At 40.9% G+C, this 115,343-nt stretch carries 108 protein-coding genes, 1 tRNA gene, 1 pseudogene and 1 riboswitch (1 of these 111 only partly in view); of the genes and pseudogenes, 90 read left to right on the top strand and 20 right to left on the bottom strand.

Annotated features, from left to right (window positions below):
* The 3 genes from ACFFGV_RS17730 to ACFFGV_RS17740 all read left to right on the top strand — a co-directional run.
* A protein-coding gene (locus ACFFGV_RS17730) for a sensor histidine kinase (RefSeq protein ID WP_377350718.1) crosses the window boundary here: on the top strand, positions 1-204 show its 3' end. 1,185 nt of this gene lie to the left of the window's left edge; 204 of the gene's 1,389 nt are visible here — the last part of the coding sequence; its start codon lies beyond the left edge, outside the window; it ends in the stop codon at positions 202-204.
* Positions 197-874 (top strand): response regulator transcription factor, encoded by a 678-nt coding sequence (locus tag ACFFGV_RS17735; protein WP_377350720.1) that lies wholly within the window; start codon positions 197-199, stop codon positions 872-874. The genes ACFFGV_RS17730 and ACFFGV_RS17735 overlap by 8 nt, the downstream gene beginning before the upstream one ends.
* Before the next feature lie 86 nt (positions 875-960).
* The gene (locus tag ACFFGV_RS17740; RefSeq protein WP_377350723.1) at positions 961-1,176 is read left to right on the top strand and encodes a hypothetical protein; all 216 of its coding nucleotides are present in this window, start codon (positions 961-963) and stop codon (positions 1,174-1,176) included.
* 358 nt (positions 1,177-1,534) lie between these two features.
* Here ACFFGV_RS17740 and ACFFGV_RS17745 read toward each other — a convergent pair whose 3' ends face one another.
* Positions 1,535-1,762 carry an SHOCT domain-containing protein gene (locus tag ACFFGV_RS17745; protein WP_377350725.1) on the bottom strand — a complete coding sequence of 76 codons (228 nt, stop codon included), beginning with the start codon at positions 1,760-1,762 and terminating at the stop codon, positions 1,535-1,537.
* Between the two features lie 182 nt (positions 1,763-1,944).
* Here ACFFGV_RS17745 and ACFFGV_RS17750 point away from each other — a divergent pair, with 182 nt between their 5' ends.
* The 3 genes from ACFFGV_RS17750 (at position 1,945) to ACFFGV_RS17760 (ending at position 4,993) form a co-directional block, all read left to right on the top strand.
* Complete coding sequence (locus tag ACFFGV_RS17750) at positions 1,945-2,340, top strand: cupredoxin domain-containing protein (protein WP_377350727.1); 396 nt, start codon at positions 1,945-1,947, stop codon at positions 2,338-2,340.
* A 140-nt stretch (positions 2,341-2,480) separates the two neighbouring features.
* Positions 2,481-2,846 (top strand): multicopper oxidase domain-containing protein, encoded by a 366-nt coding sequence (locus tag ACFFGV_RS17755; RefSeq protein ID WP_377350730.1) that lies wholly within the window; start codon positions 2,481-2,483, stop codon positions 2,844-2,846.
* 122 nt (positions 2,847-2,968) lie between these two features.
* A complete protein-coding gene (locus ACFFGV_RS17760; RefSeq protein ID WP_377350733.1) occupies positions 2,969-4,993 on the top strand; it encodes a heavy metal translocating P-type ATPase in 2,025 nt (674 codons plus the stop codon).
* Positions 4,994-5,027: 34 nt separating this feature from the next.
* On the opposite strand, the gene ACFFGV_RS17765 is transcribed toward ACFFGV_RS17760, so the two are convergent.
* Both ACFFGV_RS17765 and ACFFGV_RS17770 read right to left on the bottom strand, forming a co-directional pair.
* Positions 5,028-5,594 carry a hypothetical protein gene (locus tag ACFFGV_RS17765; protein WP_377350735.1) on the bottom strand — a complete coding sequence of 189 codons (567 nt, stop codon included), beginning with the start codon at positions 5,592-5,594 and terminating at the stop codon, positions 5,028-5,030.
* Positions 5,595-5,794: 200 nt separating this feature from the next.
* Complete coding sequence (locus ACFFGV_RS17770) at positions 5,795-6,406, bottom strand: YdhK family protein (protein ID WP_377350737.1); 612 nt, start codon at positions 6,404-6,406, stop codon at positions 5,795-5,797.
* A gap of 278 nt (positions 6,407-6,684) precedes the next feature.
* Here ACFFGV_RS17770 and ACFFGV_RS17775 point away from each other — a divergent pair, with 278 nt between their 5' ends.
* The 8 genes from ACFFGV_RS17775 (at position 6,685) to ACFFGV_RS17810 (ending at position 14,208) form a co-directional block, all read left to right on the top strand.
* Positions 6,685-7,776, top strand: coding sequence for a multicopper oxidase family protein (locus ACFFGV_RS17775; RefSeq protein WP_377350739.1), 1,092 nt, complete (start codon positions 6,685-6,687; stop codon positions 7,774-7,776).
* A gap of 546 nt (positions 7,777-8,322) precedes the next feature.
* A complete protein-coding gene (locus ACFFGV_RS17780) occupies positions 8,323-8,748 on the top strand; it encodes a YhfM domain-containing protein (RefSeq protein WP_377350741.1) in 426 nt (141 codons plus the stop codon).
* A 164-nt stretch (positions 8,749-8,912) separates the two neighbouring features.
* Entirely contained in the window at positions 8,913-9,470 is a 558-nt protein-coding gene (locus tag ACFFGV_RS17785; protein ID WP_377350743.1) for a hypothetical protein, read from the top strand.
* 637 nt (positions 9,471-10,107) lie between these two features.
* Positions 10,108-10,512, top strand: a complete 405-nt coding sequence (gene merR, locus ACFFGV_RS17790) for a mercury resistance transcriptional regulator MerR (RefSeq protein WP_377350745.1) — start codon at positions 10,108-10,110, stop codon at positions 10,510-10,512.
* A 15-nt stretch (positions 10,513-10,527) separates the two neighbouring features.
* Positions 10,528-10,755 (top strand): mercury resistance system transport protein MerF, encoded by a 228-nt coding sequence (gene merF / locus ACFFGV_RS17795; protein ID WP_377350748.1) that lies wholly within the window; start codon positions 10,528-10,530, stop codon positions 10,753-10,755.
* 21 nt (positions 10,756-10,776) lie between these two features.
* Complete coding sequence (gene merA / locus ACFFGV_RS17800; RefSeq protein WP_377350751.1) at positions 10,777-12,420, top strand: mercury(II) reductase; 1,644 nt, start codon at positions 10,777-10,779, stop codon at positions 12,418-12,420.
* 51 nt (positions 12,421-12,471) lie between these two features.
* Positions 12,472-12,693: a hypothetical protein gene (locus tag ACFFGV_RS17805; protein ID WP_377350754.1), complete on the top strand. Its 222-nt coding sequence runs from the start codon at positions 12,472-12,474 to the stop codon at positions 12,691-12,693.
* A 1,143-nt stretch (positions 12,694-13,836) separates the two neighbouring features.
* On the top strand, positions 13,837-14,208 hold the full coding sequence (locus tag ACFFGV_RS17810) for a DUF948 domain-containing protein (protein ID WP_377350757.1): 372 nt from the start codon (positions 13,837-13,839) through the stop codon (positions 14,206-14,208).
* A 302-nt stretch (positions 14,209-14,510) separates the two neighbouring features.
* On the opposite strand, the gene ACFFGV_RS17815 is transcribed toward ACFFGV_RS17810, so the two are convergent.
* Together ACFFGV_RS17815 and ACFFGV_RS17820 are read right to left on the bottom strand one after the other, a co-directional pair.
* The gene (locus ACFFGV_RS17815; protein ID WP_377350759.1) at positions 14,511-14,981 is read right to left on the bottom strand and encodes a FixH family protein; all 471 of its coding nucleotides are present in this window, start codon (positions 14,979-14,981) and stop codon (positions 14,511-14,513) included.
* A gap of 26 nt (positions 14,982-15,007) precedes the next feature.
* Positions 15,008-16,387, bottom strand: coding sequence for a PepSY-associated TM helix domain-containing protein (locus tag ACFFGV_RS17820; protein WP_377350762.1), 1,380 nt, complete (start codon positions 16,385-16,387; stop codon positions 15,008-15,010).
* Between the two features lie 503 nt (positions 16,388-16,890).
* On the opposite strand from ACFFGV_RS17820, the gene ACFFGV_RS17825 reads away from it, so the two are divergent.
* The 4 genes from ACFFGV_RS17825 (at position 16,891) to ACFFGV_RS17840 (ending at position 23,147) form a co-directional block, all read left to right on the top strand.
* Positions 16,891-17,940, top strand: coding sequence for an enoyl-CoA hydratase/isomerase family protein (locus ACFFGV_RS17825; RefSeq protein WP_377351120.1), 1,050 nt, complete (start codon positions 16,891-16,893; stop codon positions 17,938-17,940).
* A gap of 97 nt (positions 17,941-18,037) precedes the next feature.
* Complete coding sequence (locus tag ACFFGV_RS17830; protein ID WP_377350765.1) at positions 18,038-19,615, top strand: phytoene desaturase family protein; 1,578 nt, start codon at positions 18,038-18,040, stop codon at positions 19,613-19,615.
* Positions 19,616-20,054: 439 nt separating this feature from the next.
* Positions 20,055-21,563, top strand: a complete 1,509-nt coding sequence (locus ACFFGV_RS17835; RefSeq protein WP_377350767.1) for a S41 family peptidase — start codon at positions 20,055-20,057, stop codon at positions 21,561-21,563.
* 378 nt (positions 21,564-21,941) lie between these two features.
* Positions 21,942-23,147 (top strand): PDZ domain-containing protein, encoded by a 1,206-nt coding sequence (locus ACFFGV_RS17840; RefSeq protein ID WP_377350770.1) that lies wholly within the window; start codon positions 21,942-21,944, stop codon positions 23,145-23,147.
* Between the two features lie 56 nt (positions 23,148-23,203).
* On the opposite strand, the gene ACFFGV_RS17845 is transcribed toward ACFFGV_RS17840, so the two are convergent.
* Positions 23,204-23,332, bottom strand: a complete 129-nt coding sequence (locus tag ACFFGV_RS17845) for a hypothetical protein (protein ID WP_377350772.1) — start codon at positions 23,330-23,332, stop codon at positions 23,204-23,206.
* A gap of 220 nt (positions 23,333-23,552) precedes the next feature.
* On the opposite strand from ACFFGV_RS17845, the gene ACFFGV_RS17850 reads away from it, so the two are divergent.
* The 21 genes from ACFFGV_RS17850 to ACFFGV_RS17950 all read left to right on the top strand — a co-directional run bounded on the left by ACFFGV_RS17850 (position 23,553) and on the right by ACFFGV_RS17950 (position 48,851).
* A complete protein-coding gene (locus tag ACFFGV_RS17850) occupies positions 23,553-24,527 on the top strand; it encodes a LacI family DNA-binding transcriptional regulator (RefSeq protein ID WP_377350774.1) in 975 nt (324 codons plus the stop codon).
* A 108-nt stretch (positions 24,528-24,635) separates the two neighbouring features.
* Positions 24,636-26,258, top strand: coding sequence for a GGDEF domain-containing response regulator (locus tag ACFFGV_RS17855; RefSeq protein WP_377350777.1), 1,623 nt, complete (start codon positions 24,636-24,638; stop codon positions 26,256-26,258).
* Between the two features lie 12 nt (positions 26,259-26,270).
* Positions 26,271-26,636 (top strand): response regulator, encoded by a 366-nt coding sequence (locus ACFFGV_RS17860; RefSeq protein ID WP_377350780.1) that lies wholly within the window; start codon positions 26,271-26,273, stop codon positions 26,634-26,636.
* Positions 26,629-29,883 (top strand): ATP-binding protein, encoded by a 3,255-nt coding sequence (locus tag ACFFGV_RS17865; protein ID WP_377350783.1) that lies wholly within the window; start codon positions 26,629-26,631, stop codon positions 29,881-29,883. Before ACFFGV_RS17860 ends, ACFFGV_RS17865 begins: the two co-directional genes overlap by 8 nt.
* A 162-nt stretch (positions 29,884-30,045) precedes the next feature.
* The gene (locus ACFFGV_RS17870; RefSeq protein WP_377350786.1) at positions 30,046-31,620 is read left to right on the top strand and encodes a peptide chain release factor 3; all 1,575 of its coding nucleotides are present in this window, start codon (positions 30,046-30,048) and stop codon (positions 31,618-31,620) included.
* A 138-nt stretch (positions 31,621-31,758) separates the two neighbouring features.
* Positions 31,759-33,756 (top strand): excinuclease ABC subunit UvrB, encoded by a 1,998-nt coding sequence (gene uvrB / locus ACFFGV_RS17875; protein WP_377350788.1) that lies wholly within the window; start codon positions 31,759-31,761, stop codon positions 33,754-33,756.
* 8 nt (positions 33,757-33,764) lie between these two features.
* Complete coding sequence (uvrA, locus tag ACFFGV_RS17880; protein ID WP_377350790.1) at positions 33,765-36,641, top strand: excinuclease ABC subunit UvrA; 2,877 nt, start codon at positions 33,765-33,767, stop codon at positions 36,639-36,641.
* Positions 36,642-36,783: 142 nt separating this feature from the next.
* Positions 36,784-37,506 (top strand): class I SAM-dependent methyltransferase, encoded by a 723-nt coding sequence (locus tag ACFFGV_RS17885; RefSeq protein ID WP_377350792.1) that lies wholly within the window; start codon positions 36,784-36,786, stop codon positions 37,504-37,506.
* A 225-nt stretch (positions 37,507-37,731) separates the two neighbouring features.
* On the top strand, positions 37,732-38,088 hold the full coding sequence (locus tag ACFFGV_RS17890; protein ID WP_377350794.1) for a YojF family protein: 357 nt from the start codon (positions 37,732-37,734) through the stop codon (positions 38,086-38,088).
* Between the two features lie 24 nt (positions 38,089-38,112).
* Positions 38,113-38,787, top strand: a complete 675-nt coding sequence (bshB2, locus tag ACFFGV_RS17895; RefSeq protein WP_377350796.1) for a bacillithiol biosynthesis deacetylase BshB2 — start codon at positions 38,113-38,115, stop codon at positions 38,785-38,787.
* Between the two features lie 132 nt (positions 38,788-38,919).
* Positions 38,920-40,254, top strand: coding sequence for a D-serine ammonia-lyase (gene dsdA, locus ACFFGV_RS17900; RefSeq protein WP_377350798.1), 1,335 nt, complete (start codon positions 38,920-38,922; stop codon positions 40,252-40,254).
* A gap of 96 nt (positions 40,255-40,350) precedes the next feature.
* Positions 40,351-41,451: a DUF4097 family beta strand repeat-containing protein gene (locus ACFFGV_RS17905; RefSeq protein ID WP_377350800.1), complete on the top strand. Its 1,101-nt coding sequence runs from the start codon at positions 40,351-40,353 to the stop codon at positions 41,449-41,451.
* A gap of 14 nt (positions 41,452-41,465) precedes the next feature.
* The gene (locus ACFFGV_RS17910; RefSeq protein ID WP_377350802.1) at positions 41,466-41,672 is read left to right on the top strand and encodes a PspC domain-containing protein; all 207 of its coding nucleotides are present in this window, start codon (positions 41,466-41,468) and stop codon (positions 41,670-41,672) included.
* Positions 41,669-42,022, top strand: a complete 354-nt coding sequence (locus ACFFGV_RS17915; RefSeq protein ID WP_377350804.1) for a phage holin family protein — start codon at positions 41,669-41,671, stop codon at positions 42,020-42,022. Before ACFFGV_RS17910 ends, ACFFGV_RS17915 begins: the two co-directional genes overlap by 4 nt.
* Positions 42,023-42,549: 527 nt before the next feature.
* A complete protein-coding gene (gene hprK / locus ACFFGV_RS17920; RefSeq protein ID WP_377350806.1) occupies positions 42,550-43,509 on the top strand; it encodes an HPr(Ser) kinase/phosphatase in 960 nt (319 codons plus the stop codon).
* Positions 43,499-44,395 carry a prolipoprotein diacylglyceryl transferase gene (gene lgt, locus ACFFGV_RS17925; protein WP_377350808.1) on the top strand — a complete coding sequence of 299 codons (897 nt, stop codon included), beginning with the start codon at positions 43,499-43,501 and terminating at the stop codon, positions 44,393-44,395. Before hprK ends, lgt begins: the two co-directional genes overlap by 11 nt.
* Positions 44,396-44,406: 11 nt before the next feature.
* Positions 44,407-45,363, top strand: a complete 957-nt coding sequence (locus tag ACFFGV_RS17930) for a nucleoside recognition domain-containing protein (protein WP_377350810.1) — start codon at positions 44,407-44,409, stop codon at positions 45,361-45,363.
* A complete protein-coding gene (gene ppaX / locus ACFFGV_RS17935; protein WP_377350812.1) occupies positions 45,338-45,979 on the top strand; it encodes a pyrophosphatase PpaX in 642 nt (213 codons plus the stop codon). The genes ACFFGV_RS17930 and ppaX overlap by 26 nt, the downstream gene beginning before the upstream one ends.
* A 4-nt stretch (positions 45,980-45,983) precedes the next feature.
* Positions 45,984-46,517, top strand: a complete 534-nt coding sequence (locus tag ACFFGV_RS17940) for an acyltransferase (protein WP_377350814.1) — start codon at positions 45,984-45,986, stop codon at positions 46,515-46,517.
* 245 nt (positions 46,518-46,762) lie between these two features.
* Entirely contained in the window at positions 46,763-47,140 is a 378-nt protein-coding gene (locus tag ACFFGV_RS17945; protein ID WP_377350816.1) for a MerR family transcriptional regulator, read from the top strand.
* A gap of 40 nt (positions 47,141-47,180) precedes the next feature.
* Complete coding sequence (locus ACFFGV_RS17950; protein ID WP_377350818.1) at positions 47,181-48,851, top strand: acyl-CoA dehydrogenase family protein; 1,671 nt, start codon at positions 47,181-47,183, stop codon at positions 48,849-48,851.
* 176 nt (positions 48,852-49,027) lie between these two features.
* Here the strand turns inward: ACFFGV_RS17950 and ACFFGV_RS17955 are convergent, their stop codons facing one another.
* Positions 49,028-49,966 carry a sensor domain-containing diguanylate cyclase gene (locus ACFFGV_RS17955; RefSeq protein WP_377350819.1) on the bottom strand — a complete coding sequence of 313 codons (939 nt, stop codon included), beginning with the start codon at positions 49,964-49,966 and terminating at the stop codon, positions 49,028-49,030.
* A gap of 105 nt (positions 49,967-50,071) precedes the next feature.
* Positions 50,072-50,156: riboswitch (cyclic di-GMP riboswitch) on the bottom strand.
* Positions 50,157-50,554: 398 nt separating this feature from the next.
* On the opposite strand from ACFFGV_RS17955, the gene ACFFGV_RS17960 reads away from it, so the two are divergent.
* From ACFFGV_RS17960 to ACFFGV_RS18030, 15 genes are all read left to right on the top strand, one after another.
* A complete protein-coding gene (locus ACFFGV_RS17960) occupies positions 50,555-51,736 on the top strand; it encodes an ATP phosphoribosyltransferase regulatory subunit (protein ID WP_377350822.1) in 1,182 nt (393 codons plus the stop codon).
* Positions 51,729-52,355 (top strand): ATP phosphoribosyltransferase, encoded by a 627-nt coding sequence (hisG, locus tag ACFFGV_RS17965; protein WP_377350824.1) that lies wholly within the window; start codon positions 51,729-51,731, stop codon positions 52,353-52,355. Before ACFFGV_RS17960 ends, hisG begins: the two co-directional genes overlap by 8 nt.
* 20 nt (positions 52,356-52,375) lie before the next feature.
* Entirely contained in the window at positions 52,376-53,650 is a 1,275-nt protein-coding gene (hisD, locus tag ACFFGV_RS17970; RefSeq protein WP_377350826.1) for a histidinol dehydrogenase, read from the top strand.
* Complete coding sequence (gene hisB / locus ACFFGV_RS17975) at positions 53,647-54,240, top strand: imidazoleglycerol-phosphate dehydratase HisB (RefSeq protein ID WP_377350828.1); 594 nt, start codon at positions 53,647-53,649, stop codon at positions 54,238-54,240. Before hisD ends, hisB begins: the two co-directional genes overlap by 4 nt.
* 1 nt (position 54,241) lies before the next feature.
* The gene (gene hisH, locus ACFFGV_RS17980) at positions 54,242-54,886 is read left to right on the top strand and encodes an imidazole glycerol phosphate synthase subunit HisH (RefSeq protein ID WP_377350829.1); all 645 of its coding nucleotides are present in this window, start codon (positions 54,242-54,244) and stop codon (positions 54,884-54,886) included.
* Complete coding sequence (gene hisA / locus ACFFGV_RS17985; RefSeq protein ID WP_377350831.1) at positions 54,883-55,617, top strand: 1-(5-phosphoribosyl)-5-[(5-phosphoribosylamino)methylideneamino]imidazole-4-carboxamide isomerase; 735 nt, start codon at positions 54,883-54,885, stop codon at positions 55,615-55,617. Before hisH ends, hisA begins: the two co-directional genes overlap by 4 nt.
* On the top strand, positions 55,617-56,375 hold the full coding sequence (hisF, locus tag ACFFGV_RS17990; protein WP_377350833.1) for an imidazole glycerol phosphate synthase subunit HisF: 759 nt from the start codon (positions 55,617-55,619) through the stop codon (positions 56,373-56,375). Before hisA ends, hisF begins: the two co-directional genes overlap by 1 nt.
* A complete protein-coding gene (gene hisIE, locus ACFFGV_RS17995; protein ID WP_377350835.1) occupies positions 56,372-57,001 on the top strand; it encodes a bifunctional phosphoribosyl-AMP cyclohydrolase/phosphoribosyl-ATP diphosphatase HisIE in 630 nt (209 codons plus the stop codon). The genes hisF and hisIE overlap by 4 nt, the downstream gene beginning before the upstream one ends.
* Positions 57,002-57,091: 90 nt before the next feature.
* A complete protein-coding gene (locus tag ACFFGV_RS18000) occupies positions 57,092-58,099 on the top strand; it encodes a tetratricopeptide repeat protein (RefSeq protein WP_377350837.1) in 1,008 nt (335 codons plus the stop codon).
* A gap of 95 nt (positions 58,100-58,194) precedes the next feature.
* Entirely contained in the window at positions 58,195-59,142 is a 948-nt protein-coding gene (trxB, locus tag ACFFGV_RS18005) for a thioredoxin-disulfide reductase (RefSeq protein ID WP_377350839.1), read from the top strand.
* Between the two features lie 329 nt (positions 59,143-59,471).
* A complete protein-coding gene (locus ACFFGV_RS18010; RefSeq protein WP_377350841.1) occupies positions 59,472-59,936 on the top strand; it encodes an NUDIX hydrolase in 465 nt (154 codons plus the stop codon).
* Between the two features lie 17 nt (positions 59,937-59,953).
* Positions 59,954-60,838, top strand: coding sequence for an RNase adapter RapZ (gene rapZ, locus ACFFGV_RS18015; RefSeq protein WP_377350843.1), 885 nt, complete (start codon positions 59,954-59,956; stop codon positions 60,836-60,838).
* A gap of 3 nt (positions 60,839-60,841) precedes the next feature.
* A complete protein-coding gene (gene mgfK, locus ACFFGV_RS18020; RefSeq protein WP_377350845.1) occupies positions 60,842-61,798 on the top strand; it encodes a gluconeogenesis morphogenetic factor MgfK in 957 nt (318 codons plus the stop codon).
* A gap of 39 nt (positions 61,799-61,837) precedes the next feature.
* A complete protein-coding gene (whiA, locus tag ACFFGV_RS18025) occupies positions 61,838-62,788 on the top strand; it encodes a DNA-binding protein WhiA (RefSeq protein WP_377350847.1) in 951 nt (316 codons plus the stop codon).
* Positions 62,789-62,932: 144 nt separating this feature from the next.
* Entirely contained in the window at positions 62,933-63,187 is a 255-nt protein-coding gene (locus ACFFGV_RS18030; protein WP_377350848.1) for an HPr family phosphocarrier protein, read from the top strand.
* Between the two features lie 91 nt (positions 63,188-63,278).
* On the opposite strand, the gene ACFFGV_RS18035 is transcribed toward ACFFGV_RS18030, so the two are convergent.
* A complete protein-coding gene (locus ACFFGV_RS18035; RefSeq protein ID WP_377350850.1) occupies positions 63,279-63,878 on the bottom strand; it encodes a class I SAM-dependent methyltransferase in 600 nt (199 codons plus the stop codon).
* Between the two features lie 344 nt (positions 63,879-64,222).
* Here ACFFGV_RS18035 and ACFFGV_RS18040 point away from each other — a divergent pair, with 344 nt between their 5' ends.
* Positions 64,223-64,600 carry a hypothetical protein gene (locus ACFFGV_RS18040; protein ID WP_377350852.1) on the top strand — a complete coding sequence of 126 codons (378 nt, stop codon included), beginning with the start codon at positions 64,223-64,225 and terminating at the stop codon, positions 64,598-64,600.
* 79 nt (positions 64,601-64,679) lie between these two features.
* On the opposite strand, the gene clpP is transcribed toward ACFFGV_RS18040, so the two are convergent.
* Positions 64,680-65,270 (bottom strand): ATP-dependent Clp endopeptidase proteolytic subunit ClpP, encoded by a 591-nt coding sequence (clpP, locus tag ACFFGV_RS18045; protein ID WP_377350854.1) that lies wholly within the window; start codon positions 65,268-65,270, stop codon positions 64,680-64,682.
* A gap of 236 nt (positions 65,271-65,506) precedes the next feature.
* Positions 65,507-65,917, bottom strand: a complete 411-nt coding sequence (locus ACFFGV_RS18050; protein WP_377350856.1) for a hypothetical protein — start codon at positions 65,915-65,917, stop codon at positions 65,507-65,509.
* A 111-nt stretch (positions 65,918-66,028) separates the two neighbouring features.
* Between ACFFGV_RS18050 and ACFFGV_RS18055 the strand changes: the two genes are divergently transcribed.
* The 3 genes from ACFFGV_RS18055 (at position 66,029) to ACFFGV_RS18065 (ending at position 68,320) form a co-directional block, all read left to right on the top strand.
* A tRNA-Arg gene (locus ACFFGV_RS18055) sits at positions 66,029-66,104 on the top strand.
* A gap of 202 nt (positions 66,105-66,306) precedes the next feature.
* Positions 66,307-67,293, top strand: coding sequence for a tyrosine-type recombinase/integrase (locus ACFFGV_RS18060; protein ID WP_377350858.1), 987 nt, complete (start codon positions 66,307-66,309; stop codon positions 67,291-67,293).
* Positions 67,294-67,492: 199 nt separating this feature from the next.
* A complete protein-coding gene (locus ACFFGV_RS18065) occupies positions 67,493-68,320 on the top strand; it encodes a hypothetical protein (protein ID WP_377350859.1) in 828 nt (275 codons plus the stop codon).
* Positions 68,321-68,415: 95 nt separating this feature from the next.
* Here ACFFGV_RS18065 and ACFFGV_RS18070 read toward each other — a convergent pair whose 3' ends face one another.
* Complete coding sequence (locus ACFFGV_RS18070) at positions 68,416-68,646, bottom strand: hypothetical protein (protein ID WP_377350861.1); 231 nt, start codon at positions 68,644-68,646, stop codon at positions 68,416-68,418.
* Between the two features lie 743 nt (positions 68,647-69,389).
* On the opposite strand from ACFFGV_RS18070, the gene ACFFGV_RS18075 reads away from it, so the two are divergent.
* Both ACFFGV_RS18075 and ACFFGV_RS18080 read left to right on the top strand, forming a co-directional pair.
* The gene (locus ACFFGV_RS18075) at positions 69,390-69,965 is read left to right on the top strand and encodes a tyrosine-type recombinase/integrase (protein ID WP_377350864.1); all 576 of its coding nucleotides are present in this window, start codon (positions 69,390-69,392) and stop codon (positions 69,963-69,965) included.
* A gap of 802 nt (positions 69,966-70,767) precedes the next feature.
* Entirely contained in the window at positions 70,768-71,979 is a 1,212-nt protein-coding gene (locus ACFFGV_RS18080) for a YonV C-terminus-related protein (protein ID WP_377350866.1), read from the top strand.
* 824 nt (positions 71,980-72,803) lie between these two features.
* On the opposite strand, the gene ACFFGV_RS18085 is transcribed toward ACFFGV_RS18080, so the two are convergent.
* Positions 72,804-73,484: an AbiU2 domain-containing protein gene (locus ACFFGV_RS18085; RefSeq protein WP_377350868.1), complete on the bottom strand. Its 681-nt coding sequence runs from the start codon at positions 73,482-73,484 to the stop codon at positions 72,804-72,806.
* 147 nt (positions 73,485-73,631) lie between these two features.
* Here ACFFGV_RS18085 and ACFFGV_RS18090 point away from each other — a divergent pair, with 147 nt between their 5' ends.
* The 11 genes from ACFFGV_RS18090 (at position 73,632) to ACFFGV_RS18140 (ending at position 85,160) form a co-directional block, all read left to right on the top strand.
* Entirely contained in the window at positions 73,632-74,786 is a 1,155-nt protein-coding gene (locus ACFFGV_RS18090) for an SAP domain-containing protein (protein ID WP_377350870.1), read from the top strand.
* Positions 74,787-74,925: 139 nt separating this feature from the next.
* A complete protein-coding gene (locus ACFFGV_RS18095; RefSeq protein ID WP_377350872.1) occupies positions 74,926-75,486 on the top strand; it encodes a DUF4352 domain-containing protein in 561 nt (186 codons plus the stop codon).
* A 487-nt stretch (positions 75,487-75,973) separates the two neighbouring features.
* Positions 75,974-77,254 carry an RNA polymerase factor sigma-54 gene (gene rpoN, locus ACFFGV_RS18100; protein ID WP_377350875.1) on the top strand — a complete coding sequence of 427 codons (1,281 nt, stop codon included), beginning with the start codon at positions 75,974-75,976 and terminating at the stop codon, positions 77,252-77,254.
* Positions 77,251-77,499, top strand: coding sequence for a glutaredoxin family protein (locus tag ACFFGV_RS18105; RefSeq protein WP_377350877.1), 249 nt, complete (start codon positions 77,251-77,253; stop codon positions 77,497-77,499). Before rpoN ends, ACFFGV_RS18105 begins: the two co-directional genes overlap by 4 nt.
* Before the next feature lie 148 nt (positions 77,500-77,647).
* A complete protein-coding gene (locus tag ACFFGV_RS18110; RefSeq protein ID WP_377350879.1) occupies positions 77,648-78,676 on the top strand; it encodes a sugar-binding transcriptional regulator in 1,029 nt (342 codons plus the stop codon).
* A 36-nt stretch (positions 78,677-78,712) separates the two neighbouring features.
* Complete coding sequence (gene gap / locus ACFFGV_RS18115; protein WP_377350882.1) at positions 78,713-79,720, top strand: type I glyceraldehyde-3-phosphate dehydrogenase; 1,008 nt, start codon at positions 78,713-78,715, stop codon at positions 79,718-79,720.
* 266 nt (positions 79,721-79,986) lie between these two features.
* Positions 79,987-81,177 (top strand): phosphoglycerate kinase, encoded by a 1,191-nt coding sequence (locus tag ACFFGV_RS18120; protein WP_377350884.1) that lies wholly within the window; start codon positions 79,987-79,989, stop codon positions 81,175-81,177.
* Positions 81,178-81,249: 72 nt separating this feature from the next.
* Positions 81,250-82,011, top strand: a complete 762-nt coding sequence (gene tpiA / locus ACFFGV_RS18125; protein ID WP_377350886.1) for a triose-phosphate isomerase — start codon at positions 81,250-81,252, stop codon at positions 82,009-82,011.
* Positions 82,004-83,551 (top strand): 2,3-bisphosphoglycerate-independent phosphoglycerate mutase, encoded by a 1,548-nt coding sequence (gene gpmI / locus ACFFGV_RS18130; protein WP_377350888.1) that lies wholly within the window; start codon positions 82,004-82,006, stop codon positions 83,549-83,551. Before tpiA ends, gpmI begins: the two co-directional genes overlap by 8 nt.
* A 19-nt stretch (positions 83,552-83,570) precedes the next feature.
* A complete protein-coding gene (gene eno / locus ACFFGV_RS18135) occupies positions 83,571-84,857 on the top strand; it encodes a phosphopyruvate hydratase (protein ID WP_377350890.1) in 1,287 nt (428 codons plus the stop codon).
* Between the two features lie 114 nt (positions 84,858-84,971).
* On the top strand, positions 84,972-85,160 hold the full coding sequence (locus tag ACFFGV_RS18140; RefSeq protein WP_377350892.1) for a hypothetical protein: 189 nt from the start codon (positions 84,972-84,974) through the stop codon (positions 85,158-85,160).
* 232 nt (positions 85,161-85,392) lie between these two features.
* Here ACFFGV_RS18140 and ACFFGV_RS18145 read toward each other — a convergent pair.
* Positions 85,393-86,226 (bottom strand): annotated as a pseudogene (locus ACFFGV_RS18145) (hypothetical protein); the annotation flags it as partial.
* 417 nt (positions 86,227-86,643) lie between these two features.
* On the opposite strand from ACFFGV_RS18145, the gene ACFFGV_RS18150 reads away from it, so the two are divergent.
* The 11 genes from ACFFGV_RS18150 to ACFFGV_RS18200 all read left to right on the top strand — a co-directional run bounded on the left by ACFFGV_RS18150 (position 86,644) and on the right by ACFFGV_RS18200 (position 97,254).
* Complete coding sequence (locus ACFFGV_RS18150) at positions 86,644-87,249, top strand: sugar transferase (protein WP_377351122.1); 606 nt, start codon at positions 86,644-86,646, stop codon at positions 87,247-87,249.
* Positions 87,250-87,264: 15 nt separating this feature from the next.
* Positions 87,265-88,491 carry a glycosyltransferase gene (locus ACFFGV_RS18155; protein ID WP_377350894.1) on the top strand — a complete coding sequence of 409 codons (1,227 nt, stop codon included), beginning with the start codon at positions 87,265-87,267 and terminating at the stop codon, positions 88,489-88,491.
* An 18-nt stretch (positions 88,492-88,509) separates the two neighbouring features.
* The gene (locus tag ACFFGV_RS18160; RefSeq protein ID WP_377351124.1) at positions 88,510-89,865 is read left to right on the top strand and encodes a sugar phosphate nucleotidyltransferase; all 1,356 of its coding nucleotides are present in this window, start codon (positions 88,510-88,512) and stop codon (positions 89,863-89,865) included.
* Positions 89,866-89,877: 12 nt separating this feature from the next.
* Positions 89,878-90,840: a hypothetical protein gene (locus ACFFGV_RS18165; protein ID WP_377350896.1), complete on the top strand. Its 963-nt coding sequence runs from the start codon at positions 89,878-89,880 to the stop codon at positions 90,838-90,840.
* A 20-nt stretch (positions 90,841-90,860) separates the two neighbouring features.
* A complete protein-coding gene (locus tag ACFFGV_RS18170; protein ID WP_377350898.1) occupies positions 90,861-91,802 on the top strand; it encodes an NAD-dependent epimerase/dehydratase family protein in 942 nt (313 codons plus the stop codon).
* Positions 91,799-92,545: a YveK family protein gene (locus tag ACFFGV_RS18175; protein ID WP_377350900.1), complete on the top strand. Its 747-nt coding sequence runs from the start codon at positions 91,799-91,801 to the stop codon at positions 92,543-92,545. The genes ACFFGV_RS18170 and ACFFGV_RS18175 overlap by 4 nt, the downstream gene beginning before the upstream one ends.
* Positions 92,529-93,137, top strand: a complete 609-nt coding sequence (locus tag ACFFGV_RS18180; protein ID WP_377350902.1) for a tyrosine-protein kinase family protein — start codon at positions 92,529-92,531, stop codon at positions 93,135-93,137. The genes ACFFGV_RS18175 and ACFFGV_RS18180 overlap by 17 nt, the downstream gene beginning before the upstream one ends.
* Positions 93,138-93,170: 33 nt before the next feature.
* Complete coding sequence (locus ACFFGV_RS18185) at positions 93,171-94,640, top strand: lipopolysaccharide biosynthesis protein (RefSeq protein WP_377350904.1); 1,470 nt, start codon at positions 93,171-93,173, stop codon at positions 94,638-94,640.
* A 310-nt stretch (positions 94,641-94,950) separates the two neighbouring features.
* Positions 94,951-95,859 (top strand): O-antigen ligase family protein, encoded by a 909-nt coding sequence (locus tag ACFFGV_RS18190; RefSeq protein WP_377350906.1) that lies wholly within the window; start codon positions 94,951-94,953, stop codon positions 95,857-95,859.
* A gap of 2 nt (positions 95,860-95,861) precedes the next feature.
* On the top strand, positions 95,862-96,902 hold the full coding sequence (locus ACFFGV_RS18195; RefSeq protein WP_377350908.1) for a glycosyltransferase family 4 protein: 1,041 nt from the start codon (positions 95,862-95,864) through the stop codon (positions 96,900-96,902).
* A 169-nt stretch (positions 96,903-97,071) separates the two neighbouring features.
* Positions 97,072-97,254, top strand: coding sequence for a YjzC family protein (locus ACFFGV_RS18200; RefSeq protein WP_377350910.1), 183 nt, complete (start codon positions 97,072-97,074; stop codon positions 97,252-97,254).
* A 59-nt stretch (positions 97,255-97,313) separates the two neighbouring features.
* On the opposite strand, the gene ACFFGV_RS18205 is transcribed toward ACFFGV_RS18200, so the two are convergent.
* The gene (locus ACFFGV_RS18205) at positions 97,314-97,979 is read right to left on the bottom strand and encodes a type 1 glutamine amidotransferase domain-containing protein (protein ID WP_377350912.1); all 666 of its coding nucleotides are present in this window, start codon (positions 97,977-97,979) and stop codon (positions 97,314-97,316) included.
* A gap of 346 nt (positions 97,980-98,325) precedes the next feature.
* Here ACFFGV_RS18205 and ACFFGV_RS18210 point away from each other — a divergent pair, with 346 nt between their 5' ends.
* Both ACFFGV_RS18210 and ACFFGV_RS18215 read left to right on the top strand, forming a co-directional pair.
* Entirely contained in the window at positions 98,326-102,324 is a 3,999-nt protein-coding gene (locus tag ACFFGV_RS18210; protein ID WP_377350916.1) for a glycoside hydrolase family 97 N-terminal domain-containing protein, read from the top strand.
* 138 nt (positions 102,325-102,462) lie between these two features.
* On the top strand, positions 102,463-103,221 hold the full coding sequence (locus tag ACFFGV_RS18215; protein ID WP_377350918.1) for a sugar phosphate isomerase/epimerase family protein: 759 nt from the start codon (positions 102,463-102,465) through the stop codon (positions 103,219-103,221).
* A gap of 4 nt (positions 103,222-103,225) precedes the next feature.
* On the opposite strand, the gene ACFFGV_RS18220 is transcribed toward ACFFGV_RS18215, so the two are convergent.
* Positions 103,226-103,813, bottom strand: a complete 588-nt coding sequence (locus ACFFGV_RS18220; protein ID WP_377350921.1) for a YitT family protein — start codon at positions 103,811-103,813, stop codon at positions 103,226-103,228.
* Positions 103,814-104,177: 364 nt separating this feature from the next.
* Here ACFFGV_RS18220 and ACFFGV_RS18225 point away from each other — a divergent pair, with 364 nt between their 5' ends.
* On the top strand, positions 104,178-104,636 hold the full coding sequence (locus ACFFGV_RS18225; protein ID WP_377350923.1) for a hypothetical protein: 459 nt from the start codon (positions 104,178-104,180) through the stop codon (positions 104,634-104,636).
* 137 nt (positions 104,637-104,773) lie between these two features.
* Here ACFFGV_RS18225 and ACFFGV_RS18230 read toward each other — a convergent pair whose 3' ends face one another.
* Entirely contained in the window at positions 104,774-105,781 is a 1,008-nt protein-coding gene (locus ACFFGV_RS18230; RefSeq protein WP_377350926.1) for a Gfo/Idh/MocA family protein, read from the bottom strand.
* A gap of 167 nt (positions 105,782-105,948) precedes the next feature.
* Positions 105,949-106,284: a winged helix-turn-helix transcriptional regulator gene (locus ACFFGV_RS18235; RefSeq protein WP_377350928.1), complete on the bottom strand. Its 336-nt coding sequence runs from the start codon at positions 106,282-106,284 to the stop codon at positions 105,949-105,951.
* A gap of 122 nt (positions 106,285-106,406) precedes the next feature.
* On the opposite strand from ACFFGV_RS18235, the gene ACFFGV_RS18240 reads away from it, so the two are divergent.
* The gene (locus ACFFGV_RS18240; protein WP_377350930.1) at positions 106,407-106,901 is read left to right on the top strand and encodes a lactoylglutathione lyase family protein; all 495 of its coding nucleotides are present in this window, start codon (positions 106,407-106,409) and stop codon (positions 106,899-106,901) included.
* A gap of 98 nt (positions 106,902-106,999) precedes the next feature.
* Here ACFFGV_RS18240 and ppc read toward each other — a convergent pair whose 3' ends face one another.
* Positions 107,000-109,756: a phosphoenolpyruvate carboxylase gene (ppc, locus tag ACFFGV_RS18245; RefSeq protein WP_377350932.1), complete on the bottom strand. Its 2,757-nt coding sequence runs from the start codon at positions 109,754-109,756 to the stop codon at positions 107,000-107,002.
* A gap of 416 nt (positions 109,757-110,172) precedes the next feature.
* Here ppc and ACFFGV_RS18250 point away from each other — a divergent pair, with 416 nt between their 5' ends.
* Together ACFFGV_RS18250 and ACFFGV_RS18255 are read left to right on the top strand one after the other, a co-directional pair.
* Positions 110,173-111,813, top strand: coding sequence for a cell wall-binding repeat-containing protein (locus ACFFGV_RS18250; RefSeq protein ID WP_377351127.1), 1,641 nt, complete (start codon positions 110,173-110,175; stop codon positions 111,811-111,813).
* A 193-nt stretch (positions 111,814-112,006) separates the two neighbouring features.
* Positions 112,007-112,129 carry a hypothetical protein gene (locus ACFFGV_RS18255; protein WP_377350934.1) on the top strand — a complete coding sequence of 41 codons (123 nt, stop codon included), beginning with the start codon at positions 112,007-112,009 and terminating at the stop codon, positions 112,127-112,129.
* Positions 112,130-112,212: 83 nt separating this feature from the next.
* Here the strand turns inward: ACFFGV_RS18255 and ACFFGV_RS18260 are convergent, their stop codons facing one another.
* Complete coding sequence (locus ACFFGV_RS18260) at positions 112,213-113,664, bottom strand: NAD(P)H-binding protein (RefSeq protein WP_377350936.1); 1,452 nt, start codon at positions 113,662-113,664, stop codon at positions 112,213-112,215.
* A 143-nt stretch (positions 113,665-113,807) separates the two neighbouring features.
* Positions 113,808-114,047: a protein YuzH gene (locus tag ACFFGV_RS18265; protein WP_377350938.1), complete on the bottom strand. Its 240-nt coding sequence runs from the start codon at positions 114,045-114,047 to the stop codon at positions 113,808-113,810.
* Positions 114,048-114,219: 172 nt separating this feature from the next.
* Between ACFFGV_RS18265 and ACFFGV_RS18270 the strand changes: the two genes are divergently transcribed.
* On the top strand, positions 114,220-114,570 hold the full coding sequence (locus ACFFGV_RS18270; RefSeq protein ID WP_377350940.1) for a VOC family protein: 351 nt from the start codon (positions 114,220-114,222) through the stop codon (positions 114,568-114,570).
* 51 nt (positions 114,571-114,621) lie between these two features.
* Entirely contained in the window at positions 114,622-115,122 is a 501-nt protein-coding gene (locus tag ACFFGV_RS18275) for a GNAT family N-acetyltransferase (RefSeq protein WP_377350942.1), read from the top strand.
* Positions 115,123-115,343 lie beyond the last annotated feature (221 nt).

The following is a 115,343-nucleotide window of genomic DNA, read 5'->3' on the forward strand; positions in this document are numbered from 1 at the left end:
GAAGAGGTTCCATTTATATTTGAACGGTTGTATCGCATAGACAAATCCAGGTCAAGAGAGTTGGGGGGATCTGGCCTAGGTTTGTCCATTGTAAAAGAAATTATAGAGAAGCATGGCGGAGAAGTAAAAGTAGAAAGTGTAATAGGAGATGGAACGAAGATGACGATTCTATTAAAAGAGGAGGATATAGTTTCGTATGATTAACATATTGTTAGTAGATGATGAGCAGCGCATGTTAGATTTACTCGAACTTCACCTCTCACCACATGGATATCGATGTACGAAAATAAAAACAGGTCAAGAAGCCATACGTAAGATAGAAGAACACTCTTATGATTTGGTCCTTTTGGATATTATGATGCCTCAATATGATGGCTGGAACGTCTGTAAAGAAATACAAAACATTTCAGATGTTCCTATTATAATGGTAACAGCAAGAGATCAGAAGACAGATATTGTAAAAGGATTGAAAATTGGAGCCGATGACTACGTTACCAAACCATTTGATGAAGATGAATTATTGGCTCGAGTACAAGCATTGTTAAGAAGGACATCAAAAGAAGATTTGATCCATATACATGGTTTAATTTGGGATGGACAAAAACATAAACTATGTTATCAAGACGAACCAATTCCAGTGACACCAAAAGAGTTTGCAATGATTGGTCATTTAATGAAGCATCCAGAGCGTGTATTTAGTAGGGAACAACTCATCGATATCGTTTGGGGATTTCATTCTGATACAGAAGGTCGGACCATTGATTCTCACGTACGAAACATTCGAGAAAAAATAAGACAGACTGGTTTTCCTATTGATGACTATTTCAAAACAGTCTGGGGTGTAGGATACAAGTGGGTAAAAGATGACGAATAAAACCTCACCATTTTGCCACAGAGTCTGCACAGTTTCTTGATAAATACTGGATACACTCCTAATGAGAACAAAAGGAGGGATTTAAGATGAAGAAGAAACTTTTCTCTATCTTACTTGTTTTGTTAATAGTGTTAGGACTCAGTAATGTGGTACTAGCTCACGGAGATGAACATACGAGGGATTTTCATTCTATGCTAGGGTTTGATGTAGCAGAAATGATTCCTTGGATGAAAGACATGCATCCAAACATGAGCGAGGAAGAAATTAACGAGATGTATCGAGATTGTCATCAGAATGAATGATGAAACAGTGAAAAAAGGACCAAGTGAAGGTTCTTTTTTTGCTAGATATACGTTAAGATGTGATGTTCTTGAACGAATACTTTTTAGAGGTTATTATTTTTTATTAGCAATTTTAGTCACATAGAAATTCGCTTTATCTTGTTGAGGGTGAGCAAAGTAGTATATATGGGCTAGCTTTTATAGGGGTCAGGTTGGTTCGATGGTTCTGGATGATGTGGGACTGAGGAACGTAAAAAACCTTACTCTATTTAAGTAAGGTTGGTACATGATATATATTGGCAATATACATCTCTTCTACTCCCGCTTTATGAATGGGAGTTTTTATTATTAATCATTAATTTCCTTGTAGAATGGTTTCTTATTCAGCTATTTTTTTCTTTAATCGATCGTATTCTTCCTCTGTTATTTCACCTCTAGCTAGGCGTTGCTTTAATATAGCGAGAGAATCTTGGTGATTAGCAGATTTTTGTTGGTTACCAGACCAAGATTTCATCAAGATAAGAGCAACAACAATGATACCTATTATAAGTAACCAAGATACTCCCATTCCAAAAAAACCACCCATCATACCTTGACCATTCATCATATTTTAACGCCTCCATTCATGTATAACTAATATCATAAAGATGTATAAAGAAAAACTCAGTGCCTCTTTTCTATATACCCCATCTCGTACTATAACCGATAAAAGTGCATAAATTGTGCAGTATCATAGAAGAAAGAAATTTTATATAAAACAAAACCTCAAACTTCTATTTAGATGAGATGATGTCTGGAGGAATATCAGGTAACGGTGAAGCAGATACCGAAGCTATGTATGATACGTTAAGCAATAATGGTAAAAATGGAAATCAAATTAAAAATGTCGAACCTCAACAAGGAGAGAAGGCAAGGTTTAGATTTATTAATGCGGGTTACCAAACCCAGTTTGTGAACTTTCCAAATCAAAGTATGAGAATTATTTCAGTAGATGGAAAGGATAATAACAATTCACCTTCTCCGTCGAAATCGATGATAGAAATTGCTCTAGTTGAACGAATGGATGTGGAATTTACTAGAACAAATAAATCACCACAGTCAGTAACATTATTGAATTACAATGAGTCAGCCAGTCTCTTAAGTATTCCAGTTAGAGAAAAATCTGTGGATAATAAAAAGATATAACCCAAAATCGTTCTATTAAAACAAGTAAGGCAGTAAACAGTACAACGTATAAAAGTGAGGAATTAATCTTAACAAATTTACCATACTCAGATGTCCAATACACAATGGAATTAAATATAGGGATGAACACGGGGGAAGGAATGGTTTTTCAAATTAACAATGACATCCTTCCAAAGACAGCTCCAATTCAAGTAACAGAAGGGGACATTGTTAAAGTGAGATTGAAAAATACTGGCATGTTAAATCATCATATGCACTTTCATGGTCATCGTTTTCAAGTGGCTGCTAAGAATGGAAAAACCCTTGAGAATCCTGTTGTGAAAGATTTACTTAATATTAAGCCTGGTCAAACCTATGAAATTTATTTTAAAGCGAACAATGCCGGGGAGTGGTTATTTCATTGCCATGATAACAATCATGCTAATAGAGGAATGGTAACAATTCTTGATTATAAGTATGTGTACTCCCCATTCAAATTAGGTGAAGACACAAAGAATAAACCATAATATAAAGATAAGAGCGACTCATCTGCACGAATTTTGGATATTATTTGGGCATGACCTTACTAAAGAAGAAAAAATAGTGATTAGAAAAAGCATTTATTTGAAGAAAGGAGCAAGAATGATATATGTCTCATGAACACCACAATCATTCAGAAAAACATGAAGAACAAGACCATCATGAAGGACATGATGGCCACGAGGGTCATGATCATGGAGCAATGGTAGAAGATTTTAAGAAACGGTTTTATATTTCTCTTATTGTAACGATTCCTATCTTATTATTATCTCCAATGATTCAAGATTTTTTAGGATTAGATCTGACATTCCCATTTGACCAATATGTGTTATTCGCTCTAGCTACATTTGTATTCTTCTATGGAGGTTTGCCTTTCTTAACTGGAGCTAAGGAGGAGTTGAAGCAAAAGAATCCAGGTATGATGACGCTGATTGGACTTGCGATAGCTGTAGCTTATTTGTACAGCTCACTAGTTGTGTTTGGCCTGGAAGGTCGGAACTTTTTTTGGGAACTAGCCACACTAGTTGATATTATGCTTCTTGGTCATTGGATTGAAATGAAATCTGTGATGGGGGCTTCAAATGCATTAGAAGAACTAGTGAAGTTGATGCCCAACGAAGCACATAAGGTAGATGAAGAAGGAAATATCGAGGATGTACCTGTAGCTGATTTACAAACAGGAGATAACGTTTTGGTCAAGCCTGGAGAAAAGATTCCTGTAGATGGAGATATTATTAATGGAAAGACGACTATTGATGAGTCTATGTTAACAGGTGAATCGGTTCCAGTTGAAAAGAGCGAAGGAAAGGAAGCAATAGGTGGATCAGTCAACCAGGAAGGCTCCATCACTATAACCGTTCAGAAAACAGGGGATGATACGTATTTATCCCAAGTAATTGGACTAGTGAAAGAAGCACAGGAATCAAAATCGAAAACGCAGGATATTTCCAATCGTGCAGCAAAATGGCTTTTTTATCTTGCTTTAGCAAGTGGTATTATAACCTTTATTGTCTGGCTTGCCCTAGGTAATCCTGTTGATGTAGCCATGGAACGTATGGTTACCGTTATGGTCATTACATGTCCACATGCACTAGGCTTAGCGGCACCTCTTGTCGTTGCAGTATCTACATCCATTTCTGCTAAGAAAGGATTGCTAATTCGAAATCGTGCCAATTTTGAAGGGGCTAGAAGCTTAAATGCCGTCGTGTTTGATAAAACCGGCACCTTAACCAAAGGGGAGTTTGGTGTGACGGAAATCATTCCTCTTAACGACTATACAAAAGAGGACGTTCTGACATGGGCTGCTTCCTTGGAACAAAACTCAGAACATCCACTAGCCGAAGGAATTGTAGAGAAAGCGAAACAAGATTCCATTACACTGAAGAATATAGAAGAATTTGAATCCATGACTGGTAAAGGACTTAGAGGCACAGTCGATGGGAAAGAAGTAAACGTTGTAAGTCCTGGTTATGTAGACGAACACGATTATGCCTATAATCATTCTTCTTTTAATGAACTTTCTGAGGAAGGAAAAACGGTTGTGTTTGTTTTGGTAGAACAAGAATTAATGGGCATGATTGCACTAGCTGATATCGTCCGAGAAGATGCCAAGGAAGCTATCGAATCACTAAAAGAGAAAGGTGTCCATTCAATTATGTTAACGGGCGATAACCAAAAAGTAGCTGATTGGGTTGCCAAGCAGTTAGGTATTGATGAAGTGTATGCTGAAGTGCTACCAGATCAAAAAGCCGATCAAGTGAAAAGTATTAAAGAAAAAGGCTGGAAAGTTGCCATGACTGGAGATGGGGTAAACGATGCTCCTGCTCTAGCTACCGCTGATTTAGGAGTAGCTATTGGAACAGGTACAGATGTAGCAATGGAATCAGCTGATATTGTACTTGTGAAAAGTAACCCAAAGGATGTCGTTTCGATTATAGAATTATCCAAGAAAACGTATCAAAAAATGATTCAAAACCTATGGTGGGCAGCAGGGTACAACATTGCGGCCATACCATTAGCAGCTGGTATCCTAGCACCAATTGGAATCATCTTAAGCCCTGCAGTCGGAGCAGTTTTAATGAGTCTAAGTACGGTAGTTGTGGCTATTAATGCAAAGCTATTAAAAGCGAATTAATGAAACAAGGCAAAGACCCTTCTTTGCCTTGTTTTTATGATGAATGATTATTGTGTGGTATTGGATTATTCATAGGTTCATCAATAAACCAACTTCCCCCCAACAAAAAACTCATGACTAGCAAAAAAACAAGGAAAGGCTTAAGGAGCCATTTTTTCGATGGCATGGTTTGGTCAGAGGAAGACGTGCACGCAAACATAGGATACAGAATCAGGGAACATACAGCTAGAGTTAAAAACAGCTTTATTAGAATAACGTTTTCGTAAATAGAAAGCATCTCTCCTAACATAGCTCCCATCATACCACTCATTAAACCAGCGGATATACCCTCAATACAAGAAACCATTCCCAATCTACAGTTGCTAATTCCTCCGATTGAACCTCCCACCGATATCCCTAAAACTGTAGAAAAAATTAAATCACCTTGAAAAATCGATCCAAACATTACCCCTACTACAAGCCCCGAACTTGTACCAGAGACCATCGAGATGACCATACGCTGGCTATGGTGGAGAGACGTGTGGAACCTTCTCGTCAATAGGAATGAGAAGATAACAATTAATAGTAGAGCAAGTACGATAAACATATGCATATCACCCATTCTTATTCTCCTCTAAATTTTTTTATAGTTAGTTAAAAAATAGCAATCAAACTTTCCTTTTATGTATATTTTCTAAAGAGAGAAAAATGACTTCAGATAATGCCCCTCTCACTGAATAAGCAGAACCCTTTTATATAAGCCATGAAAAAAAGGCGAAATTCTTTAATTTCGCCTTGAAAATATTCCGTTCCGAACTTGTACTACTCAGCTGAAAGTTCATTCGCTGTAACCCATTTATGGTCGGTGACTTCCTCTCCTCCATCTGTTGGAGTAAAGTTAATCATATAAACGGTAGTTTCTTCAACTGATTCAATAACAGCCTCTGCTCCTTCCATTACTTCCATGTGGGAGGCATTAAGAGTCACTTTCTCTCCTGGTTCGAGGTCTATTTCACCAGCTTCCTCAATTTCTTCATGGATCACCCATTTGTGATCCTTAACACGTTCCCCACCATTGGTCGGATCATAAGAAACAGAATAAGCCACTGTATCATAGGCCCCTACAATCGTAGCCTTCGCTCCTTCCATCCCACTCATATGACCCTCTTGGATGATCGCTGTACTTCCCTCTTCAAATTCCGGATTGTCTGCAGCTTCTAGACCTTCCGGTACTTCACCGGATCCTGAGTGCTCCATCCCTTCGTGGCTTTCCGAACTTTCATCCGTATTTTCATCTGAAGATGGCTCTTCAGTTTGGTTTTCATTTTGCTCCGCCGTATCCGGCTGATCTCCTTCATTTCCCCCTGAACAAGCGGCCAATGCCAGTAATAAAACCAAAACTGATACGTTCAGAAGAAATTTTGAATTATTCACCTTTATATTCCTCCAATTCTATCATTGTTTGTGAAGTTCACCTTTTTAATATATCCCCCTTATATGCATTTTTTGTGCAGAAAGTCTGGTCATTGAAAGGTATTGGACGGCAAATCATCTTGATAATTAGTCTAATCTCCCTCATCTATCCACATCTTTATCAATATTGCCCAATTTCTATGCATGTCACAAAATTGCTACTTCTATTATGAGGAAAATGCATCATTTCTCCATAAACGATTGATAAATTAAAAGAAAAATATAAGGGAGATGCATTTATGAAAAGAACATGGATCATTATTTTGTTTGTTTTAGCAGCATTAGGTTCTGGATTTTTATACCAGCAGTTACCGTTGGCATCAACAGCGGACTACAACTCCAAAGCATCAGCTTCCAAAAAATTAACTTCAATTGAAACCCCCGGCGGGGAAACATTGGAAGGAGAGGAGGTAGATGGGGTCAAACGTTTTGAGTTGACAGCTGAATCTGTGATACAGAGATTTACTGAAGAAGAATACCAGGGAAAAGGATGGGGATTCAATGGCAGCACTCCTGGCCCCACGCTTATTGCTCAAGAAGGGGACAAGGTTGAAATTACAGTGACTAATGACCTGCCAGAAGCTACATCTGTTCACTGGCATGGTATTGAAGTTCCGAATGAAATGGACGGTGTAACTTCCATACAGGATACACCGGAAATTGAACCTGGCGAATCATTTACTTATTCCTTCAAACTAAAACAAGGGGGGACTTATATGTACCATTCGCACACTAATGTATCTAAACAAGAACTGATGGGACTTGCAGGAGCATTCGTCATTCAGCCAAAAACCCAGAACCAACAAGTTGAAAGAGATATCGTTATGATGCTTCAGGAATGGACGCTGGAAGGGGCTGGAGGGCATGGGAATATGGTAATGACACCTTCTAAAAAAGAATCGCATGATGAAGAGCATTCTGAGATAAATGAAAGGGAAGACACGGATTCAGGCGCTTATGAAATCAACCCATTGGGTATGGAACCGAATACGTTCACGATCAATGGAAAATCTTATCCGGACACAGAGCCGATAATGGTTAAGAAAGGGGAAAGAGTCCGTTTGAGATTTACCAACCTCAGCGGAAATTCCCACCCAATGCACATGCATGGAGATGACTTTAAAGTTACAGCTGCTGATGGCAACCGTATTGATGAATCAGCACAGCTCACGAAGAATACTATTAATGTGGCTGCTGGTGAAACCTGGGATGTTGAGTTCACAGCAGAAAATATAGGCAGATGGCCGATTCATTGTCATAAACCCCACCATACTATGAACGCGGATGGTGATACAGGCGGTATGTTTACTGTTTTAGAAGTTATAGAATAACTTTTAAGTACATCATTGATTTAGGCTGTCGAATTTCTCGACAGTCTATAAATTTAAATAACATGGAAAAGTATATACTCTTCAAGTAAAGGGGCAATAGTTGCACAATGGTTCTCGTTTATTATGCTAACTGAGCAGTACACTTTAGAAGTTTAAGTGGATTAAATCGAAGCTGAGTCTTAAGCAATAGGGGCGATTCTTAAACACAGGAATGGCCCTATTCTTAATGTTGAGCAGGAGTATTCAATAATAATATTCACCTTTAGTTAATTTATTCTTAATGCTAGCAATTCACAAGTGGATATTAATGGTAAAATATAATAAGAGATGATTACGTTATGAATAAACTAAAGGATTTGCTGGAAGAAGATATTAAACCTAACTGGGGAAGGTACTGTGGTTTAAATGGAAAATGTCTCGCAATAGAGTCTTACACTAAGGGGCTATAGTTGCATATTGGCTATCGCTTATTGTGTTAACGGAGCAGGAGGGTTGTAAAAAGAACTAATTTAAATCACATAACAGTTTAGTAGGAGGAAGTTGGATATGAAGAAGTGGTTACTGGTATTTAATTTAGCTTTTTTTAGTATTACCTTAATTTCTTGTCAGTCTCGTATGGAAGAGATGAAATTATTAGATGGTGTATCTGATATTTCAATTTCCAAATCTAATGGTTTTGGGGCATTAAATGAAAATTATTTTGTTTCCATTGACCAATCAGAAGATATATCGACTTTTAGTGGTATTTTAAAAAATGCAAAAGGAATAAATAGAGAGGTTGATGTATATAACGAGAAACCTGACTACGATATATTAGTTCGTTATGAAAATGGGGAAGATCGCGGATTACATCTTGTGCTTGGAAACGAAGGGGAAGAAAGTATAGTTATGTTTATTGGGAACGAAAAGAAAGGATTCACTGTTTCTTCAGAAGATACAAGAATGCTAAAAAGCATAATTGATATTCAATAAGCCTTATTCACCAAACAGGTGAGGTAATTTAATATCTACTTCAAGATATATTGAAATCTAGTTTCCATATAAGTGGAAGATAGTTGCGCAGCTACTAACTTTTATTGTGCTAACGGGCAGTAATTTTGAATAAAGGGTTTTTATTTCCAAGGTTAAATATATAAGTGGATAAAAATGAGGGAATCATTTTGAGGATAAATCTAAAAATTACAACAGTAAGTTCAACTATTATTATGTTTTTGGTTTTAATAGGATGTGAACCATTTGCGAAGGAAACGATGGATTTTTATGTAAGCACAGAGAGCATTGATCTCTCTGGTGAAAATATCAATTCTATATCAATTAATTCATATGAGAACGATGTAATAAACACTTTTGGAAAACCGACTAAAATCGAAGAAATAGAAAATCCAAAGTCAAAATATTTAAGTTACGATGGTGTGGAGTTTGGTTTTGTAGATGAGAAGGTTATTCGATTATTCATTCGAAGAACACACGAAAACTCCAAGATATATGGAACGGAAAAAGAAATTAAAATCGGGGATACAAAAGAACAGGTAATTAAAGAATACGGTGAGAACTATTATGAAAGGGTTGAAAGCGGATTAGATACCCTTGGATATTTTGATAAAGATAATATGATAAATATAGAGTTTGGGTTTAATGAAAATAAAGTTATAACTGTTATTATTAAGAAAATTGGTTGGAAGGAAGATAATTAAGCTACCAGGGGTATTAGTTAAATATATGGTTCATATATTTTGATTTCAAGTCTTCAAAAATTGGGAGCTTATATGAAATGTTAGTGGTAACTAAAGGGTTTTTTGACTGTTAAAAAAGATTTTTTAGTTTGTATCTCGATTGTTGTGTTAGTACTTGGAACACCATCCGAAGTAGCCTTTAATAGTTGGGTATCCGAAAAACACAATATAAACTGTGAAGAAGATGGAAGTTGTTTTAATGGGAAAAGCCAGGCTCGAACGAAGGGAGAGGTAGGAGAATTAGAAGAATATAAACCCTGGATAACTGTAAGAGATTTGATTGTATATGGCATTTATTCTTTGTAGGTTTTGGCAACATGTTTATTAGACAAGTTGTATAAATAAACGCGTTATAAAGGGCATTAATGTGTATTTTCATTCAATTTTTGGGTGATTATCTCGAAACCGGGTCTTTAAGTATAGGGCAGGATTGTGGAAGACTCCGTTTCGAGAAAATTCAATCGTTAATAAGTAAAGATAGTGAATTTATCGTCAAAGTAAAATGTTTTATTGAAACTAATATTGGAATAATAAAATCTACTAACACTTGACCCTGTACTATAGTACAGGGTTTATATTGTATCTAGAGGTGATGGCTTTGAAATATAAAATTAGCGAGTTAGCCGAGGTTTGTAATGTGAATAAGGAAACCATCCGTTATTATGAACGGAAATCATTAATACCAGAACCATATCGGAACAGTTCAGGATACCGTATTTATGGTGATTCCACAGTGAAACGTGTAAGTTTCATTAAAAAAATGCAAGATTTGGGATTTTCACTAAGTGAAATATACAAACTTCTCGGAATAGTCGATAAAGACTCTGATCGTTGTCAGGATATGTATCAATTCGTTTCACAAAAGCAGATAAATGTAGAGAAGAAAATTAATGATTTAAAACACATACAAAAAGTCTTGAATGACCTGAAGAATTGTTGCCCTAATGAAAGAGACTTATATGCATGTCCAATTATAGAGAATGTTCTTGAAGATAGTGGTTAAAAGGAGAGCGATAAGATGAAAAGGAATAATTGGTTTGTTGGAAGTATAGTTGGATTCATCATCATTCTTCTTTGCTGTACAACTCCTTTGTTAGTGATCATGTTAGGGGTGTTCGGGCTTGGAGCATGGACTGGGTACTTGGATTATATTTTGTTTCCAATGTTGATAATATTTTTAATCCTTGCAGTAGTCACCTATAAAAAAAAGAATCAAACATCAACCGATGAGGACTGCTGCTCTTAATAGATAAAGGAGGATATGAAAATGAAAGAATTTCTAATTGAAATCAAAGGAATGACATGTGGAAGATGTGAAAATCATGTACGAGATACGCTTCAAGAAAATGGGGCTGAAAATATTCAGGTAGACCATAAAGAGGGAAAGGCTGAATTCAAATTAATAGATGAAAGACAGAAAGAGATTATACGAGAAGAACTGCGAAAGACACCTTATGAACCGGGAGAAATTATCTCTATGTCCACAAGCGATGAAAGAAGATCCGTGAATAAGACCTACGATTACGACTTTTTAATTATAGGTTCCGGTGGGGCAGCCTTTTCAGCAGCTATCCAAGCATCTGAAAATGGACTTCAAGTAGCGATGGTAGAAAAAGGAGACGTCGGAGGCACCTGTGTGAATATCGGATGTGTGCCTTCTAAAACCTTACTTCAAGCTGGACATATTCAATTCCAATCCGGGCATCATCCTTTCCGTGGTTTGATGACCTCGGCTAAACAACCGGATATGGCTAATCTACAAAACCAAAAAGAGAAGTTGGTTCAACAATTGCGTAAAGAGAAGTATGAAGACCTCATTGAAGAATATGGATTCGAGCTTATTCAAGGAGAAGCTCACTTCCTTGATGCACATACCATTTCTGTACAGGGGAAAGATTTCACAGCTGCATCCTTTTTAATTGCCACAGGGGCATCCCCTTTCATTCCGGATATTCCTGGGCTGGAGGATACATCTTATCTAACAAGCACGTCTGCGTTAGAGTTGAAGAAAGTTCCAAACCATCTTGTTATTATAGGATCCGGATATATCGCTCTAGAAATAGGACAAATGTATAGACATTTAGGTGCTGAGGTTACATTTTTGCAACGGAGTTCTAGACTCCTGAAACAATATGATCCAGAGATCTCTGAAACCGTTGAAGGTATGTTAAAAGAAGAGGGTATTACTCTAATGAAGGAGGTCAATTATAAAAAAGTTGAAGAAAAGAATGGCAAAAAATACATTCATTTGGAAGTTGAAGGAAACGAAAAGACTATAGAAGGTGATCAGCTTCTTGTGGCTGCGGGGAGGAAGCCCAATACAGAAAAACTCCAAGGAGATAACATTAAATTAGCGTTGGGTGAAGATGGAGAAGTTCTTATAAATGACTTTCTGGAGACAAATATCCCTCATATCTATGCAGCTGGGGATGTAACTATTAGTCCTCAATTCGTATATGTAGCAGCTCACCAAGGAGGCATCGTAGGGCAAAACGTATCTAAACCATCTAAAAAGAAACAAAGTTTGGAACATGTACCCGCGGTGACGTTTACAACACCCTCGATCGCTTCTATTGGATGGACAGAAAGCCAAGCCAATCAAGCTGGTTATGATGTGAAAACGTCCGTTCTTCCATTAGAATCGGTTCCAAGAGCATTAGTGAATCATCATAACCAAGGTGTTTTCAAACTGATCATGGACGCCAAGAGCAATCAGATTATAGGTACTCATGTGGTGGCTGAAAATGCTGGCGATGTCATTTATGCAGCTACGTTAGCTGTGAAATTTAAATTAACAGCCGAAGACCTTCAAGAGACCATGGCTCCTTACCTAACGATGGCCGAAGGATTGAAGCTAGCAAGTTTGACGTTTGATAAAGATGTCTCTAAATTATCTTGTTGTGCTGGTTAGATCTAAGTTCACCTTAACTCACGGTGAACTATTTTACCATGGACATGGTACATGGTTTGTTATTACGGAGCTGCCGAGCTCTTCGATTGGCAAGAACGCATGATAGGGAACGGAATAGATGGTAACGCGAAAATCAACTGCTCTGATTTAATGGAATTTAAAAGAACATTTACGAACCATGTACCTGACAAAAAAGAGCAGGCTTTAAATAAGAATGCCATTGATACCTATCATGGAAAGGCTTCATTTATCTCTGATAATCAATTTTCCTGATGTAGACTCCAAATATGAATATTTCAAAATGGAAAACTTATTAACACCCGTCTCATGAATTTTTTGGTATTCCTTGGTTCAGTGATAATGACCATTTGCTTATGTATGAAAGACATACAAACGTTAATGCACTGTTTGGTCTTAATCCAGAACCTGAGAGGGGAAGGGTAGAATTACTCTAAATAGTTATGGTGTAGATATTCATATAAGTGTTCTCTACACGATGGTATATAATCAAGAAATGGAGCATTAAATATGAACTTTTTGGCGGAAAACTTGCCCAGAAAATTATTTGTTAGTGTATTATACATTTCAATTTCAATCTTTATTTTTCCATTATTATATTTAGGGGAAAATGAGTTGAACTATTTAGAAAATGTTGGAGGATACTTTTTTGATTTATTTTTAGTAATATACATAGGCTTTTTATGGGTCTCGTTCCTATGTGATCGAATTGCTAGAGTATTGACCATAAAAATAAATATCTCTGAGGTATATATAAGTGCTATCTTGCATATCATTGCTGGTTCCTTATTTAGTCTGGAAGCTTTGATACTATCATTTTCTTTTTTTCTCTTAGATAGATTAATTATGAAATATTTTGAAATCAAAATGGTTACGGCACTTTGTCTTATAGGGATTATAATAATTATATTTATTATGAATTTCAGTTACTATGTGCCTTACTAAAGCCATTTATTATAGTTGGATGATTTCCCTCTGGTTGCATAGCCAGAGGGGGCTGGGGGTGTTCCATGCAAGGCCACATGCTCTAGGTTTTAGTCCAAAAGGTTGAAGGTCGTTAATCCGTTAGTAATTCTTTAAAAGGATATTATTGTAACATTACAAAGTAAGTAGACAAGCTTACTTAAGGGAGTCTCTCCCAAAAACATTAAAGCAAGTACACTACTAATGCGTACTCTGGCCTCCGGCTGGAGTGCGCATTGTTTATTTATGAAAACATTGCTATTCGTTTAAGATAGTAATCCAAACATCCTATCATGGGAGGTAAGAGGATTTATCTAATGGAGGTCTTTCCAGAAATGATTGTTTATCCATTTTATGGTCTTGTTGAACTAGTAACGAAGGAATGTCCGAATCCTCCTCCTCATAGACTTAAAAAGGGGAAGGGAGGTGGTCTCAGTGATTGAATGGAGTGTTACTCTTATAGCTATTGCGTTTATTGTTCTCGTCATCTTTTTGATTTTGACATTACGAAAACTCATGGCCACATTAGCTGAAACAAAAGAGACGCTATCTGATGCACGGAAATCTATTAACAGCATTACGGATGAAGCAGAAGAACTGATCCAGGAAGCCAATCAAATTTCAGTTGATGTAAAAGGGAAAATGGAAGCCGTTGATCCCTTAATTGAGTCTGTTCATGACATGGGGGATATGATACACGATGTAACAAGTTCCATAAAAAGAACTGCTTTGGATAAGGACAATAGAAAAACTATTCAAACGCAGGGTACACAGGAGAACAAGCCGGTACGAATTAAGCTGAAGTAGAAAGAAACGGCACGACATTTGAAGGTCATAGATATAGATAGAAAAAGGAAGAAGACACCTATACAATGAGGTGAACTTCCTCCTTTTTTGTATCTGTGTACTTATTTAGAGGGTGGTTTGATTACAAATTACGAGCCTAATTGATATTAGTGCAGCACAACAAAATGATCCGTTTATGTTTCCAATAGCTACTATCAACTTACCTATTTTAGGGGGATTTCATGATGCACTCTTCCTGAGTAGGTATGAACAGGTACTCCATAATCATCCAACAACACTCCTGCGACGAAAAGGAGAACGATTTAATGGTGACCCTCGTGTGATTGCATCGGCTTTGGTGCTTGTTGTTGTAGATATTCTCTATCACTCTTTGATAACTCTCCTACGATTATTTGTTGTTCTGGCATAATCATCTTGTCCTCAACACTGGCTTTTATCTGCACTACATATAGTCCATCCTTATCAAATGGTGCCTTAACACTATATTGGCCAAGGCTGCCTAGTTGCGCTTTTTTTACGCCGCTATGATAGGTGCCATCCTGCTTCCAAATTTCAATCTCGACCGTATCAACTTCTTTTATTATCGAACCATTTTGAGTAAGTGTGACCTTGATTTCCTCCTCTGTGTTATCAGAAAAAGTAGCAGGCAAGGTTATGTCAGGTATGAGGGGGTCTTGTTGTTCGTATAAATCGACAGCATTTTCATTCAAGGAGCATGCGCTAAGCAATAAGCACAAGAACAGAAAAGAAATTACCGGTATCTTATTCGACATCTTACATATCCTCCTCTCGATTGACATTAGGCATTCAGGAACTTCTTCCATGAAGGTATTCGTTGTATGACTAACAGGTCTAATAATAATACGACCACGAGGGATAACCCCACTAATGGAAATAGAATTCCTAAGGCTGCCATTACGATGAGAAACGTTCTTCCTTCCTTGATGCTGCCGGCTTTTGGTGCTCCCATACTTCTTTGGTTTGGCTTCCGTTTACGCCATAAGTAAAAACCACTTACTATAACAAGAATGATTCCTAAACAAATAAATAAGCTTATAACCTTGTTTAGGAGTCCGAATTGATTACCTGTATGTAAGGTGATGCCTAAGGCAACGCTTTTTCCTACTATTCCGTAGTCATCAAAGCGGTAATCTGCCAGTATGGCACCTGAGTATTGGTCAATGTGCATAGTAACTTCCTGCTGGGCTTTTGGTGGAAAAGCGGACAGTGTAAATACGCCTTCCTTTTCATTCGGTATATAAATGGTATAGCTTGGATGAACCTCTTCTCGCTGTGCAATGGATACTACATCATCAACGGATAGGGGACGATACCCTTGTAAGTCAGAGGAAGGAACGTCTAATTGTTCAGCAGCCCATGGCACTTCTGCTATATCCTTTGCTTTCACATCCGAGGAAGGGGGGCTTCCTGTCCATATGGAAGGTGGATATCCTGTACCTGCATTCGTTGCAGCAATTTGAAAATTATTTCCCCATAGTCCAGACCACGGCAGTCCTGTCATGATTAAAAACAGCATCCCTCCAGCTAGCCAAAATGCAGTCACAGCGTGCAAATCTCTCCGAAACGTTTGAGGACCGTTTTTCCTTCTTGGGTAAAGGACACCAGCTAGACGCAGCTTCTTTCTTGGGAGCCACATATACAAGCCAGTTACAATCAGTACGATTCCCCAGCTAGCAGCTAATTCTACGATTCGATCTCCTATTGTCCCAGCCATCAATTCGCCATGTATTTCTTCTATCTTGTTCATTATTTTGTCCCCGCTGTTAAGGGTTCCAATCACTTCGCCAGTGTATGGATTGACGAAGGCTGTTGCAGCTTCGTTATTAGATGTAATACCTACTTCACTAGAACGAGTAGGGGTTTCTCCCGGATTGAACGAGGTAATGGTCGCATCTGGATAGGCAGCCTTAACTTCTTCTATTTGATTAGATGGCGTTAGGGTATCTCCTTCCGCTTTTATTTCATAATAATCCTGATAGAGTACCTGTTCTATTTCTGGCTTGAATAAGTAGATAGAACCGGTTATTGCAAGAATAAGCAGAAAGGGTGCTATCATAATACCAGCATAGAAATGCCACCTCCAGACTGTTCGGTAAAGGGAAGCTTTACTATGTTTATTAGTTGATTGTTGTTTCCTTTTTCGGATGTCCTTTTCCACGTCATCTCCTCCTAAAGGCCAATAGTATAACGAAATCATGAAATCTGTTAGAAAAACTAGAGAACATTTTGTGAACGAACATAAGCATATGCATCTCAAGGAGAGAACGAACAATATGGACACTTGGATCACAAATGATGAGAAAATTTTTTCTATAGCTGTTATGACTTTAGATTTATGTAAGTAGGGGAGATAGGGAGAAGCTTTCTTTTCGAGAGGCCATTTTTATAGAAAGACCTCTACCAATTGGTTGTTTTCTAGAAATAAGCGCAAAGGTTTGACATTGCCATATAATCATTCTACACTGCGAGTATTAGCTACCCTGCTATTTGAAAGCTGAAGAGGGGAGCGGGTGTAAACCTATTTATTGATAGATAAGCAGATAACTAGGTACATATTTGTAAGCGCTTTATATATCCATGTAGGTAGCTGCCCTTGCTCTCAAACAGAAGGAAGGCAGGAAAATACTTAATCCATTAACTAAAGGAGGAAGCGGAATGGCAATGAACGAGGTGTTATGCGAAGTTCAATCTACTGGACTTGCTACGATTACCCTAAACCGGCCAAAGGCGATTAACTCGCTTACTTATGGGATGCTGAAGGAAATCCATCAGAAGCTGAAGGAATGGGAAACAGATGAGAATGTCCAGCTTGTGCTGCTTCAAGGTGCTGGGGAAAAGGGATTTTGTGCAGGGGGAGATATTAAATCTCTATATGAAGCGAGGTCTAGTCACCAGGCCTACCAGCATGCGGTTGCTTTTTTTGAAGAGGAATACGAGGTAGATCACTATATATACTCTTATCCAAAGCCTATTGTAGCGTGTTTAGATGGAGTAGTCATGGGGGGCGGGGTTGGTCTGAGCTATGGTGCTCGCTACCGGATAGTTACAGACCGAACGAAATGGGCGATGCCTGAGATGAATATCGGCTTTTTCCCTGATGTGGGGGCAGCTCACTTTCTTAATAAAGCTCCTGGATATATTGGACGTTATTTAGCGTTGACGGCAGAGGTTATTCCTGGAGCGGATACAATGTATATACACGCCGCAGATACATTTATTCCAAGTGATAAGGTAACAAATTTTATCGGTGAGCTAGAGCGTACTAATTGGGGTGAGGTGCATGTGGATAATGAGCTTCTTCATCTAATTCAACAGTACAGTCAAGAGCCATCCCCACGAGCGACGCTTCCTACTTATCAGAAGGAGATTGACGAATGCTTTTCCCATCAGAGAGTAGAGGACATTATGGATGCTTTAGAAAAACAGGGCACAGAGTTCGCTAGAAAAACGAGGGAACAGCTACTATCTAAATCTCCTGCTTCCTTAAAGGTGACGTTGAAGCAGCTTATGGAAGGAGAGGGAGCATCGAGAGAGGAATGCTTCCGAACAGATTTGATACTCGCAAAGCAATTTATGCACCATGAAGACTTCTATGAAGGAGTTCGTTCTGTTTTAGTGGATAAAGACCGTACTCCTAACTACATCTATCAATCTCTTGCCGATGTTTCAGATGAGCTGGTTGCTTCCTTCTTTAAACCACCACATTCTTAAATGACCACAACGGTTTAGCTGCTCTTTGTAAGGGTATAAACGAAGTAATTATACTTAATGTTATGGGCTTTTACTATTCAAGTTAGGAGATGGAACAATGACTCAATCCTATGATGCCATTATTATCGGCGCTGGACACAATGGGCTGGTTACTGCTATACGGTTAGCCGACAAGGGATGGAAGGTGCTAGTGTTAGAAAAGTCATCCCTCCCTGGTGGTGCTTCGAAATCATACGAAATAACAGAGCCTGGCTTTATGCATGATATTTATGCCATGAATATCGGGTTATTTTTAGGATCATCGTTTTACGAGAAATATCGTGGAGAACTGAATCGCTATGATGTAGAGCCCGTTATTAGTAACAAACCATACGCTAGTGTATTCCCTGATGATACAGGAATAGGTGCCTATCAGAATAGAAAGGAAATGTATAAGAGTATTGCGTACCACTCCTCCAGGGATACCTATGCTTGGAAGGAATTAAATGATTATTTTGATAAAACCTCTCCTTATTTTATGCCTCTAATGCAAATGGAATTGCCTTCTGTTCAGGCGGGTAGACACGCATGGAAGGTATTTCGTCAGCTGAAGATGAATGGTGTACTGGAATTAGGAAGTCATATCTTACAATCTCCTCGTGAGTTTGTAGACCATTGGTTTGAGAATGATAAAGTAAAGGCAATGATTGTCCCATGGGGGTTTCACTTAGACTTTGCTCCTGACGTATCTAATGGGGCCGTATTTCCATTTATTGAATCTATATTAAATCAACGAAATGGCATGGCATTTTCAAGGGGAGGGGTCCAGCGCTTGATAAATGCTATGGTAGGCATGGTACGAGCTCGAGAAGGAGAGGTGCGTACAGAGGCGCCTGTTAGTAAAGTTCTGGAGAAGAACGGGAAAGCGTATGGAGTAGTTCTAGAGAACGGGGAAGAAATACATGCGGACAAGGCAGTCATCGGGAATGTGACACCGTCCCAAATGATCAACCGCTTCCTAGATAAAGAAACTCTTCCAGCCAAATATGTTCAAAAAGCAGAAAAGTATCAGTATGGTCCAGGTACGATGATGATTCATCTGTCACTAGATGCTCCCTTGCAATGGAAAGCTGGAGAAGAGTATGCCGAATTTGCTTATATTCATATTGGTCCATATGTGGATGATTTTGCTCGCACATACACGCAAGCAATGAGTGGTACCCTTCCAGATAGTCCAATGCTTGTCGTGGGTCAGCCTGACACCATTGATCCGGAACGCTCCCCGGCTGGGAAGTCTACGGCATGGATTCAGGTTAGAGCACTGCCCTCTCATGTGAAAAAGGATGCGCTCGGAAACATTGAACCTAGCAGCTGGAATGTAATCAAAGAGCAGTATGCTGATAGAGTTATGGATAAGCTTTCCGAATATGCACCAAACGCTAAAGAGGTTATACGGAATCGAGTTGTGTTATCTCCTCAGGATTTAGAAAAGGATAATCCTAATTTAGTCGGTGGCGACAGCGTGAGTGGAAGCCATCACATGTTTCAAAACTATATGTTCCGTCCAATGCCAGGCTATTCGAGGTACGAAACTCCAATCGATCAGCTATATATGGTAGGTGCAGCCACATGGCCAGGTGGTGGATTGAACGGAACGTCTGGTTGGCTCCTAGCTGATAAATTAACGAGTAAATAGAAGAAGGAGCATAAAGGAACAAGGATAGCAGCACACTACATATTGTAGTGTGTTTTTTTATAGCTAACAAAGGATGAAAAGCCTTTTGGTATGGGGCGCTCATAAAAAAGTAATATACGCCCATAAATCTGAAAATTCGCCCGTATTTTGTAAAATCTGCTCATAAAATAAAACATTCGCTCATACATGCTGCTGCCAAACGGTTGAGGACCATTAGAAAAGAATGAATGTGCTCATATTGGGACTTTTTTGTAGGCTCCATTTAGTGTAAAATGGCTTTATAGAAATGGCACAACATCCTTACGTAAATAGATACAATATTAAACATGTCCAACCCTTCTATAACATAGAGTATGAGTAGAGGCATCGCACAACATTATCGGTGTGATGCCTCTTTGTGCAAACCATTCCTTATTACAAGTTTATCGAGGTGAAGTATATGAACTTAAAAAGGCGTTATCTGGCCGCCTTGCTAATACTGGCCATGTTAATTGGTGGAGGCGCCACATATGCTGGTGTGCAGTTCATCCAGCCAGGTACAGGACAAGCCCAAGAGCAGGATTCTGACCAAAAAGCAAGTACAGATAAAGGAACCACTTCGTCAGACGAAGAATCAATAGGTAATATTCTAGATGGGTTAAAAGAGGACAACGAAGGCGAGCTCTCTAAAGTAAATAAAGCGTATTCCGTCATTATGGAAAAATACGTGTCCGATGTAGAGTCGAAACAGCTTATAGAGGGTGCCATTCAAGGAATGCTCGATACATTAGATGATCCATATAGTACGTATATGGATAAGGAAACGATGGAACAATTCAACAACTCTATCTCCTCCTCCTTTGAAGGTATTGGAACAGAAGTGAGCATGAAGGATGGCAGAGTTACGATTGTTTCTCCTTTTAAAGGTTCACCTGCGGAAGAAGCTGGTTTAAAGCCAAAGGACCAGATTGTTAGTGTGGACGGCGAGAACATTGAAGGTATGGATTTGTACGATGCTGTGTTAAAGATACGTGGGGAAAAAGGCACGACCGTTACGCTTGAAGTCGATCGTCCTGGCGTTGAGGAGAACTTGTCGATTAAAGTGAAGCGAGATACCATCCCTATTGAAACGGTGTATTCCGATGTGAAAACAGTAGATAGAAAGAAGGTTGGCGTCTTAGAGGTAACCTCTTTCTCTGAAAATACAGCAGCTGATTTTGATAAAATGCTGAATGAGCTCGAGGATCAAGGCATAGAAGGACTCGTTATTGATGTACGCGGTAATCCAGGCGGCTTATTTACAGCAGCACAGGATATTTTAGAGAACTTTATAACGAAGGATCAGCCGTATGTACAAATTGAGGATAGCGAAGGAGAGAAAAAGCGTTACTTCTCCGATTTAAATGAGAAAAAGGATTATCCTATTACGGTTCTAATGGATGAAGGCAGTGCCTCAGCTTCCGAAATATTAGCTGGAGCGATGAAGGAAGCTGGAGGATATGATCTTGTTGGGACGAACAGCTTTGGGAAAGGAACTGTACAGCAAGCCCTTCCAATGGGAGATGGCAGTAATCTGAAGCTTACTCTATTTAAATGGCTTACTCCAGATGGTAATTGGATTCATGAGGATGGAATTAAGCCTACTGTGAAAGAAGAATTACCAGAGTATTATTACACGAATCCGGTTCAAATCGATAAAACGTTACAATTTGATCAAACTAGCGATAAGATTGCAAATGTACAAAAAATGCTCAAAGGTCTTGGCTATGACCCCGGACGAACAGATGGGTACTATAGCGATAAAACCGTATCTGCTGTGGAAGAGTTTCAACAAGATAAGGATTTAGAAGTAACAGGGAAAATTAACGAGAAAACAGGCAGTACGCTGCAATCTCTCATTATCGAAAAAGTACAAAATAAAGAAAATGACACACAAATGGATAAAGCACTAGAGGTTCTGTTCCAATAACAGGTGTGCTGCATCTATGTAGGATAGTACTAACCCGTGGCTGTGGCTGCGGGTTATTTTTCTGTTTAGAGAGGAATGTAATAATGGTTGCAGTGTTACCGTATCCTCCTTTAAATGGTGTAAGGGGAAAGCGTTGAATGAGAACAGAATCGAAGCTCTCTTTAATCCATTGATACACCTTTTTACCGGAAAAGACGATTTTCTCATAACCTAGTATCCTTTTATTTTTGGAGAAAACCACAATTATTTATAGTATTGGAAGAGATATCTAGGGAAACCTATTTTCTTCTTATTCCAGATAACGTACAATCAACATACATAGTCTAATTAGCGTATGCGAATATATTTGCATAGTACATATTTGTGGAGGGGACGATTATGGTAGAATCATGGCTGCTAGAGTTAGCAAAAGGTATAGGAAGATTCTTCATTCACCCGATGGTGTACATCGTCATTGGACTCCTATTACTAGCTTCCATTCAACGAATTAAACGAGAACGTAGAGATTTCGGAATAAAAGTATTTAATATTTATTCAGAGTGGAAGGGTACAAAAGGAATTGCGCTTCTTGGCGGTTTGCTCATTTCGGTAGTTTCTATTGCTGTTGGTATAGTAGTGCCCTATGCAGTTGTGTTACTGATGACTATCTTTTTCATACTGTCATCTTTCCTGCTTCGTTTTAATTGGATATCGCTAACCTATACAATGGGATTTACTTTCTTAGTTTTATATTTTGTACCGATAGATGCTGTTTCTTTTTTACCTTCCGTACTGTCCGATGGATTGGCAGCGTTTGATCCGACTAGCCTGCCTATCCTAATAGGGATCTTTTTAATAGTAGAAGCTTTTCTATGGAAGAAGCATCATAATAATGCATCATTTCCTCATTACATTAAAGGGGGACGCGGTAAGCTAATCGGTCAGCACCAGGTGAAACGTCTTGGGATGATTCCAGCTTTCATGCTGATTCCAGGAGGACTTATCGAAGCCTTTGCTTCATGGTGGCCGCTCTTTACTTTTAATGGAGAGAGCTTTGGGTTAATGCTCATTCCTTTTGTGACTGGATATGATGTGAAGGTAAAAGGACTCTCTCCTCATCAGGCTGCCAATCAAATTGGCAATTATGTACTACTTCTCTCGTTTGTTACGTTAGCTGCTGCTATAGGCGGTCTATATATCCCTGTTCTATCCTTAATTAGTGTCGTGATAGCCATTTTGGGACGAGAGGCTAGTGTGTTGAGTGTAAAATGGCAGGACCGTGCTCGAAGTCCATTATTCACACCAAGGCATAACGGCTTACCTGTTCTAGGTGTTATCCCCTATTCAACAGCGGATAAAATGGGACTGATTGTCGGAGAGCAAATTGAAAAAGTAAACGGACAAGCCGTTTCCAATGAAGAGGAATTCCATCAGGCTCTTCAGCGTAACGGAGCTTATTGTAAGATGGAAATCCGCGATGCTAGTGGAGAAATTAAATTTGCGCAAAGTGCTATGTATCAGAACGACCATTATGAATTAGGTCTTATATTTGTAAAGGATCGTCATAAGAAAGAACAAACGAAAGGCATACGCGTATCGCAGTAAACAGACAAAAACTGGAGGGCAGAGCAGCTCTCCAGTTTTTCTATATCGATATGTCGTTACCGATCATAGAACCAATTTTCATATGGCTCTACTACAATAGGAGTTTTAGATAGTTTTAAAGCAGTATAGACAGTAGCAATCTCGAAGGAACATAATAATAGTAGAATGATAAATCCTTTTATCATACTGTCTCGCCTCCTTTCTGTGAGATAGGTGTACCATAAGGTAGTGTTTACTTTTTGATAAATGGCCATGGCTTTTAAGGGAGTACTTGCAAGTTGAGTTAACTATAAAGTATGAAATGCGTTTCATAGCAAGAGGATTATGAAAGAAAAAGGATAGAGGATTGAAATAGGTTTTCCACTGGTGGAGTTCTATTGTTTGTAAGGTAAGGAGGTTAAGGAATTGGCTAACATAAAAGACGTTGCCCAATACGCAAATGTATCTGTTACGACCGTTTCAAGGGTACTGAATGGTCATCCCTATGTAAGGGAGGAAAAGCGAAAAGCAGTGGAGGCAGCTATTGAGGCATTAGAATACATCCAAAACAGCAATGCTATTAATCTTTCTGTAGGTAAGACGAGGCTAATAGGGGTTGTAATTCCGTTTGTTAATCATCCATATTTCTCGCAATTATTGAATGGGATATCTAGCCGAGCTCTGGAACTTGGATATACGCTTGTCCTTTTTCAGACTACCTATGATGAAAATAAAGAAATAGAAGCTATGGAAATGCTTAAGCATAAACAAATCGATGGAGTGGTTATTACATCAAGAGCTGTGTCGTGGGATTGTTTAAAAGGCTATCAACCTTACGGGCCGATTGTTGTATGTGAAGATAATGCCTCCGAGCACATTTCTTCTGTTTCTATTCATCATTATGATGCCTTTACTGCAGGTATGAATCTACTAATAGAATCAGGCCACCGTCGTATTGGCTATTGTATATCTCGTCCTAATAGCACCAATAGTCTAATAAGGCAGGAAGCATTTGCTGATGCGATGAACAGAATAGGGGCCTCTATCCATGAAGAGTGGCTGTTTACGAATCGGTTGTCGCTAGAAGACGGGGAACAAGTAGTTCATCAGCTGTTAGTTCAGGGAGAAAAGCCTAGTGCATTACTCGTTGCGAGTGATCAGGTTGCAGCAGGGATTGTTATGGAATGCCAAAAGCAAGGGATGACAGTGCCTGGAGACTTAGCCGTTGTTGGGTTTGATAACCATCCTATTTCGAAGGCTTTGAATATCACCACTATAGCTTTACCGTTTCAAGAGGTAGGAAGAGCGTTAGTGAATAGTGTACTAATGGAAGATAAACCAACAAGACAGCAGTATGGCTTTGAGGTTATCTCCAGAGGAAGTGTAGTGGAACAAGAATAACGCTTACGAAGGGTTGTTACATAGTGTTATTTTGGGCTTTATTTCCATTCCCTTCTATTAGATAATATTAATGGGTAGAAGGCAAAGTTGGGAAAGGAGATATTGGACGTGAAAAAATACCAAGAAAAATTCCTGACTAGAGTGAAGGCAACATTAGAAACATGGGAATTGCAGTCGAGTGTGGAGCATACAGAGATCTATCATTTTTTGCACTCCTTAAAGGGAACAGCACTATCGATTGGATTAGAGGGGTTAACCACTCAAGCGGCAAAGCTTCTGGATAAGATAAATGAATCGGACATAAGAATATGGACTTACGAGGAATGGAAGCCGTTCATAGCCCCAGTCCAGGAAGAGGTAGACCAATATCATATACATAACCTTCCGGAGACGGAACTGGAACCGATTTCAATGCTGAAAGATACCGATGTTTCCGGCCCGCTAGTATTAGTAGTGGAGGATGACATTGAAATGCTTACTTTTCTCAAGGATCATCTGGAGCCGTATTACAGCGTCTTGGTGGCTGCTTCTGTTGAAAAAGCAGTTTCCATTTTTTATGGTCAAAAGCCGGACTATGTCATCGTGGACATCTATTTAGGGGAAGAAACCGGCTTTGAAATACTGGAGGAGATTGTAGACAAGGCGAGAAAAAGCCTAATCCCTACTATGCTTATTAGCGCTGACAGCTCCCTTCAAATAAAAACGAAAGCGTATCGCTCTGGAGCATTTGACTTTTTAGCCAAGCCGTTTCATCCAGAGGAACTGCTGTCTATTTTGGAAAATCGTCTGCGATATCGAAATACAGTCAATCAGCAAATTCTGACGGATAAGCTGACAGGAGCATACAATAGAAAATTCTTAGAGGATGAGCTGCTCCGGCAATGGAACGAATATAAACGGGATGATTACCCCTTTTCAGTAGCGATGCTTGATATTGATCGCTTTAAGAGTGTGAACGATACATATGGTCATGATGTAGGTGACATTATTCTCCAGCGTTTGTCCGATATGATTCACAGCAACAAACGGAGCGGCGACTTTTTTATTCGATATGGTGGTGAAGAATTTACGGTACTGATGCCGAAGACGACAACGGAGCAGGCTATTGTGCTGTTAAATCGTTTAAGAGAAAGCTTTGCACGAATGGAATTGTCATTTGGGGAGTCCCCATTATCCTGCACGTTTTCCTCTGGAGTATCGACGGTTTCTTCCCACACGGGAAATCCAAATGAGTTAATCAAACAGGCGGATATTGCCCTATATCAAGCTAAACGACATGGAAGAAATCAAGTCAGAAAATTTATCAGCGGAGAAGCGAAAATGGAGCCTGCCGAAGAAAATGTGCTTCATATTGGGATTGTTGATGATGATCCGGTCATTCGTGAATTGCTGGAGGACCAATTAGCTGGAATGTCTATTCCTAATCATAGAGTAGCGTTTAGCTATTTCCCGGATGGCAGAAGCTTCTTAGATGCGAATTGGACCTCTCAACAGGGGAAGTTCATGCTGCTATTAGACGGAGTTATGCCAGATATGGATGGGTTACATGTGTTGGAGCAGCTAAGAGATGAAGCTAATGATGTAGTAATTATCATGCTGACTGCTAGAAAAAAAGATCAGGATATTGTCAAAGCTCTGGAGCTTGGTGCCGATGATTATATTACCAAGCCTTTTAGTGTCAAAGAGGTAGAAGCCCGAGTGAAACGATTGGCTAATAGACTGTTAGTGTAGAGGAGGAAGCAGATGAAACGTATTTTATTAGCAGATGATGAAGAAGTGCTGCGCATGTTAATTGTCGACACGCTGGAAGAGGAAGGGTACGAAATAGTCGAAGCGGAAGATGGATATGAGGCGTTGGAATGGTTACGTAAGGATACCTTTGATCTTGTTATTTTAGATAATATGATGCCTGGAAAAACAGGTATAGAGGTAGCACGCGACATTCAATCGTTACCACATAGAGATGATTTTGACATTTTGATGTTAACCGCTAAACATCAACAGAAGGACATTGATGAATCCAAGCAGGCTGGAATTCAATATTATATGGGAAAGCCCTTCAGCCCTATGAAGCTTATGGAAGTGGTGGAGGAAATTTTGAATGCCTAACTTTTTTAAACAGAGTATTCGCAGACAATTCCTTTTTATCATGATGTTTGTTTTTCTACTGGCGTTTGTAGGGATGATGATCATTCTTCTCGTTGAATCACAAATGAAAGCATCTTATGTAGAGAAACGCGAGCAGGTATCGAAGGAAGTAGAGCTCCTTGAAAATTTGGAGGAGCAGTATAACCAAATGGTCCTTCGAGCAAGGGGATACCTTGCCTTTGGAAATGAAGGAGAATGGGAGAAAAGTGTACAGGCGCATGACCAGTTAGTAACCGATATTCTGGCTTATAAAAATTTGTCGTTAACCAACGAAGAGTCAGAGATGATAACGAACCTGGAGTCTTACGTCAATCGGTATTGGGATGAATTATTGCCGCAAGCTGTTACCCATATGGAGAATGGAGAATATGAGGATATACAGGCTTTATCCTTCACAAGCGAAGGAACGGATAAGGTGAATAGCTTATTTCAAACGTTACATACACTTGTAGAGGAAAAAGAACAGGACCTGCTTCGTTCTCATGATGATTTCATGAGTACCTTTGATTTACTGACCGTATTTATGATCTTATTTATTGCTGTGCTGTTTACCTTATTAAGCTTAGCGACGAAAAAGCTCTCCAGAGACATTGCTATGCCTTTATTTGAGCTGTCTGCTACTGCGGAAAGACTTGCCAAGGAAGAGCAGGTGTCGATACCGAAGTTTGATCGGAAGGATGAAATTGGTACGCTCGCTCATTCCTTTGAGAATATGGCGAATACCATCCAAGAAAGAGAGGCTGATTTGCAGGCTCATGTCGAAGAGCTGCAAGCACAGCAGGATGAATTGACAGACCAGCAAGAGCGGCTAGAGTCCTCCTATCAAGAAATTAACACGCTCAATATGGCCATTAACGAAGCTGCAATTGTAGCTATATCCGACAATAAAGGGATCTTCACCTTTGTTAATGATAAGTACTGTGAGCTGTCCAAGTATAAGAAGGAGGAGCTGGAAGGCTTGCCGTACACCATAATCCTTTCTGGCGAACATGAAGACGCATTTTATGATAGCTTACTGACTACATTGCGTTCAGGACGGATTTGGAAAGGAGAGATTCGTAATAGAGCTAAGGATGGCTCCATTTATTGGACAGATACCACGATTGTTCCGTATCTAGATGAAAATGGTGAAATTGAACAGTTTATTAATATTCAATTTGATATTACCATCATTAAGCATGCAGAAGCAGAGCTGAAAGATATGCTGGAAGAATCGAACCGTACGAAGCTCATGCTGGAGGATTATAACGAGTTTAATCATGTTCTATCCACTACGTTGGAAAAGGAAGACATGATGGAAGCGGTTATGTATAAGCTCAGCAGTATCTTTCACTATGAAAAAGGGATACTAGTAGATTTAAATGAGTATGAATATACCTGTATTGGGATTGGAGAAGAAGCCGCTAGACAATATGTACAGCACATCGACACACATGTGCTCGTTCGTCTCCAAGACATAAAAGAGCTGTATGTGACCAAACGGGAAGCACTCGAAGGAGAGCGAGGGTATCATGACTCGCCTTTGTATAGCTACGATGTAACAGCACCTATATTTAACTCTGACGGAAATATAATGGCTGTTTTCAGCTGCACAAGAGTTGGAATGGAGTTTACAGAGGATGAACTAGATGAATTAGATGGATTGCTGAATCAGGTAGCATTATCGCTTGGGAAGATATTACTGTATGACCAGACGGAAAATGATCGTCAATTAAACCAGACCATTATTGATAATGTAAACGAAGGTATTCAATTTGTGGACAAATCGGGGGATTTGGTGCAGTACAATGAAAAAATGTGCGAATTCCTGCATATCACCTCAGAGGAAGCATTTAGTTCTGCCTCGTTTGAGCAATGGAAGGAAGTTTTTTTACGTCGAATTGGGGATCATGAAGCGCTGTCTGCTTTTTTTGAGGAAACGATATTCTCTTCTGAAGCAACAGGCTCCATCCTCCAATATGAAATAGAATATCCAAACAAGCGTATCATGGAAGTGTATGCGGAGCGAATAGTTCATAATCAGCATCAGCTAGGGACACTGCTCGTACATCGCGACATTACCTCTCAATATGAAGTTGACCAAATGAAATCAGAGCTTGTGAGTACTGTCAGCCATGAACTGCGAACTCCTTTGGCAAGTGTTCTTGGCTATACTGAACTCATGCTGAAGAGAAATCTGTCAGAAGAAAAGCAGAAGCGATACATTGATACCATTCATAAGGAAGCCAAACGACTCACCAACCTTATTAATGATTTTCTAGATTTGCAGCGAATGGAGTCAGGTCGCCAAAGCTATACAGTGGAAGAGCTTAATGTTATCGATTTGGCTAAGGAAGTTATGGAAGGATTTAAAATCCATAACCCAACTCATTATTTTGAAGTGCAGCATCGTATGGAAAGAGCAGTTATTTCTGGAGACAGAGAGAAGCTAGTCCAGGTCTTTACCAATTTAATCGGCAATGCAGTGAAATTTTCTCCTGAAGGTGGGTCTGTCATTGTTTCTATTACAACGAGTGAGGAGGAAGTCGTTGTTCATATAGCAGATGAAGGGTTGGGCATACCGGATAGTGAAATGACCAAGCTGTTTAAAAAGTTTCACCGAATAGATAATACGGATAGAAGGAAAATTGGTGGAACTGGATTAGGGCTTGCTATTTGCAAGGAAATAATTGAAGCGCATGAAGGAGCTATTACAGTCCACTCGGAAATTGGAGTAGGTAGTGTATTTACGTTTCGGCTGCCCTCTGCCCCAGGTAAACGACAGCAGGACGGCAGCTCCAAGCACCCATTATACTCTGGCTTCCCTCTTTTAATGGTAGTAGAGGATGACGAGAGCCTCGCTTCTCTATTATCAGAGGAATTAAATGGAGCAGGGTTTAATGTATTGTCCTTCTCTACTGCAGAGGCTGCCCTCGACTCTTTACAGCAGCACGAGCCGGATGCCTTTGTGATAGACTTAATGCTAGGAAAAGGTATGAACGGATGGGAGCTCATTGAAGAGCTCAAAACAAGAGAAGACACAAAGGACACGCCAATCTTCATATCAACGGCCCTTGATGAAGAAGAAAAAGGAGAACAGTGGAACGTGAACCATTACTTAACGAAGCCTTATCCTCCAAATAAGCTGGCTACTATCATTTTGCAGACGCTCATTACGAATGATAAAAAGGGGCAGATTATGATTGCAGATAGAGACCTAAAAGCATAGCTTGATTTTTTTCGATGTGCTATGTAATGATAGGAAGAGTGAATAGTGTAATCGGCTAACAACAAAGGCAATGGATTGGGAAAGAACAGGCTGTATCACCAGTCTGTTCTTTCGGTATTTCAATAGAAGCTAGAGATCTATAGAATAGGAGAAGGTTAAACGATGAGTGTACAAGAAGAAATGAAAAAACGTCGCACCTTTGCGATTATCTCTCACCCTGACGCAGGGAAAACGACGTTAACAGAGAAATTTTTATTATATGGTAATTTAATTCGCAATGCAGGTACGGTCAAAGGAAAGAAATCTGGTAAGTTCGCAACATCGGACTGGATGGACATAGAGAAGAAACGTGGTATATCCGTCACTTCCTCTGTGATGAACTTTGAGTACGAGGGGCTTCATATCAATATATTGGATACTCCTGGACACGAGGACTTTAGTGAGGATACCTATCGTACGCTTACGGCTGTGGACAGCGTAATTATGATTCTAGACGGTACAAAAGGGATTGAAGCGCAGACCCTGAAGCTATTTAAAGTATGTAAAATGCGTGGTATCCCTATTTTTACCTTTATTAACAAGCTGGACCGGGAGGGCAAAGACCCATTTGATTTATTAAAGGAAATAGAAGAAGAGCTTGGAATTCAAACATACGCTATGAACTGGCCAGTAGGAATGGGCAAACGATTCCAGGGGGTATTTGATCGGGAGAATGATCAATTCATTCACTTCTCCGGGAATGAGGAAGAAACTAGAATTCCCAATGCAGATCTAGAAAACCATACCGAGCTTGTAGAGAACGAAGAATTTCAAACCGCATACGAAGAGTTAGAACTATTAGATGAAGCTGGAGAAGAATTTGATATGGAGGCTGTCCAGGAGGGAGAGCTTACACCAGTATATTTTGGTAGTGCCTTAGCTCCATTCGGTGTGCAAACCTTCTTTGAATCCTTTATCTCTATGGCACCGCAGCCTTTTCCGCGTAAAGCATCAGGAGAGCTTATTTCTCCCGATAAAGAAGAATTCTCAGGCTTTATCTTTAAGATACAAGCTAATATGAATCCTGCTCACCGGGACAGAGTTGCTTTTGTGCGTGTATGTTCTGGTAAGTTTGAACGAGGGATGAAGGTAACGCTTGACCGCACAGGTAAAAGTATTAAAATAGCTCAAACGCAGCAATTCATTGCCTCCTCCCGAGAAACGCTGGAGGAAGCATATGCTGGCGATATTATTGGCATTTATGATCCGAACGTTTATCGCATCGGTGACACGCTTGTAGAAGGAAGCGAATCCTTCCATTACGAGGAGCTCCCACAGTTCCCGCCAGAGCTATTTAAGAAAGTAACGGTGAAGAATGTCATGAAATCGAAGCAGTTTAAAAAGGGAATCGAACAGCTCGTACAAGAGGGGGCTATTCAGCTTTTCCGCGGTGTTCGAAACGAGGAATATATTATTGGAGCGGTTGGTCAGCTTCAGTACGATGTGTTTGAATACCGCATGCAAAACGAATATAACGTCGAGGTTATGTTTGAATCAATCGGCGAGAGGTTGCCACGATGGTTGAAGGAAGAACAAGTAGATAAGTCGTTATTTGACGAACGAAGCTTGCTTGTCAAGGATAGAGAGGAAAACTATCTTGCACTGTTTAAGAATGAGTTCTCCTTACGGTGGTTCCAAGACAAAAATGCAGACATCGAATTAATTGACCTGTTTGATGTGAATCAGTACAGTCAATAATATAAAAAGCTGAGCCTATGATACAGAAGGTTCAGCTTTTTTATCTATATATAGGCAGGCGAAATACTCGAATGTTTGTTCGTGTTTGTGTTAGAATAGTGATATTATGTGGTAAACTACGTGTAGCAATTATAGGGAATGGAGGTTGCAATAGTGGAAAGTCAATTTGATTTAGTGTCGAAATATCAACCTCAAGGTGACCAGCCTCGGGCCATTCAAGAGTTGACCGATGGCATACGGGAGGGCAAGAAGCACCAGGCGCTTCTTGGTGCAACGGGAACAGGGAAGACGTTCACTATGTCCAACGTCATACAGGAAGTAAACAAACCGACGTTAGTCATTGCCCACAATAAAACGCTGGCAGGACAGCTCTACAGCGAATTTAAGGAGTTTTTTCCTAATAATGCAGTAGAGTATTTTGTTAGTTATTATGATTATTATCAGCCAGAAGCATATGTACCTTCTACCGATACATTTATAGAGAAGGACGCCAACATAAATGATGAGATTGATAAATTAAGACACTCTGCAACATCTTCTCTTTTTGAAAGAAGAGACGTTATCATTGTTGCCAGTGTGTCCTGTATATATGGTTTAGGTAACCCGGATGAATACCGGAATTTAGTACTATCTGTTCGAAAAGGAATGGAGAAAGACAGAGATGAACTGCTTCGCGACCTTGTTGATATTCAATATGCGAGAAACGATATTGATTTTCAGCGTGGTACGTTCCGTGTCCGTGGAGATTCGGTAGAGGTCATTCCGGCCTCTCGAGAAGAGCATTGTCTTCGGATTGAATTCTTTGGAGATGAAATTGATCGAATAAGAGAGGTTGATGCTTTAACCGGAGAAATTATTGGGGATAGAGAGCATGTCGCTATATTTCCGGCCTCTCACTTCGTAACCAGGGAAGAAAAGATGAAAGTAGCTATAAAGAACATAGAGCGAGAATTACAAGAACGACTGAAGGAACTGAAGGATCAAAATAAACTGTTGGAGGCGCAACGCCTGGAGCAGCGAACCAGCTATGATTTAGAGATGATGCGGGAGATGGGCTTCTGCTCTGGGATTGAGAACTACTCCAGACATTTAACGCTTAGAGAAGAAGGAGCAACTCCTTATACCTTATTGGACTATTTTCCAGAAGATTACATGATTATGATAGACGAGTCCCACGTTACCCTTCCGCAAGTAGGAGGCATGTTCAATGGAGACAAGGCTCGTAAACAGGTATTAGTCGACCATGGATTCCGTCTGCCTTCTGCCCTTGATAACCGTCCATTAATGTTCAAGGAATTTGAGGAGCGTATGAATCAGGTCGTTTATGTTTCTGCTACACCAGGTCCTTATGAGCAAGAGCATTCACCTAAAATGGTCGAGCAAATCATTCGTCCTACTGGATTACTGGACCCTGAAATTGATGTTCGTCCAATTCATGGCCAGATTGATAATCTGATTGGTGAAATAAATAATCGAAAAGAGAAGAATGAGCGTGTGTTAGTCACTACGCTTACGAAGAAAATGTCAGAGGACCTGACCGACTACCTGAAGGAAATTGGCATTAAAGTAGCGTATCTTCATTCAGAGATTAAAACATTAGAGCGTATTGAAATTATTCGAGATTTAAGACGAGGAAAGTATGATGTGCTTGTCGGGATCAACCTGTTAAGAGAAGGGCTTGATATTCCGGAGGTATCTCTTGTTGCCATTTTAGATGCAGATAAAGAAGGCTTCCTTCGTTCCCAGCGTTCCCTTATTCAGACGATTGGCCGCGCTGCCCGAAATGAGAATGGTCAGGTAATTATGTATGCCGATAAGTACACCAATTCAATGAACATTGCAATTGAGGAAACGGAGCGAAGACGAGCGAAACAGATAGCGTATAACGAGGAGCATGGTGTTACCCCGACTACCATTAAGAAAGAAATTCGTGACGTCATCCAGGCTACAATGGCTGCTGAGGATGGAGAATCCTATGGTGAACATAAGCCTAATGTTTCCAATATGAGCAAAAAGGAAAAAGAAGAAGTAATCAACAACATGGAAGAAGAAATGAAGCAGGCTGCCCGCGACTTAAACTTTGAAAAAGCAGCTGAACTACGCGATTTACTATTAGAACTAAAAGCGGAAGGGTGATCGAGCAAATGAGTCAGCAAAAATCTATTCGTGTCCAGGGGGCTCGCGCCCATAACTTAAAAAGTGTGGATTTAGAAATCCCTAAAAATAATTTAGTTGTCTTAACAGGCTTGTCAGGGTCAGGGAAATCATCCCTGGCTTTTGATACGATATATGCAGAAGGACAGCGTCGATATGTAGAATCTCTCTCTGCCTATGCTCGGCAATTTTTAGGGCAGATGGATAAGCCGGACGTCGATTCTATCGAAGGACTGTCACCAGCTATTTCCATTGACCAGAAAACAACGAGTAAAAACCCTCGTTCCACTGTTGGTACGGTTACAGAAATATATGATTATTTACGTCTCTTGTATGCCAGAGTAGGGCGACCTACGTGCCCATACCACAATATAGAAATAACCTCCCAGACGGTTCAGCAAATGGTAGATCAGCTGTTGGAATACCCGGAAAGAACGAAGATACAAATTCTAGCGCCAGTTGTGTCCGGCCGTAAGGGACAGCACGTCAAGGTGTTGGAGCGCCTTCAAAAAGAAGGCTACGTTCGTCTTCGTATTGATGGGGAGATGCGGGAGGTCTCTGAGGATATTGAGCTGGAGAAAAACAAAAAGCATTCCATTGAAGTGGTGATTGATCGAGTGGCCATCAAGGAAGGAATATCAGGCAGACTATCTGACTCTGTCGAGACGGCGCTTCGTCTTGGAGAGGGACAGCTCATAGTAGATATAATTGATGGAGAGGAATTACATTTCAATGAAAATCATGCTTGTCCCATATGTGGGTTTTCCGTTGGGGAATTAGAGCCTCGAATGTTTTCCTTTAACAGCCCATATGGCGCATGTGACCGTTGTGACGGTCTAGGGCTCCAGCTGGAAGTGGATATTGATTTAGTCATTCCAGATTGGAGCCTCTCGCTAAACGAACATGCTATCGCTCCATGGGAGCCGGGGAGCTCCCAGTACTACCCGCAGCTACTGAAGAGCGTGTGTGATCATTATGGAATCGACATGGATACGCCCCTTGAAAAAATTCCGAAACATCTTTTGGAAAGAGTATTATACGGAAGCGGTGACGAAAAAATCTATTTCCGCTATGAGAATGACTTCGGACGTGTACGAGAAAATGAGATATTCTTTGAAGGGGTCATTCCGAATGTGGAAAGAAGATATCGGGAAACATCTTCGGAATACATTCGGGAACAAATGGAGAAATACATGTCACAAAAGCCTTGTCCAAAATGCAGCGGTAACCGTCTTGATGAGAAGCCGTTGTCTGTTCTAATCAACAACCACCATATTGGACAGGTTACAGATTACTCCATTCAAGATGCCAAAACCTTTTTCCAAACTGTTGAACTGACAGAAAAAGAAGAGCAGATTGCAAGAATGATTTTGAAGGAAATTGAGGATCGCCTGTCATTCCTTATCAATGTCGGTTTGGATTATTTAACGCTCTCCCGTGCGGCTGGTACATTGTCCGGCGGTGAAGCGCAGCGAATTCGTCTAGCTACTCAGATCGGAGCAGCCTTAACGGGTGTATTATACGTACTCGATGAGCCATCTATTGGATTGCACCAGCGGGATAACGACCGACTCATATCTACCTTGAAACGAATGAGAGATTTAGATAACACATTAATTGTAGTTGAGCATGATGAGGATACGATGCTCGCTGCAGATCACCTGATTGATATTGGGCCAGGAGCTGGAGCTCATGGCGGCGAGATAGTCTCTCAAGGAACGCCGACAGATGTAATGAATGATGAACATTCCTTAACAGGACAATACCTTTCCGGTTCGAAATTTATTCCGGTGCCACACGAACGCCGTAAGCCGGACGGACGCTTTATTGAAATTATCGGTGCACAGGAAAACAATTTGAAAAATGTCAACGCATCGCTTCCGTTAGGAACCCTAAATGCCGTAACAGGAGTTTCCGGATCTGGAAAAAGTACGTTAGTTAATGAGATTTTATACAAATCACTAGCTCAACGTCTTCATAAAGGAAAAGTAAAGCCAGGCCAGCACAAGGAAATTAAAGGCTTGGATCATTTGGATAAAGTAATTGATATAGATCAGTCTCCTATTGGTCGTACCCCTCGCTCAAACCCGGCAACCTATACTGGAGTCTTCGATGATATTAGAGATGTGTTTGCCCAAACAAATGAGGCGAAAATTCGCGGGTATAAAAAGGGACGCTTCAGCTTTAACGTAAAGGGTGGAAGATGCGAGGCTTGCCGGGGTGATGGTATAATTAAGATAGAAATGCATTTTCTTCCAGATGTGTACGTTCCATGTGAAGTGTGTGATGGAAAACGATACAACCGGGAAACACTTGAAGTGAAATACAAGGGTAAGAGTATAGCGGATGTATTAGCTATGACGATTGAAGATGCTTATGAGTTCTTCGAAGCGATTCCGAAAATTAAACGGAAGCTGTCCACATTATTTGATGTGGGGCTTGGATACATTACGCTTGGACAACCAGCTACTACCCTCTCAGGGGGAGAGGCACAGCGAGTAAAGCTGGCTAGTGAGCTGCATCGACGCTCCACAGGCAAGTCCTTGTATATTCTGGATGAACCTACTACAGGACTGCATGTCGATGATATATCCCGTTTGCTAATGGTGCTGCAGCGTCTTGTGGACAACGGGGAAACGGTATTGATTATTGAGCATAACCTTGATGTTATTAAGGCAGCAGATTACCTTGTGGACCTTGGACCAGAAGGTGGAGCAAAGGGCGGCGAAATTGTTGCTACTGGAACACCTGAAGAGATTTCATCCCATCCGCATTCCTATACTGGTAAATATCTTGGTCCTATATTAGAACGAGATAAAAGCAGAATGAAGGAACGTATGAAAGAAAGAGAGAAGGTTTCCAAATAATAGATACGCACCAGGACAAACACCCTCTTCTGGAGATCATCTAAATCCAGGCTTTTAAGAAGGGTTGGTTGTGTACCAAATGAACTTCCATTTCTTTAATCAAGTGCACAAGGATAGCTACGCTCTGCGGGAGGCCTCGCTAGTGTGGCGAAAGACAGTTGATGACTTTCTGGCGGTCAAGGGGCTAACCATCGCGGATATAGGATGCGGTGGGGGTATTTACACGAGAGCGATGCTTGAAATGGGGGCAGGGCATGTATTTGCCATCGATGCATCTCACACCATGCTCGACGGAGCCCGTTCATTTTTATCTGACCACAAGAAAGTTACCTTTCTAGAGGGGGAGGCCTCTACTATTCCTTTAGAAGCCGAAGTGGCAAATGTTGTATTGGAAAGAGCATTGATACATCATTTACAGCGTTCTGAGCTTAGGGAAAATGTCAAGGAACTATATCGAATATTACAACCTGGCGGATTCGTCCTTATTCAGGATAGGACGCTGGAGGATTGCTTTCTTCCTCCTGACAAGGAGCATGTACGCGGCCACTTCTTCACCCTTTTTCCTGAGCTTCGTAAATATGAGCAAGTAAGGCGCTATAATTCAGATTATGTAATTCGGCAATTACATGGGGCGGGCTTTTTCAAGATAAAAGTGAAAAAGCTCATGGAAACGAGATTTCTGTACCCCAATCATCATGAGCTTTACAAAGATCTTATCCAGCGTAGAGGTCGTTCTATTTTACATGAATTAAAGGATGAGGAGCTGGAGCATTTAGCTTCTTATATTCAGGATCAGTATCTTCCTAATGAGTCCATTATCGAGAAGGATCGCTGGACGATCTGGATGGCTCAAAAACCTCGTTGATCATAAGCCTTGCTTCATCTTTTAGCTGGGTACCAAGCTTACCATAGGACTGTCCTCTCATATGGAGTGCAGTCCTTTTCCTATGGATATTAATGAACTTTATTGAAGCTATGGAAAGATTATTTCTATTGTGCTGTTTCGGGCGTGGGAAGGTAGATTCTTTGACGATTGGGTGGATAATTGGGTAGAGTAAAAAAAGATACTAGTACGAGAGGAGTCATCATCATGGAAATAATCCAGATTGATAAAGCTCAGAATGCACTGAATGAACTTGCGAACAAGGATGTGTATGTGCATTTAGAAACGACCAATGGCGCGTATGCAAGCCATTTTAATGCGAACGCATATAATGTAGGGGCGTTTATTCGAAACGCTAAGCTTCAATATGAGCATGCCAAAATCGTTGGGAAGGATGACAAATCATACCGTGTCGGATTGAAAATGGATCACGGCTGGGTTTATGCTGAGGGTCTAACCCATTTTGAAGTGGATGCAGACAAGCGCTTATTGATGGCCGGACATGATGCGGAAGGGCGATTAATGGTTGCACTTCAAATCAGTGAAACGCCGTTTACTAACTAAGCAGCAAAAGGAGAGAACAGGATTATGGATCAACATCAACACGTAGCAATCATACTTCCTCACCCAGATGACGAAGCATTCGGATGCTCTGGCACGATTTTGCAATTTCGTGAAAAGAATATTCCTGTCACCTATCTCTGTGGTACGTTAGGCGAGATGGGGCGTAACATGGGAACACCTCCGTTTGCAACGAGAGAAACACTGCCGGAATTTCGCAAAAAAGAATTAATAGATGCTTGTGAGGCGTTAGATGTAGAGCTTCATATGCTTGGATATCGTGACAAAACAATAGAGTTTGAAGATAGAAATGAAATGGCAACACATCTTAAGAAACTGTTAGATGATATTCAACCGAGCTTAGTCATCACCTTCTATCCTGGTTATGCTGTCCATCCTGACCATGATGCAATGGGAGCCGCTGCTATTGAAGCGGTTAGCCGATTCGATAAGGCGAGCCGACCTGAGGTGTGGGCAAAAGCCATTACACACGACCGCCGACAAACCTTAGGGGAACCAGACCTTGTGATGGATGTGGAGGACTATTTTGAAGGCAAGATGAAAGCAATTGAAGCTCACCGTTCTCAAGCAGAAGGAATGATGAGCCAATTCCGCACAAGCCCTGAGTTAAAGGAAATTAACTCTGAAGGTAAAAAGCTGCTCCAGTTTGAAGAATTTTATACGTGGCGGTTTGAAGATTAACAGTATCCTAGCGGGTACTGTTTTTTTATGAGAATTGAAAGATTTATCAGATTTATACCTGCAATATAATTTTCCGTTCCCTCTAAAAGCGTTATGATAGATAGTAGAGACTTGGCTGAAGGAGGTTCCATCATGGAACAAATAATCGCGGGAAAAACGGTAACCGAATGGGAAAATGCTTTTCCATTAATGAGTAGGATTATGGATACGAAGGAAGTATTTTGGGAGAACCCTAATGTCGTAGCGACAGCCGACCTGCCAGAGGATAAAGAGGTCACGATGGAGGATATACTCGAAGCGGAAGCTCTTTTTACCCGCTTTGCTCCTTTTATACGAAGAGTTTTTCCAGAAACAGAAATGACACAGGGGCAGATTGAATCCCCTTTTAAGCATGTATCCCATATGAAGCAGATGCTGGAGGATACATTTTCAGGTACGGTGCCAGGAGATATTTGGTTAAAATGCGATAATGAATTGGCAATTGCCGGCTCGATAAAAGCCCGAGGCGGTTTTTATGAGATTTTAGCCTATGCGGAAAAGCTGGCCATCGACAATGGTATGCTACTCCAGGAGGATAACTATGAGAAGCTAGCAAATGATGCGTTTCAATCCTTCTTTTCTAACTATTCTATTGCAGTTGGCTCCACGGGGAACTTAGGGCTTAGCATCGGGATTATTAGTGCCAAGCTAGGATTCCACGTAACGGTGCATATGTCAAAGGACGCGAAGGAATGGAAGAAAAGCTTGTTACGCAAGCATGGTGTGGTGGTAGAAGAACACGAGGGTGACTTCAGTGAAGCAGTAGATCAGGGAAGAAATCAGTGCCAGCGTACTAGTAATTGCTATTTCGTAGATGATGAGGATTCCCGTCATCTGTTCTTAGGCTATGCTGTAGCAGCTTTACGCTTAAAGCGTCAAATACAAGCCAACCACCTTTCAGTGAATGAACAGCATCCGCTCGTAGTTTATCTGCCATGTGGTGTTGGAGGTGGACCAAGTGGAGTAGCATTTGGCCTGAAGAAGATATTCGGGGACAATGTGTACTGCTACTTTGCTGAACCAACCCATTCTCCGTCTGTTTTACTCGGATTAATGACAGGAAGATTCCATGAAATTGCTGTACAGGATTTTGGAATCGATAATCTTACAGCCGCTGATGGACTTGCCGTTGGAAGGCCTTCTCGATATGCATTGGATAAGGTAAAGCATATCGTGAATGGTGTCTACACAATAGACGATCACATGCTGTATCGATTGCTCTATTTACTCCATGAAGCGGAGGGGATTAAGCTTGAACCTTCTGCATTAGCAGGTATGTATGGACCTAAGCAATGGATGAATAAAGCGGAACCTCCATTTGGATTGGAGGCCCATCATGTCGTTTGGGCAACTGGTGGAAATCTTGTTCCGGAACAGGATATGGAGAGCTATATTCAATATGGAAAACAATGTATGGAGGATAAATGAATCCTATCCTCCTATTGAATCGTAAAGAAAGGTACAAAGAAATGGATATAGGCCATGCCGCACCATCATATATACAAAATGGAGGAGAAAAAGCACATGAATGAAGAGAGGCAACGGATTCTAAAGCTACTGGAACAGGGGATGATCAATTCAGAAGAAGCAGAAGAACTGCTTGATGCGATTACACATGCAGAGGACATGAAGGAACAGGAGCCAAAGGAGGACGATGTTCATGCTCTGTCCACGAAAGTAGATTGGAAAGCAAACGAACAGCAATCCTATAAAACAGGCTCTAACAAGAAAAGGTTCATGGAATTCGTGGAAGATACCATAACGAAAATTAAAAATGTAGATCTTGATTTTAACTTTGGTTCCTATTACGAAGTGTCGCACATTTTTCAAAATCAGGGTGTTTCCTTTTCAAAAGTTCATCTGGATATCGCTAATGGCTCCTTAGAGGTTAGACCTTGGGGAGAAGATGATCTCCGCATTGAATGTAAGGCGAAGGTATATCAGGCTAAACATCAGGATGACGCCCGCAAACGATTTATGGAGCTGAAAAAATATAATGTGGACGATGAGGCATTGAGTTTTGCTATCAGCTCTAAAAAAGTGAAAACGAATGTTGTGTTGTATATTCCGAATAAATGGTATGATGATATCTCCTTGCGGCTATTTAACGGCCCTATTCAAGTTGAGCAGCTGAAAACAAAAGAATTTCATGCCAAAACAGCCAACGGTAAACTGGAGCTGGCACATCTGGATGGAAGAGAAATTGAAGTAGAAACATCCAATGGAGCGATAACCTTGCAGAATGTAAATGCAACAGATGTCGAGGCAGAAAGCATAAATGGGTCTATCACAATAGATGGTCGCTATCATAAAGTGGATGCTCAATGTGTAAATGGGAATATTAAATGTTATTGGGGCGGGGACGAAGGACATACAGGTTATTATAAAACCACTACAGGGAATATATCTGTACACGTGCCGCCAGAAAGACATATTGAAGGGAAGCTTCATACGAGTATCGGAAATATTCATTGCACGCTTCCAGACTTTCAAATAGAAGAAGAGAAGAAGGAAGTGCTGCGAAAAGAGCTTATCTTTCAATCAAGGGCAGAGCAGGGAAACCCGCTCCACATTGATGCGGAAACCAAGACAGGCGTCGTTACTATTCAATCCAACCATTCGTAAGGAGGCGATTCAGCATGAAGGACAGAAAACTAATGAGATCTAAAGATAAGAAAATGCTATCTGGGGTATTGGGTGGATTATCTGATTATATGAATTTTGATGTAACAATCATTCGACTTATCTTTGCCCTGCTCACCATTTTGAGCATCGGCTTTCCAATGATAATTGTTTATATTATTGCAGCCGTAATCATACCTGAAGAAGGAGACGTTGTATCATGAAGAACTGGCTGGTGCATATTGTCGTAACCACCATTGCTATCATTCTTGTATCTCAGCTTGTGGACTCCTTTTACGTAGAAGGAGTTGGAACGGCTGTGCTCGCCAGTGTCATCTTGTCAATCTTGAATGTGATTGTAAGGCCGATTCTGGTGGTCCTTACTTTACCGATTACAGTCGTCTCGCTCGGCCTGTTTTTATTCGTCATTAACGCCATTACGTTAATGATTACCCAATCCTTACTCGGCAGCAACTTTGAAATTGACGGATTTGGCATGGCGATTGTAGCAGCTATCATTATTTCTCTGCTATCGTTAATTCTGAATCAATTGTTTAAAGGATTGAAGGAGTAAAAAAAGACAGGATTTCCTTATCAGCTTCCCCTATCCGTTCCAGTGTCAGTAATAGAGGGGGATGGTAGACAATGTATATACCAGCTATAGGCGTATTTCACGTTTATGAGTGGATTATCCTTAAAAGCTCCCCATCCCAAGCGGATAGGGAGCTTTTGTATGGGGGGGATGACTTGGCTTGGTGGTGTTCTGTAACGGCGATAATGAGGACCAGCTCTTTTTCTGATAAACTATTTCATCCTAATTGTGACTTGAAACATTACTGTTATTTCATCCCTATATGTGCAACCTATAATATAGGTCTCCGTTAAATTTATAGTCTATTTTTGGTGTAACCTCCTATGTGTAAGACTTGAATTCGAGATATTATCACTCGCTGTTACATACTTTACTAGGCGATTTGTATTTAGAAAGTTTGACAATCCGAGTTTTATATCAACAGATAATTGTAAAAAATGCTACAATAGAGGATGTTGAAAAAGTTCCTTTGTGATACAGAAGTGAATAAGATCAGGGGGCATACATACATGACGAAGGTACGTACACAAGATTTGTTAGATCAATTTAACTTAGAAATTGTAGCGGGAGAAGACGGTGTTCACCGTGAAATCTTCACAAGCGATATATCTCGCCCCGGTATGGAGATGGCCGGTTACTTTAAATATTATCCATCTGAACGTTTACAGCTGTTAGGAAAGACAGAGCTTTCCTTCTTCTTAGAGCTTTCAGATGAGGAAAAGCAGGACAGAGTGACCAAGCTATGCACGGACGTAACACCAGGTATTGTTATTACGAGGGGGATGGAGGTGCCGAAGCTGTTAATTAATGCAGCAAACGAAGCGGGTGTTCCTATTATGCGCTCCCCTCACAAAACGACTCGAGTGATTAGCAGGCTTACAAATTTCCTGGAAACTAAATTTGCTCCTTTCACAGCCATACATGGAGTATTAGTTGACATTTATGGTGTAGGTGTATTAATTACGGGACAAAGTGGAGTAGGGAAAAGTGAGACAGCTCTAGAGCTTGTTAAAAGAGGGCATCGACTCGTAGCTGATGACAGTGTTGAAATACGTCAGGAAGATTATGATACATTAATTGGAAACTCTCCTCCGTTAATCGAGCATCTGTTGGAAATACGAGGGCTTGGGATTATTAATGTGATGACTTTGTTTGGTGCGGGGTCGGTCCGAAACTTTAAGCGGATAACCATGGTCATCAATCTTGAGCTGTGGGATGAAAAGAAACAATATGATCGCCTTGGCTTAGAGGAAGAAATGATGAAGATTATGGATGTAGAAATACCAAAAGCAACCGTACCAGTGAGACCAGGGCGGAACCTGGCAGTCATTATTGAAGTAGCTGCAATGAATTTCCGTTTAAAACGGATGGGCATTAACGCCGCTGAGGAATTCTCAGAACGACTGACGAACATGATTGGTGAGAATACAAATGATCCATCTAAAGGAGGATTCCACGGTGAAGTATGACGCGGAGCCATTAAGCCGGGTACTTGTTGAGCTCGGTCCCTTAACTATTTATTGGTACGGAGTCATTATCGCCGTTGGGGCGTATTTAGGGCTTCTTCTAGCACTGAAGGAGTCGGAGCGACTCGGTTTGAAAAAGGATATATTTATAGATTTAGTCGTGTTTGCGATACCAATTTCCATCATTTCTGCAAGAATTTATTACGTTGTCTTTGAATGGGAAAGGTACGCAGGCAGACCCTTTATGGAGATTATTGCCATATGGGAGGGCGGCATTGCTATTCATGGTGCTATAATTGGTGCTGTGTTAACCGGCCTTGTCTTTGCAAGGGTTCGCAAGGTCTCCTTCTGGCAGCTTGTGGACATTGCTGCACCAAGTATTATTTTGGGTCAGGCTATCGGCCGCTGGGGAAATTTTATGAATCAGGAAGCTCATGGCGGACCTGTTACAGAAGAGTTTTATAACAATTTTATGCAATATTTACCTGATTTCATAGTCAATCAAATGGCAATAGGCGGAATTCTGTATCACCCAACCTTCTTATATGAATCTGTTTGGAATATACTCGGATTTATCTTCCTGCTGGTACTAAGAAGGTATAATCCTATGCGTGGTGAAGTGTTCTTAAGCTATGTAATTTGGTATTCCTTTGGACGTTATTTCATTGAGGGCATGCGTACAGACAGTCTATACATTATCGGCAATCTGCGTACTGCTCAGGTTATTTCCATCGTGTTAATTCTTTGGGCGGTTGGTACTATTATTTATCGCCGTTACTTTAACAAAGTACAAACAAGATACAACGGTTCTGATTTACTAGGCAATATGCCAAAGCAGAAGAGCCATAACCAAAAGAAAAAGAGTACTAGTAAAAAGAAGAAAAAGTGAGGGGGATTAACTTGCCTGGTGTAGTAAGCAGAGGTTTGCAACAAGGATTAAACTTAACATGGACACTTGGTAAAGTCATTTTTCCTGTCACCTTTATCGTAACTATTTTACGGGCTACACCAGTGTTACAGTGGATAATGGAATGGATTTCCCCGTTCATGAGATGGATAGGGTTATCGGGTGAAGCAGCCATCCCGCTCGTGCTCGGTAACTTTTTAAATCTTTATGCGGGTATAGCAGCAATCGTGTCCTTTGATTTTACAGTGAAGGAAGTATTCATTTTAGCGGTTATGCTCTCGTTTTCCCACAACCTTCTTATAGAATCTACGGTGGCATCAAAAGTAGGGGTGAGCTGGTGGTTTATAGCTGGCTTGAGGCTTTCACTTGCCTTTATATCGGCTGTAGTCATTAATCTTGTCTGGGACGGCGGCTCACAAATGGCGCAATATGGAATGATTGCTCAAAGTGAGACCCCAGAAGGCTGGCTCTTGATAGCCTGGAGCGGGATACAGACTGCTTTTATCGCAGTGCTTCAACTAGCCTTAATAGTTATTCCGCTCATGATAGTGATGCAATGGCTGAGAGAGAATCATTGGATAGACCGTTTTTCCCGCTGGTTTGCACCATTTACTCGTCTCCTAGGTGTAGAACGCAATGCCTCTACCACATTAGTAGCTGGCCTAACGATAGGTCTGGCGTATGGGGCAGGTCTTATGATACAAGCGGTGAAAGAAGACGGTGTTTCTAAAAAGGACATGTATCTGTCTCTTATTTTCCTTGTCTCCTGTCATGCTGTAGTGGAGGACACCCTTATCTTTATCCCGCTTGGAATTCCAGTGTGGCCACTGTTATTAATTCGACTCATTACAGCCATACTATTAACAGCTATCATCGGTTTTATATGGAATCGAATGAATACCTCAAAAGGAAAGGAAGCAGCATATGACCATTCGTACCCTCCTCTTTGATTTAGATGGAACATTAATTAATACAAACGAGCTCATTATCGCTTCGTTTTTGCATACTACTAATCAATACGCTCCTGGTAAGTATGAACGCGAGGATATATTACAATTTATAGGACCTCCATTAGAGGAAAGCCTCCGTAAGATCAACGATAAAGCAGACGTGGAAGAAATGATTAACACCTATCGTACCCACAACCACGAGCATCACGACGAGCTGGTAGAAGCTTATGATGGCGTAGTAGAAACGTTAGACAAGCTGAAGGAAGCAGGATTTAAACTCGGGATTGTGACGACCAAGATGAGGCAGACGGTGGATATGGGTCTTGCCCTAACGAAAATCGCAGACCATTTCGACACCATTGTGACCCTGGACGATGTTACTCACGCCAAGCCTGATCCTGAACCAGTGCAAATGGCCATGGCCCATTTGGGTGCTGCGCCTGAAGAAACCATCATGGTCGGTGACAACACGCATGATATTGAATCCGGACAAAACGCTGGAACGAAAACAGCAGGAGTAGCCTGGACCATAAAAGGGCGTCAGGTACTGGAAGATCTCCATCCAGATTATATGCTCGAGCATATGAGTGACATATTGAAGATTGTTATGGAGTGATTGGATGCGAAAGACCGAACGTCATCGGGTGGCTGAGCATAACTCGCTCTGGCATATTTACAAGACTGTTCCATTTTGGAAGGTAGTCAAAAATTTTACCATCATCCAAATGGCACGCTACACCCCCTTTTTACCAATGAAAAATTGGCTGTATCGTACGTTTTTACGAATGAAAGTAGGGGAGCATACAGCGTTTGCTCTTATGGTCATGCTCGATATTATGTTTCCGGAAAAAATTACGGTCGGCCGTAATACCGTTATCGGATATAATACCACGATATTAGCCCATGAATATCTAATTAAGGAATATCGGCTTGGAGAGGTGATCATTGGGGACGAGGTTCTCATTGGAGCAAATACTACGATATTACCCGGTGTTACGATTGGAGATGGGGCCATCGTTTCAGCGGGAACGTTGGTCCATAAAAACGTTCCCGCTGGAAGCTTCGTTGGCGGTAATCCAATGCAGGTCATTTATACACCGGAAGAAATGGAGCAGCGAAATAGTACCGATGAGTTTTGGAAGGACAGTCTATAGGGCTGTTCTTTTTTAATTGGCTTTTTCACCTTCGTGAATGATTTTTCTGCGATGTCTCAAATCAATCATCTGTTGAGAAGAGATCAATTGGCACTAATATGTTGCAGCACCATCACGTTTATAGTGAACAACACCTCTTTCAAACGGGAAAAAATTTGCTCCATCATGAAATTAGCTTGAACTTGACGTTAACGTAAATGGTAAACTAAATATGACTGAATATTAAGAAAAAAGGAGTCGAGCTTATGGGCGAGTGGTCCATTTCAGAGCTAGCAGAGGAGTTTGTCATTAGTACTCGTACCATTCGATACTATGAAGAACTCGGCCTTTTGGCTCCGAAACGATCCAACTCTGGTCACCGCATCTATAGTAAAAAGGAACGAACGAGATTAATGCTTATCTTCCGCGGAAAAAAGTATGGATTTACCCTCCAGGAAATTAGAGAAATGGTCCAGCTATTTGACAAGGACCCTTCTGGAGTAAAGCAGCTAGAAAAGACCATTGAGTATGGAGAGGTAAAAGTAAGGGAGGTGTCGGATAGAATTCAAGACCTAACAGACATGAAGCAAGAAATGGAGCAGGTATTGGATCAGCTACGTGAAAAGCTTCATTCATTACAATAGTGGATAGCATGTCAGCCATATTATGTGGAGGAGGAGTCATATGAACTTGTTTCTAGAGGATCCAAATCTTGACTTTATACTAGAGCAGTATATGGATAAGGAGTTTATGGATTGGGCTAGGCAGGAGCTAGAGGAATATGGGGAGCTGTGTGGAGGAGAAATTGATGAACGTGCTGCCCATACGGACCGGGAAGGACAGCCACGACTCATTAAGTACGACAAGATGGGGAATGATGTTTCGTATGTGTGGGTAAATGAGGGCTATAAGCAAACCGTTCGCCAAACTTATGATAGAGGAATTGTTGGCTATGTGCACAAGCCGATTCCTGCTTTAGGGAGAAAAGGCTCTTATCTATATTCCTATGCTCAGGGTTATTTGTTATCACAAGCAGAGCCAGGGTTTTATTGTCCTGTGACCTTAACTATGGCGACTGCTTATTTGCTTGATCATTACGGTGATGAGATGATCAGGGAGCATTATTTGCCCCATGTACTGTCTACAGGCAATACTGACTTATATGAAGGGGCAACGTTTTTGACCGAACGGCAAGGTGGATCTGATGTAGGAGCTAACGAAACGAAGGCTGTTCAGGATGGTAATGGCTATCGTCTCTATGGGGAGAAATATTTTGCTAGTAATGCCGGTACGTGCGGGGTAGCAATGGTGCTTGCACGAACGGAGGGAGCCAAGAAGGGAACGAAAGGGCTCAGCTTATTTCTTGTACCATGGAAGGAGCAGGGGCAAACAGCAGAGGGGATTTCTATTAGAAGATTGAAGGATAAATTAGGCGTAAGAGCAGTTCCTTCTGCGGAGGTAGAATTTGAAGGCGCCAGGGCTTATATGGTCGGGGAGCCGGAGAAAGGTATTTATTATATGATGGAAGCGCTTAACTTGTCTCGCATTTGTAATGCTGTTGCTTCACTTGGTATTATGCAGCGCGCTTACTTGGAAGCTCATCAGTATGCCTATGAACGATTCACATTTGGAAGGTATCTAAAGGATTTTCCTATGGTACAGGATACGTTAACTAAGCTGAAGGCAAAGCAAGAAGTGGAATTGAGCAGCGTTTTTCGACTAGTTCATCTGTTTGATGAATGGGTTCAGCACAAGGAAGGTGTTTCGAAGGAAGATGTAGTGTTTCAGCGTCTCCTCATTGCTATTTTGAAGAAGGAATCTGCAGAACAGGCGATTCATTTTTGTCACGAAAGCATAGAAATGCACGGTGGAAATGGGTATATAGAGGATTTTGTCATGGCACGTCTTTTACGAGATGCTCAAGTATTGACCGTATGGGAGGGGACGGCAAATATACTAGGGCTCGAGGTATTAAAGCTAATAAGAAACTTTCAAGTTGATCACATCTTTCTCCGGAGGATGCATTCTAGTGTACATGATTTGTCTAAAGCATTTCCGAAAGAAACGACTCTTCTCAAAGAAAAGCTGAAGCAATTAGAAGAGGATCTGAATAAAGTGAAACAATTAGATGAAGAGCAGCAGACGTTTTATGCAAAAGCAGTGGCGGATAAGATGTGCGCTATGTTTGAAAGTGTGGTGGCGTTAGAAGATGCGAACAAAGGAGGGGACCGAAAATACGCCGTTGCGAAAGTATTCCTGCACAACACATGGAAGCAGGAGGATTTCGACGGGGAGCTATTGACTCTCCGATATTTCGAGCAAATTGTAGAACGGAAAATTCATTCTCCTATTTAATAGAAAGGCTATGCAGCTGCATAGCCTTTCTATTAGTAGCTCTATGAATGCTTGTTATTGTCACATTGAATCATAATTGTTGAGAATGTGATATGAAACAATGGTGGTTTTCCACTTCTTGTCTCCCCATGACACGAATCTATCTCCCTTTACTATTTGTTTCCAATAGATTCATGTTATACATGCATTCTTTTCTTCTTTTTATCCTTGTACATATGGTGGTCGGCATCGATATATAATTGGTCCATTTTGTTTCGGGAAGAAAGGCTATAAGCGTAGCCTACTGATATTTCTAAACCGGTTCTAGCTGTGGAGACGGCAGACTTAATACTTGTAACGATTTGCTCTATCTCATTTTCTGTCAGATTAGTAGCCAGCAGCGCAAACTCATCGCCACCAATGCGACAGACCTTTATATGAGGCTTTGCATAATTGTGTAGCAGGGAGGCAGCTTCTTGAATAAGCTGATCTCCTTTTTTGTGCCCCTCTGTGTCGTTTACATATTTGAGGTTATCAAGGTCGCAAAGTATGATGGCCGCGCTTTGGTCGGAATCTTCACTTTGCTTCATCTGGGATTCGAAATAGTCTCGATTATGAACACCTGTCAGACTATCGTGTGTAATTTGGTATTCTAGTCGATGCTGGAGTATTACTTTGTCGTGAATGTTACGAATCACACCTTGAATTGCAACAAAGCTCCCCTTCTCATATATAGGGGTTGCATGCTCCTCAAACCAGATGTATTCTCCTTCTTCATTACGCCAGCGTTGAAGAATTGGTTGACTATAATCTAAATCCCCGCGCAATTTTTGTTGGATAATGGGCATATCATCAGGGTGAGTTAATTCAAGTATTGACAAAGGGTCCTCCATAGATTTTTGATGTACATCTGGCCCTAGTACATCATCGATAGAAGGACTTAGATACATATAGGAGAAATCAGGTTCTACCTTACAATAATAAAGGATGTCCTTGGCATTCTCGATTAAATGAAAGATTCGGTCTTCCTGATCTTGCTTCTCCTGGAGCTTCCGCCTTATCTTTACAGTGTACATAACCTTATACCCCATACCACCTAGCATACATCCAATGATTAACCACACCATCATTTTCATCGTGCCACCCTCTTATATCATTTCCCTGCCTGTGACCTATCATTTTATATACACAAAAAAACAGACCATTCGAAACCGATAGGTCTGTTCGGAACAAACGCTCATACCGGCAGCCCGACTGCCATAGGGTTACTCCGTTAGGCTCGTAGCTTTGCGTCCTTATCTTTCAATAAGTTTGCCATTATCGTGTTATGCTGCAGATTTATTATAATGGAACTAGTTCTAAATACCAATGCGTTCGACATAAAAAGTCAAAAAATATAGTCTTATATACCTATACCCTTTCTTTAAGATGTATAATCCTAAACGGTACAACAATTGCCATTTAGAAAGGGTTGGGTAAACTTCATGTAGTTACAGCGATTTAGATTTCCTAATGAGGGAATATAAAGAAATGGATTCCTCACATTATGTAAGCTGCCCTTGTGTAAGGAAGGTTTCCTAGTTTCCGTATAGAAAGAGTAGGACGATGTTGGAATAAGAAGGATATCCGTTGACGATGTATCTTTAATTTGGTAGCATATTAGCAAGTTAAAGGATTGCGAATTGTTAATACGATTAATTTGAATAAGAGAGGTGCAATGTATCGTGGCAAATCGACTTATGTTCGAAAAACCATTAGGCATGCGGGATACGCTGCCTTTTTTCTATAATCAGACACGTCAGGCAAGACAGGCTCTTTCCGAAACGATAGAATCATGGGGGTACCAGTTCCTGGATACACCTATGGTGGAGTATCTGGACACGGTTGGAGAAGCAAGTGCTATTGATGAAACTCAGTTATTTAAATTGTTGGATCGCCAAGGACATACGTTGGTGTTACGCCCCGATTTAACAGCACCAATTGCCAGAGTAGCAGCATCTCAATTAAAGGAAAAAGGGTATCCACTCCGTTTGAGCTATGATGGGCCTGTGTTTCGGGCTCAGCAAATAGAAGGTGGCAAGCCTGCTCAATTTGAACAGGTCGGGGTGGAATACATAGGAGAGAACTCTGTGTATGCCGACGCTGAGGTCATTGCTCTACAGGTGGAGACATTAAAATCGGCAGGATTGGAAAACTTCCAATTGACTGTCGGGCATATTGGTTATGTGAAAGGCTTACTTAAAGAAATCTTTCAAGAAGATACGGAGACTTCAGAACGATTTCTTCGTTACTTGTTCCGCAAGAACTACGTCGGCTATCGTAAAGAGCTGGAACAGGTAAACCTGTCCGATAAGGATAAAAATCGTTTACACCAATTACTTTCCATGCGTGGTCAAGAGAATGTGCTGGAATCAGCAGAAGAAATTACGACAAATGGTGCGTGTCATGAAGCAATTGGAGAATTAAGACAGCTGCTTCATTTACTGGAAACGTACGGGGTTAGTAAGTATATTTCCTTTGACCTGAACTTGATCAGCCATATGCACTATTATACCGGTATTCTGTTTGAAGGCTATGCGCCTCATCTCGGCTCTCTTCTATGCAACGGCGGCCGATATGATCAACTGCTGCCGTCTTTTCAATCAGAGGCTTCAGCTACTGGCTTTGCTATTCGTCTCGATCGTTTAGTAGAAGCGCTATCTGCTACAGAGGACCAGGAAGAATATATTTTAGTTTTATACGATAGCGACACATTCGCAAAGGGATTAAAGGAAGCTCAATCCGCCCGAAGCGAAGGTGCAAAGGTCGTACTTCAGAAAAAGGACCAGCTAGAAAACAGAGAGCAAATTGGAGAACGTTTTACGAATGTAATCGATGTATGTGCGGGAGGTGCCTCTCATGAATGAATGGCTGACGATAGCGATGCCTAAAGGGAGAATATTTGAAGAAGCGGCGGAACTATTGAAGAAGATAGGTTATGATTTTACAAATGTAGAAGATTCAAGGAAACTAATATTAGAATTTCCCGAATACAAAGTTCGGCTTATGCTGGCCAAACCGATGGATGTTGTGACCTATGTAGAGTACGGTGCTGCCGATTGCGGTATTGCAGGGAAGGATGTGCTGCTGGAACAGGATAGAGATGTCTATGAAGTACTCGATTTACACATCAGCCCGTGCTATTTAGCTGTAGCAGGCTTACCGGATAAACCGCTTAGCAAAATAGCACCGAAGATTGCCACTAAGTATCCTCGAGTTGCATCGGAGTATTTTCGCGAGCAGGGAGAGCAGATTGAAATCATTCCCTTGAACGGCTCGATCGAGTTAGCTCCGCTTATCGGTCTTACGGATCGCATTGTAGATATAGTCTCATCTGGCAGGACATTGAAGGAAAATGGACTTGTAGAATATGAGAAAATTACCGATATCACCTCACGTTTCATTGTAAATCCGGTAAGCTACCGAATTAAAAGCCAGCGACTTGATGCCATTATTGAAGATTTGAGTAAGCAAGTTGCGATCTAACTATAAGGAGGTCTCTTGTCATGAAAATACTCACGCCGAATGAGCTCGCTTCCATCGAACGAAGTGTGGATAGTGGTACAAAGGAGCAGCAGCAAATCGTGCAATCGATTATTGCTGATGTGAGGGAAAGAGGAGATGAGGCATTACTCGAATACACGAAGCAGCTAGATGGTGCCTCATTACAGCAATTACGAGTGACACAAGAGGAGTTTGTGGAAGCTCGGCAAAGCATGCAGCAATATGACATAGATATTTTACAAGAAGCAGCTCTTAACATTCGTCGCTTCCATGAAAAACAACAACGTCCCTCCTGGTTTGATACTCAAAAAGATGGGACCATGCTCGGTCAAAAGGTAACGCCATTAAGCGCGGTGGGAGTGTACGTTCCTGGTGGTACAGCAGCATATCCTTCCTCTGTATTTATGAACGTTCTTCCTGCTGTTGTAGCTGGTGTAGAACGTATCGTAATGGTCTCTCCAGCTTCTAAAGAAGGTACACTCCCTGCTGAAGTACTAGTAGCAGCAGAAATCGCAGGAGTAGAAGAAATATATAAATTAGGCGGAGCTCAGGCTGTCGCTGGTTTGGCTTATGGTACGGAAAGCGTTCCCGCTGTTGATAAAATCGTCGGACCAGGTAATGTATTTGTAGCACTTGCCAAGCGTGCGGTATATGGGGATGTTGATATTGACATGGTAGCTGGGCCAAGCGAGATCGTAGTGCTGGCTGATGATACGGCAAGAGCTTCCGATGTAGCGGCTGATTTGCTATCTCAGGCAGAGCATGACGAGCGTTCCTCCAGCATTCTCGTTACTACTTCTCTACAAGTTGCTAATAAGGTAAGAGAAGAAGTCGATAAACAGCTGGAAACTCTCCCAAGAAGGGCTATCGCTGCAAAAAGTGTGGAAGACTATGGCGGCATCATCCTTTGTAATAGTATGGAAAGTGCAATAGATGTGGTTAACTCTATCGCTCCTGAACATTTGGAGGTCATGGTGGAGGAGCCAATGAGTTTAGTTGGCAGCATTAAGCATGCAGGTGCCATTTTCCTCGGAAGATATAGCGCTGAGCCGGTTGGAGACTATTTTGCCGGGCCTAATCATGTACTGCCGACGAGTGGTACAGCGCGATTTTCCAGCCCTCTCAATGTAGATGATTTTGTGAAAAAGTCCAGTGTAATCTATTATAGCAAGCAAGCTTTGGAAACGAATGGCGACAAAATTGCTCGATTTGCTCGCTTAGAGGGCTTAGAAGGTCATGCTAGAGCAATAGAACAGCGAAAGGACGATTCCCAATGAAGGACAGCCGTACCAGTAATAAAGAACGCAAAACAGGTGAAACGAGCATTGCACTTCAATTAGATGTCGATGGCAGCGGCAGTGCAAGCATTGATACACAAGTACCCTTCATGACACACATGCTCGAATTGTTTACAAAACACGGGTTTTTCGATCTATCCATTAAAGGGGAGGGAGACGTAGAGGTAGACGATCATCACCTTACAGAGGATATAGGAATTGTACTGGGACAAGCGTTGCGCGAAGCGGTTGGGGATAAACAAGGTATTCGTCGCTACGGTTCTGCTACTATCCCTATGGATGAAACGCTCGTTACCGTAGCAGTCGACTTGAGTGATCGGCCACACCTGGAATGGAAAGCAGAGCTCCCGGCAGCGAAGGTAGGGACGTTCGATACGGAGAATGTCCATGAATTTTTCTGGAAGCTGGCACTAGAGGCAAGAATGAATTTACATATTGTGGTTCACCACGGGTGTAATACTCATCACATTATTGAAGGGATGTTTAAGGCAACAGCTCGTGCCTTGGACGAAGCAACATCTATAGACCCTCGCATCCAAGGGATTATGTCAACGAAAGGAAGTCTGTAGCATGATTGGGATTATTGATTATGGCATGGGAAATCTGTTCAGTGTATCTAAGGCACTGGAACGGTTGGGCGTTCCTTATACACTATCTCATTCCCCTCAAGAATTAGAGAAGTGTCAAGGGCTTATCCTTCCAGGTGTTGGGGCATTTCCAGATGCAATGAAGGCACTGAACAAAACTGGAATGAAGCAATATATCCTAAATAAGGTAGAGGAAGGTATTCCTTTACTAGGTATATGTCTAGGCATGCAGCTTCTCTTTGATGAAAGTGAAGAGAATGGTACAACGGAAGGGTTGCAGCTGCTCCCAGGCCGGGTTGTTCGATTCGCAGGTAAAGATGCTGCTGGTCATGCATACAAAATTCCACATATGGGGTGGAATGAGCTGCAGCATCTTCAGCCAGAAGCGAAGCTATTGTCCAAAATGGATGGCGGGTATGTCTATTTTGTCCATTCCTATTATGTAGACACACCGGATAAGCATGTAGTGCTAGCAAGCGCTCAGTATGAAACAGAGGTTCCGGCGGTTGTAGGGAAGGGAAATGTGTACGGTGCGCAATTCCATCCTGAAAAAAGCAGTACAACTGGCATGAAGATTCTTGAGAATTTCTGCAATGTAGTTCGTGATCAGGAAGGAGTGGAAAGATGAGTACCTTTACGATATATCCAGCTATTGATATGAAGGAAGGGAAGTGTGTCCGTCTGCTACAGGGGGACTTTGATAAGGAGACTGTATATGGTGACTCCCCTTTTGAAGTGGCAAAGGAATTTGTCGCAAACGGTGCAGAATGGATTCACATGGTAGATTTAGATGGTGCCCGAGATGGGAACCGTGCTAATGCAGAGCATGTAGTAAGAGTGGCGAAAGAGCTAGATGTAAAGGTGCAGATGGGAGGCGGGATTCGTAGTCGCTCGGACGTAGAATATTATCTGGAGCGAGGAGTGGACCGTGTCATCATTGGTAGTTTAGCCATCGCTGATCCTGAGCTGACCAAGGAGCTTGTAGCACATTATGGAGAGCGAATCGCTATTGGATTGGACGCAAGGGATGGATTTGCTGCTACAGAAGGCTGGCTGAACAAATCGGACAAAAAGGCTACTGAGGTAGGAAAGTATTTCGCTGATGCTGGAGTAGAAACATTTGTGTACACAGACATTGCTAAAGATGGAATGATGAATGGTCCGAATACGGAGTCTATCGTAGAGATGGCAGAGATTACTGGAAAGAATGTAATTGCTTCCGGCGGGGTATCAAAGCTCAGTGATTTACAAGATTTAAAACAGTATGCTGACCGTAATGTAGCGGGAGCCATCGTTGGCAAAGCTATTTATACGAAGGAGATTCGCTTACAGGAAGCCATTCAAGAGGTGAGTCAGTAATGCTTACAAAGCGGATTATTCCTTGTTTGGATGTAAAAGACGGCCGAGTGGTGAAAGGGATTCAATTTTTAGAGCTCCGAGATGCTGGCGACCCTGTGGAGTTAGCAACCATTTATGATGAACAAGGTGCAGATGAACTTGTATTCTTAGACATCTCTGCTACACACGAAGGTCGAAAAACGATGATAGAAGTCGTTCGGGAGGTTGCTGCCACATTAGCTATTCCTTTCACAGTAGGTGGGGGAATCGGATCTCTTGAGGACATGAGAGCTATTCTGCGAGCAGGAGCTGACAAAGTTTCTTTAAACTCTGCTGCTGTGCGTCAACCGGAGCTCATCACAGAAGGGGCACGTTATTTTGGGTCTCAATGTATGGTGGTTGCCATCGATGCGAAATATGACCATGACCTTGGATCCTGGCGTGTGTACACACATGGTGGTCGAAAAAGTACAGAGCTCGAGGTATTAAAATGGGCTAGACAGGTAGAAGAGCTTGGGGCAGGTGAATTACTGCTGACTAGTATGGACAAGGACGGAGAAAAAACTGGATTTGATTTAGCATTACTGCAAGCAGTGCAGCAAGTAGTCAGCATACCTGTTATCGCTTCAGGTGGTGCTGGAGATGCCAGTCATTTTGTGGATGCATTTCAGGATGCAGAGGCGGACGCAGCTTTAGCGGCCTCTATTTTTCATTATAAGGAAACATCTGTAGCTAACGTAAAGGACATATTGAGACAGAACGGGGTGCATGTACGATGAATATGGAAGAAATTCAATTTGATGAGCAGGGGCTGGTTCCAGCTATCATCCAGGACGCAGTAAGTAAGGAAGTTCTGACCCTTGCTTATATGAATAAAGAAGCGGTCACGAAATCCTTAGAGTTGGGAGAAACAGTACTATATAGTCGCTCCCGCCAGGAGCTGTGGCACAAAGGGGCTACTTCTGGGAATACACAAACCATTAGAACCATGAAATATGATTGCGATCAGGACGCTGTTCTCGTACAAGTAGTACCCAATGGACCAGCTTGCCATAAGGGAGATTACAGCTGCTTTTCTACTACATTTTACGGTAAGGATATAGAAGCAAAAGAACACCGTTATCGTATTTTAGATGAATTACAGGAAACACTTGCTGAACGAAAGGCTACCCTGCCGCAAGATTCGTACACGTCAGATATGTTCCAAAATGGTGTGGACCGTATCGCCAAGAAAGTAACAGAAGAAGCAGGGGAGGTTATTATCGCTGCTAAAAACAATGACCATGAGGAATTAACGTGGGAAACAGCTGACCTTCTTTTTCATACCATGCTATTACTGACAGAGAGAGGACTTCCGTTAGACAACGTGCTGCATGCACTCGAGGAACGTCATCGTAAAAAGTAAAAGAGAGTTTGGATAAAGCCGTAACATGGTGTATAATGCCCTGTGGATATATATTTTTTGAAACGGAGCGGTTCAAAGAGGAGGACCTATATGCAGAACTCCACGAAAAGTTCACGGGGAGCTATGCATCCAAACGTAATTCCTTTCACACCAGAAGGGGATTTTTACTTTTCACAAGGGGTGCGAGCTTTTCAACGGAGAGAATTTGAAAAGGCTATTAAATGGCTGACGAGAGCAATAGAATTTTCTCCAAAGCAGCCTCTATACCAATGTCAGCTATCTGTCGTTCATACAGAAACAGGGAATTATCATTCCGCTAACCAAGTACTGATGAATGTATTGGCAGAGTTTGGACATGAGTATGTAGACTGTTATTATTTGATTGCAAACAATTATGCTCATTTAGGGCTCTTTCACGATGCGAAGAAATATGCCAGGGACTATTTACAAAAGGCTCCAGAGGGCGATTTTAAAGATGAAGCACAAGAGCTGTTAAATATGGTAGATATAGAGGATGAAGATGAGGAAGAGTTTTGGGAGGAAGAGGACGAACTGATGCGCTATCAGGAATCTGCGTTCTATTACATGGAACGGCAGGAATGGCAAGAAGCACTTCCACTTCTCGAGGAGATGAGTCGTTTATTTCCAGATTATGTATCAGCCAAGCACGATTATGCTACAGCGTTGTTCTTTTCTGGCGAACGCTTAGAAGCGATAGAACTGGAGGAACAATGGAAGAAGGAACACCCATCTTCCTTACACTCAGTATGTAACCTTGCTATTTTCTATCATCATGCCGGCAAAAAAGAAAAGGCTGCGGAGCACATACATGCATTGGAAAATGTGTATCCTATAAACGAACAGCAGCAGCTGAAGGTGGCGGTCACATTAGCACAAGTTGGCTGTTATACCTCGGCACATGAGCGTTTTATTGGTTTACCAAAGGCAAGGTTAAAAGGGCACTTATCTTATTATAAATGGTTTAGTATTACTGCCTATCATATGGGTGAACCCTCTCGTGCCCTTCGTTTATGGGAGGAAGGCTGTCTAAGGCATCCGAGCTTGTCCGAGCAAGGTGGACCATGGCAGGATTCATAATACCTGTGTGAGCATTTCAATAGACGTAAAATGTATGATTTTATACGATTAACACATAGACAAAACAGCAAGAAATGAAAAAGGGGTTGAGGGTAGTGACAGAGGATCGTATTTATGACGTAATCATTGCAGGCGCAGGCCCAGCTGGTATGACAGCAGCCGTGTATGCGTCACGTGCTAATTTAGACACACTTATGATTGAACGAGGAATTCCAGGTGGACAAATGGCAAACACAGAAGATGTGGAAAACTATCCAGGATATGAGCATATTCTTGGACCGGATCTTTCCAACAAGATGTTTGACCATGCAAAGAAATTTGGAGCAGAGTATGCTTATGGTGACATTAAAGAGGTTATTGACGGTAAGGAATATAAAACCGTTAAAGCAGGAAACAAAGAATTTAAAGCCCGTTCCATTATAATTGGAACAGGTGCTAAATATAAAGAGCTTGGCGTACCAGGCGAGAAAGAACTAGGCGGCCGTGGGGTTTCCTACTGTGCGGTTTGTGATGGGGCTTTCTTTAAGAACAAAGAGCTAGTTGTAATAGGTGGCGGTGACTCTGCAGTAGAAGAGGGCGTTTACCTAACTCGTTTCGCTGAGAAGGTTACTATCGTACACCGTCGGGATCAGCTGCGCGCTCAGCAAATCCTGCAGGAACGAGCTTTTGATAATGATAAGATTGACTTCATCTGGAATACAGAAGCGAAAACCATCAATGAGAAAGACGGTAAAGTAGGAAGCGTAACACTCGTGAACAACGAAACGGGTGAAGAGTATGATAAGCCAATTGACGGTGTATTTATCTATATCGGACTAATTCCATTAAGCGATCCTTTCGTTTCTCTTGGTATCACGAATGAGAATGGCTATATTGAAACAAATGAAAAAATGGAAACGAAAATTCCTGGTATCTTTGCAGCAGGTGACATTCGTGAAAAAGAATTGCGCCAAATCGTAACAGCAACTGGTGATGGCAGTATTGCTTCCCAATCTGCTCAGCATTATATCGAGAACTTATTAGAAGAAATCGGAGTAGAGTAAACGCTGTCTCACAGGGGATGTAAGATACAATTTGTCTTTAATAGGACGTAATTGCATTTTAATTCTGCTGTAACACGCATGAAATAATTATGGGGTATAATATAATTAACTAATTGACCCCCTTTTAATATATTTGGCACAGGCTGCTTCCGGTGGCCTGTGCATTTTTTTGTTTAATCCTACATCATGTCCTTTTTCAAGGTATCTTGTATAGTGAATAAGGGCTTTCTGACGAGTTAGATTGTTCGTTTACCATCCATTGTAGGATATTATTGGGCATAGTATAATAGATTAGAGTACCTCTTCTGACATTAATTGAGGTGAATAAATTGCAGCGTGTGACAAATTGTATTTTAAATCATAATGGCAAGATGTTGATGTTACAAAAACCTCGGAGAGGCTGGTATGTAGCACCAGGCGGGAAAATGGAGCTTGGCGAGCATGTAAAGCAAGCTGCCCAGCGTGAATTTTTCGAGGAAACAGGACTTACGTTACAGGAGCCAGAACTAAGAGGTGTGTTTACCTTCGTCATCAAGCATGAGGACGAAGTGGTACAGGAATGGATGATGTTTACGTTCTATTGTGAGCAGTACACAGGACAGTTGCTGGAACAAAGCCCAGAGGGAGCATTAGAGTGGGTAGACATGGCAGATGTCCTGCACAAGCCGATGGCTGAAGGAGATAGGTACTATATGCAGCATATAAGCTCTTCTGAGCGAATTATATACGGCACATTTACCTATACACCAGATTTTCAGCTACTAGACGTTAAGCTTGATCCTGATAGCCCATAATGAAGGAGCGATGGAACATGGTTAATCATTCAGAGGAAACGCAGCTCGTTATCATTACAGGAATGTCCGGTGCAGGAAAAACAGTAGCAGTCCAAAGCTTTGAAGATTTAGGTTTCTTTTGTGTGGATAATCTGCCGCCGGCATTGCTCCCTAAGTTCTTAGAATTAATGAAGGATCCAAAGCATAATATACAAAAAGTTGCCCTTGTGATGGACTTAAGAGGAAGGGAATTTTTTGATTCATTATTTGAAGCGTTAGACCAATTATCTAAAGAAGATTGGTTATCTGAGCATATACTATTCCTGGATGCTGAAAACCAGTCCTTAGTTTCTCGGTACAAGGAAACTCGCCGTTCCCATCCGCTAGCACCAGAAGGCTTACCGCTAGAAGGTATTGAACAGGAAAGAAATATGCTGGATGAGCTGAGAGGACGGGCTCAGAATATTATTGATACAACCGATTTGAAGCCTCGTGAGCTCCGGGAGCGTATATTAGCTTCTTACTCAGAGAAGACACAGCAGGTATTCTCTGTCCAAGTTGTCTCCTTTGGCTTCAAGTATGGTCTTCCGATCGACTCGGACCTAGTATTTGACGTGAGATTCCTACCCAACCCGCACTATGTGGAGCAAATGCGCCCACTGACAGGATTAACGAATGAGGTATCATCCTATGTATTTAAATGGACCGAAACGCAGAATTTCATGGAAAAACTTTTAGATTTACTAGGGACTATGCTTCCTCAATATAAGCGGGAAGGCAAAAGCCAGCTTGTCGTTTCGATTGGATGCACGGGAGGTCAGCATAGATCTGTTGCAATTGCCGAACATATTGCTAAGCACTTCTCCAAAGACTATGTAACCCATGTAACCCATCGGGATATAGACAAAAGAAAGGGAAAATAGCGTATGACAAATGAATCGTTACCAAGTGTGGTAGTACTGGGTGGCGGCACGGGTATGCCTGTTTTGCTACGTGGATTGAAATCCTTCCCTATTGATTTAACAGCCATTGTAACGGTGGCAGACGATGGGGGCAGTTCCGGTAAGCTTCGTGATGAACTGTCGATACCAGCACCAGGGGATATCCGAAACGTTATTGCAGCTTTATCAGATGCTGAACCTATGCTGCTTGATTTATTTCAACACCGTTTTGCAGACGGTAATGGATTATCAGGGCATTCTATGGGTAATCTATTGTTAGCTGCTATGACATCCATTACAGATGATTTCTTTCACGGAATAAAAGAGATTTCCAGGGTCCTTAATGTGAAGGGAACGATTCTTCCCATTGCCAACCAGAACATGTTCCTTCATGCCTTGATGGAAGATGGCACGGTTGTTTCAGGAGAATCTAAGATTCCTTGCAGCGGAAAAAAAATCAATAAAGTATTTTTAAGCCCACAGCCCGTGCAGCCACTGCCTGAAGCTGTAGAGGCTGTGAAAAATGCCGATTTAGTCGTGATAGCACCAGGCAGTTTATACACAAGCACCCTCCCTAATATGATAGTATCGCAAATAAGTGATGCTTTACGTGAAACGCATGGAGAAGTTGTTTATGTCTGTAACGTCATGACACAATTTGGAGAAACAACAGGCTACAGTGCAGCAGATCATGTGAAGGCTATCCATGATCATATTGGTGAAGGCTGCTTAGATGCTATCCTTGTTCATAACCAGCCGATTTCCACAGATGTTCGGAAGCTCTATGCTAAAGAAAACGCAGAACCGGTTGTGTACGATCATGAGCGAGTGAAGCAGCTTGGTGTGGATATTATTGAAGGAGATATCATTGACCCTAACCAGGTTACGCTCCGTCACGATACAGATAAAGTAGCAAAAATGCTAGTCTCTCTATTGGATTAATAACAATATAGAAGTCAAAACGAGAAGGGGGTGGGAGGATTGTCCTTTGCATCAGAAACAAAAAAAGAGCTAACATCTATTGAAGTAGATGATTGCTGTGCAGAAGCAGAACTGGCAGCCTTAATCCGAATGAACGGATCTGTTTCTTTTTCTAATCGGAAATACGTGCTGGATGTTCAAACCGAAAACGCAGCGATAGCAAGAAGGATTTATACGCTTGTGAAGCGATTGTATAATTTTCAAGTAGAGCTGCTGGTTCGAAAGAAAATGCGTCTAAAAAAGAACAATGTGTATATCGTACGAATGAAGGAGCAAGTACGTCAATTGCTAATGGATCTTGAAATTCTGGAGGAACCATTCACCATTATTCGTAAGATTTCCAATAAATATTTAGACAAGCCGTGCTGTCGTCGTGCCTATTTACGGGGAGCTTTCCTAGCTGGTGGTTCTGTTAACAACCCAGAGACGTCCTCATATCATATGGAGATTTTCACCTTCTATGAAAATCATAACGAATCCCTCTGTGATTTAATGAATCAATTCGACTTGCACGCCCGTGCGATAGAACGCAGAAATGGGTATATTTGCTACTTGAAGGAAGCAGAGAAGATTACGGAGTTTCTAAACGTTATCGGAGCGCACCAGGCATTGTTGAAATTCGAAGACGTCCGTATTATGCGTGACATGAGAAACTCTGTGAACCGGTTGGTTAACTGCGAAACAGCTAACTTAAATAAAACGATAGGTGCTGCCTTTCGCCAGGTAGAGAACATTAAATTTATTCAGGAAACAGTCGGATTAGAAGCCCTTCCTGACAAATTACGAGAGCTCGCCATTTTACGAGTGGAGCATCAGGATGTCACTCTCAAGGAGCTTGGAGAACTAATGTCCTCAAAAATAAGCAAATCCGGTGTCAATCATCGTCTGAAAAAAATAGATGAATTTGCCGATAAAGTGCGAAAAGGGGAACTTATTGCAAAAGGATCATAGATCATTCCTTTTTGAAAAATTGTATGATACAATGATTGTAATTTATAACGCTTCTGCTTCTTAGAAGCGTTTTTTCTTCCATAGCTTGCAAACGCTTTCCAATATAAAAATACATGAGCATAGGGGTAGAGAGGAGAGATAGACGTGTTGGAACAATCCATAACAGTAACGCTGAAAACCGGACTTCAAGCGAGGCCAGCTGCACTTTTCGTACAAGAAGCAAATCGTTTCTCATCTGATATTTTTCTAGAGAAGGATGGGAAGAGAGTAAATGCGAAAAGTATTATGGGATTAATGAGCTTAGCTGTTGGTTCTGGGGAAGAAATCCTGCTCCAGGCAGAAGGAAATGACCAGGAAGACGCCATACAAAAATTAACGAACTTCGTAACAGCAGAGTAATTTTTTCTGTGCTATTAATGTGAATAAATGAACATACGAAAGAAGCGAGTGTATGGAATCGATACACTCGCTTCTTTCATACTATTAAAGGCTATAGGTCCCGAAGCCTCCATAATGACAACGTTTTTCCATCGTGCAGCTCCTGTAGTTGGTGAAGAGGCTTTGGAAAAGAAAAGGGCCGTTCCTCAAGATTGATAGGTCGCCAATCCCCCATTCTAATATTCTTGTTTTCTCTTACCTCAGGAAAAGACGTCGTTAATAAATACGTGCTATTACTCCTTTTGAAATTTTCCACACACGCGGCTATCTCTTTCAAAGGAAAGTGAACTAAGGCATCTCTACACATAATAACATCTGCCTTAGGAAGAGGATCCTTCAGAATATCCATTCGAGCAAACGAAACATGATCCCCGTGATAGAGTCTATTATTTTGATCAATTAACTCTTGGACAATATCCACACCCACGTAAGACATTCCACTTAGATCCACTCGCTTCATCCAATTAAAATCTCCACACGGAGCATCCAAAACAGAAGAGATGTTATATTTCTTAAATAGACTAGGCAGCTTTTCCACAAGAGGTATTGTTTGTTGTATGGACGACCCACTGCCAGAAACTGATTCCTTATCCCCCCACAAATTATTCCGGTAAATATGCGTAAAAATGCCAGCCGTATGCTTCAATCTCACCACAATCCCCTACTCTCCATTGGTCTTTGTTCATCATATGTATGGAAGTAATGTGGGTGTGAGGAAGAGCTTGTGTACAAGGGATTAGGAGGGGTCTGGAGGGATGAGCAGGTAAATCGGGCCGGAGAGCGCATATCCTCGGTCGAAGAGCGCATAACTCGGCCGGAGAGCGCATATCCCTGGTCGAAGAGCGCATAACCCGGCCGGAGAGCGCATATCCCTGGTCGAAGAGCGCATAACTCGTCCGGAGAGCGCATATCCCTGGCCGAAGAGCGCATAACTCGTCCGGAGAGCGCATATCCCTGGCCGAAGAGCGCATATCCTCGGTCGAAGAGCGCATATCCTTGGCCGAAGAGCGCATATCCCTGGTCGAAGAGCGCATATCCCCGGTCGAAGAGCGCATAACCTCGGTCGGAGAGCGCATAACCCTGGTCGAAGAGCGCATATCCTCGTCCGGAGAGCGCATAACCCTGGTCGAAGAGAGCATATCCTCGTCCGGAGAGCGCATAACCCTGGTCGAAGAGCGCATATCCTCGTCCGAAGAGCGCATAACCCGGCCAGAAGAGCGCATATCCTCGGTTGAAGAGCGCATATCCCTGGCCGGAGAGCGCATAACCCGGCCAGAAGAGCGCATAACCCTGGCCGAAGAGAGCATATCCCCGTCCGAAGAGCGCATAACCCACCCTAAACCCCCTCCCCTTCTCTCCTCTACACTTGTTTGAAACAGAATTTGTATTTGAAAATAAGCAAAAGGTGAAAAAAAGCCTGCAACCGTATGACGGTTGCAGGCTTTCCTAGTGTTTATTGTTCTGTTTTCTTTTCCATTACTTTGTCAATTAAACCATATTCTTTTGCTTCGTGAGCAGACATGAAGTTGTCACGGTCTGTGTCGCGTGCGATAACTTCGTAATCCTGACCAGTACGCTCAGATAGAATTTGGTTTAGTTTTTCACGCATTTTAATAATACGGTTAGCGTGGATTTGGATGTCCGCTGCTTGACCTTGTGTTCCGCCAAGCGGTTGGTGGATCATGACTTCACTGTTTGGAAGGGCGAAACGTTTACCTGGTTCACCAGCAGCTAGTAGGAAGGCACCCATAGATGCTGCCATGCCTGTGCAGATAGTAGATACATTAGGCTTGATGAACTGCATAGTATCATAGATAGCCATTCCCGCTGTGATAGAGCCGCCTGGGGAGTTGATGTATAGTGAAATATCCTTATCCGGGTCCTCTGCTGATAGGAATAGAAGCTGTGCTACAATAGAGTTAGCAACGTTATCATCAATTGCACTACCAAGCATAATAATACGGTCTTTTAACAGACGGGAATAGATGTCATAAGCACGTTCCCCGCGATTTGTTTGTTCAATAACTGTAGGTATTAAATTCATAAAGGTTCCTCCTTAAATATATTTACATGATAAAGTTAAGTAACTTACGTTCATCATACCTTAATAGGTCAGAAAAGGTCAAACAAAAGGGATTATCGTTTTGAACTTTTTCGTCCGTTATTATCCTTGTCCTGTCCTATCGAGGAATGTAACTATTGTATGTACCCCGCAACGCAATGCTGACTCATTCCCCATTTTTCCCTTTTCGGGAGGAGATAAACATGCGGGCGGCGGGTTTATGTTTTAATAGATGATATTTGACGTATTGTTGTTTGGAAATGGTGCCGTAAATCCTTTTCTCTTACTTCCCAAACCATCCAGCCATGCTTCACAAGAAATGCCTTTTTTCTTTGTAGCCTTCTTTTCTTTTTAGGATGTAAGAGGTCTTCAGCATGATAGTACATAATGGCTACTTTTGCATCCATTAATGCAACATCTACTGTCACCCACCCAACCTTAACATTGGAGTATGGAGTAAGGCCTTTTGTCTGAAGGGTGTAAAACAATTTCCTTAGTGACATAGAATGAAGGGGAGGGGAAGCAGAATAGGACTGTAATATGGGAGTGGGGAAGCGAATTAAATGAAAAATGCCGATAACTAATAATGTAAACAGGAATATAATCCATAACAAATACCCTGATACCATCGTATCACCTCGGTGCTATCATGTCCTGTTTCCTTGTTTACATACCATGAAAAAAATTGCTACTTGAATTATCTTTGGGTCACCCCTTATAATAGTACTTGTCCTTATTTTGCGCTCGTAGCTCAGTTGGATAGAGCGGTAGATTCCGGTTCTACGTCTGTCGGGGGTTCGAATCCCTCCGAGCGCATCCCAAGCGAATAAACGTTGATATGACGGCAAGGAGACGCAGAATATTTTACGGTTTTCGGTGCGTTGGTTGCACGAGAAGACACGGAATAACAAGAAGCGCCCCCGTCCATATCGCCTAAGTTCGGGTACATATTACCCGACCGTTTACGTAGCCTCTCGATTTCTTAACGAAACTAGTTAAGACTTCGGGAGGTTTTTTTATGCGCAAAAAAATAAGACGTACAGGCGTTGTGAAGCGAAGAGAATCAGGCAAGGAGTACGAGGTCCAGCGAGTTAATTTGTCGTATGAGAAGGTGGTTGAACGGATTTCAAAGGTGTATGAATCGGAAGGCTATCGTCATAGAACTGTACGAGACTATATGAGCTATTGGCGAGAATTCTTCGAGATTATCAAGAAAGAAAACGTGTTCGACGTTACCAAAGAGGATTTCAGACGGTACATCACGACTTTGTTAGATGTTCGGAAATTATCGCCCGTAACGGTGAACATTCGGTTGGTAAGTGTGAAGGCGATTTTCTCGAAATTGGTTAAGGAAGAATTGTTGTCATCGAATCCCGGCGAAGAGATTCCGAAGTTGAAAATCGACGAAAAGAAAATCTACGCCTTATCCGACTCACAGATTAAGCGTTTGTTTTCCATGGTGGATACCGATTCAGTCGCAGGCTATCGAGATTACTGCGCAATGTTAACGGCTCTCTATTGTGGTTTACGTAGTAACGAGTTAAACGCATTGGAAATAGAAGATGTCGACTTCGATAACAAAGTGATTCTATTGCCGGGTGCGAAGAACAAGAATCGAAAAACTCGCATGATTCCTATGACGGAGAAAGTGCGAAATGAACTTCACCAATTGGTAACCGAGAACATCGAGAACTTCGGTCGAGATGTAAAGCACGTTTTTGTTAATAGCTTCGGTGAATCTATTCGACATGACCTTATTAGGAAACGTATGAATATGTACGGGAAGAAAAGCGGTTTAGATAAGGAAGGAGTACGATGTAGTCCCCACTCATTAAGGCACTCGTTTGCTGTTCGGTTTCTCCGTGGAGGCGGAGACATTAGGACGTTGCAGACAATCATGGGTCACAGCGAGATAAGCACGACTCAGGTTTATCTGCGATACACGGACGAAGATTTGTTCGATAGGTATCAAGAAGCGAGCAAACGCAACCCGTTAGATATCTAACGGAACCAACGAGTGATTATTGAGTTTTAGACAAAAAAAAGAGACGCAACCACTCGGATGAACCGAAGTGATATACGCCTACCGTGACAAGTAAAGTATATCGAAAAAAACGGTGTGTACGCAAGGTGTGAGACCTATGCAGCCGAAACCGAACGTACATTCGTGTGGTGCGTCTCCCAATTGGGGAGGACTATTCGAAATGACAGCGACATATCTAACGACAGATTTATCGGAGTTAGCGGAATACGCTACCTTCGAGCAGCAATTAGAAATGGACGAGGCTATTTACGCTTACATAGAGACGTTACAAATGGAAGAAGAGCCACAGTCGGTTATCGAGGTGCTACGTTTCCTCGGTCGTTCGAGCCTACGTGTGCTCGGTGTTTCTTTCGCTAAGTATCAAACGATAGCCGATTCATGCGATGTATCGAAAAGCACGGTCATGCGAGCAATTAAACGACTGGATCATTACGGGATGATTGAACGCTTCCCAACGGTAAAGAAATGGTTTGGGAAAGCGAAGAGAAAGTCCGTTAATATTATACGGATCAATCGTGCTATGACAACGCAAGGTGAACACGCAGAAGTAGAAGTCGAGACCACGGATGACAAGGACGAGCAGAACGAAAAACAATCGGAACCAATTAAACATAATCATACCATTCAAGAGCACAAACGAGACGGAGAAAGTTCCATAAACCCACGAGCATTACGACAATCTATTCCAAGCGTAATCTACGAAGCTCTATCGTCTTTCTATGATGTTCATGGGCTGTACGAGGTGTACGGAACTCTATTAAAGGCGAAAGCTAGCGTGAATCGAGAGATTACGTTAGAGGAGCACGGAGAAGCGTATGTGGACGTATTCCTAAACGCCGTTCGCAAGTATAAACGAGGGGCGATCGGTAAGTTGAACGGATATCTTTATGCTGCGTGGCAGTCGGTTACGAGCGAGGTTTCTCGTAAGTTAGAATGGGGTTCGGTTAATATGCAGGCTTCCGTGTACTACGACTGGCTATCTGATTAGGGCGCCATGTAAGGGGAGTCTATAATAAAAGTAAGCCTCACTCGTATAAAAATAGAATGAGGTGAATAATGGATACAAATTTGTTGATATTTTTCCTAATCCAGAGGCGTCACCATGATCTTAACGAACATATAAAATCCACCACCTAATACACCAATAAGGATGATAAGGTTTACCCAATCCCAGAAACTACTCACTCCTTGTTCCTGCTTCTCCCAAGGACCTTTTGAGCCACTCGTTAGAAGAGAATAGGCATACACATACAATCCCAACGGCAATAGACCAATAAAGCCTGCAAAAACTAGCTTGAATATAAATGTTATCAAATTCTATCCTCCTAAAAATCATCAGTTGTTATAACTAATTGAAACTTTACCCTTTATGTATTAAGCCTTTTAGTCCTATTAATTACATTAACATAGATAACTGGAAAATAGAGGGATTATTTCTGTTTATTGGGTGAAATATACTTAGCCCTTTCCTACTAAAATCATAGATAGACTGAACCGCTATTTACTTCAAATGCAAGTTAAACGGTCGGGAATAGTAGCGGAGTAATGGAATGCGATAGTACATAACGAGTAGAATGTGTAAACCGGTCGTAAAGGTTAATTGCTTGACAAAACGATGTGTAAGAAGAAACTCGGAGTAAAACAGAGTACGGGACAATCGTGCTTTACACGTTATTACACGCATATGGTTACAGTGGGGAACGTGAAGCTATCATCAGCACCCGTTGAATGTCGGCGAAGTCGTTCATGAGTCGACCACCTACGAAAACACAAGGGGGTTACGGCATAAAGCGCTACACAGACGTACATATGGCGATTCTCAGGCGCTTTGTTCTCGATTGAGAGGAATAATGTCGAAACGATAATATGCGACTGTAATCCGTTTGTGTGAATTTATAGCCGATATAGTCGAGTAAAAGTTAACTTGAATGTATGCTTTTGTGTATATTCATACGTTCATTTCCCCGTTTTGAAGGCATAGTACGATTGACTGCTAAATAAATGTATGGTATCGTTCGATTAAAATTAAAACCATACATTCGAAAAGAGGCGATTACATGAGCTATGAAGGCGGGAAAAAGGGTGATTTGGTTGACGTACAACCATTACGTTCACCCGAGGAAATCAAGGAGTTTCGGGAAGCGTTAAAACTATCGAAACAAGCTGATCGAAACTTGTTACTCTTTAATCTCGGTATTAACACGGGCTTGCGAATAGGGGATATCGTTAAATTACGTATAGAGGACGTTAAAGGCGCTTCAAATATCGTGGTATCAGAGGGGAAAACGAAGAAGCCTCGTAGGGTTCATTTAAACGCTATTATGGGTGACATAGCCGATTATCTATCCGATAAGCCTAACGAGGGTTGGTTATTTCCTAGTCGCAAGGGAGACGGTCATATAACCTCTACGCAAGCCTACCGTGTCTATGCGAAAGCAGCCGACCTGTTAGGACGTAAAGATATCGGCACACATACCGGAAGGAAAACCTTTGGTTATCATTACTATCAACGGACAAAAGACGTAGCAACGTTGATGGAGATATTTAATCACTCGGATCAAGCTACCACAAAACGATACATCGGCATAACAGAGGAAGAAATAGCGGAAACGTTGAAGGACTTCCGATTATAACTGGCAACCGATTAACCCTTTTCGGCGACGACCTCCCCCGGGGGCGTATCGCCGAATCCTGCCCACCGGGTCCACGAACATTTGCTACGAAAATTGAAAAGGTCGGAGGTCAATCGGGCGCCTTGCTCGAACCCATCAGACAATCGACTACATGATCGCTAGCCCTTCGAGGTTGGCGATTTTTTTATGAGAAATTTTAAAATCGTGTCCCACGAGATAGGGTTCCATGTGCTATTAGAAATTAGAAAGCTTTTTAGAGAAATTTCGAAAACAATGTCAAAAATATGGCGATTTGTTTGGTATAAGAGATTGAGAGCGAAAAAAGGTTGCTAGCAGTGGACTTTCGTAGACCGTTTAAACTTGTGACGAAGTTACCGGAGGAAATCAGAAAGTACTACATGCGGGGTGTTTCTTGGCTAAAACGCAAGATAAGGAACGATATGTAGAATGACTACTACAACACCCTTAGAGAGCGGGTGAAAACGTGCTAACGGTTAGCAAAGGAAAGTGCTAAAACGAAGTGAAAACGTTAATGTGACAGGGTTTGAAGCGGTTTTTCCTTAAAGAATGGGGGCAAAACGTGCTAATAAAATTGGGCGACTGAAGGGAGCCCATGAGGAGTGACGGTAGGAACGACGAATAGGGGTTAATCCACGAGGTAAGCGATAGACCGATAGAACGGGGATTATGTTCAAACCACTCCTTGCTAACGCAAGGCATTAACCAATTGGTAAACGATGGGTTTATAGCGAGAAAATCGGGTGGAGTAGTAAAAACAATTTTAATGGGAGAGGATTCAACGATGACAAACCAAACGAGAATAAACGTGGTGGACTCAATTATGGGAAGCGGAAAAACATCGTGGGCGATTCAACGGATGAATGAGGCGCCAGACTTCGAGAAGTTCATCTATATAACGCCGTACCTAGAACAAGTAAAGCGAATCAACAATCAAACAGAAAAGCAATTCGTAGAGCCGAACAATAATAACGCTGACGGAAGTAAAATGCGAAGTCTGAAAGAATTGATTGTCAATGGGAAGAACATCGTATCAACGCACTCCCTATTCCAAACAGCGGATGACGAACTACTCGGATTGCTCAAAGGAGCAGGCTACACGTTGATACTCGATGAAGTTATGGACCTAATCGATAAAGCGAACGTAACTCAGCGGGACATAACGGATTTGCTAGCGTTAGAACACATCGAGGTAGTGGAAAAAAAGGTGCGTTGGGTGTGTGATGACTACGAAGTTAACGCAAGGTACTCCGACGTTATGAAGCTAGCGCAAGGGGGCAACCTGTTCTATCACCGAGGGCGGTTCTTGATATGGGCGTTCCCCCCGAGAGTATTCAACGCCTTTGACGATGTATTCGTTATGACGTATCTATTCGACGCACAGATACAGCGTTACTACTTCGATTTGTATGGGTTTGGTTACGAGTATTACTCCGTTAAGCACAATGGGGAGCGCTACGAGCTAGTAGAGTACAACAAGCAAGCTGAACAGCGGGAGAAACTATACGAGCTAATCAACGTTTATGAAGGCAAGAAAAACGAAATAGGTGAACGAGAGAACGCCCTAAGTTCCACATTTTTACGAGGTATGTCGGATGAGACTGTAGTAGAAGTTCAACGTAAAATCTACGGGTATTTCCGGAATGATGTTAAGGCGAAGTCGAAAGATATCATCTGGACAACACTTAAAGACGCTAAGACCGATCTATCAGGTAAAGGTTACGTATTTTCGTTTCTACAATGTAATGCACGGGCTACAAACGAGTATCAAGATCGTTGGGCGCTAGCATACGTGTTCAACCGTTATATGCACCCGATAGAGAAGGCGTTTTTTGAAGATAACGGCGTAAAAGTTAATCAGGATTTACTAGCGGTAAGCGAGTTACTCCAATGGATATATCGTTCAAGAATTAGGAATGGCGAGCCTATCGAGTTATATCTGCCTTCTAGTCGTATGAGGCGCTTACTTAAAGAGTGGGCGAATTATGAAATCTAACAATTTAGGGAGACCGATAAAATGGCAAAGGCAACTGGAAGCTAAGAAAAAGTGGTACAAGCGGAGGTACACGACGTCGGGGCTACGTGAACTTTTACCTAGAAGCCATGTTCAATGTAAGTGAAGCGAGGATGAGCCAATTAAAGTGAGTGAGAGTCGAAGCCCCACCCTCAAGGGCAATATGAAGAAAAAGAGGTCCACGTTAAGTCATAGACATAACATAACCTACTATAACGTATTTGATCACTCTGAAGAAGCGCTCAAAGAGAAGGAATAATGCATTTTAGTAGTCGTGTTCAAAAAGCGAAAAAATGCGCCTCTTTAACCGACTTCACAACAAGCCCGGAAAAAGAAAGCGCAAGCATAGATAACCAACGCAGGAAAGAATTTCCTTCCCGCTTCATCATATCTTAAATTTACCACATTGAAATGACGGAGGCAAATGGTAGATTAAATTGGATATTTCAAACAAAAAGAGGGAGCGAATGCAAAGGCGTACAACAAAAACGAGACAGATTTGACCATAAAAATTGCCGAGCAGCCGAGGTTCGAAAGCAACTACAAACGTACTGCAAAGTGTGAACGACGAAGAGACTCCGCCAAGTTAACAACACGTTGTCAGGCTTACAAACGCCCGAACAGGAAGTGCTAGAAGAGGCGAAGGAGCTAGTGTCAACAATGCCCGACTATACGTTCAGACGCTTGCAAATTACGCACCCGGCTTTTAGCGACTTGAAAAACAACCAAAGCATGAGCGAACTGTAAACAACGGGGCTACCTTCGGGTGGTCTCTTTTCATTTCCCTGATTCTTGTTTTATGTAGTTCAAATATTCCGATTAAGATAACCCTCTCTAACTAAATTATTAATTTCCCCTTTATAAGGCTCAACCTTGTGCAGCCAGTCTAAAATATTGTCTATATCAGTGACATTTGTTGCATTGAATGACCAGCTTGAGTCACTATAGGCACCTTCCACTACATTAAGTATTTCTGCCACCAATTCTATGAGCAACCTTAATTGTTTAATAGTTAAAGGAAAGTCTTCTCCAAGCTGAGCACGATCCTCAAAATATTTTTTGTCCATATGAGCGAAGCTTTTATCTCTCCATGCGAACAAATTATTCAACAAATGATCTTGTTGCTCCAATTTGAACCTCTGCTCTTTAATAATATCAACTGTAATTTCAGTAGTATTTAATTTAGGTTTATTTAGAAAAATTCCTTTATAATTCCACTCTATATAATTAAGGAAATTATAGATAGTCCTTCCATTTTTATTCCTTCTTTCAAAAATTTTAGTCAGACCGACGATAACGCTTGTTAATAAAGACTCTTGTGTTAATTGGAAAAAAGCGGGGGATTTATTTAATATTTCAAGGCGGTCATTTCGTTTTCGTCTAATGTGGACATAAAGTTCTAGAAAAGAATTGAGAGAAATTACTTCTTGTATTAAACCGTCCTTATAACTCTCGAAGTGAGATAATATGTTATATGTATTTGACATAAACTTTCCTTTCCTATTCTTTAATGAGTGAAATTACCATAATCGTACCACAAGCAATAGAAAAATAGTCATTGTTAAAAGGAATAAGACGGAAAATATTGAACTATTTACCTAATCCGAATTTTATTTAAAAGTGAGGTGTAGTTGTTGGGAATCATTAATTTTTTAAAGAAAGCGTGGAAGGAGTCCGAGAAACATGTGACAGCCCCCTCGGTGCCTAAGCAACCTTCGTCATCATCCGGAAATACTCCACGTTCTAAGCCGGCACCAAAATATGTTCCGGAATACGAGATTGAACCGATATACAAACAGAAACTAGCTAACGGGTTGCTCCCCGGTGAAATCATTTTAATCGATTGGATTTCGGGCAAAACGTCAGAAGCTCCGTTCCCTCGTTATTTCGAAACAACATACGGCATTAATGCGAAGCGTTCATTTAACAAACTTGTTAAAGAAGCGTATGTCGGAGAAGGTACCACGATGGAAGCGCTTGGCTCGTTTAAAGTGCCTCGATTGAAAGAGATATTGAAGTCGAAGAATCTGAAGGTGAGCGGGAAGAAAGCCGATCTTATAGCGAGAATCGAGGAATATTTCACGGATGTGGAAATTGAATCTTACGTTGACCGTAATGTGTACAAAGCTACGGCAAAAGGCGAAGAGGCGCTAAACGAATACTATTACATCGTGCCTGCGCACAGATTCGATACAAAAGATGGCGTGTATAACGCTGCCAATGCGATACGTCACGTTAAAAAGTTCGACTACAATCCGCCTAACGGTGATATTTCGTGGGGGTTATTTCAGTTGGCGTATATGGAATACGCTAAAGAACGTAGTTACGGACTCATGCGTAACGTTATTACCAATAAAGCAGCGCAGTTGAAACGGGAAGAAAAGTATGAAACATCCTTATTCCATTACTTACGAGTATTCATTTTCGATACAAGCGGTTTAAGTAACGGAAGACACTTAGACCATCCCGACATATTGCTTCCATTACCTGCAAATAAGCATATCATCGATTTAATGGAAATATTAGAAATGAGCGAAAACGAGCTTCGAGAATTGTTCGAAAATACATGGGATAAAACAAGGAACGAGCTACCGTATCATTACTTAACCCTCGATGAGTGTTATCGTTGTCTGTTACTTTCGATGGAAGAAAACAAAGAAGAAATTGAAGACTTGTATAGAGACGCATATAAACGACTGAACGAAAAGTATGACGATGTTTCCTTTTACGAGACGTTCGGAGTGCATATTCCTTATAACCCTAACGAGAGGTTTAGTAGATTTGATTGAGAAACGGTGCTATTTAACCTATGTTTTGTCTGGGAAAACTATAACTTTGTACCTGAAATCTATTGTAATAACCAAATAATTCCCTTATTATATAAAAAGTGGATTTATTACAAATTTATTACAACGGAGGATGGAATTTATGAAGAAGTTTTTTAAGTTCGGATGTTTCGGTTTTATCGGACTCATAGTTCTGGGAATCATTATTGCTTCACTTGGGGGCGGGGACGATTCAGCGTCTACAAATTCTGACGGAGAAAGTAAGGAGTCTTCTTCTGGCGGTGAAAGTGAACAAACGTACGGTATTGGCGAAAAAGTAGAGGTTGGAAAGATGGCGTTTACTGTTAACGAGAAAACAACCGCTAGTACAGTTGGTCCAGATATGCTTCAAGAAGAAGCTAACGGAAAGTACGTTATAGTAGATGTTACTGTTACTAATAACGGTAATGAGGCTAATACAGTCGATTCGTCTATGTTTAAGCTGAAATTTGAGGACAAGACATACGAGGCTGATTCAGCAGCGACATCGGCAGCTAACGAAGACGCAGTTGAGTTCTTCTTGGCAGAGGTTAACCCGGATTCCACTATTGAAGGTAAAATCGCATTCGATATTAACGCTGAAACAGCGGAGAAAGACGGGTTGAAACTTCAAGTATCCGAAGGGGTATTCGGGACTAACTCGAAAACTATCAATCTTAAATAACGAGTGAAACGGCGGGGACTTCTCCGCCTTTTTTTGTGTAGAGAAACGCTATACAAGCGAATTACTCTCGGAAAGACGCATGATAGTCCGTCTCACTTCGTCACACAACGATTTTACCGAAATTTCCTTATCTTTCCTTGCACTACAAACGCCACTACGATATAATCGCACTTAGATATACTTCCGTCCGTTGAATGCGAGCAATTCGTGTCTCACATTTTTCGTTTCGGAAGGTTGAACGTTAAGAAATCGAGCAGTGATGCGCCTTGAGAGCGGTTTGGATACCCGCACAGATTCCCGCTAATTCCGGTTCTACGTCTGTCGGGGGTTCGAATCCCTCCGAGCGCGTACCAAGCAAGTCCCCTTACCCATACATGGTAAGGGGTTTTTTGTTTCATAACGATGTAACAAGCCATCTCCAAACCTTCACGAATGTTTGTTATAATACTTGTAAACGGTTTCTTTTTTGTGTGGGAGGAGAGAGACAGTGAAGCCTCAGTTAACTCAAGAACAAAAGCTAACATGGAAAATGACACAGCAGTTGAGTCAGGCGATAGAAATCCTCCAGTATAATGGGATGGAGCTGCAGGAATTTATACAACAACAAATGCAGGATAACCCTCTTATAGATTGGAAGAGAGGGGAGCTTCCGATGTCAGGGGAAGCATTTCCCGCGTCTGGCGTGCGTCAGACGGAGCAATCGTTGAGGGAGTATATGTATGATCAAATGATGGACATTCCAATAGAAGCTAGAGTTAGAAGAGCGCTCGAATATGGCGTGGATTCATTAGATGATAATGGTTATTTGGATTGCGATGTTAAGGAGTGGAAAGATGTCCTGCAAGAGGAGGAGTGGGTGGTGGAAAGTGCTCTTTCCATTCTTCAAACACTAGAGCCAGCCGGGGTCGGCGCTCGAGACCTCCAGGAGTGTATTACGCTTCAGCTGCTTCGAAAGCAGGAAAATGAGCAAATTATTCACCTGGTGCAGCATCATTTGGATTGGGTAGCGGAACAACAGCTTCCTAGTATGATGGAATGCTATGGTTGGAATGAAGAGGAAGTACATAAAGCGGTGGAGGTTATTCAAGCCTGTCATCCAAGGCCTGGGTTACAAATAGCTCCTGTCCAAAAGGATTATATCATCCCAGATGCGAGAGTGGTCCAAAGGGAAGGGGTTTGGAGAGTTGAGCTTTCTCCTTTAAATCAACCAGTTATCCAAGTCGATCAAACCTATGCAGAGTTAGTAACGGATGATGAAGAAGCGAGAATGTATGTGCAGGAAAAATATAAGCATGCTGAGTGGCTGCAAATGGCGATTCGGCAAAGAAAAGAACATTTTCATGCAATTGTGCGAGAAATAATCGACAAGCAAAAGCCTTTTCTTCATAATGGGGCTGTACACGTGCAAGCTCTGAGGATGAGGGAAATTGCAACAAAGGTAGATATTCATGTATCGACGGTGTCGAGAGCGATTCGAAATAAATACGTGCAGACACCGCACGGAATTTATCCGCTTAAATTTTTCTTTCAGCAAGGAATTAAAATGAACAATGGACAGGAGACATCAGCTCACTCGATTAAGCATCTCCTGAAAGAAACGATAGAACTCGAGAATGTTCATAAGCCACTTTCGGATCAAAAAATAGTAGAAAAGCTGAAAAGTGAGTTTGGAATAGCCATATCGAGAAGGACCGTTGCCAAATACCGGGAGGAGCTATTTATTCCTTCTTCCTCCAAACGGAAACGACAAGGGGGAACTGCTTCGTGACACAACAAGTATTATTCTATACGAAACCACACTGTCCACTATGTGAAGATGCAAAGCATATTTTACAAGAACTTCAACAAGAGTTTACATTTCAAATAGTAGAGAAGGATATTTATGAGGATGATGTATTATTAGAGAGATATCAGCTGAAAATCCCTGTTATTAAAATAGGTGGGGAAGAGGTTGATTTCGGTCAGATTAGTGAACATTTAATAAGAAACCGTTTGCAATCGAAAAATGCTTAGCCTGTTAGTTGCAAGGGGTTATACGGACTGATACAATAAACGTGTAAGTTACTTGCACGTATTTTTTTGCCCCTACTGGGACAGAATACGTCACGGCGGGACAAAAGCACTCCCGCTTATAGCTTGCGTTTAGCAAAGGAGCTTTTCCATGAGGTCATTAATAGACTTACAGAGTAAACTATTCCCGGATATTTTAGAAGTTATGCAGCGCAGGTATGAAATTCTGCACTTTATCCAATTGAAAGAACCGATTGGACGAAGAAGCTTAGCTGAAAATATTCGAATGGCAGAAAGACTTGTTCGTTCTGAGATCGATTTCCTGCATGAATACGGGTTGATTGAGGTTACCACAAAAGGTATGCATTTAACCGTTGAAGGGAAACAGGTTATTCATCAGCTTGGTGAATTTATGAAGGAACTGAAGGGTGTTTCTCATTTGGAAGAGCAGCTAATGCTGCAGCTCGATTTAGATCATGTAGTTGTCGTACCAGGGAATAGCGATGACCTCTCATGGGTAAAACAGGAAATGGGGAAAGCTTGTGTTCGCTATATGAAGGGAATTCTTCATAAAGACAACACCATTGCTGTGACAGGCGGGGGAACCATGGCAGCTGTTGCAGAAATGATGACCCCTCTGGAAAAAGCTCAAAACTGCTTATTCGTTCCTGCTAGAGGAGGACTTGGGGAAAATGTAGAGAACCAGGCCAACAATATTTGTGCCAAGATGGCCAGTAAGGCGAATGGGAATTACCGGTTACTGTATGTCCCGGACCCACTTAGTGAAGAAGCCTATCAAACCATCATTGGGGAGCCTTCTGTGAAAGAGGTGCTTGAACTCATCCAGGGTGCAAATGTAATTGTACACGGCATTGGGGATGCCATTACGATGGCAGAAAGACGTAAGACCCCGGAGTCTGTAATGGATAAAATCCGCAGCGGGAATGCAGTTGGAGAGGCTTTTGGCTATTATTTCAATGCAGAAGGAAATATTGTGCATAAAGTTCGCACAGTAGGAATTCAATTGGAAGATTTACAACATACTAATTGTGTTGTGGCTGTTGCAGGAGGCGCTTCTAAAGCCCAGGCTATTGCTTCCTATTTTAAACAAGCCAAGTCTCATGTACTCATCACCGATGAAGGTGCTGCAAAAGAGTTACTAAAGGGTACTTCCCTTTAATAATAAAAACAACGAATGCTCAAGGAGGAATTTTTCATGGCAATCAGAATTGGTATTAACGGATTCGGACGTATTGGTCGTAATGTATTCCGTGAAGCTTGGAAAAACGAAGAGGTAGAAGTAGTTGCAATCAACGACTTAACAGATGCTAATATGCTAGCACACCTACTTCAATACGACACAGTACACGGTAAATTCGAAGAAGAGGTTACGGTAAACGGTGAAAACCTAGTAATCGGCGGAAAAGAAATTAACGTTCTTTCTGAGCGCGATCCTGCTAGTCTTGGCTGGGGCGATTTAGGCGTTGACATCGTAATCGAATCTACTGGTCGTTTCACTCAACGTGATGACGCGAAAAAACACCTTGATGCAGGCGCGAAGAAGGTTATTATTTCTGCACCAGCTAAAGGCGAAGATCTTACAGTGGTTATGGGAGTTAACGAAGGCGACTATGACAAAGATAACCACCACGTAATCTCTAATGCTTCTTGTACTACAAACTGTCTAGCACCTTATGCTAAAGTGCTACATGATAAATTCGGTCTAAAACGCGGTATGATGACTACTATTCACTCTTACACGAACGACCAGCAAATCCTTGACCTTCCACACAAGGACTACCGTCGCGCACGTGCAGCAGCTGAAAACATCATCCCAACAACAACTGGTGCTGCAAGTGCAGTAGCAAAAGTACTTCCAGAGCTTGATGGCAAGCTTACTGGTATGGCTATGCGTGTTCCAACGAAGAACGTTTCCTTAGTTGACCTTGTTGCTGAACTAGATCAAAACGTATCTGCAGAAGACGTGAACGCTGCATTAAAAGAAGCTGCTGAGGGTGACCTTAAAGGTATTCTAGAATACACTGACGAAGAGCTAGTATCTAGCGACTACAACGGCAGCACAGCATCTTCTACTATCGATGCTGCATCTACTCTAGTTATGGAAGACAACATGGTTAAAGTTGTTTCTTGGTATGACAACGAAACTGGTTATTCCAGCCGTTGTGTAGACCTAGCTGTTTATCTAGCTAACAAAGGTCTTTAATTTCATAACGAAGCAGGAAAATAACTCTTGCAAATTGTATAAGTAAGAGGGAACCATCGCAAAGTGCAGGAGGAGATTACCTCCTCCTTTGCGATGTTTGTTTGAAAAGGGGATGAAAACATTGGAAACAAAGCGTCATTCTTCCAATTTTGTCATACTTTTCTCTCAACCTAATCCTTGTACACGTTTTTCCTTTGCTGAAAAGGGAACGTACATACAGGGGACTCAAACCCATTCCAAGGAATGAAAAAGGAGGTACTCATCCCGTGAACGTAAACGAGAAGAAGACCATTGAAGATGTAGAAGTTAAAGGGAAAAAGGTATTTTGCCGCGTTGATTTCAACGTACCAATGCAAGAGGGTGAAGTAACGGATGATACGCGTATCCGTGCTGCCATCCCTACAATTCAGTACCTGGTTGACCAGGGTGCTAAAGTAATCCTGGCTAGCCACCTTGGACGTCCTAAAGGAGAAGCAGTAGAAGAGCTGCGCCTTGATCCAGTGGCAAAACGCTTGAGTGACCTACTGGACCGTACGGTAACGAAAACGGATGAAGCATATGGCAGTGAAGTGGATGAAGCTGTTTCCAACATGGAAGCTGGCGACATTCTGCTATTAGAAAACGTTCGTTTCTACCCTGGAGAAGAGAAGAATGATGCGGAATTAGCTCAGCAATTTGCAAACCTTGCCGAGGTATATGTCAACGATGCATTCGGTGCTGCCCACCGTGCTCACGCATCTACAGAAGGCATCGCTCAACATCTTCCAGCAGTAGCAGGTTACCTCATGGAAAAGGAACTTCGTATCCTTGGAAATGCGTTACAAGACCCTGATCGTCCTTTCACAGCCATTATTGGCGGAGCGAAAGTAAAAGATAAAATCGGCGTTATCGATAACTTAATTGACAAAGTAGATAACCTGATTATCGGTGGTGGTCTTGCCTATACGTTTGTGAAAGCTCAAGGCTATGAAATCGGTAAGTCTCTTTTAGAAGAGGACAAAATCGATCTTGCCAAAGAGTATATGCAAAAAGCGGAAGACAAAGGTGTTAATTTTGTTATGCCTGTTGATGTCATTGTTGGAGATGACTTCTCTAATGATGCCAATACGCAAACAGTAGACATCGATAGCATCCCGGCAGACTGGGAGGCAATGGACATTGGTCCTAAAACGATTGAGAAATACAGCGACATCGTTCAAAACTCTAAGCTAGTTATTTGGAATGGCCCTATGGGTGTATTTGAACTAGAAACGTTCGCCAACGGAACAAAAGGTGTAGCAGAAGCTCTTGGGAAAACAGAAGGCTACACAGTTATTGGCGGCGGCGACTCAGCTGCAGCTGTTGAGAAATTTGGTTATTCTGACCAAATGGACCACATGTCTACAGGTGGAGGAGCATCACTAGAGTTCATGGAAGGTAAGGATCTTCCAGGCGTAGTTGCTCTTAACGATAAATAAGATTACGTTCCAAAACAAGAAAGCCTCCTACAGGTTTTATGTATCAAAAACTAGTAAAGACGAGGTGACACCATGCGTAAACAAGTTATTGCAGGTAACTGGAAAATGAACAAGCTTCTGAACGAAGCGGAAGATTTCGTAACAGATGTAAAAGGTCAAGTACCATCCTTCGACCAGGTGGAATCCGTAGTAGTAGCTCCGTACACACATCTACACCCACTTGTTCAAAAAGCTGCTGGCAGCGATGTGAAAATCGGTGCTCAGAATATGCATTTTGAGGAAAGCGGTGCTTTCACAGGCGAAGTTAGTCCTGAAATGCTCAAAGATATCGGAGTAGAGTATGTTGTACTTGGTCACTCTGAACGTCGTGAGCTTTTTGCAGAAACAGATGAGTCTGTAAATAAGAAAGTCCATGCGGCATTTAAGCACGACCTGACGCCAATCGTTTGTGTAGGTGAATCAGACGAGCAACGTGAGAACGGACAAGCAAATGATATTGTCGAAGCGCAAGTGAAGAAAGCGTTAGAAGGTGTAACAAACGAGCAAGTGCAAGATGTCATCATTGCTTACGAGCCAATCTGGGCAATCGGTACAGGAAAAACGGCAACAGCTGAAGATGCAAACGCAATGTGCGCACACATTCGTAACGTCGTTAAAAGCTATGCTGACGAAGAAGCGGCAGAAGCAATTCGTATTCAATACGGTGGAAGCGTGAAGCCAGCTAACGTTGAGGAGCTGTTAGGTCAATCTGATATTGACGGTGCTCTAGTTGGAGGAGCAAGTCTTAAGGCAGACTCTTTCTTATCTTTAGTGGAGGCAGGCAAACATGAGTAATAACAAATTAGCAGCCCTCATCATCCTGGATGGGTATGGCATGCGGGACGAGGAGTATGGTAATGCGGTCAAGCATGCCCATACACCAAACTTCGATCGTTTATGGAACGAGTATCCGCACACCCAATTAACCGCAAAAGGGGAAGCCGTTGGTCTTCCGGAAGGTCAAATGGGCAACTCCGAGGTTGGACACTTGAATATTGGGGCTGGACGTATTGTGTACCAAAGCTTGACTCGCGTGAACATGTCTATTCGTGAAGGCGACTTCTATGACAATGAACGTTTCATTGAGGCAATGGAGAACGCCAAGCAGAATGACAAAGCCCTACATTTATTTGGATTATTGTCTGACGGAGGTATCCACAGTCATATTCAACACCTGTTCGCTTTGTTAGAAATGGCAGCGAATCGAAATGTAGAGAAGGTATATGTACATGGATTCTTAGATGGCCGTGATGTTGGTCAAAAATCTGCTAAACAATATATTGAAGCACTTCAAAATAAGATGGATGAACTAGGTGTGGGAGAATTAGCTACTCTCTCTGGCCGTTATTATTCCATGGACCGTGACAAACGCTGGGATCGTGTGGAGAAGGCCTACCGCGCGATGGTATATGGCGAAGGTCCTGCTTATCAAGATCCAATACAATTAGTGGATGATTCTTACGACAACGACATCTATGATGAATTCGTTCTTCCATCTGTCCTTACTGATGAGAATGGAAACCCTCGTGCCACAGTGGACGATGGGGACTCCATTATCTTTTATAACTTCCGACCAGATCGTGCGATTCAAATTTCTCGCACATTTGCAAACGAAGACTTCCGTGACTTCGATCGTGGAGACAATGCACCGAAGGACATCCATTTCGTAATGCTTACGAACTTTAGCGAAACGGTAAATGGGCTCGTTGCCTACAAACCAGTAAATCTGGATAACACGGTAGGGGAAGTTCTTGCTCAGAATAATTTGAAGCAGCTTCGGATTGCAGAAACGGAAAAATATCCTCACGTGACCTTCTTTATGAGTGGCGGACGTGAAGCGGAATTTGAAGGGGAAACTCGAATCCTTATTGATTCCCCTAAAGTTGCAACGTACGATCTTCAACCTGAGATGAGTGCTTACGAAGTAACCGACGCTCTTCTACAGGAGCTGGATGCTGAGAAGCATAATGCCATCATTCTAAACTTTGCGAACCCAGACATGGTAGGCCATAGTGGTATGCTGGAGCCTACTGTGAAGGCAATCGAAACGGTAGACGAATGCTTAGGCAAGATTATCGATAAAATTTCCGAAAAAGGCGGTCACGCTATCATTACTGCTGACCATGGTAATGCAGATGAAGTGACAACCCCTGATGGAAAAGCAATGACTGCTCACACAACCAACCCCGTTCCTGTTATCGTAACGCAGGAAGGTGTGGAACTACGTGAAGGTGGTATTCTAGGGGACCTTTCTCCAACATTGCTAGATCTGCTTGATGTAGAAAAGCCAGAAGAGATGACTGGAAAATCGTTAATTGAAAAATCTAATTCATAATTAAAAGGAGAGTTAATTTATGCCATATATTACGGACATTTATGCACGTGAAGTATTAGACTCCCGCGGTAACCCTACTGTTGAAGTAGAAGTGTACACTGAATCTGGTGCATACGGCACAGCAATGGTACCAAGCGGTGCTTCTACTGGTGAATACGAAGCTGTAGAACTACGTGACGGTGACAAAAATCGCTATGTAGGTAAAGGTGTTACACAAGCGGTAGAAAACGTAAACGAAAAAATTGCTCCAGAACTACTAGGTTTCGATGTAACTCGTCAGGTTATTATCGACCAAGTAATGATCGAGCTAGACGGAACTGAAAACAAAGGTAACCTTGGTGCTAACGCAATTCTTGGTGTATCTATGGCTGTTGCACATGCAGCTGCTGACTTCGTTGGCATTCCACTTTATCAATATCTTGGTGGATTCAACGCGAAGAAGCTACCAGTACCAATGATGAATATCCTAAACGGCGGAGAGCACGCTGACAACAACGTGGACATTCAAGAATTCATGGTAATGCCAGTTGGAGCTCCTACGTTCCATCAAGCACTACGCATGGGCGCTGAAATTTTCCACGCTTTAAAGAAAGTTCTTAACGAAAAAGGATACGGCACTGGTGTTGGTGACGAAGGTGGCTTCGCTCCAAACCTTCAATCTAACGAAGAAGCTCTTTCCACTATCATTGAAGCGATTGAAGCTGCTGGCTACAAGCCAGGCGAAGAAATCCAGCTTGCAATGGACGTAGCATCTTCTGAGATTTATGAAAATGGCAAGTACAACCTTAAAGGGGAAGGCGTAGTCCGTACTGCTGAAGAAATGGTTGATTGGTACGAAGAGCTTGTTAACAAATACCCTATCATCTCCATTGAAGATGGTTTAGACGAAAACGATTGGGAAGGTACGAAGCTTCTTACCCAGCGCATCGGCGACCGTGTACAGCTAGTAGGTGATGACCTATTCGTTACAAACACTGAGCGTCTTGGCCGTGGTATTGAAGAAGGCGTCGGCAACTCCATCCTTATCAAAGTGAACCAAATTGGAACACTTACTGAAACATTCCAAGCTATCGAAATGGCAAAAGAAGCAGGATACACTGCTGTCATCTCTCACCGTTCTGGTGAAACAGAAGACGCTACAATTGCAGATATCGCTGTAGCAACAAACGCTGGTCAAATAAAAACAGGTGCACCATCCCGTACAGACCGCGTTGCGAAATACAACCAGCTGCTACGTATTGAAGACGTACTAGCAGGCACTGGCGTTTACCCAGGCAAAAAAGCATTCTACAACCTAAACAAATAATCGGTATAGAATGTAAGGCCTCTCTGCCTCGTGCAGAGAGGCCTTTTTCTGTTTTAGAACAGGATATGATACAATCATTTCTAATGATAGACAAGACATCAGGAGGCATCCATAGTGAAACTACTTGTAGCTATATTCATTTTCTTATTTGTCCTATCCATTCCTATTTACTTATCCGTTTGGGCGTACAACGATGCTAAGCAAAGAAACAAAGGGCGGGCATATCCAGTCATTGTATGTTTGATGGTACTCCTTCTTCCGTTTTTTGGTATTTTTATTTATGCTGTGTTTCGGAAGAAGTAGGAGTATATTCTTTTTTTCTAAAAATATTGAATAATAATGGAGCTTGGAATAGTTATTATCATCAATTGATAATAGTTAGGCCAGGCTTTTTATTTTTTAATATCTCTGAGTTGTTTACTCATCTTCATTTAAGGAGATAAGTTAACTATGAAAAAATGAAGGTGCTATGCAATAAAAGCAAGAGGAGTATGATAGAAAACAAAAAAAGCGTAGTCTCACGCTTTTTCCTTTTTTAATTAATGTTATTTCGCTGACCATTATCAATAATTCTATTATTTGGTACTGATGGTATATAGAGAGTGGTGTCCAAACTATTAGAAGTTAATTGTATAACAGTTACATTTGAAGGAATAGATGCTACATCCCAAGCCATTCCATCAAAATAATTAAATTGTCCGCTGACTTTAATGATACTAGTAGTAATGGAAGTAGGTTGTATCTGAAGGTTTCTAAACTGGTTGCCACTTACCTCATACGGTATTGTAGGGCTACTCTCTATATCAATCATTTTAATGCAGTCGTCAAGAGATAGATTAATAAATCGATTGGCATTTATCCATGAATAACCGTTAGTTGGGCGGTTAGCTACTAACTTTACCCCTGTCTTGAGACCAGCTACTTTTATGTTTTCAAAGTTTACGAAAGATATTTCATGATTCTGTCCTCCAGAATATAAGGATATGCCTACACCTCTATGGCTGGTATGCCAATTAACAATATTAATGTTCTTTATTTGCATCCTGTGCCAAGTATTATAATACTTGTATTTCCCGTCTAGATAAATTACTTCAGAATCGAATATGGGGTCATCTATTGCGATGTAGGCACCTTCCAAAGACGCGTTTCTCTGTAACTCTAAAACTCTGAAATTCCCATAAACAATGAACTGTGTACCATAATTAAATAATAGTTTGACCCCCTGCTTAATAATTAATGGTGATGTAATAATGTAGTTACGATTTGCTAAGATTACGGTCTTCCCAATGTTATTGCTCGCAAAATCTATAGCAGCTTGTATTTTTTGAGTGTCATTTGTACCACTAAAATCTTCTACATAAATGTCCTCAACCATCCTTTAACCCACTTTCCTATTTAGCATTTCCCCTTGATTCGTACTTAAATAGTTAGGAAAGGAAAAAATTCACTTTAGCTGATGAAGTAATGTAAAGGGAATGCTTTCGTTCTAGCTTATTCTATTAGATTGTCATTAGTGTCGAAAATAGTCTGCTGTAATAGACAGCGAGCATTAAAGAATTTTTACAACTAGTAGAATAGACTTATATTCGTTAAAAAGAAAATTAATGAGTTAAAGTTCTTTATAAAGAACTAATTATCTGTTAAACTACATTCAAACAAGGTTCTATATAAAGAACAATTTTAGGTAATTAAAAAACTCTTTAGTGAGGAGGTTAAAAAATTGTCTTTAAAAATCGATAAGATAGAGCGTGGAAATAGAGGAGATTCTCATGTCACATCGTTCTATATTAAAAACAATAAAATAGAATTATCAAGATCGTATGAGATTGTTCAAAGGTTTTTTGATATTCTGCAAGCTCTTATTGGACTAATAATTGCAATACCAATTATTGTTATTAGTTCCATTGCAATCAAGGTAGATACGAGAGGTTCTATATTTTATCGACAAGATAGGGTTGGCAAAAATGGACAAATTTTTCAAATAATAAAACTTCGAACGATGGATATGCATGCTGAATCTAGCGAACCAAGATGGGCAGGAGTTAACGATCCTAGAGTGACTAAGGTAGGTAGGTTTCTCAGAAAGACTAGGATTGATGAGCTCCCTCAGCTAATAAACGTGTTAAAAGGAGATATGAGCATTATTGGTCCAAGACCAGAACGTCCTTTCTTCACAGAAAAATTTAATAAAGAAAATCCGGGCTTTATTGACAGAATTGTGGTTAAACCAGGTTTGACGGGGTTGGCCCAAGTAAATGGCGGTTATGATATCTCTCCTCAAGAAAAGCTGGCGTATGATTTGAAATATATTCGAGAAAGGACTTTCCTACTAGATGTTAAAATACTTTTTCTTACTTTTAAAGTAGTGATAACTGGAGATGGAGCCAGATAATCAGGAGGTATAGTAATGAAGGTGATTTATATGACTGCCAGACCACCTTACCCGCCACATAAAGGAGATCAATTAATTGCATGGGAACAGCTAAAACATTTGAAAGTAAGCGGCATCCAAATATACTTACTAACTTTTGTGAAATCAGAGAAAGAGAGAGATTTAATATATCAGAAGTTATCTCCTTATTGTAAAGAAATAATTGTATTTCCGACCTCGCCACTACAGCAAACATTTCAATCCATTAAGACGCTCTATAATCTTAAGCCAGTTCAAGTCAATTTATATTACCAATCGAAAATCAAGCAACAAGTGTTGGAAGTATGCGAAAGAGTAAAACCAGATGTTGTTCACGTTCAGACTGCCAGATTAGCCGACTATTTTATAGATATTGATTGTGCCAAGTGTATTGATATGATTGATGCTTTGTCTCTTAATATGAAGCGTCGTTCTATAAACGAAAAAAAATGGTTGAAACCATTCTTTTTGTTTGAATCCCATTTAATGAGACGCCATGAAAAAGCAGTGTTAAGAAGTTATGAGCAGACCATACTTGTTTCAGAGAACGATAAACATTATTTAAATAACTCAAACATAGTCGTTAATCCAAATGGGACATATATTACTAAATCATATCTTGCAAATTATCCTGAATTGCATAAAAGAAAAACTATACTTTTCCATGGAAACATGCAGTATTATCCAAACGTGGAAGCAGTTGTTGATTTCGTGAAAGATGTTTGGCCTATCATTCACCAGAGATATCCAGATTATCAATTTCATATTGTAGGAAAGGATCCAGTCAAGAGTGTGGTTGATTTGCATGGGAAAAACAATGTGGTTGTTACTGGTTTTGTTGAGGATATATGTAGTAGCTTAATGCAGGCAAAAATAGGCATTTATCCAATGAAATCAGGTACGGGCATGCAAAACAAAATTTTGGAATCGATGGCATGTGGACTTCCAACTATTGCTTCACCAATAGCGTTACAAGGGATTGGAGGTATAACTGGAGAGGAAGTTATCAGAACAGAAAGTAAAGAGGAAATGGTCTCTGCTTTGGAATTTCTAATAGAACATCCAGACATTCAAGAGAAATATGCTCACAAAGGTCAATCCTTTGTCTGGAAAAATTATTCTTGGAGCAAGAATTGCACAAGGTTAACTCATACCTGGGAAAAAGCGATGTGGAAAATGCATATGGACAAAGTGAATAGAAAGAAATCTGCAATTGTAAATTAGGAAGAGGTGTTGGTGAAAATGAGGGTTGTCTTATTATCTGGAGGCTCAGGTAAGCGTTTGTGGCCCCTTTCCAATGATGCAAGGTCTAAGCAATTTCTAAAAGTATTAAAAAATGAACATGGAAAAATGGAGTCAATGGTTCAGCGTGTGTGGCGCCAGCTTAAGAAAAACAATTTGGAAAATAAAGCTATTGTCTCCACTAGCAAATCCCAGATGGAAATGATTTATAACCAATTAAACCAATATATACCTGTGGTAGTTGAGCCGGAAAGAAAGGATACATTCCCAGCAATTGCATTAGCTGCAGTTTATCTTTATTCGGTAGAGAATTGCAGTTTGGAGGAGGTAATCACTGTTTTACCTGTAGACCCTTTTGTGGAAGATCACTTCTTTGCAAATATAAAAGAAATGGAATGGGCATTAAACAATAGTGGTGCAGACTTGGCGCTGCTAGGTGTGAAACCAACCTATCCTTCCGAGAAATATGGATATATAGTACCCAGCAGTACTTCGCCAAAAGAATATTTAAACGTATCTAAATTTCATGAGAAGCCGAGGGAAGCAACCGCAAAGAAATTAATTCATGAAAATGCTCTTTGGAATTGCGGTGTATTTGGTTTCCGTCTTAACTATATCATTCAACTGCTAAAACGTAAAAACATCCCTGTCCAGTATGAAGCTTTACTAGAATATTACAGTAAACTTGATGCTAATAGTTTTGACTATGAAGTGGTAGAGCAAGCGACCAATATTATTGCACTTCCATATGCAGGATATTGGAAAGACCTTGGTACATGGAACACTTTAACAGATGAAATGGAAGCAAAGATTATTGGCAATGGAGTTATAAGTGAAAATATAGCTGAATCAAATATTGTAAATGAACTGGATATCCCGATTATTCTGCTTGGAGTAGAAAATGTGGTAGTAGCTGCCAGCCCCGATGGTATTTTAGTTACCAATAAAAGGAGCAGCCACAAAATTAAAGATTATCTCTCACGCTTTCCTTCTCCACCGAAATTTGAGGAATACAATTGGGGATGGAGAAGAGTACTGGAATATAGGGGAAATGGAACAAAGGAGGAAATTCTTACAGAAAAGATTCACTTAATTTCCGGCAAAACGCTTAGTAATGAACCCTTTAATTCTTTAGAAGTGTGGACAGTAACAGAGGGAGAAGGGTTAATAGTAAAAAATGAAGAAATGATAAGGATTTACCCAGGTTCCTCTTTTACTTTTACTGAAGGTGAAGAGTATTACTGGAAGGCAGTTAGAGATATGGAGTTTGTAGTTATAAGAACACAAGCCAGTCAAATGAAGCAGCATGATTCAGGTCAGGGTCCAGTTAATAGTGCTATATCAGAGTATTCCTAGATGGAGATTTACATGAATAAGAAGTGGATTTATGTTGGAACAATTGCCACGCTAACATTTTTAATCGTAGTTTTAATTGCTTACCTAAACGCATCCTCGTTAGAAGAAAAGAGCAGCATCCTTGTAGAGGAATTTGGTGGATACGGTAATGATGATAAAGATGACTCTTCAGCTATACAGGATGCAATCGATCTGAGTTATAAGGAAAATAAACTGCCTGTTCAGTTATTAGGAGAGACATACATTCTAAAACAAGGTCTGCAATTAAAAGAGGGAGTTTCTCTAGTAATGGGGCAGAGTACTAAGCTATTAGTAGAAGGTAACTTTAATGTATTGGAATTGAAGAAAAATACTTCTATTACAAAAGGGACCATTGAGGTAACCAATCCTGATTTTAGTAGTAACGTAGTTTACATTAGTGGAGAAGAGAAAATTTGGACTACAGAAAGTATCATCGTAGAGCAATTGACATTATACAACTCTAGTGGTTCAAATAGCGGAAATGCTATCTCCTTTATTGCAGAGGGTTCCGGCGAATTCATTAGCTTTGTCAATGTTGTTAATGTTAATATTAGTGGTTTTCATACGTCAGTGTACTTGCAAGCAATACCTCCAAATAACGAAGAAGAATACAATTTTATAAATGGTAACCGTTTTATCAATGTAACAATGGAAGATTGCATTGTATGTATCCATATGAATAGTGAAGTGACTATTCCAAATGAAGTCTCAGGAAATGTGTTCGATAATCTCCAAATTCAATTAACAGAAAGAACGGAAAGAGTTGCAATTATTTCTGGATCTCATAACACAATAGAAGGGATGATTTGGGACGCCTCCATCTTAAAAGACAGCTCTCCGTTAATAGATTTCCAACAAGAATCATATAAAAATGTCGTAGAGACAAACTTATCTAACAATAGGATCGTTGACGTGGGTAAAGAAAATCGTTATGGAATTTCTATTAGTGATTAAATAACGGAAGGAAGGTTGCCATGAAGGTATTAATAACTGGTGGTGCTGGTTTTATTGGTTCCCATATTGTAGAAGAATTAATAAAGTCCCAGTATGAGGTTGTCGTGGTAGACAATTTAGTAACAGGACATATATTAAACCTACCGCCTGACGTAATTTTCTATGAAAGTGATATAAGAAGAAATTTAGACAACATATTCATTAAAGAAAAACCCGATTATGTTATTCACCAGGCTGCACAGGTTTCGGTTAGTCAATCGTTTGCAGACCCATTATATGATTGTGAGGAAAATATAGTTGCTACTCTAAATGTTCTTCAAGCATGTGTGGACCATAATGTGAAAAAAATTGTATTTGCTTCTACTGCAGCAGTGTACGGGAACCCAAATTATCTTCCTATAGATGAGCAGCATAGTATAAAACCAATCTCCTTTTATGGACTTACGAAAGCTCATGCAGAGAAATACATTCAGCTTTACTCGGAAACTTATAATCTATCCTATTCTATTTTGCGATACGCAAATGTGTACGGGCCAAGACAAGATGCACATGGGGAAGCTGGAGTTATAGCGTTATTTATAGAGAAAATAACTCAAGGTACTTCTCCTATTATTTTCGGTGATGGAAAGCAGACAAGGGATTTTGTATTTGTAAAGGATGTGGCACGTGCCAACGTAGCTGCCTTAAGTCATCGGGAAAATATGGTGCTGAATATAAGTACAAGTCAAGAAACATCCATATTGGAAATTATGGAAAAATTAGCAATTGTTTATGGTAAACCTATTCAAACACTTAACCAATCTGAACGAGAAGGTGACATTAAAGCGAGTGTTTTACAGAACAATAAAGCACAAGCAATGTTGGAATGGGCACCTAATTATTCCCTTATAGAAGGATTGTGGGAAACATTGCAACATTATCGAGATGTATTACCTAACAAGTCTCAGGAGGTAAAAGCATGAAGGAACAGATGGATATTAAGACATTCTTTCGTATCCTTAAACGAAGAATAGTTACTATCCTAATTACCACAATTTTATTTTCTATCGCAAGTGGAACTGCTGTTTTTTATTTAATGAAGCCTACTTACGAAGCAAGGGAGTATATTCTAGTTGGGAATTTAACTAATGAAGAGGAAGTGTATGTGGATCCTCAAACCATAAACAGGTTAATTGCATCAACGGTAGATTTTATTACAAGTCCGATTGTATTAGACTCCGTTGGTAGTACTATGGGACTTTCACAAGCAGAGTTGGAAGAAAAAATAACGATTGTAAATAAAGAGGATTCTCAAATTGTTTCTGTAGTTATAAGAGATAGTGACCAGCAACGTTCACAGGAATTGGCAGATCACATTGCTTCCACTTCCGTGAGCGAAATAAAGAATTCTTTACAGATGGAAAACATTTCAGTACTTAATAAAAATGAGAATGCCAATCAGCCAGAGCAAGTGAATAATCCAATAGTTAATCTTCTTATAGGGACCATGGTTGGTATGTTTTGTGGTATTGGGATGGCCATGCTTAAAGATCACTGGGATGATTCCCTACAAAGAACGGAACAAATTGAAAAAGAACTGGGCCTGCAGTTTTTTGGAGAAGTGGAGATCACAAAAGACAACTTACCACTATATTATCGAAAACAATTTAATAAAGAAAATGCCAAAGCTGATAAAGGAGGTGGAATACATGCAGAGTCCCATTGAAGATATCGTTCGAGGAGGTCCAAAGAAAAAGAAAGGGATCGTGAGTTTTGACCAAATGAAGGTTATTGGAAGTAAGGTGGAAAAATATTGCTCCTCTTTATTTATGGTTACTTCTATACGAGAAGGTAAGTCAGTAGCGTTATTAACTGCGGAACTAGCAGCTTCCATAGCACTAAAAGGAAAAAAGGTCCTTCTTGTAGAAGGGGAATTGAACAAACCTAGGCTGCATGAATGGTTCCAGCTAGAACAACCTACTAACACAGGTAAAAGCATGTTCCCTCCTATACAGTCGTCCTTTTTATCGGGTTTAGATATTCAGTTAATCAATAGTATTAACGAGAACTCTATTGATATATGGCTTTCGCACAAATTTAAACAACGAATGGAGAGGTGGCAGAAGGCTTATGACACAGTTATTATCTCCGCCCCGTCCATGCAATCCGGACCGGATGCTGAGTTACTTGCAGAAGCTTGCCACCAAGCATTGTTTGTTATTGAAAGAAAAAAAGATAAGCTAAGTAATATTCAGGAGGCCCAAACCAAATTAGAAATGGCAAATTGTGATGTAATAGGTGTTATATGTCAACGTTGAGCTGTAACCAAGGGGTTAAAGGGGTTCATTATTATGAAAGGGCTTAAAAACTCAATAGGTAAGAATATTTTTCATCTATTATACAGTACTGTATTCGCAAGCATTCTAAATGCAGGATCGTTAATAATACTTGCCTCAGTTGTAACGACAGATGATTACGGGAAATTTAGTGTAGTACTTGCTTTTGCAATGATAATGGCGTATTTAACGGAAGCGGGATTAAATCAGATAGTACTGCGAGAAGGCGCTAAGAAAGATGCTCCTATATCGATGATAATGGCATCTTTTATGAAACTCCGAATGATTTTACTAATAATAACCCTAGTTGTAGGCTTCATACTTATTAATTTGATGTATAGGGGAGAAACAGAAATAATAATAATCTCCTATCTTTTGATTCTTCCCCTTGTAACGGGTATATCCATGCAAAGCGTCAGCATTACTTATTTTCAAATGATGGAAAAAATGCAATATTCAGGATTAGTTAGAATTACATCTGCCAGTCTGCTTATATCCGTTATATTAATGAGTAAATGGTTTTCCATTGATAATATGGTCATATTTTTCTTATATGGTTTCGCTTATTTTCTTGCTGGATGCCTTGGGATATACTTAACAGTTAAAACGTTAAAGCTTCCTATGAAATCACCTTTTTATAAAGGGTTGCGCAAGCAATGGGGGCCTTTCATGTTCACGGGGTTATTATTTATCCTACTTCCCCAAATTGGTCCAATTGTGTTAGAGCAAACACTTTCATGGAAAGAAGTTGGTTATTTTGCTGTCGCATATAGGATTCCACAGGCATTGCAGCAATTACCCTTCATCGTAGCCGGGGCTTATTTTCCAGTGTTATTTCGTTTGTTTGAGGCTGGTAATTATCAGCAACACCTAAGGATGAGTATCTCCCAAGTAAAGTTAATGTTATTAGCAGGGATGATGGCTTCGATTCCCTTTTACCACCTTGCTGATTTCTTTATTACCATTTTATTTGGAGATAAATGGTTAGAAGCTGCATTTCTTTTGAAGGTATTGTCCTTAATGATGATTTTCCAAGGGGGAAGTATTGCCTTAGGAGACGGTTTAACGACCAAGGATCTCCAAATTAGGAGAATGGCTATCCAAGCGTTAGCCGTTGTATTAGGGGGCTTATTCTATATATCTTTTAGTGAATATTACGGTTTAACTGGAGCAGTGACTGCTGGGGTATTAATAGAACTGTTATTATTGATTGGTTTCTTGATTCTTCACCCTGACAGGCAGATGCTTGGGAGAAAAGCAGTTATTCCATACCTGGTTTATTTCTTTATAAGTCTTCTTGCAGTTGAACTTTTTCTAGCATCATTTCCTTTCATTGCTTGTATTGTTCATATTATTCTTGTTCTTTCTCTCGGTGGCTTGGATAAGGAATGGAGGAGAAAAGTTCAGGAATTTTGGAAGAACATTGATTATTATCATAAATGGAGATCAAGATTAAGGAAGGAGGTACACGATGGGACATCTTGACACAGATACTACATCTCGTAACAGCCTTATTCTTCTTTTCTTAATAGTCTCTGTTTTGCTTGGTAAATATCATATTTATATTGGTTTCGCATTTAAGCCTCATATGATGTATTTGGGGATTCTTGTCGTGTACCTTGCTGCAGCATTCCGATTTCATCAATTACAAGCTTTCGAAGTATTATTGCTTCTATTCTATTTAGTTTACGTCTTTTCAGGAGTTTTTTCGTTATATGCTTCCTCGAGCCTTAGAGTAATGTTGGGAATTTTTTTATATGTTACTTTTTACTTTCTCATGAAGGGTATCCTTCAGATGTTTGATAGAAAATCACTAGAAAATAGTATTGCTAATGCAGGAATTTTATTTAATATAGGTAGTCTTGCCTTTTATGTGTGGGGATTAAAAAGTAATGGTTTTTCCATACTAGGAGATGGGGTTATACAATATGGCGTTTGGTTTGATCGGAATTATCCGAGACTGATTGGTTTACTTGAAGACCCTAATTATTTTGTGTTCTATAATACTATTTTCTTTACTTTTTATCTTTGTAAACGCAACTCATGGAAAAACAAATCCGGCTTATTACTTTGTATTGTTACTAGCGTACTTACTTTCTCAAGAGGTGGATTGTTAATTTTATTAGTTATTTTTTTAGTTTACTTTTTACTTAATCACCCAGCCCAAAAGGGCAGACTATTACTCTCTGCTTTTTCATTGTTTACAATAGTGTTGGGAATTAGTAAGGTACTTGGGTTTAAAGTTATCAGTATCTTACAGAATCGGTTCCAGGATTTTTCCAAAGATGGAGGGAGCGGAAGATTTGAGTTATGGGAAAGAGCATGGGCGTTTTTTGAATCCAGTCCTTTGTTTGGAATAGGTGCTAGCAATTTTACTAACTATAACGTGTTTAAATATGGTGATAATCTTGTGGTTCACAATACCTTTTTGGAAGTATTAACCGAATCAGGAGTAATTGGACTATTTGTGTATGGTATGTTTGTATTCGCCGTTCTCTTTCAAATCATACAGAATAAATTTCACTTAAAATATCCCTTTTTATTTTTGACCTTTATTGGATTTATGCTTCAAATGATGTTCCTATCTTTAATAGTAAATGATATGTTCTTATTTTTTTTAGCCATTTTATCAACTTATTTTTCTTATGAATATGAAAATGCAAACTATAAAGAAAGGGAATGTAATATGAAGGAGGCTGGATAAAGGTGAAGGTATTAATGCTCACAGATAAATTGACAATGGGTGGAGCAGAAAATTATTTTATTAAACTTGAAAATAAAATGATTCAGGGTACTGATTTCAATCTATTTACCGCAGCTGGGGATGGAGAATTAACTGACCTAATTAAGAATAAGTCACATCACATGACTTTAGCCAGGGAAAATCATCTCCTAAATCTATGGCGGTTAACAAAATATATTAATAAGAAACACATTACTGTTATTCATGCCAATAGTCTGAGGATGTTCTTTTATGCATGTTTTTTGAGAATGACAACAGGAAAATTAAGGTTAAAAATATTATACACTAAGCACAATATTACTTCTCTTGAAAAATTCCCGAAAATATTTTCCTTTTGTATGAACTATGGTGTGAATGGGATCATTACCGTAAGCGATTTTGAAAAAGAAGTACTAATCCGATATGGTGTGAAAAGAGAAAAGATAACGACTGTTTATAATGGAGTTGATTTAGAACGGTTCCCTTTTAAAGAGAAGACACCGAAAGAAAAATTTAATGTGGGAATTTTAGCAAGGTTGTCTCCAGAGAAAAATCATAATTTATTTTTAGACATTGCTTCTTCATTGAAGCAAAAAGGTGATATTAAGTTCTATATTGCAGGTGACGGTCCAGAACGGGAAGAAATACAGAAGAAAATTGAAAAAATGGGTCTCAAGGAAAAGGTGGAAATGCTTGGAGCTGTAGAACCTAAAAAATTTTTAGAATCAATGGATATTCTACTGCTTACTTCTAAAAGAGAAGTTTTTCCTATGGTTATCCTTGAAGCTATGGCATCTGGTACTCCTGTCGTTTCTATTGATAGAGGTGGAATTAGAGAGGCAATCCAAGATCAAGAAACTGGTATGATGGTTGATAAACATTGCAGCAAGGCTTTTAATGAAAAGATTGTTTCTTTAAAATCAGATTGCGAATTGAGAAATAGAATTATTGATGCAGCCCGGAAAAAGGTGATAAGAGAATTCACTTCTAATAATATGGTTACAAAGACCTTTGAACAATATTAATGGAATAAATTAAAAGTCACTTTGTATGACATTTAATACATTCCACCTCCATTTCATTAATATTAGAATATAATGTTTAACTAACAAAAATATGGGAATTACATCTATGTAGACAAGGTAAGGATGGTTTACATTATCATCAAAAATTCTTAATAGGAGGTAGATTCTCATGGCACAACACACGTACAGAACAGGTGAAAAAGCACCAGAAGGCGGTAAGTTTAAAGTGGAGAGTCTGGTTAGTGGAGGAAGATTAAGCAATCAAGATGATACACATGTAAACATGGATCAGGGAGATACGTTCCCTCCATCCCCATCTAGTAACGAAGCAGCTAACTGGGTGAAAGCTTAATAGCTCATAAAAAAGGTCCAGAGGAGGAAAAACCTCTGGACCTTTTTTATTATATAATATTATTCTTCTAGTGCTTCGATTAGTTTTTGAGCGGTGCTTTCACTGGACATTGGATTTTGGCCTGTTACAAGCTTTCCGTCACGAACAGAGAAAGCTGTCCAATCGTCACCGCGAACAAATTCGGCTCCTTGCTCGCGAAGAGTTGATTCTAATAGGAAAGGCATGTAGCTGTCTAGTTCCATTCCGATTTCTTCGCTGTCTGTAAAGCCATTTACTTGCTTACCTTTAACAATTGGAGTGCCGTCGGCGTACGTTGCATTTACAAGTCCAGCTGGACCGTGGCATACAGCTCCAATTACTTTATCGTTTTCAGCAAATTGTTGTAGCGCATATTGAAGTATTTCACTATTAGGAAAATCAAACATAGTTCCATGTCCGCCTGGTAGGAAGATGGCGTCATATCCTTCATCTGCAATGCCCTTCGTTAGAGCTGTTGTATCCTCTAGCTGCTTACGAGCTTCTGCCCAATTTGGTGTTTCTTCCTCAGGGATACTGTTAGGATCTAACTCTACCTTGCCTCCGGAAATAGAGGTAACGCGAACGTTGTAGCCTTGTGCCTTGAACATGTTGTATGGTGCTGCAAACTCTTCTAACCATAGACCAGTTTTATGATCTTCTGTAATTTTAGTATGGTTGGTAACGACCATTAGTACGCTTTTAGCCATGAATAGATCCTCCTTCAGTAATAACAATGGTTTTAATAGGGGGGGTTCCCCTATGCACAAATCATTATAACGAGTGGTGATGAAAAACAGAAATTATGTGCTCATGTAGGTATGCTTCCCTATAAGGTAAATTCTTCCTATCCTCTTACTCGCTATCATGGAATACACCAATTTGTCCCTATTAACATGGACCTAGTCTTCCAAAATAGCACAAAATAATACAGATGGTGAGCAAGATTGTACAGAACGCTTTTCCCTTTTTATGGATAAAATCGTGTTATAGTTACAATGAATTCGCTTACAAACCAGTGAAGCGGAGATATTACCTGAAAAAAGGAGGAAGTTTATGAGGAAACGAATGTGGGTGGGTGTTCTGGTAATATGTCTAATGCTGCCTATAACCTTTAAGCACGTGTCGGCCGCAGCGGATACTACTCAAACCATTACCTCGCCGAATGGAAAAGTAAAAGTAGATGTTACCCTCGATAAGCAAGGAAAGCCTCATTATCAAGTAACGTACAATGGGGAAAAGATTGTAGAACCATCCTCTTTAGGGTTTGAATTTAAGGATCAGGCACCTCTTCAAGGAGATTTTACTATTGTAAATACCTCCACTACGACGTTTAATGAAGATTGGAAGCCGGTATGGGGAGAGAAGTCCTCCATTAAGAACCATTATAAACAATTGACGATTGAATTACAGGAGAAATCCGGTGATAAACGAAAGATGAATATGGAATTTAAGGTGTACGATGACGGAATTGGATTCCGATACGTAATACCAGAGCAAAAAAATGTGAACAAGGACCTTCAAATTACCGCTGAACATACTGAATTTGCTTTTGCAGAGAACAATACCTCCTGGTGGATTCCTAATGATTGGAATAGCTACGAGTATAACTACAACGAGACAAAGCTAGAAGAAGTAAAAGAAGTCAGTACCCCTCTTACAATGAAAACACCTAAAGGAACACATGTCACTATTCATGAAGCTGCATTAATTGATTATTCCGGTATGGCGTTAAAAGCCGTAGAAGGAAAAGATAATGCATTAACTAGTATTCTAGCACCTTATCCAAATAGTGAGGTGAAAGTAAAAAAAGATAAGCTGCCAGTTGAAACTCCATGGAGAACCATTCAATTGGGAGAGACCGCTGGAGATTTAATGGAATCCGATATGATACTTAATTTAAATGAGCCGAATGCCATAGAGGACACCTCCTGGATTAACCCTATGAAATATGTAGGAATTTGGTGGGAAATGCATATCAGAAAGTCTACATGGGAATCAGGACCGAAGCACGGCGCTACTACAGAAAATGCCAAGAAATACATTGATTTTGCAAATGAATACTTAGATTCTGAAAACCAGCCAGTCGGCCTGCTTGTAGAAGGGTGGAATGTTGGCTGGGATGGTGACTGGACGGAGAATGGAGATTTATTCGATTTCACTAAGCCTTATCCTGATTTTGACCTGGAGGAAGTGGTGAAATACGGGAAAGAAAAGAGTGTAGAGTACATTGCCCATAATGAAACAAGTGGAGATATACAGAATTACGAAGCTCAAATGGATGATGCCTATGATTTATATCAAAGCCTAGGAATTCATTCTATTAAAAGTGGATATGTAGCAGATAACGGCATTAAAGACCCAGAGGGTGAGACTCACCATGGGCAGTTCATGGTCAACCATTATTTAAATGCTGTCAAAAAAGCTGCTGACCACGAAATTATGATTAACACACACGAGCCCATTAAACCAACAGGTGTATATCGTACGTATCCTAACTGGATGAGCCGAGAAGGTGTTATGGGAATGGAATACAATGCATGGAGTGAGGGGAGCCCGCCTAATCATTTAACTGTAGTACCGTTTACGAGAATGATGGGAGGACCTGTCGATTACAACCCTGGCATTTTTGATGTACAGATTGAGGAGCAGCCAAATAATCGTGTTCACACAACAAGAGCTCAGCAAATTGCTGCCTATGTAACTCTTACGAGTGGAGTGCAAATGGTAACCGATTTGCCTGAGAATTATAAGGACGAGGACGGAAATATATTACCTGAGTTTCAATTTATTAAAGACGTACCAGTTACATGGGACGATACAATGGTTCCAAATAGTGAAATAGGTAATTACATTACTGTTGTTCGTCGAAGCGGTGAGGAATGGTATGTCGGAAGTACAACAGATGAGAATGCTCGAGCAGTAGACGTATCACTAGACTTCCTTCCAGACGATAAGCAATATGTTGCTGAAATATATAGCGATGGAGCGGATGCGGACTGGGAGTCAAATCCGAATCCAGTATCTATCCATAAAGTAATAGTAGATTCGAAGGATACCCTTGTTGCTTCCATGGCAGCAGGTGGTGGACAGGCCGTCCGTATGTATCCTGCTTCCAAATCAGATCAAGATGAACTGCCTGAATATGAGGAGTCATCCGTTGATCTTGAGTATAAGGAGATTCCTTCCAGTATTCAATCAAATGATGAACTGAAGGTGACTGTGGAAGCGAAAAATGAAGGAAACACAATTGCTAGTAAGACTGTAAACCTGATGGTGGATAATAAGAAAGTAGCAGAGAAGGCTGTACGGATTGATCCTGATAGCTCGAAAGCAGTAACACTCACCTATAATAAGCTGTTTGAAACAGGTGATTATCGAGTTGAAATAGAAGGGCTAAGTCCAAAAACGGTTACCGTAAAGGAGAAGAAGCCTACTTTTGCTTATAGCGGATTAGAAGTTTCAACAGATGATCAATCCATTACTGCGAAAGCTACCGTAACGAATTATGGTACTACGAAAGGGACTGTTACTGTTCCGCTTAAAGTTAATGGGAAAGTCGTGGATAGGAAAGAAGTAGAGGTTGATGCAGCACAGGGCGGTGCCAGTAAAAACGTAACCTTTGTCTATGATGCAAAGGAAGAAGCAGGTGCTTATGAAGTCTCTATAGGCGATACACCTACTAAGGTTGCTGCATTACCGACCATTCAGTTAGCAGGTGAATGGTTATTCCAAAGAGGGGATAATGAAGATTGGAAGAAGAAAGATGTAGATGAAAGCTCTTGGGATAAAGTTACTTTGCCAAATAGCTGGGAGAATCATTCTAATTACACAGAGGATAACGTGTTTGGCTGGTATCGTAAAACCATTACGATTCCAAAGGAATGGGAAGGCTATTCTCTTAAAGTGAAGCTTGGTCGTATTGATGATGTGGATCAAACCTTCGTGAACGGTCAAGAAGTAGGCCAATCCGGTACGTTCCCAACCGGGGAAGGGGAGCAAGGAATGGTATCTGCCTGGGACTGGGACAGAGAGTATGAGATTCCGGCAGAAGCTATCCAGTACGGAGAAGAGAATGTTATTAGTATTCGTGTCTTCGATGCCTCCTATGGTGGAGGAGTGTATGAAGGACCTCTTGGACCAATTGAGCTCGTAAAGAAAGAAAAGGAAGAGGAAAAGGATAAGTCGAAACGAATTGCTGGTGACGATCGATACAATACAGCTATACAAATTGCTCAGGAAGGATGGGAATCATCTGAAACAGTTGTTATTGCTAGGGGAGATGATTTTGCCGACGCCTTAGCAGGTGCGCCTCTGGCCTACAAAGAGGACGCTCCCATTTTGTTGACAAAGACCGATGATTTACTGAAAGAGGTCAAAGAGGAAATTAAACGTCTCGGTGCGAAGGATGCCATAATTCTTGGCGGACCAAATGCCATTTCTGGTTATGTTTCCTACCAACTAGAGGGGATTGGTCTCCGTGTAGAACGAGTCAATGGGGACAACCGATACGGAACAGCAATGAATATAGCAGCTCGTCTAGATGGAAATCCAGATAAGGCTATCATTGCTAACGGGAGTCGTTTCCCAGACGCTTTAGCGGTAGCTCCATATGCAGCAGAAAATGGATATCCCATTTTATTAACGAAAGAGGATTCGCTGCCGAGTCAAACCGTAAAGGCGTTAAGGGGAATTAGCCAAACTGCTGTGGTTGGTGGACCAGGAGTAGTAAATGATGAGATTCTTACTGAATTGCCTCAACCCACCCGATATAGTGGAGACGACCGTTATGAGACGGCAGCAGCTATTGCCAAAGAATTAAACAACACAGGAACAACAGCGTTTGTATCCACTGGTGAAGAATTTGCCGACGCCCTAACTGGGTCGGTACTAGCAGCTAAGCAAGACGGAACGACCTTCTTAGTGAGAAAGGACAGAGCTCCAGACAGTATCAAGGAGGCTTATCAAGAGCTAGGTATAGAAACAACCTATATTCTAGGCGGTGAAAATGCAGTTAGTGAACAAGCTAAGAATGACTTAATGTCAAAAGAGTAATAGATATAGGACCTCTCTGTTGCACGTCAGCGGAGAGGTTTTTTTCTGTTTATCATTTGTGGAAGGGATTCCATAGGTGCACATAGAAAGGAATAGAAAAGGTTTACATTTTTTAAAGAGAAAGAGGAGGATGTTAGGATGGTAAAAATGGGCTTACAACTATATTCTATTAAAGAAGAAATTGAAAAGGATTTTCTTGGTACAGTAGAAAAAGTGGCAGATATGGGATATGATGGGGTACAATTTGCAGGGTTTTATGAAACACCAGCAGCTCAGGTAAAAGAACTCCTTCAGAGAAAACACATTACTTCAGCAGGGGCCCACGTGCCGTTTGACCAGCTCCAAGGCGCGAACCTGGATAGGACTTTTTCCTATCAACAGGCTATTGGGAACGATTTACTCATTTGCCCTTATTATCCGAAGGAAGAACTACAGACGAAAGACGATTTTATTCGATTGGCCGAATCCTTAAATGAAATCGGACAAAAATGCAGGGAGAATGGATTTCTTTTCGCTTATCACAATCATGATTTTGAGTTCAAAAAGTTTAACGGTAAAACAGGATTTGAGATGCTATTTGACTATACAAGAGAAGAATATGTGAAGCTAGAGCTTGATTGTTATTGGGCTGTTTATGCAGGCTTTGATCCTAGAAAAATTATGGACAAGTACGAGAACCGAGTTATTTCCCTACATATAAAAGATATCAAAGTGGAAAACAATCAAAAAGTGAGCACAGAAATTGGTGCAGGTGAACTAGATATTACCGGTATCATTGATAAGGCCGTGTCCCATAACGTCCAATGGTTTATTGTGGAGCAGGAGCATTTTGAACGGGATATGCTGGAAAGCACGATGTGGAATGCTCGCACATTACGCAGTTTAATAGGAATGTAACAAGTTAACTGCTTAGTACCATCCGGGACGTGCATAGTGTTGTGGCTATGGCGACGCTGGCGATGGTAAGAGCTGACAAAATCAGAGTTTGGGTGGAAAACAACAAGCCGCCAACGATAATAACCGTGAAGTCTATTAGAAAAATGACAACACCTACGTTCATTTTTGCTGTATCGGCAATCATCTGTGCTAACAGATCAGTACCGCCGGTGCTTGTCTGATAACGAAGCATTAAACCAATACCGAGACCAACAAGGATACCTCCAATAAACGCACTGACCGCTGGAGGAATGGAAAGGTGATACGACCGTAAACTGCTAAATAAATCAATAAAAAAAGAAGAAAGCAGTAGTCCATGCAGGCTATTATAGAAATACGAACGGTAGCGAAACCAAGCAATGGTAAAGATAGGGATACTGATGAGGATGATAGTCAGCCCCGTCTTTAGCCCCCACAAATAGTTTGCAATAAGACCGATGCCAATGACGCCACCATCCAAGACATGGTCTGGAATAAGGAAAATATTAATACCCAACCCTAACAAAAAGCTCCCTATAACGATAACTATAGCTTTAGTCAATAGTTCATTCATTTGGCACCACCTTCATAGGACAGGTTAGTGCTATGTATATTCAGCCCTTGTACAAAATATCCTCATTAGAACGAATGATGACGGGTCCTTCTTGTAAACTAGCTATTGAAAATGATAAGCAAAGAGGTACACACAATTAGAGTAAGTAGTTCAATTTTGGAGTACAATATTGCAATTTGTACCCCTTAATTAAACTACTTTTTTCATGTGAAAATGTAGTCGAAATTGTAGGGTAAACTGCATTTTAATCTACATTACTAATTATGTGATTTGGAAGATTTTTGGTATTAATATGGTAAAATGAGTTAAACAGCGTTATTCAACTAACGAGGCAGTTTAGCAGAATAAGAACAGGAGGATTAACATGAAAACTTTTATTATGCCCCTTGCAATTATGGTCTTATGTTTAAGTGCTTGTTCGAATAATGAAGAAATCATAAAATTTAAAGATAAGAGTTTTGCTAATACACTACATATACAAAAGGTGGAAAACAATTCTTCATCTGAAGAGGTGAGCAAAATGGTTACAGATAAAGATAAAATAAAAGAAGTTTTATCTATGGTAGAAGGTCTAAAGGCTGAGGAAATCAATAAAGATACCTTTATGGAGAAATTGAAATCACAAAGTGTTTATATGTTTGCTTTCTTTCAGGGCGATGGAAAGAATACTGAAAAGGGAAAATATGCTTTTAATATTTTAGAAGATGGAACTATCCTTTTCCATTACGATAGAGTTGATAATCCCGGTACTCCTCTTATTACAACTGACAAGAATAAAGATTTGTTAGATAAGATGAAACAGAAGTTAGATTTAAATTTATGAATATGGATATACCAACGAAAAATGAGCTTCAAATTGCTATGCAATTCAACGCTCATTTTAGAATATATTTTCGCTTTTTGTGCTCCAAAACTGAACTACTTACAATTAGAAGTGCACCTCTTTTTTCTATGCGAGTCTTAAGAAGACACTTCGCTAACCTCTACCCTTCGCCCGTGTTGATGGGATAGGCTGGCAGCTTCATTCACAACCGTCAGCCAGTAAGCGTCCTGTTTACGAATATCTGGTTCCCTTCCCTCTAATATAGCAGCCGCCCATTGCTCCATAGGCATCGGATGTTTGGAAGGAATTTCTGTTGGTGTTATCCATTCATGTGGATTAAGGTGATTACTTTTTATACGGATATGCCCTTGCTCAATCATTAGAGTGCCTTCCGTTCCGTATAGCTCTAATTGAAAAGGACTCCCGTAGGAAAGAAAGCTAGATTCCAACACGGCTGTCACACCAGATTCATACTCCACAATAGCAGCGGCATGATCATCAACCCCTTTATTCATTAAGGATTGCAGACGACCAGTAACAGCCAGTGGAGCTCCGGCTAATCGATTAGCAAGGTAGATAGGATGCGCCCCTAAATCCATTAAAGCTCCCCCGCCTGCAGCCTGTTTATCAAAAAAACGTTCCGGAAGCCAACCATTCGGGTTTAATTCACTAGGTACTGCACCATTATGAGCGACCCGGCAGCGAATCATACTCAAATCACCCAACAGCTGTTCTTCCACTACTTGTTGTGCGTAAGCATAATATGGAGATGCCAGACGTGGTAAAGAAATCATAAATTGTACATCAGATTGTTCCATCGCTGCAAAAAGCTCTTCACATTCTTTCCCTGTAAACGCAAGCACCTTCTCCGTGAAAATATGCTTGCCATGACTCACTGCAGCACTGATAATTTCGGTATGTAGATGAGTAGGGGAAGAAACAATAACCCCATCAATAGCGTCATTCGACAAGACATCCTGTAACTCCTGAACAAAAGGTACCTCCATCTCCTCAGCCCATTGCTTCCCTCTTTCAGCATCTTCATCCCATATCATATCCACAGAGATGGAAGCGTGGTCTAAAGCTTCCTTAGCGTAGTCCGTTGCATGCACATGCCACTTACTTAATAAAGCTACTCGTATCAAGAACCTCACCTCACTAGTATGTATTTCTTTTCCATCTTATCATGAGGCTACTTAACGTAGGGGAGAATTAGTAATTTTTTTATATGGTAAGGGGGAGGGGTGTATCATTTGGGAAAGCGGTTAAAGTTTAGTAGGAAAGCGCCAGCACACGAAAAAAAGCGAGTGTATTACTCGCTGTCGTCGTGTTCTGTTCCCCATATGTGCATTTGTTCGAGGATTGGCATTAGAGTGTTTCCTTTATCGGTCATGGAGTACTCCACTTTGGGAGGGATGGTATTATAAGCGACTCGTTGAATGAAGCCGTCCTCTTCCATTTCTTTTAGTTGTTGGCTCAATACTTTGTGTGTAACTCCTGGGAGCAGTCTCCTTAATGCGTTATACCTTAAGGTTCCATCAACGCCTAAATGCCAGAGTATGACAGTTTTCCATTTTCCTCCTATTTTGCTTAATGTATATTCTATAGAGCATTTTAGTTTGCCGTCTTTGTTTGTGGGAGTGTCCATGAATGGTTTTCTTCCTTTCTTACCTCTAGGATAGTATCTTACAAAAAAGTGCATACTTACATACGTAAAAATACAACAGTATAATGATTTTGTATTGTAAAAAGCTTAAGGAGGATGAACGTATGTTAACATATCCAAGATCATTTTCTCACATTGGCTTATCGGTTCCAAATCTGGACGAGGCTGTGAAATTTTATACAGAGGTATTTGGCTGGTATGTCATCATGGAGCCTTCAGAAGTGAAAAATGATGATACTCCAATTGGCCAGATGTGCCGTGATGTATTCGGGAATGATTGGGAGCAGTTTAGGATTGCTCATTTGTCTACGGGGGATAGAATTGGTGTGGAAATGTTTGAGTTTCCTGAAAATGAACAACCGGAGGACAATTTTGAGTATTGGAAAACTGGTATCTTCCATTTCTGTATCCAAGACCCTGATATTGAAGGCATTGTGGAGAAAATTAAAGCGCATGGCGGGAAGCAGCGCATGCCTATTAGAGAATACTATCCAGGGGAAAAGCCGTTTAAGATGGTCTATGTAGAAGATCCTTTCGGAAATATTTTTGAAATTTATACACATAGCTATGAACTGACATATTCTGAAGGTGCATACTAAGCAAAAAGCCGAAGCTCCAACAATGGAGCTTCGGCTTTTTGTATTTCCATTTAATAAAAGGGCCTCATGCTCGGGCCTGCAGCACCCTTTCCTAAGCATCAACCTGTGTTTCGAAGACCTGCCGCAATACCGCTAATCGTTAGCAGTACTTCTGTTAGTAGTTCTGTGTCTGGTTCTTCAGAGGAGCGCAATTCCTCAATAAGGTCTACTTGAAGGAAGTTTAATGGGTCCACGTATGGATTACGTCTTCTTACAGATTCCTGGATAGTGCTTTGATTGTCCAGTAAGTGACTGGACCCAGTGATCTGCAATAGTATTTGTTCCGTACGCTTATATTCTTCGACAATATCGTTATAAATACGTTCTCCCATTTCCTGATCGCCAACAAGTGTTACGTACTCTTTTGCTGTTTGCATATCCGCTTTCATAAGGGCCATCTGCAGGTTATCAATGGTAGAGCGGAAGAAAGGCCATTGCTGATACATATGCTGTAATAACGCTAGGTTGTCGTCGCCTTGTGATGCATACTGCTGTAATCCCGTACCAGCAGCGTACCATCCAGGTAATAGATGGCGGTTTTGAGTCCAGGCGAATACCCATGGAATAGCGCGTAAGTTTTCAAACTTAGAGCTATCCTTTCGTTTCATTGGTCGTGATCCTATATTGAACTGACTAATTTCCTTTAATGGTGTTACTTCATTAAAGTAGGTTAAAAAGTCATTATTTCCAAATACAAGAGAATGGTATTTCTTAAGGGAAATGTCAGAAATCTCTTCCATTGCTCGCTCCCAGTTTTCCTCACGGTGGTGAGCTTGTTCTGATTCCTTGGAGATATTGGCTGCGCCTTCCAGTAAGGTGGAAGCAGCTTGCTCAAGACTTCGGTACGCAATGTCCGATAATAGATATCTGGAGGAAAGTACCTCTCCCTGCTCGGTAATTTTCACATCCTCACCTAACGTCTCCACAGGCTGAGAGAGAAGGCTTCGATTTAGTGGTCCGCCACCACGTCCAAGAGACCCGCCACGGCCATGGAAAAATTTCAGGCGAATGTTGTATTCCTTAGCCATGTCATGAATTTCCTGCTGAGCTTTGTATAGCTTCCAGTTAGCAGTTAATGTACCGCCATCTTTACTTCCATCTGAATAGCCAAGCATAATTTCCTGTGATTGGTTTCGTTGCTTCAAATGATTGCTATAGCTATCTAATTCAAATAGCGTTTGAAGTATTTCTGGTCCAGCAATGAGGTCATCAACTGTTTCTAAAAGTGGTGCTACGTGTAGATCACTCTCCGTGTGACCATCTGCATGAAGGCGATAGATTCCTGCTTCCTTCGCAAGAACAAGCACTTCTAAAATATCACTGACCGATTCCGTCATACTAATAAGGTACACTTCAATAGAACGCTTGCCAAATTCCTTATGTGCCTGGCGTATCGTTTGGAACACATGGAGCATATCCTGCGTTTCTTTAGAATAATCTTCATTTAATAAGGATATAGGGCGAGGATCTTGTAAAATTTTATCCAGTGTTTCAATCTTTTCCTCTTCAGAAAGGGCGCGATAATCCTCTGTTATGTTGACCTTATGCAGCAGTTCCGTTATGGCTGCCTCGTGTTCTCCGCTATGGTTACGAATGTCTAGAGTTGCTAAGTGGAAGCCAAATAATTCTACTTGGCGAATTAGTTTTCTTAACAGCTTTAGTTCCCTTCCAGACGGCTGATGCATTTTTGTGCTGTTTTTAATCATATAAAGGTCGTCAAGCAACTGGTGGTGATCCTCATAACCGATTTCTGATTGTCCTACCTGGCGAAGCCGGTCTAACATAACGGCGAATTTACGACGATAAATTTCCTGGCTCACACGCCATTTACTCGCTGATGGAATTTGAGGCTCTTCTTGTAATACAGACTGAGTAAGTTCCTCGCTCACCTTTATTCGATCTGTTGTATGGCTGAAACGTTTCATTAATTCCACAATCGTTTCCTCATACTTCTTTAACGCGAGATTTCGATGCTCTTCGAGGGTGGACCACGTTATATCAGCTGTTACATTCGGGTTTCCGTCGCGGTCACCGCCAATCCAAGATCCAAAGCGAAGGAAGTTTGGAACTACCCAATCCTTCTCAGGAAACTCGTCTTCTAAGCAATCTTCAAGCTCCTGATGAATGTCAGGAAGCACATCAAATAACGTCTCGTCAAAGTAGTATAAACCATTGCGAACTTCATCCATTACACTAGGTTTCCGTTGACGAAGTTCATTCGTCTGCCAAAGTGCTGTTACCTCATTAAAGAGACTTTCCTGCAGGTTAGTTCTCTCCTTGGACGTGAGTAATGGATGATCCAACTGCTGCAAAATAGTCGCAATTCGTTTTTGAATTTCCAGTACTGATCGTTTTGTAGCCTCCGTCGGATGAGCCGTAATAATAAGCTCTAAAGAAAGCTTATGTAGTACGGATTGTATCGTATCCTCAGAAATATCATTTTGTCTCAGGGATTGTGTGGCACTTTCAAGGGAAAAAGGCTGAATACCATGATCGTCACGGGTTTGATACTCTCTTCTGCGACGAATTCTATGATTTTGTTCGGCGATATTAACTAAATGAAAGTAGATGGAGAAGGCTCGAATGACCTGCTGGCGCATTGGTGGTTCTAGCTTGCCTATTTCATCCTTTAAGGCATGATAAGTATCTTCCTTATATTCCTCACGTAGCTCTTTCGTAAGAGTACGAATGGACTCTACCTTATTTAATAGTTCTGTACCTCCATGATGTACCAGAATATCCCCTAATATATGGCCTAATTGATTAACATCACGTCGTAAAGGGGTTGTATGATCATTTGGAGTATAAGTTGACATGTTTAGACACCATCCTATATGTTAAATTCTTAATAACGCTACAAACTTGTTATCATAAGCGGCAGTAGAGCATAAACACTTATGGAGAGAAAAAAGATTGCTGTCCATTATCATATGGATAACTTGTAGCAGCCTTTCTTTCACAATATTTTAATAATAATACTATCATAGCTTGGCGGTTTTGGTAAGAAACGATGCTAAAATGAGATAGGAACGTATGATACTTATATCATACCGAGATTATATTTTCCCCGCTCCCGTTTATATATTCCTTCTCTTCCTTCACATTAAGCATCTTCACAAAACATTTCATAAGAAAAAGAAGGAATTTGTCTGTGTTAGTCTAATACACTTTAAGAAGATGTTCTTAGTAAAGAACAAGAGCAGCTATTACTTATGGAGGAGTTGGTTGTTTGGTGATTAAGAAAGGGAAATTTTATATCCTCGCTTGTGTTATGCTAATGTGGTCTTTTTTATTTCCTCTTGTAGCAGCAGCAACTACAGAAAAACAGCCTATGTCACCACCATTAAGCTATGTCGCTCTTGGCGATTCCTTGGCAGCTGGGATTCAATCCGATTCTTCCCAAGGGTTAGGGTATAGTGACTACCTCGCTCAAAAGCTAGAGAGCATTGATTACTTAGGTGCGTTTACGAAGTCGTTTGCTGTTCCAGGCTATACGTCAAATGACGTCAGGGAAGGGCTGAAGCAGCCTCAGCAGGTTCAGGCTATTGCCGAAGCGGATATTGTAACGATATCGGTTGGAGCTAATGATTTCCTTAAGGTGTGGAAGGAAAATCCTGAGCATTTACAAGATCCTAATGTAACCTCGGCATTATTTGCAAAGCTTGGCGAGAACTACACGAATATAGTGAAGACCATACACAAGATTAATCCTTCCAGCAAAGTGTACATCATGGGCTACTATAATGCCTTTTATGCCTATCCAGAAGCGGAGCAGCAAAATTTAGTTGCTCTGATGCACAAAATTAATCAACTCATAGAATCTGTCACAAGAGCCGAAGGCCAAACATTTGTACCAACCTTTTCGCTTATAGAAAAAAATTACCCTGTTTATTTACCAAATCCGGAAAATATTCATCCAGGTTCTGAAGGCTATAAAGTAATTACCTCCGCGTTTTGGGAGGCGATGAAAGAGGAGCTTCCCGTCACGATAAAGCGAATTGCTGGAAAAGATAGATATGAGACAGCAATAGCTATCTCTCAAGAAGGATGGGAAGCATCGGATATCGTTGTATTGGCAAGAGGGGACACGTTCCCTGACGCTCTGGCTGGAGCACCTCTCGCCCATTTATTAGATGCTCCGATTCTTCTTACTAAACCTAACGAGTTATTAGAAAGTGTATCAACAGAATTGCATCGTCTTAACGCCAAAAAAGTGTATGTGCTAGGCGGTCCAGGTGCATTAGCGGAAGAACACATATTTAAGGAGCTGGAACGGTTAGGATATACTCCTATTCGGGTTGCAGGGAAAGATAGATATGAAACAGCGGTGCGTATTGCTGAAAAAATGGAAGCAGAGGCCTTAGGAAGCAGTAAAACTGCTATTGTAGCAAATGGCAGCAAGTATCCTGATGCTCTATCAGCTGCCTCTTATGCTGCTGAAACGGGCACTGCCATTTACTTAACAAAAGCAGAGTCTGTTCCAGAAATCACGAAAACCGCTTTAGCGGAAATGAATCGAACTCTACTCATTGGTGGTCCCACTGCCATTTCAGAGAAAGCTGCTCAAACCATGCCTAACACAACTCGTTACGCTGGGGTGGATCGGTATCAAACCTCTGTCACTGTTACAAGGGAATTAAATCCTTCATCCAAAGTTTTTCTAGCAACAGGTGAAACATTCGCAGACGCGCTTACCGGATCGGTTTTAGCCGCTAAGTGGGATTATAGCTTCTTGCTGGTTCCTCCGCACCACCTCCATGATTCTATTGAAACAGTTGCGGAGGAAATGGATGTGTTTCGATTTACTATTCTAGGGGGAGAGGGAGCTATTAACCCTGCCTACGAAAAACAATTAACTAAATTCAGACCATAACAATAAAGGGATAGGCAGTTTAGTGTAGGAGTACCATTATTGCCAGGTACGCTATGCTAAACTGCTTTTGTATGCTGCATACTGTTCTGACGAAAGGTGCATTCCAACAACAGCAACTGTTTCTAAAGGTAAGAATTACATAGTAGAATAGAAGTCAAGAGCTTGGTGTTCTATCAAAATGGGAGGTGACAAGATGAATTTAGTTCAAATCAGTATCTTCTTCGGCAGTCTGGGAATATTCTTTGTAGGAATTGCCAGTCTATGGGCTGTGTCTATTTACGATAAGAAGATAAAAATGCTACAGGAGAAGGAATAAAATGAATGTAGTTTGTTTGAGGAATAAAGAGTAAAGAGGACCCGAAATACGAGCAGTATTCACGGATCCTAAATGGGATTCCATTATGTTTCTGTGGTAACGAGGATAGGGTTGTTCGGAGGGTGGACTTCTAGCTTCATTAAGTGCTTGTGGAATTGGTACATAACCCATAAATGAGCCTTGGCCTGTGTGTAGCGATAAATAAACCATGGTAAAGATGGCAAATAATCATGAATGGCTACAATACACTCATCACTATGTGGTATCCTGCGAAATTCGAGTCGCCCTCGCTTGTTTTCTGCCTTATTCTCAAATGCTCCTCCGGTTATATAATAGAGGGATCGATTTACTGTGCTTCTATCCTCAGAATAACGAAACGTCAACAATGGCAGGGAGAGCAAACGGGTTTGGATGGAATACTCATTTGTTTCATCTACTTCGATTTTCAAGAAGGGATGAATTAACTGATGGAGCCAAATCATATAGTAATTCGACACCCAATCCGCGTCTTTTCCAGCGGGCAGTGGAATTCGCTGGACAGAGCGCACATCCTGCTGGATAGAGGGGGCATTAGGTTTCATGACCGATTTACGTTCCTTGGCATTCTGTTTCTCTTCTTGTAGTGTTTGGTGAACGGATTGTTTAAAAGTGATCTTACCAAAGCTGATTTCTTCATCCATATGTTCGGGTTTAGCTGTCATTGGATGCGTAAGGCTTTCAATCAGCGGATACACCATCTCCTTTGGACTGTTAGTTGTGAGACTCACCCATAGTCGGGAAAGTTTCACGGTAAGAAACGGAACATTAATCATTTTCCGTCTAAGTCCCATTACTTCTGTGGTTTGCCGCATCATCTCCTTATAGGACATAATTTCAGGGCCCCCTATATCAATGGCCCGGTTGGACAATGTTTGATTACCTATACTTTTGTCCAATGCAGTTAATACGTCTGGAAGTGCAATGGGATGTGTCTTTGTTCTAGTCCATTTTGGAAGTACCATGACAGGTAGTCGTTTCACCAGCTTCTTTAATATTGGAAAAGAAGAGCCTTTAGGTCCAACAATTAATCCTGCTCTTATGGTGGTTACTGGAGTGCCATAAGCTCTAAGTATATTCTCAACTTCAAGACGGCTGCTCAAATGGCGAGAAAGCTTTTCGTTCTCAGGGATAATGCCGCTTAAGTACACAATCTGCTTGAGTCTTTGCTTTTTAGCAGCCTGAGCGAAATTATCTGCTAGAATAACATCCATGTTTTCAAAGGATCCCTGGGTGAGCTTAGCGGAGGGCTTCATAGAATGGACAAGATACACTGCAAAATCTACACCTTCTAACGCTTTTTCAGCATCAGACATTGAAAACAAATCGCAGGAACGCCATGTTACCTGTGCTGTATCTTGCTTATTATTAATGTTTCTAGAAAGGGCAACAACATCAGCGTGCTCTGTCAACTTATTTACTAAGTGGTGACCAATATATCCGCTGGCACCAGTGAGCGCTACAACTGGTCTCTTTTTCGTCTCCTGATTTTTCATCATTGAATCCTCCCCATAATGATGTACTATCTAGTGCTTTCCCTGAATATCGGTAGTTGTAACAATTCGAGGTGTTAACATCGGAGCATGCAGAATGGGGAGCCTTCTCCCTTCTTTAGTAGTCCAGCATTAATTGCCGATCCGATTCAGCCTGTATGGTGTTTCCTATTTTGATAGGCGGTTTTCCGGCCCATTGCTTTATTTAACAGTAATTGCATCTCTTCTCGGCTTGCTGTATCTACAAAAGGGTCTTCCTCTCTCCAATCGAGAGAATATAGGAGAAAACAACGCTTCATCCTTCTGAAATAAAAAACAGAGTTTGGGTGTGTATCAAAGTAAGCACGGACCATATTTCTCCTGCTGTAACTCCAGCGTATCAGTTTCAAATTTAGGACTCCTTTCTGATGACTTCTTCTAATTCGAACATTTGTTCCTCGATTATAGCACGGAGACATAATATTTTTAACTAGTAAGCTGATGTAAATTAGTAGAATGATAGTTAAGATGGAAGTGAAAAGGGTATGGTGCAAGAAAGATGGTAAGGGAGGTTCATAAAGGATGAAAACAAATTTAGAGCATGTCCGAGCGAACGTACTTAATTTGGAGGCGGCTATAAAGTGGTATAAATCCGTTTTAGGGTTTGAAGTGACAGGACAATGGCCGCCTGAGGAGCCAAACTACGCACATTTTGGCGGGGAAGGTGGAGCTACCTTTGCTATCATGGAGGATGAGCTTGTTCCTTCTCGAGGAAGGTTTAATTTTACTGTAGATCATGTGGAAGAGTATTGGGAGCAAGTGAAGGATAATGCTGTTATTGTTGAGGAGTTATTCGAAACTGACTATGGAAGTAAAAAATTCACGATAAAGGATTTAGATGGTAATGAGCTAGGTTTTGTGCAAAGGAAATAAGAGGGAAGCCCACATGATGATGTGTGGGCTTTTTTTATAGGAAGGGAGAGGATGGAAATGAAAACAGCAAGGTTACAGTTAAGAGAAATGACTGGTGAAGATGTAGACCATTTACTTGAGATTTTTGCTGATCCTATTGCTATGCAATACTACCCATCTACGAAAAATCGAGAACAAACTAAACAGTGGATTGAATGGAACAAACGATTATACAAGCAGGAAGGGATAGGCTTGTGGATAGTAGAAGATAGGAAAACGAGTTGTTTTGTTGGCCAATGTGGACTCGTACCTCAAGAGATACAGGGGGAGAAGCGCTTGGAAATTGGATACCTATTATCGAGAGAGCAGTGGGGGAATGGTTTTGCGACAGAAGCGGCACAGGCCTGCCGTGATTATGCCTTTCATGTATTAGAGGTAGCAGAGGTGATTTCTATTATCGATATAAGGAATACCCCCTCAATAAACGTAGCAAAACGAATTGGAATGAAAAAAGAGCAGCAATTACATATAGATAACAAACAACAGTTTATATTTCGGATAGGAGCAGAGTGAAGGTAGTTCACTATATGGGGATGGATAGTGATGCTGGAACAAAGGATATGAAGTGACCTTGATAGAAGAAGTGCTCTATAGCATGGAATTCTCATGTAATCGGCGGATTAGACTTGGAAAAACAGTTTAATACCTTCGTTCCAATCAGTATAATACCATTCTTATAGAAGTAAATATCCAATCCCTCCTCCTTTACTGTAATGACTAAGTATTTGATTTAT

Origin of the sequence: Pontibacillus salicampi (assembly GCF_042434395.1) — a bacterium.
GTDB lineage: Bacteria > Bacillota > Bacilli > Bacillales > BH030062 > Pontibacillus > Pontibacillus salicampi.

Coding starts and splice junctions, on each gene's coding strand:
- ACFFGV_RS17735 (WP_377350720.1), top strand. CDS start 197: ATGATTAACATATTGTTAGTAGATGATGAGCAGCGCATGTTAGATTTA.
- ACFFGV_RS17740 (WP_377350723.1), top strand. CDS start 961: ATGAAGAAGAAACTTTTCTCTATCTTACTTGTTTTGTTAATAGTGTTA.
- ACFFGV_RS17745 (WP_377350725.1), bottom strand. CDS start 1,762: ATGATGAATGGTCAAGGTATGATGGGTGGTTTTTTTGGAATGGGAGTA.
- ACFFGV_RS17750 (WP_377350727.1), top strand. CDS start 1,945: ATGTCTGGAGGAATATCAGGTAACGGTGAAGCAGATACCGAAGCTATG.
- ACFFGV_RS17755 (WP_377350730.1), top strand. CDS start 2,481: ATGGTTTTTCAAATTAACAATGACATCCTTCCAAAGACAGCTCCAATT.
- ACFFGV_RS17760 (WP_377350733.1), top strand. CDS start 2,969: ATGTCTCATGAACACCACAATCATTCAGAAAAACATGAAGAACAAGAC.
- ACFFGV_RS17765 (WP_377350735.1), bottom strand. CDS start 5,594: ATGGGTGATATGCATATGTTTATCGTACTTGCTCTACTATTAATTGTT.
- ACFFGV_RS17775 (WP_377350739.1), top strand. CDS start 6,685: ATGAAAAGAACATGGATCATTATTTTGTTTGTTTTAGCAGCATTAGGT.
- ACFFGV_RS17780 (WP_377350741.1), top strand. CDS start 8,323: ATGAAGAAGTGGTTACTGGTATTTAATTTAGCTTTTTTTAGTATTACC.
- merF (WP_377350748.1), top strand. CDS start 10,528: ATGAAAAGGAATAATTGGTTTGTTGGAAGTATAGTTGGATTCATCATC.
- merA (WP_377350751.1), top strand. CDS start 10,777: ATGAAAGAATTTCTAATTGAAATCAAAGGAATGACATGTGGAAGATGT.
- ACFFGV_RS17805 (WP_377350754.1), top strand. CDS start 12,472: ATGGTTTGTTATTACGGAGCTGCCGAGCTCTTCGATTGGCAAGAACGC.
- ACFFGV_RS17815 (WP_377350759.1), bottom strand. CDS start 14,981: ATGTCGAATAAGATACCGGTAATTTCTTTTCTGTTCTTGTGCTTATTG.
- ACFFGV_RS17825 (WP_377351120.1), top strand. CDS start 16,891: ATGAACGAGGTGTTATGCGAAGTTCAATCTACTGGACTTGCTACGATT.
- ACFFGV_RS17830 (WP_377350765.1), top strand. CDS start 18,038: ATGACTCAATCCTATGATGCCATTATTATCGGCGCTGGACACAATGGG.
- ACFFGV_RS17835 (WP_377350767.1), top strand. CDS start 20,055: ATGAACTTAAAAAGGCGTTATCTGGCCGCCTTGCTAATACTGGCCATG.
- ACFFGV_RS17840 (WP_377350770.1), top strand. CDS start 21,942: ATGGTAGAATCATGGCTGCTAGAGTTAGCAAAAGGTATAGGAAGATTC.
- ACFFGV_RS17845 (WP_377350772.1), bottom strand. CDS start 23,332: ATGATAAAAGGATTTATCATTCTACTATTATTATGTTCCTTCGAGATT.
- ACFFGV_RS17860 (WP_377350780.1), top strand. CDS start 26,271: ATGAAACGTATTTTATTAGCAGATGATGAAGAAGTGCTGCGCATGTTA.
- ACFFGV_RS17865 (WP_377350783.1), top strand. CDS start 26,629: ATGCCTAACTTTTTTAAACAGAGTATTCGCAGACAATTCCTTTTTATC.
- ACFFGV_RS17870 (WP_377350786.1), top strand. CDS start 30,046: ATGAGTGTACAAGAAGAAATGAAAAAACGTCGCACCTTTGCGATTATC.
- uvrB (WP_377350788.1), top strand. CDS start 31,759: ATGGAGGTTGCAATAGTGGAAAGTCAATTTGATTTAGTGTCGAAATAT.
- uvrA (WP_377350790.1), top strand. CDS start 33,765: ATGAGTCAGCAAAAATCTATTCGTGTCCAGGGGGCTCGCGCCCATAAC.
- ACFFGV_RS17890 (WP_377350794.1), top strand. CDS start 37,732: ATGGAAATAATCCAGATTGATAAAGCTCAGAATGCACTGAATGAACTT.
- bshB2 (WP_377350796.1), top strand. CDS start 38,113: ATGGATCAACATCAACACGTAGCAATCATACTTCCTCACCCAGATGAC.
- dsdA (WP_377350798.1), top strand. CDS start 38,920: ATGGAACAAATAATCGCGGGAAAAACGGTAACCGAATGGGAAAATGCT.
- ACFFGV_RS17905 (WP_377350800.1), top strand. CDS start 40,351: ATGAATGAAGAGAGGCAACGGATTCTAAAGCTACTGGAACAGGGGATG.
- ACFFGV_RS17910 (WP_377350802.1), top strand. CDS start 41,466: ATGAAGGACAGAAAACTAATGAGATCTAAAGATAAGAAAATGCTATCT.
- ACFFGV_RS17915 (WP_377350804.1), top strand. CDS start 41,669: ATGAAGAACTGGCTGGTGCATATTGTCGTAACCACCATTGCTATCATT.
- hprK (WP_377350806.1), top strand. CDS start 42,550: ATGACGAAGGTACGTACACAAGATTTGTTAGATCAATTTAACTTAGAA.
- ppaX (WP_377350812.1), top strand. CDS start 45,338: ATGACCATTCGTACCCTCCTCTTTGATTTAGATGGAACATTAATTAAT.
- ACFFGV_RS17940 (WP_377350814.1), top strand. CDS start 45,984: ATGCGAAAGACCGAACGTCATCGGGTGGCTGAGCATAACTCGCTCTGG.
- ACFFGV_RS17945 (WP_377350816.1), top strand. CDS start 46,763: ATGGGCGAGTGGTCCATTTCAGAGCTAGCAGAGGAGTTTGTCATTAGT.
- ACFFGV_RS17950 (WP_377350818.1), top strand. CDS start 47,181: ATGAACTTGTTTCTAGAGGATCCAAATCTTGACTTTATACTAGAGCAG.
- ACFFGV_RS17955 (WP_377350819.1), bottom strand. CDS start 49,966: ATGAAAATGATGGTGTGGTTAATCATTGGATGTATGCTAGGTGGTATG.
- hisG (WP_377350824.1), top strand. CDS start 51,729: ATGAATGAATGGCTGACGATAGCGATGCCTAAAGGGAGAATATTTGAA.
- hisD (WP_377350826.1), top strand. CDS start 52,376: ATGAAAATACTCACGCCGAATGAGCTCGCTTCCATCGAACGAAGTGTG.
- hisB (WP_377350828.1), top strand. CDS start 53,647: ATGAAGGACAGCCGTACCAGTAATAAAGAACGCAAAACAGGTGAAACG.
- hisH (WP_377350829.1), top strand. CDS start 54,242: ATGATTGGGATTATTGATTATGGCATGGGAAATCTGTTCAGTGTATCT.
- hisA (WP_377350831.1), top strand. CDS start 54,883: ATGAGTACCTTTACGATATATCCAGCTATTGATATGAAGGAAGGGAAG.
- hisF (WP_377350833.1), top strand. CDS start 55,617: ATGCTTACAAAGCGGATTATTCCTTGTTTGGATGTAAAAGACGGCCGA.
- hisIE (WP_377350835.1), top strand. CDS start 56,372: ATGAATATGGAAGAAATTCAATTTGATGAGCAGGGGCTGGTTCCAGCT.
- ACFFGV_RS18000 (WP_377350837.1), top strand. CDS start 57,092: ATGCAGAACTCCACGAAAAGTTCACGGGGAGCTATGCATCCAAACGTA.
- rapZ (WP_377350843.1), top strand. CDS start 59,954: ATGGTTAATCATTCAGAGGAAACGCAGCTCGTTATCATTACAGGAATG.
- mgfK (WP_377350845.1), top strand. CDS start 60,842: ATGACAAATGAATCGTTACCAAGTGTGGTAGTACTGGGTGGCGGCACG.
- clpP (WP_377350854.1), bottom strand. CDS start 65,270: ATGAATTTAATACCTACAGTTATTGAACAAACAAATCGCGGGGAACGT.
- ACFFGV_RS18050 (WP_377350856.1), bottom strand. CDS start 65,917: ATGGTATCAGGGTATTTGTTATGGATTATATTCCTGTTTACATTATTA.
- ACFFGV_RS18060 (WP_377350858.1), top strand. CDS start 66,307: ATGCGCAAAAAAATAAGACGTACAGGCGTTGTGAAGCGAAGAGAATCA.
- ACFFGV_RS18065 (WP_377350859.1), top strand. CDS start 67,493: ATGACAGCGACATATCTAACGACAGATTTATCGGAGTTAGCGGAATAC.
- ACFFGV_RS18075 (WP_377350864.1), top strand. CDS start 69,390: ATGAGCTATGAAGGCGGGAAAAAGGGTGATTTGGTTGACGTACAACCA.
- ACFFGV_RS18080 (WP_377350866.1), top strand. CDS start 70,768: ATGACAAACCAAACGAGAATAAACGTGGTGGACTCAATTATGGGAAGC.
- ACFFGV_RS18085 (WP_377350868.1), bottom strand. CDS start 73,484: ATGTCAAATACATATAACATATTATCTCACTTCGAGAGTTATAAGGAC.
- ACFFGV_RS18095 (WP_377350872.1), top strand. CDS start 74,926: ATGAAGAAGTTTTTTAAGTTCGGATGTTTCGGTTTTATCGGACTCATA.
- ACFFGV_RS18110 (WP_377350879.1), top strand. CDS start 77,648: ATGAGGTCATTAATAGACTTACAGAGTAAACTATTCCCGGATATTTTA.
- gap (WP_377350882.1), top strand. CDS start 78,713: ATGGCAATCAGAATTGGTATTAACGGATTCGGACGTATTGGTCGTAAT.
- tpiA (WP_377350886.1), top strand. CDS start 81,250: ATGCGTAAACAAGTTATTGCAGGTAACTGGAAAATGAACAAGCTTCTG.
- gpmI (WP_377350888.1), top strand. CDS start 82,004: ATGAGTAATAACAAATTAGCAGCCCTCATCATCCTGGATGGGTATGGC.
- eno (WP_377350890.1), top strand. CDS start 83,571: ATGCCATATATTACGGACATTTATGCACGTGAAGTATTAGACTCCCGC.
- ACFFGV_RS18155 (WP_377350894.1), top strand. CDS start 87,265: ATGAAGGTGATTTATATGACTGCCAGACCACCTTACCCGCCACATAAA.
- ACFFGV_RS18160 (WP_377351124.1), top strand. CDS start 88,510: ATGAGGGTTGTCTTATTATCTGGAGGCTCAGGTAAGCGTTTGTGGCCC.
- ACFFGV_RS18165 (WP_377350896.1), top strand. CDS start 89,878: ATGAATAAGAAGTGGATTTATGTTGGAACAATTGCCACGCTAACATTT.
- ACFFGV_RS18170 (WP_377350898.1), top strand. CDS start 90,861: ATGAAGGTATTAATAACTGGTGGTGCTGGTTTTATTGGTTCCCATATT.
- ACFFGV_RS18175 (WP_377350900.1), top strand. CDS start 91,799: ATGAAGGAACAGATGGATATTAAGACATTCTTTCGTATCCTTAAACGA.
- ACFFGV_RS18180 (WP_377350902.1), top strand. CDS start 92,529: ATGCAGAGTCCCATTGAAGATATCGTTCGAGGAGGTCCAAAGAAAAAG.
- ACFFGV_RS18185 (WP_377350904.1), top strand. CDS start 93,171: ATGAAAGGGCTTAAAAACTCAATAGGTAAGAATATTTTTCATCTATTA.
- ACFFGV_RS18190 (WP_377350906.1), top strand. CDS start 94,951: ATGTTTGATAGAAAATCACTAGAAAATAGTATTGCTAATGCAGGAATT.
- ACFFGV_RS18200 (WP_377350910.1), top strand. CDS start 97,072: ATGGCACAACACACGTACAGAACAGGTGAAAAAGCACCAGAAGGCGGT.
- ACFFGV_RS18205 (WP_377350912.1), bottom strand. CDS start 97,979: ATGGCTAAAAGCGTACTAATGGTCGTTACCAACCATACTAAAATTACA.
- ACFFGV_RS18210 (WP_377350916.1), top strand. CDS start 98,326: ATGAGGAAACGAATGTGGGTGGGTGTTCTGGTAATATGTCTAATGCTG.
- ACFFGV_RS18215 (WP_377350918.1), top strand. CDS start 102,463: ATGGTAAAAATGGGCTTACAACTATATTCTATTAAAGAAGAAATTGAA.
- ACFFGV_RS18220 (WP_377350921.1), bottom strand. CDS start 103,813: ATGAATGAACTATTGACTAAAGCTATAGTTATCGTTATAGGGAGCTTT.
- ACFFGV_RS18225 (WP_377350923.1), top strand. CDS start 104,178: ATGAAAACTTTTATTATGCCCCTTGCAATTATGGTCTTATGTTTAAGT.
- ACFFGV_RS18235 (WP_377350928.1), bottom strand. CDS start 106,284: ATGGACACTCCCACAAACAAAGACGGCAAACTAAAATGCTCTATAGAA.
- ACFFGV_RS18240 (WP_377350930.1), top strand. CDS start 106,407: ATGTTAACATATCCAAGATCATTTTCTCACATTGGCTTATCGGTTCCA.
- ppc (WP_377350932.1), bottom strand. CDS start 109,756: ATGTCAACTTATACTCCAAATGATCATACAACCCCTTTACGACGTGAT.
- ACFFGV_RS18255 (WP_377350934.1), top strand. CDS start 112,007: ATGAATTTAGTTCAAATCAGTATCTTCTTCGGCAGTCTGGGAATATTC.
- ACFFGV_RS18260 (WP_377350936.1), bottom strand. CDS start 113,664: ATGATGAAAAATCAGGAGACGAAAAAGAGACCAGTTGTAGCGCTCACT.
- ACFFGV_RS18270 (WP_377350940.1), top strand. CDS start 114,220: ATGAAAACAAATTTAGAGCATGTCCGAGCGAACGTACTTAATTTGGAG.
- ACFFGV_RS18275 (WP_377350942.1), top strand. CDS start 114,622: ATGGAAATGAAAACAGCAAGGTTACAGTTAAGAGAAATGACTGGTGAA.